We start from the raw sequence: 115343 nt of genomic DNA, 5'->3' as shown, positions 1-115343 counted from the left end.
TCACCGCGCCGATGCCCAGCGCGGTCAGGCCCCAGGGGCCGAGGGTGCGGCGCAGGCTCAGGCCGTTGGCGTCTTCATGGGCGGCGTGCGGATGCTTGGTGGCCCACAGTTGCTTGAACATGGTGTTGACTTCTTCTCAGGCGCGACGGATCAAACGACCGGGCCGGCACTTGGCCGGCCCGGCAGCACTCAGGCGGACTTCTTGTTGAGCTTGCTGTGGCGCATGCCGTAGCCGAAGTAGATGCACAGGCCCAGCAGGGTCCAGCCGACGAACAGGTGCCAATGCACCACGAACGCCTGCCAGAACAGGAACAGGCACGACAGCGCGCCCAGCGGGCAGATCACCCACACCAGCGGCACGCGGAAGGGGCGCGGCAGTTCCGGGCGGGTATAGCGCAGGATCAGCACGCCGATGCAGACCGTGGCGAAGGCCAGCAGGGTGCCCATCGAGACCAGCTCGCCGAGCACGTTCAGCGGGACCATGCCGGCCAGCGCGGCGGCGATCACGCCGACCACGATCGTGGCCCAGTACGGGGTGCGGAAGCGCGCGTGGACCTTGCCGAACACCTTGGGCAGCAGGCCATCGCGGGAGATCGTGTAGGCGATGCGGGTCTGGCCCATCATCATCACCAGCACCACCGAGGAGAGGCCGGCGATCGCGCCGATTTCCACGGCGGTCTTCAGCCAGGACAGGCTCGGGTAGGCTTCCAGCGCGGTGGCCACCGGCTTGTCGGTGCCCAGCAGGTGGTAGGGCAGCATACCGGTCAGCACCGCGCAGACGATGATGTAGACGATGGTGCAGACCGCCAGCGAGCCGAGCAGGCCGATCGGCATGTTTCGCTGCGGGTCCTTCGTTTCACCGGCTGCGGTAGAGACCGCATCGAAGCCGATGTAGGCGAAGAACACGATGGTGGCTGCACGGAACACGCCGCTCCAGCCGAACTCGCCGGACACGCCGGTGTTTTCGGGGATGAAGGGGTGCCAGTTGGCCGGGTCCACGTGTGCCGCGCCGATGCCGATGAACAGGCAGATCACGAACACCTTGATCGTCACGATGATCGCGTTGACGAAGGCGGACTGGGTCACGCCCACGTACAGCAGGCCGGTCACGGCTGCCACGATCAGCACCGCTGGCATGTTGAACAGCTTGCCGGAGGCGATGAACTCCTGGCCGGTCCAGGCGATCGGCGCGGCACTGAGCGCATCCGGGAACGGCATGTGCAGCGTGGTGGTGATGAAGCTGATCAGGTACGCCGACCAGCCCACCGCGACCGATGCCGAGGCGAACAGGTACTCCAGCACCAGGCACCAGCCGATGAACCACGCCATGCCTTCGCCGAGGGTGGCGTAGGAATAGGAGTAGGCGCTGCCGGAGACCGGCATCATCGCCGCGAACTCGGCGTAGCACAGGCCGGCCAGCGCGCAGGCGATGCCGGCGAACACGAACGACAGCATCACCGCCGGGCCGGCGTGATTGGCTGCGGCCTGGCCGGTGAGCACGAAGATGCCGGCGCCGATCACCGCGCCGATGCCGAGCATGATGAGGTGCTTGGCTGTGAGGGTCCGTTTCAGCGTGGCTTCGCCGTCCAGGCTGCCTTCGATGGGCTCGCCGGCATCGACGTGCCCGGCCGGTTCGACCGGTTTGACCCTCAACAGAGACTTCAGCATGCAGTGCTTCCCTAAAATGGACAAAGGTGAGGCGCGCGGTACTTTGCCGCGCGCCCTGATGGCAACTGGGCGCCCCAACGGAGCGGGGCCCGCTGTACCTTAGCCAAAGCTGAAGCCTGCACACAAGCACAAATGCAGCATGACCCCGGCGATAATCGACAAATTCCGCCCGAACCCGCCGCTGCCATGCCGATGAACCCTGAATCCGTTGTCGTTGCTGATGCCGAACTGCGCGCCGAACTGGCCGCCTATGCGCAACGCCAGCCCGGACACGCCGCGCTATCTGCCGAATTCAGCACACTATTGGATGATCCGGAAAATCCGTTCCTGCGCGAGCGCCTGGCCGGCCACTTCACAGGCAGTGCGTGGCTGGTCAGCGCCGACGGGCAGCGCGTGCTGCTCACCCACCACCGCAAGCTGGACCGCTGGCTGCAATTGGGCGGCCACGCCGATGGCGACCGTGACCTGGCCCGGGTGGCGCTGAAGGAGGCCGAGGAAGAGTCGGGTCTGAGCGGGTTGGTGCTGGAGGATGGCGAGCTGTTCGACATCGACAAGCACTGGATCCCCGAGCGCAAGGACGTGCCCGGCCACTGGCATTACGACGCGCGCTACGTGGTGCGTGCGCTGGGCAGCGAGCAGTTCGCGCTCAGCGAAGAGTCGCTGGCCTTGGCCTGGCGGGATATCCGTGACGTGGCCAATGCGGCGATCGAGACGCCGGACGGTGACGATTCGCTGCCGCGGATGGCGAAGCGCTGGCTGGCGCGCTAACCCGAGGCCGAATTCGCTTCGCGGGCAAGACCCGGCGCGAACAGGGAGTGCCGAACCGCGCTCGGCAACCGCGCACCAGCGCGGCAACCGTCCGCAACCGGATGCCGCGCGACAGGCAACGCGTCGGTCGGGCGCCTGATCGCCGTCCGACGTCTGGGTCAGGCCATCGCGAGCCCGTAACGAAAAGCAGCCGAGCATGGCTCGGCTCTACCGGGATCCGGGTGCACCGCACCATGGCCGCCAATCCAGGGCGCACCGGTAATGCCGAACCATGCCCACCAACCGCGATCCGGCGCGCACCGCACCATGGCCGCCAACCGCGATCCGGCGCGAACCGCACCATGGCCGCCAACCGCGATCCGGCGCGAACCGCATCATGGCCGGCAATCCAGGGCGCGCCGGTAGTACCGAACCACGCCCAGCAACCGCGATCCGGTGCGAACGGGTAGTGCCGAGCCATGCTCGGCAACCGCGCACCGGCGCGGCAACCGTCCGCAACCGGATGCCGCCCGACAGGCAACGCGTCGGTCGGGCGCCTGACCGCCGTCCGACGTCTGGATGAGGCCATCGCGAGCCCGTAACGAAAAGCAGCCGAGCATGGCTCGGCTCTACCGGGATCCGGGTGTAAAGGGCCATGGCCGCCAATCCTGGGCGCACCGGAAATGCGGACCATGGCCGCCAACCGCGATCTGGCGCGAACCGCACCATGGCCGGCAATCCGGGGCGCACCGGTGACGCCGAACCATGGCCACCAACCGCGATCCGGTGCGAACGGGTAGTGCCGCACCATGGCCGCCAACCGCAATCCGACGCGAACCGGTAGTGCCGAGCCATGCTCGGCAACCGCGCACAGCGCGGCACGACATCCCGCCGCCGGGGAGCCCGGCGGGCGATCAATACAGTACGCGCGTCCGCAGCGTGCCCGGGATCGCGGCCAGCTCTTCGCGCACGGCCGTCGCCTGGGCCTCGCTGGCGGTGATGTCGATGACCACGTAGCCCACCTTGGGGTCGGTGCGCAGGAACTGGCCGTCGATGTTGACGTTGTGGCGCGAGAAGATCTCGTTGACCTTGGACAGCACGCCCGGCACGTTCTGGTGGATGTGCAGCAGGCGCAGGCTGTCTTCGTGCTCGGGCAGGGTCACTTCCGGGAAATTGACCGCCGACAGCGTGCTGCCGTTGTCGCTGTAGCGGACCAGCTTGGCCGCCACTTCCACGCCGATGTTGTCCTGCGCTTCCAGCGTGCTGCCGCCCACGTGCGGGGTCAGGATCACGTTGTCGTGCGCGGTCAGCGGCGACACGAACGCATCGCCGTTGCCCTTGGGCTCGATCGGGAACACGTCCACCGCCGCGCCGCCGATATGGCCGCTGTGCAGCGCCGCGTCCAGCGCGTCGATGTCGACCACGGTGCCGCGCGCGGCATTGATCAGGTGCGCGCCAGGACGCATGCGCGCCAGTTCGGCGGCGCCGATCATCCACTGCGTGGCCGGGGTTTCCGGCACGTGCACGGTGACGATGTCCGCGCGCGCGAGCAGGTCGTCCAGGCTGATCGCCGCGCGTGCATTGCCCAGCGACAGCTTGGTTTCCACGTCGTGGAAGATCACCTGCATGCCCATCGCCTCGGCCATCACCCCGACCTGGGTACCGATGTGGCCGTAGCCGATGATGCCCAGCGTCTTGCCGCGCACTTCATGGCTGCCGGCGGCCGATTTGGACCAGCCGCCGCGATGGCATTCGGCATTCTTCTGCGGGATGCCGCGGGTGAGCATGATCGCTTCGGCGATGACCAGCTCGGCCACGCTGCGGGTGTTGGAGTAGGGCGCGTTGAACACCGGGATGCCGGCCAGCTCGGCAGCGTCCAGGTCGACCTGGTTGGTGCCGATGCAGAAGCAGCCCACCGCCATCAGGCGCTTGGCATGGGCCAGCACCTCGGCGCTCAGCTGCGTGCGCGAGCGGATGCCGACAATGTGCGCCTCGGCGATGCGCGCCTTCAGTTCGTCTTCGGGCAGCGCCTTGCTGTGCAGTTCGATCTGCGAATAGCCGGCGGCGGTGAACACGTCGATCGCGGTCTGGCTCACCCCCTCCAGCAACAGCACGCGGATATCCTGCTTCGGGAACGAGGTCTTCTTCGGCGACATGGGCGGGTGCGGCATGGTGGGCGGGAGCACCCAACTATGCCAGAACGGGCCGCCGATTGTGCAGTGCGCCAATGGGCGCGGAGATGGTTTCAGATGCATCCGTTGACACGCGCCGGGTCGATGCCAGCGGTCGGGCCAGCGGCGGGGGTCTGCTACGCTTGGGAATTCCCTCGCCCAGTCCTGCTGCCATGACCGATCCGCGCCTTTCTTCGCTGTTGCAGGACTGCCCCGGGCTGCGGCTCAAGACCGATCCGGCCGACCTGGAGCACTACGGCCGCGACTGGACCCGGCGCTGGACCCCGGCGCCGCTGGCCATCGCGCTGCCGGGCAGCGTGGAGGAAGTGCAGGCGATCCTGCGCTGGGCGAGCGCCCAGCAGGTGGCGGTGGTGCCCTCCGGCGGCCGCACCGGCCTGTCCGGTGGCGCGGTCGCCGCGCAGGGCGAGCTGGTACTCAGCCTGGAACGCATGAACAAGCCGCTGGCCTTCGATGCCGTGGACCGCACCTTGACCGTGCAGGCCGGCATGGCGCTGGAAGCGGTGCACAACGCCGCGCTGGAACACGGCCTGATCTACCCGGTGGATTTCGCCGCGCGCGGGTCGTGCTCGATCGGCGGCAACATCGCCACCAACGCCGGCGGCATCCGCGTGATCCGCTACGGCAACACCCGCGAGTGGATCGCCGGGCTCAAGGTGGTCACCGCCAGCGGCGAGCTGCTGGAACTCAACAAGGGCCTGATCAAGAATTCCAGCGGCTACGATTTCCGCCAGCTGCTGATCGCCTCGGAGGGCACCCTGGGGGTGATCGTGGAGGCCACGTTGCGGCTGACCGATCCGCCGCCGGCCAGCAACGTGATGCTGCTGGCGCTGCCCAGCTTCGAGGTGTTGATGCAGGTGTTCGCCGCGTTCCGCGAGCGGTTGCAGCTGCAGGCCTTCGAATTCTTCACCGACCGCGCGCTCGAACACGTGCTCGCGCATGGCGCGCAGGCACCGTTCGCCGAGGTGCACCCGTTCTACGTGGTCACCGAGTTCGCCGCCGGCGACGAGGCCCAGGAGGCCGCCGCGATGGCCGCCTTCGAGGCCTGCATGGAGCAGGGCTGGGTCAGCGATGGCGTGGTCAGCGCGAGCGATGCGCAGGCCGCGCAGTTGTGGCGCCTGCGCGAGGGCATCACCGAAGCGGTGGCGCGTTACACGCCCTACAAGAACGACGTGTCGGTGCGGATCTCGGCGATGCCCGCGTTCATGGCCGAAACCCAGGCCCTGATCGGCCAGGCATATCCGCAGTTCGACGTGGTCTGGTTCGGCCACATCGGCGACGGCAACCTGCACATCAACGTGCTCAAGCCCGACGCCACCGCGAGCGCGGAATTCCTTGCCCAGTGCGAGCACGTCACCACGCTGCTGGCGCAGGTGCTGGCCCGTTTCGATGGCAGCATCTCGGCCGAGCATGGCATCGGGCTGGTCAAGAAAGGCTACCTGGACAGCACCCGCAGCGCGCCGGAAATCGCCTTGATGAAGGCGGTCAAACGTGCGTTTGATCCCCAAGGCCTGCTGAATCCCGGCAAGCTGTTTGACCTGTAGGCCGCGACAGGATTTCACCCAGCCTATACGCTCTGCGTTTTCCACCGCGAACGACACCCTGATGATGCGTCCGATCCTGCTTCTTGCCGTCCTCGCCCTGCCGCTGTCGGCGCTGGCCTCCAGCTTCGCCGGCTCCTCGGCCGGTTCCGCCTCCGGCGCGTCGTCGGCCGGTTCGTCCAGCTCGGACGATGACAAGATCGTGCTCGACGCGCGCGACGATGCGGCCGCGTTCGTCGCCAGCGATGGCGCCATCCGTGGCGCGCGCCTGGAGGCGGCGTTGCTGCACCTGCGCGAGCGCGATGTCGCCCAGCGCGACGCCAGCGACCTGGCCCTGGCCAAGGCGCTGCTGGCCCGTTGATGCACGTGCGTGGCCAGGCCCGCCGCTGGCGATGGGCGGCCCTGGCGGCGCTGCTGGCCGCGCCGCTGGCGCAGGCCGGTCTGCGCCTGGAACTGCAGGCCGACGGCCTGGATGCGGCCCAGCGGGTGGCCGCGCAGCGGGTACTGGACGAGGCGCCGCTGCCCGCCAGCTGGCAGGCGCGCTTCGATGCCCCGGTGCGCGTGCGCTGGAGCGATGCGCTTCCCGCGCAGGTGCATGGGCGCGCGCGCAACGGCGCCATCACCCTGCGCCGGCAGCTGCTCGACGAGGTGCAGGACGGGCAGCCGCTGCCGCGAGCGGTGCAGGCCGCGCTCATCCATGAACTGACCCACGTGCTCGACCGCAGCCGCGCTGGCGGCTGGTCGCGCAGCGCACGCTGGCGCGACCTCAGTGGCTGGCAGCAGCGCCCGTGGCGGATGGGGCGCAGCGGCAATCATTTCAGCCAGCGCAGCCCGGACCCGTACGAGCGCGCCAGCCCGGCCGAGTTCCTCGCCGTCAACGCCGAACACTTCCTGCTCGACCCTGGCTATGCCTGCCGCCGTCCCGCGCTCGCGGCGTGGTTCGACAGCACCATCGGCACGCGCGGCGACGATGCAGCGCGTTGCGATGCGCGGATGCCCCTGGTCCAGAGCGACGATGCCACCGGCGCGGCGTCGCTGCTGGAGCTGGACCCGGCCCGTGTGTACGCGGTGGATTACCTGCTGGCCGAGGGCAACGACCAGATGATGAGCCGATGGGGCCACAGCATGCTGCGGCTGGTGATCTGCGCGCCGGGGCGGCCGCCGGGCCCGGCCTGCCGCATGGACCTGGCCCATCACCGCGTGCTGTCCTTCCGCGCATTCGTCGGCGACGTGCAGATCTCCAGCTGGCGCGGCCTGACCGGTTCCTATCCCTCGCGCCTGTTCGTGCTGCCGCTCAACCAGGTGATCAACGAATACACCCAGGTGGAGCTGCGCGGGCTGGCCTCGGTGCCACTGCGGCTGCAGCCGACCGAGATTGCCAGCCTGCTCGAACGCGTGGCGCAGGTGCATTGGAGCTACGACGGCCGCTACCTGTTCGTCAGCAACAACTGCGCGGTGGAAACCGGCAAGCTGCTGCAGGCGGGCGTGCCGGGGTGGGCCACGCCGGGATTGAACCGGATCACGCCGCGCGGCCTGCTGGCCAGGCTGCAACGGCAGGGGCATGCGGACGGTTCGGTGTTGCGTGATCGCGATGCCGCGTTGCGCCAGGGCTACTACTTCGCCTCTGCCCAGGACCACTACCAGCAGCTGTTCGACGTCGCGCGGGCCGAGCTTCCGCTCGGCGCGGACCGCGTCGAAGAGTGGCTGCGCCAACCGGCGGCCCGGCGCGCAGCCTCGCTGGAGGAGGGCGGGTTGCGTGCCACCGCCGCGCTGCTGCTGCTGGAACAGGCGGTGCGCCAGCGCGAGGAGCTGCGCGCGCGCGACCTGCTCAAGCGCACCCTGGCGGCCCCGGCCGATGCCGGCGACGACGCGCGCCAGGCCTTGATGGCCCTGCTGCGCGATTCCGGCCAGCTGGTCAGCCCTGCCGCACTCGTGCCGGCCGGTGGCTATGGCCTGCCGCTGGGCAGCGAGCGCGCCGCCGCGGCGGCGTCCACTGCGGCGATCAGCCAGCGTGCGGTGCCGGGCTGGCAGGCGCTTGCCCAGCGACTGCGCGCGCGGCTGCCGGCGGCGCACCAGGAGGAACTGCGGATCACCGACGACAACCTGGAACGGCTGGGTGCGCGGATGCGTTTGCTGGCCCGCGCCGACACCGCCGCCGGCGCTGACCTGCACTGAGGTCGCTGCCGCGCATGCGCGCGCCGAGCGCCGGCGACGCGATGGCGCGGACGGGGCCGGAGTCAGTGCCGCTTCACCTGCGGCTGCAGGGTGCGGGCTAGGATGGTGCGTTGAATGCAACAACCGCAAGGAGTTCCACATGCGTGCTTCCCCCTGGCTTTTGAGCCTCGCCATCGCGGCCGGGCTGGCCGCCTGCCAGCCGGCGCAACAGGGTGGCGACACCGCCAGTGCAGGCGCGACCGACCAGGCCCCACCGCCGCCGGTCGCGGCTACGTCCGACGAGCGCAGCTATGTCTTCCAGTGCGGCGAGCTGACGGTGCATGCGACGTATCGGGGGCAGGATTCGGCCACCGTGGTGGTGGGCGACCGCACCTTCGCGATGTCATCGCAGCCGGCCGCCTCCGGGGCCAGATACAGCGACGGTCAAGGCACCACGTTCTGGACCCGGGGCACCACCGACGGCACCCTGGCGTTGTACGGGGAGCCGGACCGCACCTGCACCGGGTCGGGTGCGGAAGGGGTGGCAGCGCCGGGGCCGGCCGCGGCGGGCACCGCGGCGGCGGGCTTCCGGGCGACCGGCAATGAGCCGGGCTGGCTGGCGGAAGTAGCCGCCGGCGCGACGCCCAGCCTGCGGGTGGAAACGGATTACGGGCAGCGTACCTTCGAGATTCCGCTGCCGACCCAGGGCAAGGATGGCTGGTCGGGCAAGGCCGCCGATGGCACCGACATCAAGCTCACCTTCCAGCGCACGGTCTGCCAGGACGACATGAGTGGGCAGGCGTTCGGGACCACGGCGATGCTGACCGTGGGCGCGCGGCAGTACCACGGCTGTGGTGATTTCGGCGGGGCGCCGACGCTGGCCGCCAAACCGTGAACCGAGGGTGGATCAGCGCACGTCCTGCGGGCGGCAGTGGTCCGCCGCGACGTCGGTGAACAGGTCGTAGCGGTTGCCCACGCCGATCAGTGCTTCGCGCAGCGCGCAGTCGTCATGATGGCGCTCGTAGAGGTCGGCGAAGATGCGTTCGCGGCCATCGCAATAGCGCTCGCTGGCGGTCTCGAGTTCCAGTCGCCGCGCTTCATCGTAGGCTTCTTCGCCCGCGAAGTGCTGGCAGGTGTTTTCGCGTTCGAGGAACGCGCGCACGTCGGCCGGCATCTGGCAGTAGATGCGGATGTCGTCCAGGTCGCCGATGTCGTTGGAGACCGCGCAGCCGGCGGCAGCCCGCGCCTGCTCGAGCTCATCCATGTCGGGCATGCCGCCACTGGGGTCGCTGTCGGCGTCCGAGGGGGCGTCCACGGCCGGTGCAGCGGCAGCCGGGGCGTCGGTAACGCGGTCCGCTGCGGCGACGTCGCCCTGGCTTGACGCCGGCGGGGCGGCATCCACTGCATCAATGCTGCTGTCCGCTGCCCGCGGCGCGCACGCCGCGAGCAGGGCCAGGCAACCGAGCAGCGCGACGCGCTTAGTCGGCACGGCCGGCAAATTCACCGGTGGTGGTGTTGACCAGCACGCGCTCGCCGTTGGCGATGTACTCGGGCACCATGATCTCGATACCGGTGCTGAGCTTGGCCGGCTTCGGGCGTTTGGTGGCGGTGCCGCCCTTCATTTCCGGCGGGGTTTCGACCACTTCCAGCACCACGCTGGTCGGCAGCTGCACGCCCACCGGGGTTTCGTCGATCACCTGCACGTAGATGCCGGTCAAGCCGTCGGTGATGTAGCCGGCGTCGTCGCCGAGCACGTCCGCGTCGACCATGTACGGGGTGTAGTCCTCGTCATCCAGGAACACGAACGCATCGCCGTCCTTGTAGGAATAGGTGGACTGGCGGCGCAGCAGTTCGACTTCCGGCAGGTTGTCGTCGGCATCGAAGCTGGCATCGAGCTTGTTGCCGCCCGGCACGCTGTACATGATGAAGCGGAAGCGGACGTTGCCGCCGCGGCCCTGCGGCGAGCTGCGCTCGATGTCGCGGATCTGGTAAACGCCGTTGTTGTATTCGACGACGTTGCCTTTCTTGATGTCGTTGGCTTTCATGGACTGAAGGTCGGTTCGTGGGAGGTCAGGGCGCCAGACCGGGCGCCCGGCGGGATGGGAATGCGGGTTACTTCGGCGCCAGCCGCACCGCGCCGTCCAGGCGGATGGTCTCGCCGTTGAGGTAGGTGTTGCCGAGGATGTGGCCGACCAGGCCGGCGAAATCCTCCGGCTTGCCCAGGCGCGGCGGGAACGGGATCGAGGCGGCCAGCGACTCCTGCACGGCCGGCGGCATGCCATCCACCATCGGCGTCCAGAAGATGCCCGGGGCGATGGTCATGACGCGGATGCCGAAGCGCGACAGCTCGCGCGCCATCGGCAGGGTCATGCTGACCACGCCGCCCTTGGAGGCGGCATACGCGGCCTGGCCGATCTGGCCCTCGTAGGCAGCCACGCTGGCGGTGTTGATGATGACCCCGCGCTCGCCGTCCTCGCCCGGGGTGTTGTGCTGCATGCGGTTGGCCGCGGCCTTGGCCACGTTGAAGCTGCCGACCAGGTTGACCATCACCGTGGCCTGGAAACTGGCCAGCGGCATCGGCGCTTCCTTGCCGAGCACGCGGCCGGCACCGAGGATGCCCGCGCAGCTGATCGCGGCATTGAGGCCGCCAAGGAAGTCGTGCGCGGCATCGATCTGCGCGGCAACGGCGGCTTCATCGCTGACGTTGGTGGTGAAGTAGCGGGCATTGGCCTCGCCAAGCCCGGCCACCGCGGCCGCGCCCTTGTCGTCATTGAGGTCGAACAGGGCCACCTTGGCGCCGTGGGCGACCAGGTACTGGGCCACGGACAGGCCGAGGCCGGAGACGCCACCGGTGATGACGGCACGGACTGAAGACAGCTGCATTGCGTGGTTCCGCTGGTTCGGGAACCGCCGATTCTAGCGGAAGCCGGCGCCGCCGCCGTTGTGCAGTGCGCGCGCGCTCAGTGGCGGTGGACCAGCCGCCGTGCGAATTCGTCGGCCGGCAGCCCCGGGGCGAACAGGAAGCCCTGGCCCACCGACACCCCGAGGGCCTGCAGGAAACGCCGCTGCGGCTCCGACTCGATGCCCTCGGCCACCAGCCCCAGGCCCAGGCTGCGCGCGATGCCGCAGACCGCCTCGCAGACCGCTTCATCGGAGCGGTTGCCGGGCACGCCTTCGACGAACAGCTGGCTGAGCTTGAGCCCGTGGATCGGCAGACGACGCAGGTAGTTCAGCGCGCTGTAGCCCTCGCCGAAGTCGTCGATGGTGAGCAGCACGCCCATCTCGCGCAGGCGGGCAAAGGTCTGCAGGGTGTCCGGGGCGTCCTCGATCAGCACCCGCTCGGTGAACTCCAGTTCGAGCGCGCTGCCGGGCAGGCCGAACTCGTCCAGCACCTGGCGCACGTTGCGGGCCAGGTCCTCGCCGACGAACTGGCGGTAGGACACGTTCACCGCCACCCGCACGATGCCCAGCCCGGCGTCCTGCCAGGCGCGGATCTGGCGGCAGGCCTCGCGCAGCACCCACAGCCCGATCCGGACGATGTCGCCGGTGCTCTCGGCATGGCCGATGAAGATGTCCGGCCGCAGCTCGCCCAGCTGCGAATTGCGCCAGCGGATCAGGGCCTCGGCCGCCACCATGCGGCCGTCATGCAGGTTCACCTGCGGCTGGTAGACCAGGTGGAACTCGTCGTCGTCCAGGGCCCGGTGCAGGCGGCTTTCGATCTGCAGGCGGTCGTGCTGGCGCTGCGCCAGCTCCGGAGAGAACACCTGCCAGCCGTTGCGGGTGCGTCGCTTGCAGTCGTACATGGCGATGTCCGCGTTCTGGATCAGCTGCTGTGGGCGCAGCCCATCCTGCGGGGCACGCGCGATGCCGATGCTGGTGGTGACCGCGAACTCGTCGCTGCCGAAGCGGAACGGGGTGCTGAAGCCGCGGGTGATCGCCTCGGCCAGGCGCTCGGGCTGGTCGGCCTGGTCGCGGGTGTCGCAGACCACCAGGAACTCGTCGCCGCCGAACCGCGCCAGCAGCCCTTCGGTACCGATCGCGGTGGCGATGCGGCGGGTGGCGTCGATCAGCAGTTCGTCGCCGGCGTTGTGGCCGAGCAGGTCATTGACCGTCTTGAACCGGTCCAGATCGATGTACAGCACGGCCACCCGGCAATGGGTGGGGTTGGCCATGCGCGTGGACAGGTCGTTGAGTACCGCGTCGCGGTTCATGATGCCGGTGAGCGGGTCGGTACGGGCCTGGATGCGCAGGGTTTCCTCGGCCTGCTTGCGCGCGGTGATGTCCTGCACGGTGCCGGCGATGCGCGCGGCGTCGACGTCGCCGGCCTCGGCCTCACCGATCATCCGCACCCAGAACGAATGGCCGTCACTGCGCTGGCCCTGCAGTTCCAGTTCGAACGGGGCCTGCTTGTCGATCACGTCCAGCAGCGCCTGCTGCAGCTGCGAGCGGTCGTCCACGCGCAGGCATTCCAGCAGGTGGGCCATGTCGTGCAGCGGCAGCGCCTGGCCGAGGATGCGGTTGGCCTCGTCGGTGAGATACAGCCGCTGCAGGCCGCGGTCCCATTCCCAGCCGCCGATGTGCGCCAGCGACTGGGCGCGGTCGAACAGCGCGTTGGTGCGCTTGAGTTCGGTGATGTCGCTGAACATGCCGAACACATGGTCCGGACAATCGCGGCCGGTGCCAAACACCGGCACGTTGGTGGTGGAGATCCAGATCATGCGGCCGCGCGGGCGGTGGTACAGCCCGACGATGGTGCTGCGGATGATCCGCCCGGTGCGCAGCGATACCGCCGCCGGCCATTGCTCGCGGGTGAGCGGGTGGCCGTGTTCGTCCACGCAGATCCAGTCATCCGGGGCCAGCATCGCCTGCAGGCTGCCGCCGTTGCCGGCGGTGCCGAGGATGCGATGCGCGGCCGGGTTGGCCGAGACCACGCGCAGGTGGGCGTCGAACAGGACCACGCCCTTGTCGATCGACTCCATCAGCAACCGGTAGCGCGATTCGGCCTGCCAGCGGCTGCTGAGGTCGCGCGCCACCGCCACGATGCAGTGCTCGCCCTGGTGCTCGAAACCCGCCGAGTGCACCTCCACCGGGAAGCGGCTGCCGTCGCCGCGCATGTTGGTGACTTCGATGACGTAGGTCTCATCGCGCCGCAGCGCCTCCCACACCGGGTCGAGGTGATCGCTGGGCAGGTCCGGGTTGAGCAGTTCGATCGGCTGCCCGACGATGTCCTCGCGCGGGCGGCCGTAGGCGCGCACGCCGGCCTTGTTGAGGTCCAGCACCACGCCGGTTTCGCTGAGGATGCTGACCGGGTCGGGCACCGCATCGAACAGCGCGGCGTAGCGGCGCAGTGCCAGCTGGCGCTCGTCCATCGCTTCCTGCAGCGCCTGCTGCACATCGCGCAGCAGGGTCCGCAGGTCGGCCTCGCCGGGGATGCGTGCGAGCGCCTGGTCCATGGCGGCCAGCGCGTGGACGTGGGCGGTGAGGTGGTCACCGACCGCAACGTTCCGGCGCGGGCCGCGGCGACTCATGTGGCCGCCAGCGCCTTGCCGGCCTTGCTGCCGGTCTCGCGGCCGAGCCGCGCGGCCAGCCAGCGGCCGGTCGTGGCCAGCGCCGGCAGGTCGATGCCGGTGCGCATGCCGATGCCGTGCAGCAGGTACACCACGTCCTCGCTGGCGACGTTGCCGCTGGCCCCCTTGGCGTAGGGGCAGCCGCCCGCGCCGGACACCGCCGAATCCACCACGCGCACGCCTTCCTCCAGGCACGCGTCGATGTTGGCCAGCGCCTGCCCGTAGGTATCGTGGAAGTGCACCGCCAGCGCGGCCATCGGCACTTCGGCGGCCACGGCGTGCAGCATCGCGCGCGCCTTGCGCGGCGTGCCCACGCCGATGGTGTCGCCCAGCGAAATTTCGTAACAGCCCATCGCGTGCAGCGCGCGCGCCACCCGCACCACCTCGCTGACCGGCACCTCGCCTTGGTAGGGGCAGCCGAGCACAGTGGAGACATAGCCGCGCACCTTCACCCCATCGGCCCTGGCGCGTTCGAGGATCGGAGCAAAGCGCGCCAGCGATTCGTCGATGCCGGCGTTGGTGTTGGTGCGGTTGAAGGTTTCCGAGGCGGCGGTGAACACCGCCACTTCCTGCACGCCCACGGCGCGCGCCCGGTCATAGCCCTGCTCGTTGGGCACCAGCACCGGGTAGGCGATTCCGGGCCGGCGCTCGATCCCGGCGTAGACCTCGGCGGCGTCGGCCAGTTGCGGCACCCAGCGCGGGCTGACGAAGCTGGTGGCCTCGATGGTGCGCAGGCCGGTCAGCGACAGCTGCCGGACCAGCTCGATCTTGTCGGCGGTGGCCACCGGCTGGGCTTCGTTCTGCAGGCCATCGCGCGGGCCCACCTCGACGATGCGGACGAAGGTGTCATCCATGGCAGGCCTCCCGGCGAACGGGATGGCGCACAGCAGGCTGCGTAGGGGGCGGGGTTGGGGTCACAGGGATACCAGGGAAAGGAGGGTGGCCCACGGTCCCCGGCGGGCCACGAAAGGGGGATACGCGGGATGGGCGACAAAGCGGCCATCCTGCGCCAGGCGCACGCGGTCGTCGGGGGCGACCGCCGGGCGTCAGCCCGGGCGGTGGCAGACCGCTTCGATGTTGTTGCCGTCCGGATCGAGGACGAAGGCCCCGTAATAGTCGGGGTGGTAATACTCGCGGATGCCCGGGGCGCCGTTGTCGCGGCCACCGGCGGCCAGCGCCGCGGCATGGAAGGCATCCACTTCGGCGCGGCTGTCGGCACTGAAGGCGACGTGGACGCCGCCGTGGGCGCCGGGCGCATTGCCGATCCAGAAGTCCGGCTTGCCGGTGCGGCCGAAGCCGGCGTGGTCGTGCGCGCCGGTCTGTTCGGCGCCGACCTGCATCACCACCGTGATGCCGAGTGGCGCCAGGGCCTGCTGGAAGAAGGCCAGGCTGCGCGTGAAGTCGGCGCAGCGGATACCGATATGGTCAAGCATGTCCGAGTCCTCAGTCCTGGGTAACCCAATGCGGGGCGCGCTTGTCCAGGAAGGCGCCGAGGCCCTCCTGGCCCTCGGCCGAGACCCGCAGCCGCGCGATCAGCGCGGCATTGTCGCGGTCCAGCGCATCGCGGTCGCGGCCCGCGCTGACCCGACGCACCAGGTCCTTGGCCAGGGCCGAGGCGATCGGGCCGGCCTTGTCCAGCAGGCCTAGCTGGCGTTGCACGGCCTCGTCGATGCGTTCAGGTTCGATCAGCTGGTGGACCAGCCCGATCCGCAAGGCGGTGTCGGCGTCGAAGTGCTCGCCGGTGGCGAACCAGCGCCGTGCCTGGCGGGGGCCGATGGCGTCGATCACGTACGGGGAGATCACCGCCGGCAGCAGCCCCAGCCGGCTTTCGGTCAGGCCGAACCGGGCCGTGGTGCTGGCGATGGCGATGTCGCAGCAGGCCACCATGCCGACCCCGCCACCGAAGGCGGCGCCGTGCACCCGCGCGATGGTCGGCTTGGGCAGCTCGTCCAGCGTGCGCATCAACTGCGCCAGGGCCAGCGAATCCTGGCGGTTGGCCTCTTCGCTGGCGGCGGCCATGCCGCGCATCCACTGCATGTCCGCGCCCGCCGAGAACGAAGCCCCCTGGCCGGCCAGCACCACCGCACGCACCTGCTCGTCGCGCCCGGCGGCGTCCAGCGCCGCGGTGAGCTGGGCGATCAGGGCCGCATCGAAGGCGTTGTGCAGGGTGGGGCGGTTCAGCCACAGGGTCAGCACCGAGGCGCTGCGTTCTATCCTTAATGCATCACTCATGGGGGTCTGCGGTCGGTCCATACATGTACGGATCATAGCGGGCCATTGGTCACGGGCAATGACGCGGCGCGGCGATGGTAGAATTGATAACCATTCCTATCATCGAGAAGGCGCTCCGTGACGTTGTCCGATCTGGCGCTGTACGACTCCGCCCTGGTGGCGTCCGTGCAGGAACTACACGCAAACGATGCGATCGCCCGCCGTCTGAAGGAGCTTGGCTTCGTCGAAGGGGAAGAAGTGCGTCTGGTAGCCCGTGGTCCGGTCGGCGCCGAGCCGCTGCTGGTGCAGGTCGGGTTCACGCGCTTCGCCCTGCGCCGCAGTGAGGCGTCGCGCATCGTGGTGACCGCGCTGCCGGGCGGGGAGGCGCGCGCATGAGCGCTGCGACCGCCGCCCTGCGCGTGGCGCTGGTGGGTAACCCCAACAGCGGCAAGACCGCGCTGTTCAACCAGTTGACCGGCAGCCGCCAGAAGGTGGCCAATTACACCGGCGTGACCGTGGAGCGCAAGGAAGGCCGCCTGCGCGCGCCGTCCGGGCGCGAGTTTGCCGTGCTCGACCTGCCGGGTGCCTACAGCCTGCAGCCCGCCAGCCTGGACGAGGCGATCACCCGCGACCTGTGCCGGGGCTTCTACCCGGGCGAGGCCGCGCCGGACGTGCTGCTGTGCGTGATCGACGCGACCAACCTGCGCCTGCACCTGCGCTTCGCGCTGGAGCTGCGCGAGCTGGGCAAGCCGATGATCGTGGCGCTCAACATGGTCGATGCCGCCCAGCGTCGGGGCATCAAGATCGACGTGCGGGCCCTGGAACAGGCGCTGGGCGTGCCGGTGGTGGAAACCGTGGCCGTGCGCCGCAATGGCGCCCAGGCGCTGGTCGAGCGGCTGGACGGCATGGTGCCGCACCTGCAGGCGCCGGTGGCGGCACCGGCCGAAGACCGGGACTACCACGCCCAGGTGCGCGCCATCCTGGCCGCCGCGGTGAGCATGCCCACGCGCACCGCGAAGGTGGACGATGCGCTGGACCGCTGGCTGCTGCACCCGGTGTTCGGGTTGTTGACCCTCGCAGTGGTGATGTTCCTGATCTTCCAGGCGGTCTATGCCTGGGCCACGCCGGTGATGGACCTGATCGAGGCCGGTACCGGGGCGCTGGGCGAGTGGGTCGGTGGCGCGCTGCCGGAAGGGCCGCTCAACAGCCTGCTGACCGACGGCATCATTGCCGGCGTGGGCGGGGTGATCATCTTCCTGCCGCAGATCCTGATCCTGTTCGCCTTCATCCTGGCGCTGGAGGAATCGGGATACCTGCCGCGGGCCGCGTTCCTGCTGGATCGGATGATGGCGGCGGCGGGCCTGTCCGGGCGCTCGTTCATCCCGCTGCTGTCCAGCTTCGCCTGTGCCGTGCCGGGCATCATGTCCACCCGCAGCATCCAGGACCCGCGGGATCGCCTGGCCACGATCCTGGTGGCCCCCTTGATGACCTGTTCGGCGCGCCTGCCGGTGTATGCGCTGCTGATCGGTGCGTTCATTCCGCAGAAGCAGGTCTGGGGCGTGTTCAACCAACAGGGGCTGGTGCTGTTCGGCTTGTACGCGGCCGGCATCGTCAGCGCGCTGCTGATGTCCTGGTCCATGAAGAAGTGGCGTCGCGACAAGAGCGAGCACCCGTTGATGCTGGAGCTGCCGTCCTACCGCATTCCGCACCCGCGCGACCTGGCGGTGGGGCTGTACGAGCGCGGCATGATCTTCCTCAAGCGCGTGGGTGGCATCATCCTGGCGCTGACCATCCTGTTGTGGGTGCTGCTGTCGTTCCCGGGGGCACCGGAGAACGCGACAATGCCGGCGATCGACTACAGCTTCGCCGGCCAGATCGGGCACGCGATGGCGGTATTCTTCGCGCCGCTGGGCTTCAACTGGCAGATCTGCATCGCCCTGATCCCGGGCCTGGCCGCGCGTGAAGTGGCCGTGGCGTCGCTGGCCACGGTGTATGCGCTGTCGGCTGCCGATGACGACGCCGCCAGCCAGGCGCTGACCCCGCTGATCAGCGATGGCTGGTCGCTGGCCACCGCGCTGTCGCTGCTGGTCTGGTACATCTACGCGCCGATGTGCATTTCCACGCTGGCCACGATCAAGCGCGAAACCAACTCGTGGAAGCAGATGGGCTTTGCCACCTTCTACCTGTTCGCGGCCGCCTACATCGCCTCGCTGGTCACCTACCAGGTGACCGTGGCACTGGGCGGCGGCTGATGGACGCCGGCCTGCTGCTGCAGTACGCCGTGATCGCGCTGGCCGTGCTGGTCAGCGCGTGGGTGGTGATGAAGAAGCAGTTCCCCGGCGTGGTGCGCAGAATCCGCGGTGCGATCGCGCTGATGCTGGTCAAGCCGCAGCGCGCCGCCTGGCAGCAGGCGTTGGGGCGCAGGATCGCACCGCCGGCCAGCGGCGGTGGCGGGGCCTGCGGCGGCTGCGACAGCTGCGGCCCGACCCCGCCCAAACAGCATTGAGCCGGCGCACCCGACGCACCAACACCGTAGAGCCACGCCATGCGTGGCTGGCAGAAGCCGACGCACCATCACCGTAGCGCCACGCCATGCGTGGCTGGCACAAGCCGACGCACCATCACCGTAGAGCCACGCCATGCGTGGCCGGCACAAGCCGACGCACCATCACCGTAGAGCCACGCCACGCGTGGCCGGCACAAGCCGACGCACCAACACCGTAGAGCCACGCCATGCGTGGCTGGCAGAAGCCGACGCACCATCACCGTAGCGCCACGCCATGCGTGGCTGGCAGAAGCCGACGCACCATCACCGTATCGCCACGCCATGCGTGGCCGGCACAAGCCGACGCACCATCACCGTAGCGCCACGCCATGCGTGGCCGGCACAAGCCGACGCACCATCACCGTAGCGCACGCCACGCGTGGCTGGCAGAAGCCGACGCACCATCACCGTAGCGCCACGCCATGCGTGGCTGGCAGCCGTCCGCACGCCGGAACCAAGGGCAGCCCCGCATGGCGTGGCTCTACCCCCTCCATTTCACCTGGCCTGGCGGCCCAGTTGCTCGGCGTGTAGCAGCCACGCATCCCGCTGCGCCGCGGTGCTGCTGCGCACCGGGCCGAGCCCGGTGATCCGCACCGGCTTGATCCCGCAGAACTCCAGGATGGTGCGCCGGATCTGCTGGTGCCCCGGCATCCGGTACACCCAGCGGTAGTACCAGGGCGGGGTGTCCAGCGTGGTGATCACCCGCGCGCTGCGGCCGGCCAGCAGCCGGTCCCACCACACCGAATCCTTGCGGTAGCGGAACGCCACGCCCGGCAGGAAGGCGCGGTCGAAGAAGCCCTTCAGCAGGGCCGGCATGCCGCCCCACCAGGTCGGGTAGACCAGCACCAGGTGCTGGCACTCCGCGATGGCGGCGTTGACCTGCTGCAGGGCCGGCTCCAGCGGCTGGATCTGGCGGTAGCCATGGCGCAGGATCGGGTCGAAGGCGAGTTCGCCGAGCGCGAACAGCTGCACGGGGTGGCCGGCGGCCTGCGCGGCCTGCCGGTAGCGCTCGGCCAGAGCCCCGCACAGGCTGTCGCGGTCGGGGTGGCCAAGCAGGATAACGATCGAACGGGACATGGGGGCGCTCGTGAGGGGAGCGCGCAGCCTACGGTCTGCCCCATGGGGCAGAGTCAAGCGGCCAGGCAGTCACCGCTGGCCATGCACGCATCCAGCGGCCCGGTGTCGCCGTGGCCGATCAGCACGACCACCTCGGCGCGAAGCTGTGTCAGCGCGGCATCCAGTTGCTGCAGGCGCTGCATGTCCGCGCGCACCGCCTGCTGCCGCTGCGCCAGCAGCGCCTGCACGCGCAACCAGTCGATGCCGCCATCGGCGCGCCGCAGCGCGGCCACGTCGGCCAGCCGGAAGCCCAGTGCAAGGGCCTGCCGGATCAGCAGCACCAGGTTGAGATCCTGCTCGGTGTAGTCGCGGTAGCGGTTGATCCGCGCCACCGTGGCCAGCAGCCCACGCGCCTCGTACAGGCGGATGGCCTTCTGGCTGGCGCCACTGCGCCGCGCCACCTCGGAGATGCGCATCAGTCGCGCACCAGGCCGCCGTCCACCACCAGGTTCTGCCCGGTGACCGCGCGCGACCAGGGCGAGGCGAAGAACAGGGCGGCATCGGCGAACTCGGCCGGGGTGGTCACGCTGCGCAGCGGTGTGTTGGCCGCGATGTAGTCGAATACCGCCTCCGGCGTGGCCGCACTGGCATCGGTGCTGCGCAGCAGGCCGCCGGACAGCATGTTCACGGTGATCCCGTCCGGGCCGAGGTCGCCAGCCAGGGTGCGGGTGAGCGACAGCAGCGCGGCCTTGGCCGCGGTGTAGTCGTGGTAGGGCACCACCGGGTTCTGGAACAGGTTGGTGCCAATGTTGATCACGCGCCCGAAGCGCTGCGCGCGCATGCCGGGCAGGGCGGCCTGCACGGTGTTCAACGCGCCGCGCACGCTGCCTTCGAACTGCGCATTGAATGCCTGCCAGCCGATCGCATCGGCCTGGGCGCGGGCGTCGCCGTTGAACGAGAAGGCGGCCAGCGCGTTGTTGACCACGCTGGTGACCTCGCGACCGAAGTGCGCGCGGGCCTGCGCGAACATCGCCTGCACCTGCGCGGGGTCGGTGACATCGGCGCGCACCGCGAGCGCGGCCGGGCCCAGGTCGGCGGCCAGTGCGCTGGCGGCGTCGGCGCTGTGCAGGTAGTTGACCAGCACCTGCGCGCCTTCGCGCGCAAAGGCGCGTACCAGGTGCTGGCCGAGGCCGCGGGCGCCGCCGGTGACGAGGACGAGTTGCTGGGAAAGCTGCATGGCGGACCGGCGGCAAGGAGGGGGCGCACAGGGTAGCAAGCGACATCGCGCCCCGGCCGGGCGCCTGCCTGCATGGCGGTGGCGTTTTTCCCCTTGTGCAGGCTTGCCGCCACCCGCTAGCCTGCGCGCATGACCAACACACCTCTTCGCCTGCTCATCCACGGTGCCTCCGGACGCATGGGCCAGGCCCTGCTGCGCCTGGCCGCCGACCATCCCGACCTGCAGGTCGTCGCCGCGGTGACCCGGCGCTCGCCGGTACAGCGCGTGATCGACGGCGTGCCGCACTTCGCCGCCAGCGAGCTGGCCGGCGCGCCGCCGTTCGACGTGGCGATCGATTTCAGCCTGCCCGAGGGTTTCGACCCGGTGCTGGCGCTGTGCGTGGAGCGCCAGGCCGGGCTGGTGTCGGGCACCACCGGCATCAGCGAACAGCAGCGTCAGGCCCTGATCCAGGCGGCCACCGGCATCCCGCTGGTGTGGGCCTCCAATTTCAGCCTGGGGGTGGCGGTGCTGGACGAGCTGGTCGAGCGCGCCGCGTCGGCGCTGGCGGGCTGGGACTGCGACATCGTTGAATCGCACCACGTGCACAAGCAGGACGCGCCGTCGGGCACCGCGCTCACCCTGGGCGCGGCCGCGCAGAAGGGCGGGGCCGAGCCGCACTACGCCAGCCTGCGTGCCGGTGACATCGTCGGCGAGCACCTGGTCCAGTTCACCGGGCTGGGCGAGCGCATCGAGCTGACCCACCGGGCCACCAACCGGGACATCTTCGCCCGTGGCGCGCTGTTCGCCGCGCGCCAGCTGAATGGGCGGGCGCCCGGCAGCTACCGGGTGCGTGACCTGTTGGCCGGCCCGGCGCCCGCCAGCGCCGGCTGAGCCGCTCCCGGCACAGGCCACCGTCGATCGCCGCCAGTGCGCGGGATCGGCGGGTCGGGCCAGGCTGAACAGGCCCGGGCCAGCCTGAACCGAGGGCGGGCCCGGCATCGCCGTACGTCAGCGCATGCATGTAAACGCTGGCATCGCAGGCCCCTTGCCTTTACAATTCCCGCTCGCCGAATCACGACAGCCGGACCGGTCCCGCACCGCCGTCCGCGCTTTTTTGCAGCCGCTTTTTCGTGAAGCGCAGGCGTGACTTCGGTGACCCCATCGGTAGCCAAAGTGAGAATTCCGTGACCCAAGCCGCAATCCTCGTCCTCGAAGACGGCACCGTATTCGAGGGCGAATCCGTAGGCGCGCCCGGCCTGTCCGTCGGTGAGGTGGTGTTCAACACCGCGCTGACCGGTTACCAGGAAGTGCTGACTGACCCTTCCTACGCCCGGCAGATGGTCACGCTGACCTACCCGCATATCGGCAACACCGGCATGACCGACCAGGACGACGAGGCCCACAAGGTCTGGTCGGCCGGTCTGATCGTGCGCGACGTGCCGCGCCGTCCCAGCAACTGGCGCAGCCAGGTGTCGCTGCAGGACTGGCTGCTGCAGCGTGGCGTGGTGGCCATTTCCGGCATCGATACCCGCAAGCTGACCCGCATCCTGCGCGAGCGCGGCGCGCAGAACGGTGCGCTGATGGCCGGTGACGGCCTCAACGTGGAGACGGCGCTGGAAGCGGCACGCAAGTTCCCGGGCCTGAAGGGCATGGACCTGGCCAAGGTGGTAAGCACCGACAAGGCCTACCCCTGGACCGAAGGCCAGCTGGACCTGGACAGCAACGAGTTCGTCAGCGCTGCGCCGAGGTTCAAGGTGGTGGCCTACGATTTCGGCGCCAAGCTCAACATCCTGCGCATGCTGGCCGAGCGCGGCTGCGAGATCACCGTGGTGCCGGCGCAGACCCCGGCCGCCGAGGTGCTGGCAATGAACCCGGACGGCGTGTTCCTGTCCAACGGACCGGGCGATCCGGAACCGTGCGACTACGCGATCGAGGCGATCAAGGTGTTCCTGGACAAGAAGCTGCCGGTGTTCGGCATCTGCCTGGGCCACCAGTTGCTGGCGCTGGCCTCCGGCGCCAAGACGGTCAAGATGGGCCACGGCCACCACGGTGCCAACCACCCGGTGCAGGACCTGGACGATGGCCGGGTGATGATCACCTCGCAGAACCACGGGTTCGCGGTGGATGAAGCCACGCTGCCGGCGACCCTGCGGGTCACCCACCGCTCGCTGTTCGATGGCACCAACCAGGGCATCGCGCGCACCGACGTGCCGGCGTTCTCTTTCCAGGGCCACCCGGAAGCCTCGCCGGGCCCGCACGACGTCAGCCCGCTGTTCGACCGTTTCGTGGACCTGATGGCGCAGGCCAAGGCCTGACGCGTCGCCGCCGGCGAGCCCGGCGGCATCGCGACGGATCGCGACGTCCTGCACTGCCGCTGCCTTCGGCGCGGCGCTGCACCCCGGAAGTTTCCTGATCGACAGCGTGCGATCACCCCGACACGCTGTACTGACTTAGAGAAGACAATGCCCAAGCGCACTGACCTTAAAACCATCCTCATCATCGGTGCTGGCCCGATCGTCATCGGCCAGGCCTGTGAGTTCGATTACTCCGGCGCGCAGGCCTGCAAGGCGCTGCGTGACGAGGGCTACCGCGTGGTGCTGGTCAACAGCAATCCGGCCACGATCATGACCGACCCGGAGATGGCCGACGCGGTCTACATCGAGCCGATCAACTGGCAGACGGTCGAGAAGATCATCGCCAAGGAAAAGCCCGACGCCCTGCTGCCGACCATGGGGGGCCAGACCGCGCTGAACTGCGCGCTGGACCTGGCCGACAACGGCGTGCTGGAGAAGTACAACGTCGAACTGATCGGCGCCAAGCGCGACGCGATCCGCATGGCCGAAGACCGCGAGCTGTTCCGCGTGGCGATGGGCGAGATCGGCCTGGAATGCCCGTCGGCGGCGGTGGCGCACACGCTTGAAGAAGCGATCGAGATCCAGACCCGCGTCGGCTATCCGACCATCATCCGCCCCAGCTTCACCCTGGGCGGCAGCGGTGGCGGCATCGCCTACAACCGCGAAGAGCTGGTCGATATCGTGACCCGCGGCCTGGAACTGTCGCCGACCACCGAAGTGCTGGTGGAAGAGTCGGTGCTGGGCTGGAAGGAGTTCGAGATGGAGGTGGTGCGCGACACCGCCGACAACTGCATCATCGTCTGCTCGATCGAGAACCTGGACCCGATGGGCGTGCACACCGGTGACTCGATCACCGTGGCCCCGGCGCAGACCCTGACCGACAAGGAATACCAGCGCCTGCGCGATGCCTCCATCGCCGTGCTGCGCAAGATCGGCGTGGATACCGGCGGCTCCAACGTGCAGTTCGGCATCAGCCCGACCACCGGCCGCGTGGTGGTTATCGAGATGAACCCGCGCGTGTCGCGCTCCTCGGCGCTGGCGTCCAAGGCCACCGGCTTCCCGATCGCCAAGGTCGCCGCCAAGCTGGCGGTGGGTTACACCCTGGACGAATTGAAGAACGAAATCACCGGCGGCCTGACCCCGGCCTCGTTCGAACCGTCGATCGATTACGTCGTCACCAAGATCCCGCGCTTCGCCTTCGAGAAGTTCCCGGCGGCCGACGCGCGCCTGACCACCCAGATGAAGTCGGTGGGCGAGGTGATGGCAATGGGCCGCACCTTCCAGGAATCGCTGCAGAAAGCGCTGCGTGGCCTGGAAACCGGCAAGATCGGCCTCGACCCGACCGGTCTGGACCTGTCCAACGAGGACGACATCACCACCCTCAAGCGCGAGCTCAAGGCCCCGGGCCCGGAGCGCCTGTTCTTCGTCGGCGATGCGTTCCGCGCCGGTTTCAGCGTGGAAGACGTGTTCGCGCTGTCGCACATCGACCCGTGGTTCCTGGACCAGATCGAAGAGATCATCCAGGCCGAAGCGCAGGTCGCGGCCGAGGGCATCGATGCGCTGGACGCCGCGCGCCTGCGCAAGCTCAAGCGCGCCGGCTTCTCCGACGCCCGCCTGGCCGAACTGACCGGCACCAACGAAGCGGCCGTGCGCGCGCTGCGTCGTGCCCACAAGGTGCGCCCGGTGTACAAGCGCGTGGATTCCTGCGCGGCCGAGTTCGCCACCAGCACCGCCTACCTGTACTCGACCTACGAGGACGAGTGCGAAGCGGCGCCGAGCAACCGCGACAAGATCATGATCCTGGGCGGCGGTCCGAACCGCATCGGCCAGGGCATCGAGTTCGACTACTGCTGCGTGCACGCGGCACTCGCGCTGCGCGAGGATGGCTTTGAAACCATCATGGTCAACTGCAACCCGGAAACCGTCTCCACCGATTACGACACCTCCGACCGCCTGTACTTCGAGCCGCTGACGCTGGAAGACGTGCTGGAGATCGTCGAGCTGGAGCAGCCGAAGGGCGTGATCGTGCAGTACGGCGGCCAGACCCCGCTGAAGCTGGCACGCGCGCTGGAAGCCAATGGCGTGCCGGTGATCGGCACCTCGCCGGACTCGATCGACCTGGCTGAAGACCGCGAGCGTTTCCAGCAGCTGGTGGACAAGCTCGGCCTGAAGCAGCCGCCGAACCGCATCGCCCGCAACGACCAGGAAGCCCTGCTGCTGGCCCGAGAGATCGGCTACCCGCTGGTGGTGCGTCCGAGCTACGTGCTGGGCGGCCGTGCGATGGAAATCGTCTACGGTGAATCCGATCTGGCCCGCTACGTTCGCGACGCGGTCAAGGTCTCCAACGACTCGCCGGTGCTGCTGGACCGCTTCCTGGACAACGCCGTGGAAGTGGACGTGGACATCATTGCCGACAAGGACGGCAACGTGCTGATCGGCGGCGTGATGGAGCACATCGAAGAGGCCGGCGTGCATTCGGGCGACTCGTCCTGCTCGCTGCCGCCGTACTCGCTGTCGGCCGAAACGCAGGCCGAGCTGCGCCGCCAGGTGGTCGAGCTGGCCAAGGCCCTGAACGTGGTCGGCCTGATGAACACCCAGTTCGCCATCCAGGCCGGCGAGAACGGCGAAGACATCGTCTACCTGCTGGAAGTGAACCCGCGTGCGTCGCGCACCGTGCCGTTCGTGTCCAAGGCCACCGGCATGGCGCTGGCCAAGATCGCCGCGCGCTGCATGGCCGGCAAGACCCTGGCCGAACAGGGCGCCACCAAGGAAATCGTGCCGGATTACTACTCGGTCAAGGAAGCGATCTTCCCGTTCGCCAAGTTCCAGGGCGTCGATCCGATCCTCGGGCCGGAGATGCGTTCCACCGGCGAGGTGATGGGCGTGGGCCGCAGCTTCAGCGCCGCCTTCGCGCGCGCGCAGGAAGCCGGCGGTATCAAGGCCCCGCCGCTGGGCAAGGCCTTCGTCTCGGTGCGTGACCCGGACAAGCAGCGCGTGCTGCCGGTCGCCCAGGCCCTGCTGGAGCGTGGTTACACCCTGGTCGCCACCCGTGGCACCGGTGCGTGGCTGCAGCAGCACGGCATGGACTGCGAGATCGTCAACAAGGTCGTCGAAGGCCGCCCGCACATCGTCGATTCGATCAAGAACGGCGAGATCGTGTATATCGTCAACACGACCGAAGGTCGCGCGGCGATCAACGACTCGTTCTCGATCCGTCGCGAGGCGCTGCAGCACCGCGTCACCTATTCGACCACCATTGCCGGCGCCAAGGCGCTGGTGCAATCACTGGAATTCCGCGGTACCGGCCCGGTCTGGTCGCTGCAGGAACTGCACAAGGAGTTGAACGCATGAGAGCACCGATCACCCTGAAGGGCGCGCAGCGTCTGCGCGAAGAGCTTGACCACCTGAAGTCGGTCAAGCGCCCCAAGGTCATCGCGGCGATCGCCGAGGCGCGCGAGCACGGCGATCTCAAGGAGAACGCCGAGTACCACGCCGCGCGCGAAGAGCAGGGCTTCATCGAAGGCCGCATCAAGCAGCTGGAAGGTGAGCTTTCGCACGCCGAGATCATCGACATCACCAAGCTCAACGCCGGCAGCAAAGTGGTGTTCGGCGCGACGGTGGAGCTGTCGGACGTGGAAAGCGATGAAGAGAAGCGCTACCAGATCGTGGGCGACCTGGAGGCCGACATCAAGCTGGGCCTGATCGCGATCTCGTCGCCGCTGGCGCGCGCCCTGATCGGCAAGCTGGAAGGCGACGCGGTCACCATCGACGCACCGGCCGGCCAGCGCGAGTACGAAATCGTCAGCGTCCAGTACCTGGACTGACATGGCCACCGCCACGCTGCTGCTGCCGGCGCGCAGCCGGTTTCCGGCCGCGCCTTTGCCCGATGACGTGGCCAAGGCGCTCGGTCGTGCCGAACGCAGCAGCGTGGACGGGGGTGAACGCGCCCAGTTGCAGCGGCATTTCCAGCTGCAGCCGGCGCAGTGGCCGGTTGCAGCGTTGACCCGACAACTGGATGTCGGCGACGCCGGGGACGCGATCTGGTTGCGTGCCGACCCGGCCAATGTCGTGCCGGACATGCAGGGCGCACGGATGATGGGCCACGGCGACACGCTGCGGCCCGATGCCGAGGACGTGGCCCAGCTGCTGCCGGCCTTGCAACCGTTGTTCGCCGGGTTCGGGTTCATCCTGGATGCGCCGGTGCCCTCACGCTGGTACCTGCGCCTGCCGCCGGGCACCACGTTGCCGGACTTCCACAGCCCCGATGACGTGCTGGGCGACGATCTCTTCGCGCATCTTCCCGACGGCGATGCGGGGCGCCGATGGCGCGCCCTGCTGACCGAAGCGCAGGTCGTACTACACACCCACGACTGGAACCAGCAGCGCGTGGCCGACGGCAAGCGTGCGATCAATTCGCTGTGGTTCTGGGGCGGCGGCGCGTTGCCGCAGTCGGTGCATACCGCCCATGCCCAGGTCCGCAGCCGCGAGGCGTTGCTGCAGGCCTTGGCCAAGGCAGCCGGGCTGCAGGCCGACAACGAACAGCAGGTGGACGCCCTGGTCGACCTGCGCCAGCTGCGCTCGCTGGACCAGTTGGGCAACGATGCGATCCGTCCGTTGTTGTCGGCGCTGCAGCGTGGCGAACTGCGCCGGCTGGTGCTGGATTTCGAGGACGGGGTACGCTTCGAGATCGACAAGGGCCAGCGCTGGCGCTTCTGGAAAAAGCCGGTACAGCTGCACGACGCGTGAGGCGCGGCCGCCCATAGGGGGGCGCAACCGGATCGGCATCACCTCGTAGAGCCACGCCGTGCGTGGCTGCTCTTCGTTCTTGCACTGCGCAGCCACCCATGGGGTGGCTCTACACGCCGGCACCGCGCGCAGCCACCCATGGGGTGGCTCTACCGGATCGGCATCACCTCGTAGAGCCACGCCATGCGTGGCTGCATTTCGTTCCGGCACCGCGCGCAGCCACCCATGGGGTGGCTCTACCCGACCCGTGTGTGCGGCAGGTCGCCGCCAGCAGCCGGTATCATGGCGCGCGTCGACACCTGTTCGGCGTTCCGCCTGCCATTCGAGTCTGCCTTGTCTTCTTCCGATACGCCCCAGATCCAGCGCCGCCCGCTTGCGCCTGCCGCCACGGCGTGGCCCGCCGATATGCTCCCGTTGCTGCAGCGCCTGTACGCCGCGCGCGGTGTCACCGATGCCGCGCAGGCACACCCCAAGCTGGCCCAGCTGCATGCGCCGGAGCTGATGGGCAGCATGCAGGCGGCGGTGGAACTGCTGGCGACGGCCATCGCCAACGACCAACGGATCCTGGTGGTGGGTGATTTCGACTGCGATGGCGCCACCGCCTGCGCCGTCGGCGTGCGCGGGTTGCGCATGCTCGGCGCGCGCGACGTGGTCCACGCCGTGCCCAACCGCATGCTGCACGGCTACGGCCTCTCTCCCTCGCTGGTGGCCGACCTGGCCCCGCTGCAGCCCGGCCTGCTGGTCACCGTCGACCACGGCATCGCCTGCCATGCGGGCGTCCGCGCCGCCAAGGCGCTGGGCTGGAAGGTGCTGGTCACCGACCATCATCTGCCCGGCGAGCAGTTGCCGCCGGCCGATGCGCTGGTGGACCCGAACATCGATGGCGATGCGTTCCCGAGCAAGTCGCTGGCCGGCGTCGGCGTGATCTTCTACGTGTTGATGGCCTTGCGCCGGCACCTGCGCGGGCAGGGTGCGTTCGGCGCCGGCCCCGAGCCGGACCTGCTGACCCTGCTGGACCTGGTCGCCGTCGGTACCGTCGCCGACCTGGTGGCGCTGGATGCCAACAACCGTGCGCTGGTCGCCGCCGGCCTGCGCCGCCTGCGTGCGGGGCAGGGCTGCGTGGGCCTGCAGGCGTTGATCGAGGCCAGCGGCCGCGACCCGGCCCGGCTGAGCGCGACCGATATCGGCTTCGCGCTGGGGCCACGGCTCAACGCCGCGGGCCGCCTGGAAGACATGGCGCTGGGCATCGAGCTGCTGCTCACCGAAGACCGCAGCCAGGCCCGCGACATCGCGCAGACGCTGGAGCAGATCAACGCCGAGCGCCGCGCCGTGCAGCAGTTGATGACCGACGATGCCGAACTGGCGGTGTCGCGGGCGGTGCTCAGTGCCGAAGGCGAACGCCCGATCGCCGCGTGCCTGTTCGATGCCGAGTGGCACCCGGGCGTGGTCGGGTTGGTCGCCTCCAAAATGAAGGACCGCCTGCACCGCCCGGTGATCGCCTTCGCGCCCGCCGAACCAGGCAGCGACGCATTGCGTGGCTCGGCCCGTTCCATTCCCGGCTTCCACATCCGCGACGCACTGGCGCTGGTCAACGCGGCGCACCCGGGCCTGATCGACAAGTTCGGTGGGCACGCGATGGCGGCCGGCCTGAGCCTGCCGCACGCGCGCCTGGACGACTTCCAACGCGCTTTCGTGGCGGTGGTCGCGGCGAGCATGGACCCGGCCGCGTTGCAGCAGCAGTTGATGAGCGATGGCGAGCTGGCGCCCGCCGAACTCGACTTCCGGCATGCCGAGGCGTTGCGCCTGGCGGGCCCGTGGGGGCAGGGCTTCCCCGAGCCGCTGTTCGATGGCCACTTCCAGGTGGCGCGCTGGCAGGTGCTGAAGGAAAAGCACCTCAAGCTCAGCCTGCGGGTGCCCGGCCGTGCCGAGCCGCTCAACGCCATCCATTTCAGTGGCTGGAAGGGTACCGCCCCCGCCAACCACGTGCATATCGCCTACCGGCTGGTCAGCGATGACTACCGGGGCGGCGGGGCGATCCAGCTGATCATCGAGCATTGCGCCGATGCCTGACGCCGCCCGGCGCTGCACCGGGGCACGGCGCGGCGAACGCGCAGCGCCCGGTGCGCGGGTTTACTTCTGGACCTTGGTCACCAGCGTCGGCAGGTCCCACGGACCGCCGGCCGAGACCAGCCGGCACAGGCCCGAGCTGGATACCGCGGTGCGCACGAACGCAGTGCCGTTCCAGGCCCAGCTGGCGGTGTACCAGCAGTCGCCCAGGCCACGGCCCTTGTGGCCCTCCTCGATGGTCACCGTGTCATCGGCCACGGCGGAGGCGGTGACCAGCGTCGGCTGGTACGGCGCGCGGTCGTTGACCACCCAGTAGCCGTCGCCGGTGTTGTAGGCCGCACGCCAGCAGGCCTGGGACACCAGCAGCTTGCTCGCGCTCAGCCGCTGCACGGTGATCTCCTGCGGGCCTTCATTGGCGATCATGCCGTCGCCCGGGTGCAGCGCTTCGCAATCGTCGGCCGAGGTTGCCGCGGCCAGCGCCGCACGCAGGGCGGCCGAGGTGGCCAGCGCCTCGTCGGCAGGGCGGGTGGCCACGGCCTTGACCAGCTTCACCACCGGCACCGGCAAGGCCGGCAGCACCGTGCTTTCGGGGTTCTTGCCCTTGCGCACCAGCGCGCCGGGCGTGCCCAGCCGGCCCTGGTACTCGTCCATCTTCAACAGCACCGCCGAAGCACCGCGATCGGACACGGTCCAGCGCCTGCCGTCGTTGCCGACCAGCACGATGCGGCTGCTGCGGGTCAGCGAGGCAAGCAGGGCCGTCACCTGCGCGGGTGACAGCTCCGCAGTGCCCTCGGCGGCGGCGTACTTCAACGCGCCGAGCTTGGCGTCGTTGATCTGCAGCGACAGCTGCTTCGGCAGCGTGACCTCGTCGTACTGGCCCAGCATCAGCTCGGCGGAGACCGGCTGGTCGGGGCCGGCGCGGCGGGTGAGCAGGATCGAGACCGGCGGGTTGTCGCCGTCGTCATCGTTCTGGTAGCCGGCCGCGCGGCAGGTGCGGGTGTTGTCGCAGGCCAGCGTCCAGTCATTGTGGGTGAAGCTCAGCCCGCTGGTGGCGGGGGCGGCGTGGGCAGCCAGGGCCGGGGCCAACAGCAGCAGCGGCAGCAGGGCAGTCGGGCGCATCGGGACATCCTTGTAGACGTGGTTCGGGGGAGCGGCATCTTGGCCCACGGCGATGCCCGCGCCAAGCCTTGCATTGCCTCAACCCCGTTTGCCCGCATGATCCGTTCAACCTGCTGTCATCGGATCGGGAGCGTCACATGCAATGCGCACTTCGTGGGATCGGCATGCTCGGCATGCTGTGGCTGGGAAGCCAGGTGGGCATGGCGCAGGCGCGCCCGGCGCTGGCGCCGCGCCCGCCGGCAACGGCGCCGCTGCTGCAGGTGGCAGGGGCGGAGCGGCCGGTGCAGCTGCGCACGGTGCGCCTGGACAGCCACGTGGTGGTGGGCCTGGGCGAGACCCGCATCGAGATGGAGTTCCATAATCCCAATGCGCGGGTGCTGGAGGGCCAGCTGGAATTCCCGCTGGCCGATGGCCAGCAGGTGGCGGGTTTCGCGCTGGATATCGACGGCACGCTGCGCGACGCGGTGCCGGTGCCCAAGGCGCAGGGACGGCAGGTATTCGAGGCGATCGAGCGGCGCCGGGTCGATCCGGGCCTGCTCGAGCAGACCGCAGGCAACCAGTTCCGGCTGCGTGTGTACCCGATCCCCGCCAAGGGCAGTCGTCGCGTGGCGCTGACCCTGCGGCAGACGCTGCCGGTGGATGCGCAGGGCCTGCGCTGGAACCTGCCGCTGCAGTTTGCCCGCGGGGCGGGGCAGGTCAGCGTCCGGATGGACGCCAGCGGGACCGGGGCGCCGGTGCCCAGCACGCCGTTGCCGTGGCAGTTCCGTGCCCGCGACGGTGCCTACGTGGCGCAGTGGCAGGGCGCCGGCGACGCCCTGCCGGGGCAGGCCCAGTGGCGGTTGCCGCAGGTGCGCCAGGCGGATGTGGTGACCGGGTTGCATGACGGGCAGCGCTACCTGCTGGCGCAGGTGCCGTTGCCGGTGCAGGCCACGCCGCGGTCGCTGCCGCGTCGCATCGGGCTGCTGTGGGATGCCTCCGGCTCGGCACGCCAGCGCGACCGCGATGCGGAACTGGCGGTGCTGGAGGGCTACTTCCGTGCGATCGGCGAGGGCGAGGTGGCCCTCACGGTGCTGCGCGATCGTGCCGAACCCAGCCGCAGCTTCCGCATCCATGGCGGCGACTGGAGCGCGCTGCGTGCGCACCTGGCCAGCCTGCCGCTGGATGGCGCCAGCGCGTTGACCGCATGGACCCCGCGTGCGGACATCCCCGAGTACCTGCTGGTCAGCGACGGCCTGTCCAACTACGGGGCGCCGGCCTTGCCGCCCCTGGGCGCCGACCAGCGCCTGTATGCACTCAGCAGCGCCGGCGCACGCACCGACGTCGCTCGGCTGCGCGCCTGGACCCAGGCCCACCACGGCCAGGCGCTGGTGCTGTCCACGCCGGCCGACGTTGCGGCGGCGCTGCCCCTGCTGTTGCAGCAGCCGGCCGAGGTCGCGGCGCTGCACGGCACCGGCGTGGATCAACTGACCGCCGATGCCGGCAGTGCAAACCAGGGCTGGTTGCGGATTACCGGGCGCGTACAGCGCGACGATGGCCAGATCGACGTCGCGCTGCGCCTGGCTGACGGTCGCCTGCATCGCGAGCGCATTGCGGTGCGCTCGGCGCGTGCGCTGGACGGCGGGCTGGTCGCGCAGGCCTGGGCCAACGCGATGCTGGCCACGTATGCCGCCGATCCGGCTGCCCACGCCGCCGACATCCGCACGCTGTCGCAGCAGTTCGGCATCGTCGGCGCGGATACCTCACTGCTGGTCCTGGAGTCGCTGGACGACTACCTGCGCTACGGCATCCGCGCGCCGGCCCCATGGCGTGCCGAGTACGACCGCCTGCACGCGCTGCGGCTGGACGATGAAACGCAGGCGCGCCGCCAGCGCCTGGACCAGATCGCACGCCAGTTCGCCGACCGCGAGCGCTGGTGGAACACGCGCTGGCCGAAGGACCGCCCGGCACGCAGCGAGGGCCTTGAAAAGTCCGCGCCGATGACGATGACGATGCCGGTGGCGGTCGCTGCGCCTGCACCCCAGGCGCAGATGGAGGCCCTGGCCAACGACGGGGTCACCCCACCGTCGCCGCCCGCACCGCCTGCGCCGATGGCGCTGGCAGCCCCTGCCAGGAGCCATCTCGAGGGGGTGGAACTGACCGCCGCCCGCGCCGTCGCCCCGGCCAACCGCGGTGCCATCGCCATCAGCCTGGCGCCGTGGGCACCGGATTCGGCCTATGCCCGCCGCCTGCGCGATGCCACGCCGGCCCAGCTCTATGCCACCTACCTCGACGAACGCGCGCAGCACAGTGACAGCAGCGCCTTCTACCTGGACGTGGCCGACCTGCTGCTGGCCAAGGGCCAGCGCGACCTCGCGCTGCGGGTGCTGTCCAACCTGGCCGAGATGCAGCTGGAGAACCGCCACGTCCTGCGCGTACTTGGCTACCGGCTGATGCAGGCCGGCGCGCCGGAGCTGGCCGTGCCCGTGTTCCGCGAGGTGCTGCGGCTGGGCGAGGAAGAACCGCAGAGCTTCCGCGACCTCGGCCTCGCACTGGAGGCCAGCGGGCAGTACGCGCCGGCCGTGGCGATGCTCAACGAAGTGGTGGAGCGCCCGTGGGACCGGCGCTTCGACGGCATCGCGCTGATCGCCCTGGACGAGTTGAACACGCTGGCCGCGCGCGAGCGCGTGGACCTGGGCGCGGTCGATCCACGCCTGCGCCGGGCGATGCCGCTGGACCTGCGGGTGGTCCTCAGCTGGGACAGCGACAACAGCGACATGGACCTGTGGGTGACCGATCCCAATGGCGAGCGCGCGTACTACGGCAACCGCCTCACCTACCAGGGCGGGCAGATGTCGCAGGACTTCACCGGCGGCTACGGTCCCGAGCAGTTCTCGCTGCGCGATGCCAAGCCGGGCAAGTACAAGGTGGAAGCGAACTTCTTCGGCAGCCGCGAGCAGCTGGTCACCGGTGCCACCACGCTGAGCCTGCGCCTGAGCACGCATTGGGGCACCCGCCGGCAGCGCGACCAGCAGGTCACGATGCGCTTGAAGGACCGCGCCGACACGGTGCTGGTGGGCGAGTTCGAGGTGAAGTAGCGCCTGCATGCGGGGGCTTGCCTTCACCGCGGCAACAGCGGCGGCGAAGGCGGCCCCGAACCGGCAGGCAGTGACCAATGACGGGTTCAGGGGATGCATGGCGGCAGCTAGAATCGGACTTCTGCCGCATCCTGTCGGGCCTTTCGCGTGAATACCCCCATGGTCACTTCCAAGCCGGTGCGCTGGCGCCCGGCCAGCCGCCTGCTGGTCTGGACGGCGATCCTGCTCGGCAGTGCCGTGGCCAATGCGGTGGTCGAGGTGATGGACGCGCAGCGCCGCGGCGAGATGCTCGCCTTCTGGCAGCCGCTGGTCTGGGAAGCGAGCAGCGCGACGCTGATCCTGCTCACGCTGCCCCTGCTATGGTGGGGCTGCCAGCGCTGGCCGCTGCACGCCGATACCTGGCGGCGCCGACTGCCGCTGTACCTGCTGGCCAGCGTGGCGTGGTCGCTGGTCCACGTAGTGGGGATGATGCTCCTGCGCCACCTGGCCTACGCCAGCGTGGGCGAGCACTACGTGGACGGTTCCAGTTGGCCCACCCGGCTGCTGTACGAATACCTCAAGGACGTGCGCGCGTTCTTCACCTTCGTGGCGCTCGAGCACTTTTTCAGCTGGTTCGGGCGCCGGCGCCAGGGCGAGGCGCATCTGCTGGTCGCGCCCGAGGACGTGCCGCCGGAGGAACCGGTCGATCGCCCGGAGCGGTTCCTGGTGCGCAAGCTGGGGCGCGACTTCCTGGTAGCGACCGCCGATATCGAATACGCCCAGGCCGCGGGCAATTACATGAACCTGCACGTACGCGGCCACGACTACCCGCTGCGCAGCACCATGGCCGCGCTGGAGGCCCGGCTGGACCCGGCCCGGTTCGTCCGGATCCACCGCAGCTACGTCCTCAACCTGGGCTTTCTGGTGTCCATCGAGCCGCTGGACAACGGCGAGGCGCGCGCCCACCTGGCCGATGGCACTGCGCTGCCGTGCAGTCGCCGCCAGCTGCCGGGGCTGCGGGCGGCGCTGGGGCAGGGCGGCACGCCGCCGGTCAGCGCGGCCACGCCAGCATGAACGGGCGGCCTGGGCTACAATTCCGGTCTTGTCCCAAGCCTTCAACACCGCCGATATGATCGAGCTCAATCCCGTGCGCCAGCGAATCACCGATCTGACCGATCGCGTGCTCTCGCTCAGGGGGTATCTTTGACTACGACGCCAAGAAAGAGCGTCTGGAAGAAGTAACCCGGGAACTGGAAAACCCAGACATCTGGAACAACGCCGAGTACGCCCAGAACCTTGGCCGCGAACGCGCAACCCTGGAAAAGACGGTCGGCGGCATCGCCACCATCCTCGACGGGCTGTCCGAGTCGGGCGAACTGCTGGAACTGGCTGAGAGCGAACAGGACGAAGATACCGCCCTGGCCGTGGTCGCCGACCTGGACAAGTACCAGAAGCACGTGGAGCAGCTGGAATTCCAGCGCATGTTCTCCGGCCAGATGGATACCGCCCCGGCGTTCGTGGACATCCAAGCCGGTGCCGGCGGCACCGAAGCCCAGGACTGGGCCGAAATCCTGCTGCGCATGTACCTGCGCTGGTGCGAATCGCGCGGTTGGAAGACCGAGCTGATGGAAGTGTCCGGTGGCGACGTCGCCGGCATCAAGTCGGCCACGCTGCGCGTGGAAGGCGATTACGCGTATGGCTGGCTGAAGACCGAGACCGGCGTGCACCGCCTGGTGCGCAAGTCGCCGTTCGACTCGGACAACCGCCGCCACACCAGCTTCACCTCGGTGTTCGTGTCCCCGGAAGTGGACAACAACATCGAGATCGACATCAACCCGGCCGACCTGCGTACCGACGTGTACCGGTCCTCGGGCGCGGGTGGCCAGCACGTCAACAAGACCGAGTCGGCGGTGCGTATTACCCACATCCCGACCAATACGGTCGTGGCCTGCCAGACCGGCCGCAGCCAGCACCAGAACCGCGACAACGCGATGAAGATGCTGGCCGCCAAGCTGTACGAGCTGGAAATCCAGAAACGCAACGCCGAGCGCGATGCGGTGGAGGCCACCAAGTCCGACATCGGCTGGGGCAGCCAGATCCGCAATTACGTGCTCGACCAGAGCCGGATCAAGGACCTGCGCACCGGCATCGAGCGCTCGGACACCCAGAAAGTGCTGGACGGCGACCTCGACGAATTCGTCGAAGCCAGCCTGAAGTCCGGCCTGGCCGTGGGCTCCAAACGCATCGACGCCTGACCGTCGGGCCGCCGCGCGCGGCCCGATGCGCCCGCCCCGGGCCCGCCCGGGGATTTCGCACTCTGCCCCGTCCATCGGCATGATGGCGGGGTTCGCACCTCCCCCCATACATAGACCCACGCCATGAACGATCAGACCCCCGCGCCGCAGCCCCCCGTCGACGAGAACAGCCTCATCGCCGAGCGCCGCGCGAAACTGACCGCGCTGCGCGGGCAGGGCATCGCCTACCCTAACGACTTCCGTCGCGAGCAGTTCGCCGGCAACCTGCAGGCCGAATTCGCCGATGCCGACCAGTGGACCGCCGAGGCGCTGGAAGCGACCGACCGCCACGTGAAGATGGCCGGCCGGCTGATGGCCAAGCGGGTCATGGGCAAGGCCAGCTTCGCCCAGATCCAGGACGAGTCCGGCCGCATCCAGCTGTTCCTGCAGGGCAGCACCCTGGGCGATGCCTACACCGCCTTCAAGGGCTGGGACGTGGGCGACATCATCGCGGTGGAAGGCGGCCTGACCCGCACCAAGACCGGCGAGCTGTCGGTCAAGGCCACCAGCATCCGCCTGCTGACCAAGTCGCTGCGCCCGCTGCCGGACAAGTGGCACGGCCTGGCCGACGTGGAGCAGCGCTACCGCCAGCGCTACGTCGACCTGATCGTGACCCCGGAGTCGCGCGAGGTCTTCATCAAGCGCTCGCGGATCATCCGCGCCATGCGCGCCTGGCTGGACAACCGCGACTTCCTGGAAGTCGAAACGCCGATGATGCATTACATCCCCGGCGGCGCCACGGCCAAGCCGTTCACCACCCACCACAACGCGCTGGACCTGGACCTGTACCTGCGCGTGGCCCCGGAGCTGTACCTCAAGCGCCTGGTCGTGGGTGGCCTGGAGCGCGTGTACGAGATCAACCGCAACTTCCGCAATGAAGGCGTCAGCACCCGGCACAACCCGGAATTCACCATGATGGAGCTGTACGAGGCCTACGCCACGTACACCGAGGTGATGGACCTGACCGAAGGCGTGATCCGCGACGTGGCCAGCAAGGTGCTGGGCACCACGACGGTGGAGTGGGACGGCGCCACGATCGACCTGGCCCCGGCGTTCCGCCGCTGGCGCATGGACGAGGCGGTGCGCCACCACAACCCGGAGATCAGCGCCGCCGACTGCACCGACCGCGACGCGCTGGCCGCCCATTGCGAGCGCCTGAAGATCCGCATCAAGCCGTCCTACGGCTGGGGCAAGCTGCTGCTGGAGATCTTTGAAGCCACCGTCGAGCACACCCTGGTGCAGCCGACCTTCATCACCGACCACCCGGTCGAGGTCTCCCCGCTGGCCCGGGCCAACGACGACCAGCCGGGCTATACCGATCGCTTCGAGCTGTTCATCAACGGCAAGGAACTGGCCAACGGCTTCTCCGAGTTGAACGACCCGGAAGACCAGGCGGCCCGCTTCCAGGCACAGGTGACGGCCAAGGAAGGCGGCGACGACGAGGCCATGCACTACGACGCCGACTACATCCGTGCGCTGGAGTACGGTATGGCCCCGACCGGCGGCCTGGGTATCGGCATCGACCGGCTGGTGATGCTGCTGACCGGCAGCAGTTCGATTCGTGATGTCCTGCTGTTCCCGTATATGCGTCCCGAAAACTGAGACGTAGGTCCGGCTGCCCGGGGAGGGCAGCCGCGACGGGGTTCCGCTCCCGCGGCTGCGCGCGTATGGTTTCGTGCGTGGCCATCCCGGTATCCGGGCGCGATGGCCAGGCGAGGATCGTTCAGGTGATGCATGACATGCGCATCACGCTATGAGCACGATCATGAACCGGCAGATCACGACGGGAGGCGGATCCATGCAAGGTGCCAGTGTGCAAAGTGGCGGAGTATCCTTTCCGCAGCATGTTCCAGTGTGGTCCAGGAAGACGGCGGAAGCATCCTTGAATATTGTCATCGTTGACGACCAGACGTCCGCGCGCACCATGCTCCGTCATGTCATCGAGGACATCGCGCCGGAACTGAGCGTGCACGACTTCGGCGATCCGCTCACCGCGCTGGCCTGGTGCGAGTCGCACCCGGTGGACCTGCTGCTGCTCGACTACCGCATGCCGGAGATGGACGGGCTGGAGTTCGCCCGCCGCTTCCGCCGGTTGCCCAAGCACCGCGACATCCCGGTCATCCTGATCACCGTGGTCGGCGACGAGCCGATCCGCCAGGCCGCGCTGGAAGCGGGCGTGATCGATTTCCTGGTCAAGCCGATCCGGCCGCGCGAGCTGCGCGCCCGCTGCTACAACCTGTTGCAGTTGCGCCAGCAGTCGGAGAACGTCAAGCAACGCGCGCTGTCGCTGGAGCAGCGGCTGCTGGCCAGCATGCACGAAGTGGAAGAGCGCGAACGCGAGACCCTGTCGCGGCTGGCGCGCGCGATCGAGTTCCGTGATGCCGGCACCAGCGCCTACCTGGAACGCATGGCGCACGTGGCCGGGCTGATCGCCGAGCAGCTCGGGCTGCCGGAAGAAGAATGCAAGCTGATCGAGATGGCCGCCCCGTTGCACGACATGGGCAAGATCGCCATTCCCGATGCGGTGCTGCTCAAGCCGGGCAAGCTCAACGAAGAGGAGCTGGCGATCATGCGCCGGCACCCGCGGATCGGCTATGAGCTGCTGAGCGGCAGCCAGAACCGGTTCATCCAGGTCGGCGCGCTGATCGCGCTGCGCCACCACGAACGCTACGATGGCAGTGGCTACCCCGATGGCCTGATCGGCGATGCGATCCCGCTGGAAGCGCGGATCGTGGCGGTGGCCGATGTGCTGGATGCCCTGATTTCGCCGCGCCCGTACAAGGAAGCATGGACGATGGAAGCGACCCTGGCCTACCTGTATGCACAGCGTGGCCGCCTGTTCGACCCGCGTTGCGTGGACGCGCTGCTGCGCGGCCGCGAGCAGCTCGATGAGATCTGCGCGCAGCATTCCACTGCGTCGTCCCGACCGGGGATGTGAGATGCAACCCCTGTACCCGTGGCTGAAGCGTCGGTTGGCGCAACGTCCGGATACGGAGCACAACCAGGCGATCGTCAGGATCGCGATGATCTCGTTGATCCTGGTGTACGTGCTGCTGGCCGGAGCACGCAACCACCTGCTGGACCAGTACCAGGCGGTGCTGGCCACGGCGCTGACCGGGCTCGGCGCATCGCTGCTGCTGTTCGGCTGGCTGCTGTGGCGGCCGCAGCGTTCGCACCCGCGCCGCGTGCTGGGCATGCTGGCCGACTATGGCCTGATCGCGGTCGGCATGGTGCAGATGGGCGAGCCGCTGGCCTGGGTGTACGTGGTGGTGATGTGGGTGACGGTCGGCAACGGCCTGCGCTACGGCAACCACTACCTGACTGCCGCGATGGTGTTGGCCCTGCTCAGTTTCGGCGCTACGACGCTGCTGACACCGTACTGGATGGACAACGCCAGGCTGGCCTTCTTCCTGTGGCTGGGCCTGGCGGTCGTGCCGATGTTCTGTTCGACCCTGCTGCGCCGACGCACGCGAGTAACCCCCATGAACGCACCCGTCTCCGGCGCCGCGCCCAAACGCCATCTTCTGGCCCGCTTCAAGCAGCGCCTGTCCGGGCGCCCGGACAGCGAGCACGCGCAGAACCTGATCCGCATCGCCATCACGGCGTTGTTCATCATCTACCTCGGCTGGCGCTACCTGGAGACCGACGGCGACACGCTGCTGGCCACCTGGCTGATCCTGGCCTTCGAGCTGACCATCTCGGCCGGCCTGCTGATCGGCATCCTGGTCCGGCCCGGGGTGTCGCACGTGCGCCGGGTGATCGGCATGCTCACCGACTACTCCTGCATGGGCGTGATCATGTCCATCCAGGGCGAGCCGGCCGCGCCGCTGTATGCGGTATGCCTGTGGGTGACCATCGGCAATGGCATGCGCTACGGCAGCACCTACCTGCGCGTGGCGACGGCGATGGGTTGCCTGGCATTCCTGTGCACGGTCACGCTCAGCCCGTATTGGCAGCAGCACAGCTACCTCGGCTGGGGCCTGCTGCTGGGCCTGGGCGCCATCCCGTTGTACTTCGATTCGCTGCTGCATGCGCTGACCCGGGCAGTGGCCGAGGCGCGCCAGGCCAACGAGGCCAAGAGCCGCTTCCTGGCCAACATGAGCCACGAGTTCCGCACCCCGCTCAACGGCCTGGCCGGCATGACCGAGGTGTTGGCCACCACCCGCCTGGATGAAGAGCAGCGCGAGTGCCTCAACACCATCCAGGCCTCGGCGCGCAGCCTGCTGGCGCTGGTGGAAGAGGTCTTGGACATCTCCGCGATCGAGGCCGGCAAGGTGCGCGTGGAGCGGCATGAGTTCGCGCTCGCCGACGTCCTCCAGGCGATCAACCTGATCCTGACCCCGCAGGCCCGGACCAAGGCGCTGGACTACCGGGTGGTCGTGGACGACGTGGTGCCGCCGCGGTTGTTCGGCGACGCCGGCCACCTGCAGCAGATCCTGCTCAACCTCATGGGCAATGCGGTCAAGTTCACCGACGAAGGTTTCGTGCAGTTGCGGGTCTCGGTGCTGGACGGGCAGGGCGCCGGGCGGGTGACGCTGCGCTTCGAGATCGGCGACAGCGGCATCGGCGTGCCGGCGGTGCTGCGCGACCGCTTGTTCGATGCCTTCGAGCAGGCCGACGTGGGCCTGGCCCGTCGCCACGAGGGCACCGGCCTGGGCACGTCCATCGCCAAGGGCCTGGTCGAATCGATGGGCGGCCGGATCGGCTACAGCCCCAACGCACCGCGCGGCAGCGTGTTCTGGGTGGAGATCGCGCTGGACGTGGCCTCCACGCCGGTACTGGTGGGGGAAACCACCGAGGGCGGCAACGTCATCGCCTTCTCCAACCCGTTCCTGCGCCATCGTGCGCGGGTGCGCAGCATGCGCGTGCTGGTGGCCGATGACCACGAGGCCAACCGCATGGTGTTGCAGCGGCTGTTGGAGAAAGCCGGGCACAAGGTGTTCTGCGTGAACGGTGGCGAGCAGGTGCTGGACATGCTCGAACAGGCCGACTTCGATACCGCGATCGTGGACCTGCACATGCCTGGCATGAGCGGGCTGGATCTGCTCAAGCAACTGCGCGTGATGCAGGCCAGCGGCATGCCCTACCTCCCGGTGATGGTGCTCAGCGCCGATGTCACCCCCGACTCGATCCTGCGCTGCGAGCAGGCCGGCGCACGGGCCTTCCTGGCCAAGCCGGTGGTGGCTACGCGGCTACTGGATATCCTGGCCGACATCGCGGCCAATACCCGGCCCGAACCTGGCCTGCAGGCGGTGCCGGCCGCACCGCTGACCGCGGGCGCGCTGGACCCGGCCGTGCTCGACGAGCTGGCCGCGCTGGGCATGGGGGATGGGTTCGAGAAACAGTTCATCGCCCAATGCCTGAGCGATGTGGACGGCTGCGTGGCGCGCATCCAGGCGAGCGGCGAAGCGCAGGCCTGGGACCCGCTGCGCGAACACGCCCACGCCCTGCGCGGGGTGGCCAGCAACCTCGGCCTGGTCCAGGTGGCCACCGCCGGGGGTGAATTGATGCGGATGCCCGACTGGCAGCTCAAGGCCGAGTGGAACCTCCGTGTTCCGAATCTGGTCAACGCGTTGCGGCAGGGAAGGAAGGCACTCGACGCCCGCGCGGCTGCGTCGCGGCAGCGCGATGGCGACGAGTGCGCGCCTTCCTGAGCTCACCCTCCTGAGCATGGCCGGACGTCAGCGAGCGTCGCCGGTGCGACGCCCCTGCGCGCGTACCAGCCGGTCCATGGTGCGCAGCGACTTCTCACCCAGCTGCATGGCCGTATCCACCCAGATCTCGGTGATCCGCATCATTTCGTGCAGCGGCACCATGCTGGACACCTCCGACACCTCGCGCATCGCCGCCCACGCATGCGGGATGCGGCGGCTGTCCTTGATCACCTGTTCGACCGCGGCCACGCCTTCGCCGACCGGCACCACCACGTCGACCAGGCCCATCTCGTGCAGTTGGCGTGCGGTGTAGAGGTTGCCCTCCAGCATGATCTTCTCGGCCAGGCGCGGGCTGATCCGCTGGCACATGAAGGAGTAGGCGCCCATGCCCGGGAACAGGTCGAACAGCACCTCCGGCAGGCCCATCAGCACGCCTTCCTCGGCCACGATGGTGTGGCAGCTCAGCGCGGCTTCGAAGCCGCCGCCCAGTGCATTGCCCTGGACCAGCGCGATGCTGTGCGCGCGCACACCCAGCCCGGCGTGGAAGGCATGCACCCCGCGCACGCAGCGCTGGGCGTAGTCGAGCAGGCGCGCACGGTCACCCTCGCGGATCAGGCGGCAGAACAGTTCCAGGTCGCCGCCGAGGTTGAACACGTCGCTGTCCGAGGCCAGCACGACGTGCGGGGACAGTGCATGGGAAATGCTCAGGCGTTCGCCCAGCTCGCGCTGGTAGCCCACGATGTCGTCCACCAGCCGCGAGGCGAAGCAGGGGCGGCCGGGCTCGTCGACCAGGTTGGCATGCATGTGGATCCAGTACACATCGCGCTGGGTTTCTTCGGTGATGCGCAGGGTCGGGTGCAGCTGCGGGCGCGGGGCAAAGGGATGGACTGCAGACATGGGAGTTCTCCGTAAGACCGTCCGGCCGACCGCGATGCGGACGGAGAATGAAGGGGGCGAGCTGGAACCTGCGGCGGCGAATGATTCTATGCGCGCGATGTGAACCGCCCGCAAGCGCCGCCCGGCCGGGCCCGGCCCCGGGCGCCCCAACGCAAAGGCCCCCGCCGTCGCCGGCAGGGGCCCATTACGTCCCGGATACCCGCAAAGCCTTACGGGGCGGGGCTGTCGCGCAACTCGCGGCGCAGGATCTTGCCGACGTTGGTCTTCGGCAGCTCCTTTCGGAATTCCACGATTTTGGGATGCTTGTAGCCGGTCAGGTTGGCCCGGGCGTGTTCCTTGACCATCTCGGCGGTCAGGTTCGGGTCCTTCTTGACGATGACCACCTTGACCACTTCGCCCGAGCGCTCGTCCGGCACGCCTACCGCGGCCACTTCAAGCACGCCGGGCATCATCGCGATGACGTCTTCGACCTCGTTGGGGTACACGTTGAAGCCGGACACCAGGATCATGTCCTTCTTGCGGTCGACGATGTAGAAGAAGCCGTGCTCGTCCATCCGCGCCATGTCGCCGGTGTGCAGCCAGCCGTCGGCATCGATGGCCTTGGCGGTTTCTTCCGGGCGCTGCCAGTAGCCCTTCATCACCTGCGGGCCCTTGATGCACAGTTCGCCCACTTCACCGGGGGTGAGGGTCTTGCCGTCATCGTCCTTGACGCAGGCATCGGTGGACGGAATCGGCAGGCCGATGGCGCCGTTGTACTCGGCCAGGTTGAGCGGGTTGATGCAGGCGGCCGGCGAGGTTTCGGTCAGGCCGTAGGCTTCCACCAGGGTCACGCCGGTGGCCTTCTTCCAGCGCTCGGCCACGGCGCGCTGCACTGCCATGCCGCCCCCCAGGGTGAACTTCACCGTGGAAAAGTCGATCTCCTCGAAGCCGGGGGTGTTGAGCAGGCCATTGAACAGCGTGTTGACGCCGGTGATGGCGGTGAAGCGGGTCGCCTTGAGTTCCTTGACGAAGCCCTTCATGTCGCGCGGGTTGGTGATCAGGTGGTTGCAGCCACCGAACTTCATGAAGACCAGGCCGTTCGCCGTCAATGCGAAGATGTGGTACAGCGGCAGGGCGGTGATGATCACTTCCTTCCCCGGCTCGATGCCCGAGGTGGACAGCCACGCCGAGGCCTGCTGCATGTTGGCGATCAGGTTGCGGTTGGTCAGCATCGCGCCCTTGGCCACGCCGGTGGTGCCGCCGGTGTACTGCAGGAAGGCGACATCTTCGTGGTCGATCTCGACCTTGGGCAGGGTGTGCCGGCTGCCCAGCTTCAGCGCCTGGTTGAAGCGCACCGCGCCGCGGATGCTGTAGTTGGGCACCATCTTCTTGATGTACTTCAGCACGAAGTTCACCAGTACGCCCTTGGCACCGAGCATGTCGCCCAGGCCGGTGGTGATCACCTGCTTGATCGGAGTGTCGGCCAGCACCTGCTGCACGGTGTCGCCGAAGTTGTCGACCACCACGAGCACCGCAGCGCCGGAATCGACCAGCTGGTGCCTGAGTTCGCGCGCGGTGTACAGCGGGTTGACGTTGACCACGGTGAGGCCGGCACGCAGCACGCCGAAGGTGGCCACCGGGTACTGCAGGCAGTTGGGCATCATCAGGGCGACGCGATCGCCCTTCTTGAGCTGCAGTTCGCCCAGCAGGTAGGCGGCGAACTGCTCGACCAGGGCGTCGGTTTCGCCGTAGGTGATGGTCTTGCCGAAGCTGGAGTAGGCGGGACGGTCGCGGTACTTGGCCACCGAGGTGTCGAATACGGCCGAGACCGAATGGAACTCGTTGACGTCGATCTCGGCAGGCACGCCGTTGGGATAGCTCTGCAGCCAGGGACGTTCCAGACTCATATTCCCCCTCCAGGAATCGTTGATGAAAGTGTGTTCTGGCCCTGAGTATCCGCCAGTTCACGTCCGGGCAGCATACCGGGCCGAATGGAAAAGGCGAAGGGGGCGTGAAGGGTGGGGCGGTCGTCGAGGCGCTGCGGGCGCATCGGACGGCGTCGGCCTGCCTGCGGCGGTAGTGCCGAGCCATGCTCGGCAGATGCCCGGTGCGGACATTGCTGTCGGTGCGGGTGGCGTGCGTGGGGCGGATGGGGGGACGGGGGCGAGCGTGGGTCTGGATTGCCGGCGCCGAGCATGGCTCGGCACTACCGGGGGCGCGCGTGGGTCTGGATTGCCGGTGCCGAGCATGGCTCGGCACTACCGGGCGTAGGACGGAAGCGGGCGGAGCGTCGGAACGCTGCGCCCGCTTCCATGCGCCGCCTGCGGTGCAGGCGGGGCATGGTGGCTGCTGTCAGCCCTTCGCCGCGAGCTGGCGCAGCACGTACTGCAGCAGGCCGCCGTGCTTGAAGTACTCCACTTCCTTCGGGGTGAGCAGCATGACGTGCGCCTCGAAGCGCTTCGTCGTGCCATCGGCCTTGGTCGCGGTGACCGTGGCGGTCTTGCTGGCGCCATCGCGCAGGCCGCTGATGTCGATGGTCTCCGACCCGTCCAGGCCCAGGCTCTGCGCGTTCTCGCCGGCCTTGAACTGCAGCGGCAGCACGCCCATGCCGACCAGGTTGGAGCGGTGGATGCGCTCGAAGCTCTCGGCCATCACCGCCTTGACGCCCAGCAGGTTGGTGCCCTTGGCTGCCCAGTCGCGCGAGGAACCGGTGCCGTATTCCTTGCCGGCAAACACCACCAGCGGCACGCCTTCGGCCTTGTACTTCATGGCCGCGTCGTAAATGGCCAGCTTCTGCGGTTCACCGCCGTCCTTGGGGAAGTACAGCGTGTTGCCGCCTTCTTCGCCGCCAAACATCAGGTTCTTGATGCGGATGTTGGCGAAGGTGCCGCGGACCATGACGTCATCGTTGCCGCGGCGGCTGCCGTAGCTGTTGAAGTCGGCCGGCTGCACGCCGCGTTCCTGCAGGAAGCGGCCGGCAGGCGAATCCTTCTTGATGTTGCCGGCCGGGGAAATGTGGTCGGTGGTGATCGAGTCGCCGAACAGGCCCATCACCCGCGCGCCGTGCACGTCCTCGATGTGCCCGACCTGCATGGTCATGCCCTCGAAGTACGGCGGGTTCTTGATGTAGGTCGAGCCACCGTCCCACTCGTACAGGTCGCCATCGGGCGACTTGATGGTGTTCCAGCGGGTGTCGCCCTTGAACACGTCGGCGTAGTTCTGCTTGAACATCTCCGGGCCGATGGTGGCGGCGATGACATCGCCGATTTCCTTGTTGCTCGGCCAGATGTCGCGCAGGTAGACCGGCTGGCCATCGCTGCCGGTGCCGAGCGGCTCGGTGGTCAGGTCGATGTCGGTGGTGCCGGCGATCGCATAGGCCACCACCAGCGGCGGGCTGGCCAGGTAGTTCATTTTGACTTCCGGGTGCACGCGGCCTTCGAAGTTGCGGTTGCCCGACAACACCGAGGTCACCACCAGGTCGCCGGCGGCGATGCCGGCACTGACTTCGGCCGGCAGCGGGCCGGAGTTGCCGATGCAGGTGGTGCAGCCGTAGCCGACCACGTAGAAGCCGATCTTCTCCAGCTCGGTGAGCACACCGGCCTTTTCAAGGTAATCGGTGACCACCCGCGAACCCGGGCCGAGCGAGGTCTTCACCCACGGCTTGCGGTCCAGGCCCCGGGCGGCCGCGTTGCGGGCGAGCAGGCCGGCACCGATCATCACCGCCGGGTTGGAGGTGTTGGTGCACGAGGTGATGGCGGCGATGACCACTGCGCCGTCCTTCAGGCGGACTTTCTGGCCGTCCAGTTCGACATCGCTGTAGCCCTTGGCCAGCTGCTCGTTGCCGACCGCCGCGCCACCGCCTTCGTTGACGAAGTTGGACACATCCTCGGTGCGCTTGTCGCGGTTGGTGGTGAGGCCGACCAGGCTGTCGCGGTAGTTCTGCTTGACGTCTTCCAGCAGCACGCGGTCCTGCGGGCGCTTGGGCCCGGCCAGCGACGGCTTGACCGTGCCCATGTCCAGTTCCAGCGTGGCGCTGTAGCTGGCGTGCGCGGTCTGTGCGTCATGCCACAGGCCTTGTGCCTTGGCGTAGGCCTCGACCAGGGCGATCTGTTCTTCGCTGCGGCCGGACAGGCGCAGGTAGTTCAGCGATTCGTTGTCGATCGGGAAAATACCGCAGGTGGCGCCGTATTCGGGGGCCATGTTGCCGATCGTCGCGCGGTCGGCCAGCGGCAGGTGCTGCAGGCCTTCGCCGAAGAACTCCACGAACTTGCCGACCACGCCGTGCGAACGCAGCATCTGGGTGACGGTGAGCACCAGGTCGGTGGCGGTGGCGCCTTCGGGCAGCCTGCCGACCAGCTTGAAGCCGACCACCTGCGGGATCAGCATCGAAGACGGCTGGCCAAGCATGGCCGCCTCCGCTTCGATGCCGCCCACGCCCCAGCCGAGCACGCCGATGCCGTTGATCATGGTGGTGTGGCTGTCGGTGCCGAACACGGTGTCCGGGTAGGCGACCGCCTTGCCGTCCTTGTCGGCCGTCATCACCACGCGGGCCAGGTTCTCCAGGTTCACCTGGTGGACGATGCCGGTATTGGGCGGCACCACCTTGAAGTTGTCGAACGCCTTCTGGCCCCAGCGCAGGAAGCCGTAGCGTTCCATGTTGCGCTGGAACTCGATCTTGCCGTTGAGGTCGAGTGCGTCGGGCGTGCCGAACACATCCACCTGCACCGAGTGGTCGATCACCAGTTCGGAGGGAATCTGCGGGTTGATCTGCTCCGGTCGGCCGCCGAGCTTGACCACCGCATCGCGCATGGCGGCCAGGTCGACCACGCAGGGCACGCCGGTGAAGTCCTGCAGCACCACGCGGGCGGGCATGAAGGCGATCTCAATGTCCGGCTCGGCCTTGGGGTTCCAGCGGGCGACCGCCTCGATGTGATCGCGGCCGACGGTGGCACCGCCGTCCTCGTGCCGGAGCAGGTTCTCCAGCAGGATCTTCATCGAGTAGGGCAGGTGGGAGATGTCGAACTGCTGTCCGAGCTTGGGCAGGCTGAAGTAGTCGTAGGTCTTGCCGCCGACGTCCAGCTGGCTGCGGGTGGAGAACGAATCGCTCATGCGGGGTGACTCCTCTTGCGGATGGCTTGCAGTGGTCCGCACGGGGCGGGCCTGCTTGCGTTCGCCGGTGGCTTATAGGCCCGGTGATCGTCCCCAGTATGAACGATTCAGTCGGCCTACCGCCTGCGGCATCGGGTCTCAGACTACATAGAGATATGTATCGCGGATGTCATCGGGGCTGCGTAACCTTTGCCTGGCAAGGGCGGGAAGGGCCCTGGACACTGCGGTGGTGGAAGTATGCCCCCGGAAGTATGTATAATTTGTGCATACTTTGGAGGGCCTACCGATGGAAGCCACCGTTGCAGAGCGCGGCCAGATCACCCTGCCCAAGGCGGTGCGTGATGCCCTGGGGCTGACCAAGGGCACCCAGTTGACCGTCGAGCTGGAAGGCGGCCGGATCATCCTGCGCAAGAGCGTGGACGACGCGATCTCGCGCGCCCGTGGCAAGTTCGCGCTGGATGGATTCGAGTCGTCCGACGCCGCCGTGAAGGCCGTCCGTGACGAAGGCTGAGCCCGCGATGATCGCCGTCGATTCGCCGGTGCTGATCGAGCTGCTGAGCAATGGCCCGCAGGCCGACGCCGTGGAGGCGTGCCTGCGCCAGAACCTGGTGGGCGGGCGCGTGGTGGTGTGTGGCGCGACCCTGGCCGAACTCTGCGCCGCGTTGCGTGGCGGGGCCGAAGTGCTCGAAGCACTGGAAGAGATGGGCGTCCATTTCAATGCGCTGGAAGCCAAGTCGGCGCTGCGCGCCGGCGAGATGCAGCGCCGCCACCGGCAGCGTGGCGAAGGCCGCCGCAGCCTCGACGATTTCATGATCGGCTCGCACGCACTGCTGCAATGCGACGGCCTGATCACCTGGAACGACAAATTTTACCGCGACTACTTCAAGGGCCTGAAGCTGATCGTGCCGCACGCCTGAGCCCATACTTTTAAACCGCATTCTTTCAAAGAATCACCCGGGAGTTGTCATGTTGGAAGCCTACCGCCACCACGTAGCCGAGCGCGCCGCGCTTGGCATCCCGCCGCTGCCGCTGAGCGCCCAGCAGACGGCCGACGTCATCGAACTGCTGAAGAACCCGCCCGCCGGCGAGGCCGAGTTCCTGCTGGAACTGCTGACCCACCGCGTGCCGGCCGGCGTCGATGACGCCGCCAAGGTCAAGGCCTCCTACCTGGCCGCGATCGCCTTCGGCAGCGAAACCAATGCGCTGATCAGCCGCGAGCGCGCCACCGAACTGCTGGGCACGATGCTCGGTGGTTACAACGTCGCCCCGTTGGTGCAGCTGCTGGACGACAGCGCCGTCGGCGCGATCGCCGCCGACGCGCTGAAGAACACCCTGCTGGTGTTCGACGCGTTCCATGACGTGCAGGAAAAGGCCAAGGCCGGCAATGCCAACGCCCAGGGCGTGCTGCAGAGCTGGGCCGATGCGGAGTGGTTCACCAGCCGCCCGCAGGTGCCCGAGAGCCTGACCATCACCGTGCTCAAGGTGACCGGCGAAACCAACACCGACGACCTGTCGCCGGCCCCGGATGCCACGACCCGCCCGGACATCCCGCTGCACGCGCTGGCGATGCTGAAGAACAAGCGCGATGGCATCGAACCGGAAGAAGACGGCAAGCGTGGCCCGGTCAAGTTCATCGAATCGCTGAAGGACAAGGGCCACCTGGTGGCCTACGTGGGCGACGTGGTCGGCACCGGCTCCAGCCGCAAGTCGGCCACCAACTCGGTGCTGTGGTTCACCGGCGAAGATATTCCGTTCATCCCGAACAAGCGCTTCGGCGGCGTGTGCCTGGGCTCGAAGATCGCCCCGATCTTTTACAACACCATGGAAGACGCCGGCGCGCTGCCGATCGAACTCGACGTGTCGCAGATGAACATGGGCGATGTGATCGAGCTGCGCCCGTACGACGGCAAGGCCCTGAAGGACGGCGCGGTCATCGCCGAGTTCAAGGTCAAGTCCGACGTGCTGTTCGACGAAGTGCGCGCCGGTGGCCGCATTCCGCTGATCATCGGCCGCGGTCTGACCGCCAAGGCGCGTGATGCGCTGGGCCTGGCCCCGACCGATCTGTTCCGCCTGCCGATGGACCCGCCGGACACCGGCAAGGGCTTCTCGCTGGCGCAGAAGATGGTTGGCCGCGCCTGCGGCCTGCCGGAAGGCCAGGGCATGCGCCCGGGCACCTACTGCGAACCGAAAATGACCTCGGTGGGCTCGCAGGACACCACCGGCCCGATGACCCGTGACGAGCTGAAGGACCTGGCCTGCCTGGGCTTCTCGGCCGACCTGGTGATGCAGTCGTTCTGCCACACCGCCGCCTACCCGAAGCCGGTGGACGTCAAGACCCACCACACGCTGCCGGAGTTCATCTCCACCCGTGGCGGCATCTCGCTGCGCCCGGGCGACGGCGTGATCCACAGCTGGCTCAACCGCATGCTGCTGCCCGACACCGTCGGCACCGGCGGCGACTCGCACACCCGTTTCCCGGTGGGCATTTCGTTCCCGGCCGGCTCGGGCCTGGTCGCCTTCGCCGCGGCCACCGGCGTGATGCCGCTGGACATGCCCGAATCGGTGCTGGTCCGCTTCAAGGGCAAGATGCAGCCGGGCGTGACCCTGCGTGACCTGGTCAACGCGATCCCGCTGTACGCGATCAAGTCCGGCCTGCTGACCGTGGCCAAGGCCGGCAAGAAGAACATCTTCTCCGGTCGCATCCTGGAAATCGAAGGCCTGCCGGACCTGAAGGTCGAGCAGGCGTTCGAACTGTCCGATGCCTCGGCCGAACGTTCGGCCGCCGGTTGCTCGGTGCACCTGAACAAGGAGCCGATCATCGAGTACCTCACCAGCAACATCACGCTGCTGAAGTGGATGATCGCCGAGGGTTACCAGGACGCCCGTTCGCTGGCGCGCCGCATCGAGAAGATGGAAGCCTGGCTGGCCAACCCCGAGCTGCTGGAAGGCGATGCCGATGCCGAGTACGCGGCCGTCATCGAGATCGACCTGGCCGACATCCACGAGCCGATCGTGGCCTGCCCGAACGATCCGGACGACGTCAAGACGCTGTCGGACGTGGCCGGCGCGGCGATCGACGAAGTGTTCATCGGTTCGTGCATGACCAACATCGGTCACTTCCGTGCGGCCGCCAAGCTGCTGGAAGGCAAGCGTGACATCCCGACCAAGCTGTGGGTGGCGCCGCCGACCAAGATGGATGCGTCGGAGCTGACCAAGGAAGGCCATTACGGCACCTTCGGCACCGCCGGTGCGCGCATGGAAATGCCGGGCTGCTCGCTGTGCATGGGCAACCAGGCACAGGTGCGCGAGGGCGCGACGGTGTTCTCGACCTCGACCCGCAACTTCCCGAACCGTCTGGGCCGCAACTCCAACGTGTACCTGGGCTCGGCCGAACTGGCCGCGATCTGCTCGCGTCTGGGCCGCATCCCGACCAAGGAAGAGTACATGGCCGACATCGGCGTGCTCGATGCCAGCAGCAAGGACATCTACCGCTACATGAACTTCGACCAGATCGAGGATTACCAGGACGTGGCCAAGACGGTTGCTGCCTGATCTGCTGATCGGTTGATGTGTTAACGAAAAACCCCCGGCGCAGGCCGGGGGTTTTTTGTGTCGCCTACCGGATATCCCAGTCTGCCTCGCCGTGCAGGCGCCGGCCCAGGAAGCGCACATCCCCCTGGCTGCCGACGACGTCCAGCTCGAACCACGGAAGGCCGTCACGTTTGCGCGGGCGGACATAGAGGCGCTGTCTGGCACGGTCGAACTCGACGTAGTACTGCCGGTAAGGAAGATTACGGTCCGCCGCTGGCGCACCCGTCCAGACCACGTGGATCGCACCGATATCCTCACGACCGTGCATCATCAGCGTGAAGCTGACATCCCCTTGGGTGGCGTTGAACTGAAATAGATCGCCGCTGGCGACGGTGGGGGCGATCGGGGCTGCCAGCAGCAGCGCGATCGCCAACAATCGCATCCAGGGGTGTTTCATGCTCACGCTCCGTTGTGAGGGACAGGGTGATTCGCGTCGGCTGCGATACCCTGAGCGGGTAAGGACGACAGCCAGAGATTGCATTACATTCCGCAGACCGACCTACTTGAACACGCCGAACGGGCACGCGCAACGGCGAGTGTCTGCATTTGGAAGACGAATCGACTGCAGGGGGCAGAAAAGTCTGATTCCCTGCCTGATGTGATCTAAATGGCTTCTGCCATATTGATTGTCATACCGATTGATTGGCTCAATGCGGGAACGGGAATCTTGATTGGCCTGGCAAGGTCTTGCGTCAGCCGCGGCGTGGCAGCCAGGGAGGGGAAAATAATGAAATATCGTGATCTTCACATCGGCACTCTGCCGGGCGCGGCGGTAGCAGGGCCGTCGATGGTCTCGGGCGCCGCAGGTGCTCAGGATTTCTCGGCCTTAACGACGTGCTGCTGGCATGATGCGGCGCTTCCTGCGAGGACCTGTGAGCGTAAAAAACGCAATTGACGTGCCAGCACGGGGAATGAGGCTGTTAGGCATGGGTGTTCCTCGACGTTTGCGCCGACCTGCACCCGTCTGCGAGCCTGTCTAGTAAGAACCAGATGTTGACGTGGTCACATGGCGACTGGGGCTTCCACCATCGACGTGATGATTGCGGATACCCTGGATTTCGCGAGAGATTCGCCAGCAGGGGATGCTTGCCAGAGACAAGCTTGAGAAGTTGGGTGAGATGCGCTCAGAGGGGCGGGATCTACTGCTGTAGGCCAAGAACAGGGGAGGCCCGAGGGAGCCGTTCTCTTTTCGGTTGGCTGCGCCTGATTTGAGGCCGGTTGAACGTTGGATGGGCGAACAGATGCCTATTATGTATTGCGAGCAGGTGGTCATCCGCGGAGAGTTGCCGGACGCCGCGCGTGGTCGTCGACCCAATGCGGGATGTGGCGAAGCTCAAGCTCAGAACTGGGAGGATGCAGATATCAATCAGGCTAAAGATCAACTCTCTTCGGATCTATCGGAGGCAGCGCTTTACAGCGTGCCCAGTCGTACGCAATGTGGATGTGGCCAATGAAACGAATTCACACTCTCCGCCTGCCATTCCTGGGGATCTGTTGCCTCCTGGCATCCTGCCAGCCGCCAGGCGAGGGCCGTAAAGCGGTGCATGGCATGGAAAAAGGCGCGGAAATCATCAGTGCTCTGGAAGCTTTCCGTTCAACAGCTGGACGATATCCACGGAGCCTTCAAGAGCTTGGCGGCGGTTATGAGGGTGCTGATCTCGATTACGACTCGGTTGGTGTGATGTACCACTACTCATCCAGCGCAGAGGTGAGATTCAGCCTCTCCTTCAATTATCACGGTCCGGGTACCAATACGTGCTCCCTCGTGCCTGACATCAGTCCGCCTGATTGGAATTGCACCGGGGCGTATTGAACGAACTTACGCTGCAGGTACAGGCTCGTCCCCGCACCAGCCGGACGTGCATCTTTTATCAGGCTGGATTCGGCAACTGCTGTTATCTACGAGAGAAGGACGTGGTGGCGATCGCGGTCGGCTTCGGCCCATGAGCGCTCGTAGGGATCGCCGAGTTCGACCATCAATGTGCTGCAGCGACATTCCCGGCGTCGGTCACGGGTAGCGGAACGGCCACGCAGCATCGGTGCCGTCATCAGTGCGCTCGGCACATACCCGCCGGAAGGTTTCCACGAACGCTTGCTGCAGCCGGGTAGGGTGCCAGTCGGCGCGGGTGGTAAGTCCGATGCGGCGGCGAAGGTGGTCGCCGGCGCTGCCAATCTCGCGGAGCAGCCCGGCACGGCGTTCGAGCACGAACTGGTCGCGCGACATCAGGGTGAGCCAGTCGTCTTCCAGCAGCAGGCCACGGGTGATCAGGACCGAGCCGCATTCGATGCGCAGGCGCGGCGGTTCATGGCCCTGCTGGCGGAACATGCGCTCCCAGCGGGCGCGGACCGGGGCGCCGGTGGCAGCGATCACCCAGGGGTAGGCGAGCAGGCGGGTGAACGCGAAGCGCGGGTGGCTGGCCAGCGGGTGGCCGCTGCGCGCCACGATCACCGGATCATCGTCGAACAGGCCTTCCTGGGCGACGTCGCGCGCCGGAAGGCTGTCGCGCATCGCGCCAATCAGCAGGTCCAGGCTGCCTTCGCGCAGGTCACCCAGCAGTTCCGCGTAGGGGCCTTCGATCACGTTGACCGAGGCGCCGGGGTGGGCGCGGGCGAAGCGGGCCAGCACCTGCGGCAGCAGGATGGCGCGGGCCAGTGGCATGACACCGAGGGTTACCCGGCCGGCAAGTTCCGATCGCAGCGTGGCGAGGTCGTCCACGCCGGCCGCCAACTCTGACAGCGCCAGCCGCACCGGTCTCAGCATGCGCGTGGCCGCCGGGGTGGCCTGCACGGTTTTGCCACGGCGCAGCGTAAGGGGAATTTCAATGACCTCGGCCAAGTCATGAACCGCGCGATATATGGCCGGCTGCGAGACGCCGCTTCGAGCGGCGGCCAGGGTGAAGCTGCCGGCACTATCCACGGCGGCCAGTGCGCGTAGCTGGCCAAGGGTGACGCGGCGCTCGATGGCCGGTAACGCAGGCAGGCGCTGGGTGCGTCGGGCGGCACGCACGCCGTGGGCGATGTAGGCCAGCGCCCGTTCGATGCGCGGTACCAGCAGGCGCGCGGCTTCGGTGGGGGCCATGCCTCCGGGCTGGCGGTCGAACAGCACGCTGTCCAGCTGCTTCTCCAGCCGGGTGATGGCTTGGGTCAACGCGGGCTGGGACAGGTTGACCTGTGGCGCGGCGGCGCTGATGCCGCCGTGGTGGTACACGGCCGCCAGTGCATGCAGGTGCTTGAGGTTCAGGTCCAGGGTCGCATCCATGGATCAACTATAACCAAACCCAATGGCTGTAACGAAAAACGATCTTGAGGGGGTGCGGGCAGCCAGACAAGACTGAGCCATCACCAACGAAGGATGGATGGATGTCCCGCGTAGTCACCCAGATCGAACGCGCTGATCCGGCGCTTATCGCGGTACTGGCCCAGGCTGGTGTCGCCACCGCACACGAAGCGCAGGGCCGCTCTGGCCTGCTGCATCCCCGGTTGCGCCCGATCTACAGCGGGGCGCGCATTGGCGGCAGCGCAATCACGGTGTCGGTGCCGCCAGGCGACAACTGGATGATGCACGTGGCCATCGAGCAGCTGCGCGAGGGCGACATCCTGGTGGTGGCGCCGACCAGCGACTGCACGGATGGTTATTTCGGCGACCTGCTGGCGACGTCCGCGCAGGTACGCGGTTGCCGGGGGCTGGTGATCGATGCCGGGGTGCGCGATGTGCGCGACCTCACCGCGATGGGCTTCCCGGTGTGGAGCCGGGCCATTCACGCCCAGGGCACGGTCAAGGGAACGTTGGGGTCGGTGAACGTACCGGTGGTCTGCGGCGGCGCTTTGGTGAACCCCGGCGACGTGGTGATCGCAGACGACGATGGCGTGTGCATCGTGCCGCGCACCGACGCGGCGCGCGTGGCCGGCGAGGCGCAGGCGCGCGAGGCCCGCGAAGCGGACAAGCGCGCGCGGCTGGCCAACGGCGAACTGGGCCTGGACATCTACGCCATGCGCGAACGCCTGGCGGCCAAGGGCCTGCGCTATGAGTAAGGGCGTGCGCGCGATGTGGATGCGCGGTGGCACCTCCAAGGGCGGGTTCTTCCTCGCCTCGGAGTTGCCCGTCGACGTGGCTGCGCGCGACGCCTACCTGCTGCGTGCCTACGGCTCGCCGGATGCACGCCAGATCGACGGCATGGGCGGGGCTGATCCATTGACCTCCAAGGTGGCCGTGGTGTCACCGTCCGCAAGTGACGATGCCGACGTGGACTACCTCTTCCTGCAGGTGTTCGTGGGCCAGGCGCTGGTCAGCGATGCACAGAACTGCGGCAACATGCTGGCCGGTGTCGGCCCGTTCGCGATCGAGCGTGGGCTTGTCGCCGCGTCCTCCGGGCAGACTGATGTGCGGATCTTCATGGCCAACACCGGCAAGATCGCGCGTGCGACGGTGCAGACGCCCGATGGGCGCGTGCGCTATGAAGGTCGGGCGCGCATCGACGGCGTTCCGGGCACGGCCGCACCGATTCCGCTGACCTTCGAAGATACGGCCGGGTCCAGCTGTGGTGCGTTGCTGCCGTCCGGGCGTGCGGTGGACCTGATCGACGGCATCGAGACGACCCTGATCGACAACGGGATGCCGTGCGTGGTGCTTCGCGCGGCCGACCTGGGCATCAGCGGGTACGAGGATCGCCAGACGCTGGACGCCGATGAGGCACTGAAAGCACGACTGGAAGCGATCCGCCTGCAGGCCGGCCCGATGATGAACCTGGGCGATGTCAGTGCGCAGTCGGTACCGAAAATGATGCTGATAGCCGCGCCGCGCGACGGCGGGGCGATCTGCGTGCGCTCGTTCATTCCGCATCGCTGCCATGCCTCGATCGGGGTGCTGGGCGCGGTGAGCGTGGCCACTGCCTGCCTGCTGCCGGGCTCGCCCGCGCATGCGTTGGCCGTGCTCCCCGCTGGCACCAGACAGACGTTGGCGGTGGAACACCCCAGCGGGAGTACAGGCTGCGTGCTGGACCTGGACGAGGCGGGGCAGGTGACCCGCGCAGCGGTGCTGCGAACCGCCAGAAAACTGTTCGATGGCGTGCTGTTCGACTGAATACGCGCGACGTCCCTATTCTTGCAACCTGGGAGGGTTGATATGACCGTTGTAGAGAAGCGGCCGGGCCGCTTCGGCATTCTTGGCCAACTGTGGTTCCAGGTACTGGCCGGTACCGTGATCGGGGTGGTGCTGGGGTGGCTGCAGCCGGATATCGGCTCTGCGATGAAACCCTTTGGTGACGCCTTCATCAAGCTGATCCGGATGATGATCGGGCCGATCATCTTCGTGACGGTGGTGCACGGCATCGCCGGCATGCGCGACATGCGCAGTGTCGGGCGGCTGGCGCTGAAGTCGCTGGTCTATTTCGAGGTGATCACCATCCTGGCGCTGATCATCGGCCTGGTGGCGGTGGACCTGTGGCAGCCAGGCGCGGGCATGAACATCGACCCGGCGACCATCGACATGGCCAGCATCCAGGGCTATGTGCACACCGCGCATGACCAGTCGATCGTGTCCTACATCATGGCGATCATCCCCAACACGCTGGTCAGCGCGTTCACCGAGGCGCATGTGCTGCAGGTCCTGTTCGTGGCAGTGCTGTTCGGCGTGGCGCTTGCGGCGGTGGGCGAGCGCGGCGAGCCGGTGATGAAGGTGATCGAGGCGACGTCCTCGGCGTTGTTCAAGATCATCGGCTACATCATGTACTTCGCCCCGATCGGCGCGTTTGGTGCGATTGCCTTTACGGTGGGTCAGTTCGGTGCCGGCTCCCTGTTGTCGCTGGGCGAGCTGATCATCGAGTTCTTCGTGGTCTGCGGCGTGTTCACCGTACTGGTGCTGGGCAGCGTGTGCTGGTGGACCGGCGCCAGCCTGTGGCGGCTGCTGGGCTACCTGCGCGATGAGATCGTGATCGTGGCGGCGACCACCTCCACCGAGACCGTGCTGCCGCGCCTCATCGAGAAGATGAAGAAGCTCGGCTGCGAGGAGGGCGTGGTGGGGTTCGTGATCCCGGCCGGCTACTCGTTCAACCTCGACGGCACGTGCCTGTACCTGACCACCGTGGCGCTGTTCCTGGCGCAGGCCACCAATACCGAGCTGACCGTCTGGCACCAACTGGGCCTCATCGCGGTGCTGCTGCTGACCTCCAAGGGTGCCGCTGGCGTGGCCGGTGCGGCGTTCGTGGTCCTGGCCGCGACGCTGGGCACCACCGGCACCATTCCGGTGGCGAGCATCGCGCTGATCCTGGGCATCCACCGCATCCTCGCCGAAGGGCTGACCTTCGTGAACCTGATCGGCAATGCGGTCGCCGTGCTGGTGATCGCCAAGTGGGAAGGCAAGCTGGACGAGACGGTGCTGGCCGAACAGATCGGCACGCGCCGACTGCGACGCCGCGTGCTGGGCGTGCAACCGGTCTGATCCCGCGGCTGCAGCACCGCTGCGGCCCTTCCGAATTCCACTTCGTTCCGGTGCCCTGGCCCCGGACAGGAGGCGCTTGTGTCGTTGATTTCCCGCCGCACGCTGTGCGTGCTTGTTGCCGCCAGTCTGGCCGCTCCCGCGTTCGCTGGGGCACCCGCCTCCAAGGGCAGCCTGCCCGACGGGGTCGATCTCACCCTGGATCTGGTCGGCAACGTGGCCTCCAATCCGGTGGGCGGTGTGGAGCAGGGCACCGAGGGCTCTTACTGGGTGATGGCCCAGTCCAAGTTCGACCTCGATACTCTGTGGGGCGTGCACAACACCGACGTCGATGCGCAGTGGGCGTGGTTTGCCGGTCGCAACCTGGCGCGCGAAAAGATCGGCAATTCGATCAGTGCCCAGCAGACCTGGCGGCCGGTGGCCGGTGGGCGTCTGACCCGGCTCACCGTGCGTCATCGCTTCGATAACGGGCTGAGCATCACCGCCGGTCGCGCGCCGGTGAACAGCTACTTCAACAGCTCCGCGCTCAACTGCGTATTTATGAGCAACGCGATGTGCCTGACCCCGTATGGGGCGATCACCGACCTGGGCATCACCGCGTATCCGAATTCGTCCTGGGCCGGCATCGTGCGCTACGACGTGGGCGACCGCTGGTACGCACAGGCCGGCGCGTTCGACTACAACAATGCGTTGAACCAGGCCGGCAAGAACGGGCTGGACTTCTCGGTGGGCGAGGGCACCGGCACCATCACCGCTTACGAGGTGGGCTACCAGACCACCTTTGCCAACGACCGCCTGCCGCGGACCTACCGCCTAGGCATGTACCGCAACAGCGATGGGGGCAGGAGCTCCTACTACGACGCCAACGGCAACTCGGCGGCGCTGACCGGCAGACCGACGGCGGTGCAGGAGGGGGCACGGGCGGGCGGGTATGCGATGGCCGACCAGACCGTCTGGCGGGGTGCCGGCAAGCGCAGTCTCGCGTTGTTTGCACGCGCGTACGTAAACACGGGCAACGAAGCGCCGATCGACACCTTCTTCTCGGCCGGCTTCGTCAAGACCGGTACCTTCGCCGGCCGCGACCAGGACACGATGGCGATGTTCGTCTCCAACACGCATTTCAGTGACGAGCAGATCGACTACCTGCGTGATCGCCGCACCCGCAACGGCGGCAGCGGCGCACCACACGCCGACGAGATTATCGCCGAGCTCAGTTACGGCTGGGCGGTCTACAAGGGCGTGCGGCTGATGCCCAACCTGCAGTACGTCATCAACCCCGACCCCATTTACGCACCCACCCGCACCACCGACATCCCCGATGCACTCATCGTCGGGCTGCGCGTGGACGTGCATTTCGCCCAGCTGTTCGGCTGGTGATTCCTCCCCCACGAGGCCATTCCATGATCATCGACTGCCACGGTCACTACACGACCGCCCCCGCCAGCCACGACGCGTTCCGCAAACAGCAGGTGGCGCATTTCAACGATGCGTCCCTGCCCGCGCCGGTCTACCCCCTGATCGGCGATGACGAGCTGCGCGAGAGCGTGGAGGGCAACCAGTTGCGCCTGCTGCGCGAGCGCGGCGCGGACATGACCATTTTCTCGCCGCGTGCCAGTACCATGGCCCATCACATCGGCGACGAACAGGTCAGCGCGGAGTGGACGCGCCGCTGCAACGACCTGATCGCGCGCGTGGTCGGTTTGTACCCGGACACCTTCATCGGTGTCTGCCAGCTGCCACAGTCACCGGGTGTGCCGATCGCCCATTCGATTGCCGAACTGGAGCGTTGCGTCAACGAGCTCGGCTTCGTCGGCTGCAACCTCAACCCGGATCCTTCCGGCGGGCATTGGACCGGCCTGCCGCTCACCGATCGCGCCTGGTACCCGTTCTTCGAGAAGATGGTGGAGCTGGACGTACCGGCGATGGTGCACGTGTCGGGCAGCTGCAATTCCAACTTCCACGCCACCGGCGCGCACTATCTCAACGCCGATACCACCGCGTTCATGCAGTTCTTGCAGGGCGACCTGTTCCGTGATTTCCCGGACCTGCGCTTCATCATCCCGCATGGCGGCGGCGCGGTGCCGTACCACTGGGGCCGCTTCCGTGGGCTGGCGGACATGCTGGGCAAGCCATCGCTGAACGAGCATGTCATGAAGAACGTGTTCTTCGACACCTGCGTCTATCATCAGCCGGGCATCGACCTGCTGTTCAAGGTGATCGATATCGACAACATCCTGTTTGGGTCGGAGATGGTAGGGGCGGTGCGCGGCATCGACCCGGAGACCGGGCAGTACTTCGACGACACGCTGCGTTATGTGGAGGCGCTGGGGCTGTCCGACGCCGACCGGCGCAAGGTGTTCGAAGGCAACGCGCGCAGGGTATATCCGCGTCTGGACGCGCAATTGAAGGCGAGGGGGCTGTGATGAGTGCATTCGTGAAAGACGCTGACTGGCTGGATTTCTGCCCGGCCCCAAGCGTGCCGAGGTTCGTGCCGCCGCCTGGCGCGGTGGACGCGCATTGCCATGTGTTCGGCCCGGGGGAACAGTTTCCGTATGCGCCCGAGCGCAAATACACCCCATGCGATGCGGGCAAGGACCAGCTGTTTGCGTTGCGTGACCGGCTGGGCTTCAGCCGCAACGTGATCGTGCAGGCCACCTGCCATGGCGCCGACAACCGCGCGCTGGTCGACGCGCTTCTGGCCTCCGAAGGCAGGGCACGCGGCGTGGCGACCGTGCGCGACAGCGTGACCGACGCCGAGCTGCAGGCGCTGCACGCCGCCGGTGTGCGCGGGGTGCGCTTCAACTTCGTGCGCCGCCTGGTGGACCCCAAGCCTGACGCGTACTACCGGGCAATCATCGAGCGGATCGCGCCCCTGGGCTGGCATGTGGTGGTGTATTTCGAGGCGGCCGACCTGGCCGAGCGCTGGGCGTTCTTCACCTCGTTGCCCACCACTGTGGTGGTGGACCACATGGGGCGGCCGGATGTGAGCCAGCCCGTGGAGGGCCCGGCCTTCCAGCAGTTCGTGCGGCTGATGGACGAGCACCCGAATGTGTGGAGCAAGGTCAGCTGCCCGGAACGTCTGTCGCAGAGCGGTCCGCCGACCTATGACGATGTGGTGCCGTTCGCACGCCACCTGGTGGAGCGCTTCCCGGACCGCGTGCTGTGGGGCACCGATTGGCCGCACCCGAACCTGACCTCGCACATGCCCGATGACGGCGCGCTGGTCGATGTCATTCCGCGCATCGCGGTGAGCGCCGAAGAGCAGCTAAGGCTGCTTGTAGACAACCCGATGCGGTTGTACTGGGGCCAGTGACGTTGCCGCGCCCCTGCCGACCGGCGGGGGCGCGGTTGCCATTCAAGGCGGTCTGGCGATCAGCGCGGATCGAACGCAGCCCGGGGCAGGCTCTGGCAATGCCGGGTGGCCGCAGCGAGGTCGATGGCGCTACCGGCGGCGGCGCCGCGCTTGAGATTGACCGTGGCGGCGGTTTCCCACAGGCCGGGCAGGGCCGGGCCCTTGTCCAGCACCATCGCCTCCAGCGGGCCATGCAGCGCGCTGGCGTAGTCCAGGTCGGGCACGACCACGCAGACGCGCGTGCCGGGCAGGGCAGCGGTCTGCTGCAGCACCTCCTCGAAGCGGGCGGCGTTGTCGGCGCTGTCGGGCAGGGTGTTCAGGGCGTCGTCGTTGCCCAGGCCCAGGCTGCGGTAGTGCACCGTGCCGGGCTCGAACAGGAACACCGCCATCTCCACGCGTGCGCGCAGCGCGGGCTGGGCCGGGGCCTGGCAGGAGGTGCGGGGCTGCACGACCGGGTTGTTCTGCAGCGTGCCGTCCTTTGCCACCTTGGTGCTGTAGAGCAGGCACATGCCGCCACCGATCTTCATGAAGACCTCGTAGTCGGCGCCCGGTTCGGGGATGAACTGCAGCGAGAGGTCGGCCGCGCAGCGGTAGTCGTTGGTGTTCTCGATGCGGGCATCGAAGATCAGCGGACGGCCGCCGGCCACCTCGAACTCCTGGTAGTTGGGCTTGGAGAAGGCGAAGCTCTTCATGTTGCGCACGGTGTCGGTCTCGGGCATGCCCAGCGAGACATTGTCCGGCGCACCGCCGAACACGCTGCCGATGGCCCGGCCCGCCGAACGCACTACCTCGATCTTGCCACTGTACTGCTCGCGGCACGGCGCATCGGTGAGCATGGTGATGCCCTGGCCATTGGCGCCGAAGATGCGGATGCGCGATTTGGCCGCGGCAGCGTCGCCTTCCTTCGGCGTGTTGTTGGCGGCGGCGAGCTTGAGCGCGACGGCCTCTTCGTTGGCCACGTCCTGCAACAGGTTGGGCAACTGCGCGGCGAACACTTCAGCGCACGCTTCGGCGACCTGGCGGGAGGCCTGCCGGACCTTGGCATAGTCGTCGGCCTGCCATTCCTGCAGGGTGGCCACCTGCGGCGGGGTGTTGCACTGCACGTTGCGACCGGCCGGCCCGCGCAGCACGCTGGCGATCGGGAACCCGATGTTCAGCTCGTGACGCAGCTCGTAGGCAGTGGCCCCGGGGGCCAGGTCCTGATACACCAGCGTCCATTGCGTGGTGCGCGCTTCCAGGACGTGGCTCTCGCCGGGAATGGCGCCGGGATGGGCGCTGAAATAGCGGTCCAGGCGCTCGGCGAGCAGGCCCGGCAGGGCGTCGTGGGCGGGGCTGGGCAGATCGGGGATGAGCTCACCCTTGAGGTCGTCCTTGGAGAAGGTGCGGGTGGTGCCGTAGCCGCCGAGCGCGCGCAGCGCGAACTCGCCGACCTTCAGCGCGGTCACCTTGGCGGTGTCGCTGCGGACCACCAGGCGCAGGGTGCCTTTGTCGTTCTCAGTGTCGCGGGTGCCGGTGCCGGGCCGGCTGCGCACGATGATCTGCTTGCGCCAGTCGACGGCGGTGGCCGGGGCGGCCAGCGCGGTGGCGAGTGTGGCATCGGTGCTGGCGTCGGTGACGGCGGCCGGTGTGGCGTTCGCGCCAGGGGCCGGGGCGGGCGTGGCGGCATCCGCAGTGGCGCTGACCGGGTCGGCGGCGAAGGCCGGCGTGGACAGCAGCAGGCTGCACAGCAGCATGCGACGGAGGGTGTGATGTGAGGCTCTCACGGTGGTGCTCCTTGGAAAAATCCGGGTGTACGGTGTGGCGTGCGTGCATGCGTGCGGCGGGGGTTGCCACGCATGGCGTGGCAGTACCGGGACGTGCGGTGCGGATGCGCGCGGTAAGGGGGTGCCACGCATGGCGTGGCACTACCGGCAGGCAGGGGCTAGGCGCGCGCCAGGGCCATCAGGCGGTCGGCGATGCGCTCCAGGGGCACCATTTCTTCGGCGGCGCCCAGCTTGTAGGCGGCGCCCGGCATGCCCCAGACCACGCTGGTGGCTTCGTCCTGCACCAGCGTGGGGGCGCCGGCGTTGCGCAGTTCGAGCAGGCCGCGGGCGCCGTCGTCGCCCATGCCGGTAAGGATGGCGCCGATGGCGTTGCCGCCGGCACTTTCGGCGACCGAGCGGAACAGCACGTCCACCGCCGGTTTGTGGCGGTTGACGGCCGGGCCGTCATCGACGCGGCAGCGCCAGCGCGCACCGTCGCGGATGATGCGCAGATGCTTGCCGCCGGGCGGCAGGTAGGCGTGGCCGGCCAGCACGGCTTCGCCGTCGGTGGCTTCGCGCACGGACATCGCCGAATGACGGTCCAGGCGCTCGGCGAAGGGGGTGCTGAAGGCGGCGGGCAGGTGCTGGGTCATCACCACGGCCGGGGCGTCGGCGGGCATGCCTTCGAGCACCACGCGCAGGGCTTCGGTGCCGCCGGCCGAGGCACCGATGGCGATCAGGCGGTCGGTGGTGCGGAACTGGATGCTGCGTGCCGGCGCGGTGGCTGCCACGGTATCGAGGGTGATGCGCGGGGTGATCGGGCGGGCGAGGGTGCGTACCCGCGAGCGCGCGGCCATCTTGACCTTGCCGATGATTTCCTCGGCATAGCCCTGCAGGCCACGGGCGACGTCGAATTTGGGCTTGGAGACGAAGTCCACCGCGCCCAGCGCCAAGGCCTGCAGGGTGGTGTCGGCGCCGCGCTCGGTGAGCGAGGAGATCATCACCACCGGCAGCGGGTGCAGGCGCATCAGGTTTTCCAGGAACGCCAGGCCATCCATGCGCGGCATTTCCACGTCCAGGGTGATCACGTCCGGGGCCAGGCGTTTGATCTTCTCGCGTGCGAGCAGCGGGTCGGCGGCGGTGCCGACCACCTCGATGCCGGGATCGCTGGCGAGGATTTCGCTGAGCATCTGCCGGACGACGGCGGAGTCGTCGACGATCAGCACGCGGCAGGGGCCGTTCTGTGTCATTCGAACAACTCCACGCCGCCGGTGACCGGGGCCTTGGACAGGCGCGCACGCACCGCCGATTCGGTCGCGGCCACTTCGGCCTCGTGGGCATGCGGCAGGCGCTGGACGACTACCCGGCCGGTGGTGGCGAAGAACCACACCTTGCGCGGATGGATGCCGCACAGGTCTTCGGCCAGCACCGGAATATGCTCGGCCTGCAGGTACTGGCGCACGAACTCGGCGTTGCGGGTGCCGACCGGGTTGCTGGTGAAGCCCTTGAGCACGTTGGCCCCACCGAACACCTTGGCTTCCAGGCGCTTGCGATGGGCGCCGCGCTTGAGCAGGTCGTTGATCAGCAGTTCCATGGCGTAGCTGCCGTAGCGCGCGGGCGCGCCGTCGCCGACGTTGCCCTCCGGCAGCAGGAAGTGGTTCATGCCGCCGATCTTCAGCACCGGGTCGCGCAGGCAGGCGGCCACGCACGAGCCCAGCGTGGTGGTCAGTGCGGTGTCGTCATCCACCACCAGGTACTGGGTGGGCAGCAGCTTGGCCGCGGTCACCTTGAAGCGGCTGTCGAAGTACCGCATCACATCGTCGTTGCGCACCGCTACATTCATGCCGGTGCTCCGGGCGCGCGCTTGTACAGAGTGCGACCGCACGGCTGGATCAGGTCGGCGGCGTGCAGGTAGTTCTCCGAGTGGCCGGTGTAAAGCAGGCCATCGTCGCCCATGTGCTGGATCAGGCGCGACAGGATGCCGCGCTGGGTGGGCTTGTCGAAATAGATCATCACGTTGCGGCAGAACAGCGCGTCGAACGGGCCGCCGACGTCATAGCGCGGGGCCAGCAGGTTGAGCGGGCGGAAGTCGATCAGGTCGCGCAGCGCCGGATTGACCCGGCAGTGGCCCTCGTTGGGGCCGCTGCCGCGCTGGAAGTAACGCTTCTTCAGCGCCGGATCGAGCCCGGACACGCGGTCGATGGCGTAGACGCCGCGGCTGGCGGTGGCCAGCACCTGGGTGTCCACGTCGGTGGCCAGGATGCGCACCGGCGGCTTGAGCGTGCCGAACGCTTCGCAGGCGGTGATCGCCATGGAGTAGGGCTCCTCGCCGGTGGAGGCCGCGCACGACCACAGCTGCAGCGTGCCGTGGCCGGCGCGCGCGCGCAGTTCGGTGTCGAGCTTCTCGAAGTGGTGCGGTTCGCGGAAGAACGCGGTGAGGTTGGTGGTGAGCGCGTTGGTGAACGCCTGCCACTCCTCGCCGCCGTCCTTTTCGAGCTGGTCCAGGTACTCGGTGAAGCTGCGCAGGCCGAGCGCGCGCAGGCGGCGCGAGAGACGGCCATAGACCATGTCGCGCTTGGCCGGCGCCAGCGAGATGCCGACGCGTTGGTAGATCAGGTCGCAGACCCGGCGGAAATCGCGGTCGGCGAACTCGAATTCGCGGCCGTTCTGGGCGGTGGCGGCAGGAGCGGAAGGCGTGGACACGGGCGCACTCGATGGGGGTGGGGAGGCGGCGGCCGGGTGGCCGCCGCAAGGGCTCAGAACTCTTGCCAGTTGCCGTCGTCAGGGGTGGGGCTGCGCTGCGCACGGGGCGCCGGCTGCAGCCGCGCGACCGGTGCGGCGCCGCCCTTGGCCGTGGGGCGCAGCGCGGCGGGCACGACCACGCGCGCGGTCACCGCGCTGACTGCGGCCGCGACCTGGTTGTCCAGGCGGAAGATGGCCACGGCATCGGCGAGCTGGGTGGCCTGTTCTTCCATGGCACGCGCGGCGGCGGTGGCTTCTTCCACCAGCGCGGCGTTCTGCTGGGTGGTTTCGTCCATCTGGGTGACGGTCTGGTTGACCTGTTCGATGCCGGCCGACTGCTCCTGCGAGGCCGCCGAAATCTCGGCCATGATGTCGGTCACCCGCTGCACCGAGGCGACGATCTCGCCCATGGTGCTGCCCGCCTTTCGTACCAGGGCCGAACCATCGGCGACGCTGGCCACCGAGTCATCGATCAGGCCCTTGATCTCCTTGGCGGCCCCGGCCGAACGCTGGGCCAGGGTGCGCACCTCGGAGGCGACCACGGCGAAGCCGCGGCCCTGCTCACCGGCACGCGCTGCTTCCACCGCGGCGTTGAGCGCCAGGATGTTGGTCTGGAAGGCGATGCCGTCGATGACCGAGATGATCTCGGCGATGCGGCGCGAGCTGGCTTCGATCGCGCTCATGGTGGTGACCACCTGGCCGACCACCTCGCCGCCCTGGCTGGCCACGCCATGCGCGCCGATGGCCAGCTGGTTGGCCTGGCGGGCGTGCTCGGCGTTCTGGCGCACGGTGGAGGTGAGCTCCTCCATCGAGGCGGCGGTTTCTTCCAGGTTGGCCGCCTGCTGCTCGGTGCGACGCGACAGATCGGTGTTGCCCGAAGCGATCTCGCCCGCGGCCTGGTTGATGCTGCCGGCCGAGGCCTGGATCTGGCCGACGATCTGGGTGAGCTGGCTGACGGTGGCGTTGGCGTCGTCGCGCATCCGCGCGAACACGCCCTGGAAGTCGCCGTGCATGCGCACGGTCAGGTCGCCCTCGGCGATGCCGGACAGCAGCAGCGAGAGCTTGCCCAGGTTGTCGTCGCTGACCTGCATCATCGCGTTGAGGTTGGCGATCATCAGGCGGAAGTCGTGGTCGAAGCGGGCGGTGTCGCCGCGCTGGCTGAAATCACCGGCTGCCGCGGCGCCGGCCAGGCGCTTGATTTCATCGTTGATGCTGCCCAGGTTGCGCTTGACCGTGTCCACCGTGGTGGTGATCCCGGCCTTCTCGCCCGGGTAGCGGGCAATGTCGGCGTGCAGGTCGCCCACCGCATAGCGCTGCACCACCTGCAGCACGTCGTCCATGGTCTGTACGTGGGCGCCGACCAGGGCATTGGTCTCGTGCACCATCAGTCCGTACTCGCCGGGAAAGGCGCTCTCGTCCATGCGGAAGCGGGTCTGGCCGGCCTCGTGCTGGCTGGCCATCTCGCGCTGGCCGCTGATCACCGCGTGCAGCTGTTTCTGCATGCGGCCCATGCTTTCGAGCAGGCGGCCCGGTTCGTCGTGGGCCTGGGCGCCGATGCGGCTGTCCAGCTTGCCCGCGGCGATGCTCTCGGCCACGTGGGTGGCCTGGCGCAGGGGCAGGGTGATGCGGTTGCCGATCAGCCAGCTCAGCGCCAGCACGATCAGCACGACCACGCCGCCGGCCACGGTCATCACGGCGGTGAAGGCCAGAGCGTCGGACTGCACATCGTCCATGTAGACGCCGCTGGTCACGACCCACTGCCAGGGCGCGTACATGTCGGCGTAGGTGACCTTCTCGATCAGGTCATCCTTGCCGGGCTTGGTGGTCTTGTAGTACGTGAAGCCGCCGCCGGACCGGGCCATGTCCACCTGCTGCAGGTAGATCGGCACGCCGTCCTTGGAGGTGTAGTCCTTCTGCACCTTGCCGACGCGGTCGCGGGCGAAGGGATGCATCAGCAGCGTGTATTTCGTGTCGAGCACGTTGTAGTACGCGCTGTCGTTGTCGGCGCGCATGACCTCCAGTGCCTGCAGCGCGGCCGCCTTGGCGGCGTCCTCGGTGAGCTCGCCGGTGGTGGCCAGGCGCTTGTAATGGTCCAGGATGCCGTAGCTGAGTTCGACCTGGGTCTTCAGCGCGTCCTTGCGGGTTTCCGCCAGATCCAGGTACTGCATGCGCGCGGCAATGATGGCCAGGGCGATGACGCCCACGGCAATGAGAGCGGTGAGCAGGTTGAGCTTGCGCCTGACCGACAGGTTGGCGAAGGACTGGTTCCAGCGGCTGAGCAGATTCATGGGCAGGGGTCTTTGATCGACGAACGTGTCGCGGCAATGCTGTTATCGGCCGCAGGGCGCGCGTATTGAGGTGGTGTGGCTGAGCGTATTCAGGTTGGAGCGGGGGGCGTGCGGTGCGACATCCCGCGTAGCGGCATCGCATGGGTGGCTGCATGTGGGGCTGGACGGAAGAGCAGCCACGCATGGCGTGCCTCTACGTGGCGTGGGGTCGCGTTTGTAGAGCCACCCCATGGGTGGCTGCGCGCGGTGCCAGACGGAAGAGCAGCCACGCATGGCGTGGCTCTACGTGGTGTGGGGTCGTGTTTGTAGAGCCACCCCATGGGTGGCTGCACGCGGTGCCGGACGTAAGAGCAGCCACGCATGGCGTGGCTCTACGTGGTGTGGGGTTGCGTTCGTAGAGCCACCCCATGGGTGGCTGCACGCGGTGCCGGACGGAAGAGCAGCCACGCATGGCGTGGCTCTACGTGGTGTGGGGTCGCGTTTGTAGAGCCACCCCATGGGTGGCTGCACGCGGTGCCGGACGGAGAGCAGCCACGCATGGCGTGGCTCTGCGCGGATTGCAGCTTGACCAACAAAAAGGCCCCGACGGGTGTCGGGGCCTTTTGCAGTACCGGTTTCTACGGGCCGCAGGCGGGCTTAGAACTCCTGCCAGTCACCGTCGGCCAGTTCGGTGGCGACGGGGCGGGCAGCCGCGCGGCGAGCCGGTGCTGCCGGTGCGGCGGCGGCCTGGCGCACGGGTGCGCGCGGGGCCGGAGCGCTGAAGGCGACCGGTGCCGCCACGTCCTGCTCGTCGAGCGTGAAGATCGACACGGCGTCGCTGAGGTGGCCGGCCTGTTCTTCCATCGAGCGTGCGGCGGCGGTGGCTTCTTCCACCAGTGCGGCATTCTGCTGGGTGGTTTCGTCCATCTGCACGACGGTCTGGTTGACCTGTTCGATGCCGGCCGACTGTTCCTGCGAAGCCGCCGAGATCTCGGCCATGATGTCGGTCACGCGCTGCACCGAGGCGACGATTTCGCCCATGGTGGCGCCGGCCTTGTGCACCAGCGCCGAGCCGTCGTTGACCTTGCCGACCGAGTCGTCGATCAGGCCCTTGATCTCCTTGGCGGCACCGGCCGAACGCTGGGCCAGGGTGCGCACTTCGGAGGCGACCACGGCGAAGCCGCGGCCCTGCTCACCCGCACGCGCCGCTTCCACGGCGGCGTTGAGCGCCAGGATGTTGGTCTGGAAGGCGATGCCGTCGATGACCGAGATGATCTCGGCGATCTTCTTGGACGAGGTCTGGATCGCGCTCATGGTGGTGACCACCTGGCCGACCACTTCACCGCCCTGGCTGGCCACGGTGTGGGCACCGATGGCGAGCTGGTTGGCCTGGCGGGCGTGCTCGGCGTTCTGGCGCACCGTGGAGGTGAGCTCCTCCATCGAGGCGGCGGTTTCTTCCAGATTGGCGGCCTGCTGCTCGGTGCGGCGCGAGAGGTCGCTGTTGCCGGTGGCGATCTCGCTGGCAGCCGAACTGATCGCCTGGCTGGAGTGCTTGATGCGGGTGACGATGCCGCTGAGCTGCTCGGCGGTGGCGTTGGCGTCGTCGCGCATGGTGGCGAACACGCCCTGGAAATCGCCATGCATACGCACGGTGAGGTCACCCTGCGACAGCGCGGTGAGCAGACCGGAGATCTGTTCGATGCTGGCCGCGTTGGCGTCCAGCAGGCCGTTGATCTGCTGGGCCAGCTGCAGGAAGAACCCGTCCTTGCCTTCGGCGACGATGCGGCCGGACAGGTCGCCGGCGGCGGCCTTGGCGATCACGCGCGCCACTTCGGCTTCGACCAGCGCTTCGGGGGTGCGGTCACGCCACTCCACGACGTGGCCGACGCTCTCGCCTTCCTCGTTGCGGATGGTGGAGACCACCTGGGCGAACTGGGCATCGCCGAACTGCATGGCGCGACGGGCCACGCCATGCTGCTTCAGGTTGGCCAGCAGGCTGGCGTCCATCTCGCCGCGGTGCTCGAGCACGGTGAGCGGACGGCCGACCAGCGAGGCGCCCGCGTCGAAATCGGGCAGGTGCTTGCGCAGCTCGTCCTGGTACTGGGACAGGCTCTGCTCCAGGGCGCGGTTGGCGTAGACGATGTTGAGCTGGTTGTCGGTGAGGTAGACGCCGGTGGAGCTGTAGTCCAGCGCGGTGCGGATGCGCAGGTTCTCGCGGGCGATGGCCTGGTCGGTCTCGGTGCGCTCGCGCAGGTCGCGCTGCATGCGCTGCATGGCCTGCATCAGGTCGCCCACTTCGTCCTTGCGGCTCACGTCGATGTGGCCATCGAGCTTGCCGCTGGCGACATCGTTGGCCACCGACACGGCGCCGCGCATGCTGCCCACCAGCGAACGGGCGAACAGGTACACCAGGACCAGCCCCAGGGCGGCACCGCCGAGCAGGGCGATGACGGTCAGGGTGGCCGAGGCGGCATAGGTGGATTCGGCTTCCTCGCGCGAGGCGCGGGCCAGCCGGTTGTCTTCGGCGATCAGCGCTTCGAGCGCCGACGAGGCCTTCAGGTGCTTGCTGCGGGTTTCGCCGACGAAGGTGTCGATGGCGTCGTCCGGCAGGTCCAGCTCGAGCATCTCGGTGACCGCGTCGTAGGAGGCCAGCGAGTCTTTCCAATCCTTGGCGAAGGTGTCGAACAGCTTCTTCTGCTGGGGATTGTCGATGAGTTCGGGGTACTTCTTGATGGCGAGGTCGATCTGGCCACGCAGGTCCTTGGCGCGCTTCTTCGCGTCGGCCTTGACGTCTTCGCTGGCGCGGATCAGGCCCTGGTAGGCCGAGTTGCGGTATTCGCCGACCATGCCGCGGATCTCACCGGCGGTACGGATGCTTTCCATCCGGTGGCCGGCCAGCTCTGTGGTGACGTTGTTGAGCGAGTAGAGGCCGCGATAGGCCACGATGCCCTGCAGCAGCATCACCAGCAGGAGGACGCCGAAAGTCAGCATCAACTTCGGCATCAGTTTGAGGTTGTTGATCCAGGGCATGAGCAGTGCGATCTCCAATGGCAGACGCGTCCGGGCGTCGTGCCCGGTTGCAACGTCCACGCCGGCCAGTGCCGGCGTGGCATGGCGTACGGCGGATTACTTGATGTTGGCGAGCTTCAGGCCGGCCGGCGAGCTGACTTCGATTTCAGCGCGCGATGCATCGCGGGCGATCTTGCCGATCACGCAGACGGTCTTGCCTTCCAGGGTTTCCAGCGGGAAGCTGAACTTGCCGCGGTTCGCACCGGCGATGCGGGCCGAGAAGGTGTGGCGCGGGAAGGCGCCGCCCATGTACAGGAAGGTCGGCTGGCCTTCGGAGCCTTCGGCGTAGCGGGCCTTTTCGACCTTGCCGCAGACCATGCCGTCCTTGCCGACCGAGCGCGGTGCCATTTCCGGCGGGATCATTTCGGCCGACTGGGCGAAAGCGGACGAGGCGGAGGTGGCGAGAACGGCAACCGAGAACAGCGCAAGCAGGGACTTCATCGGGAAAAATCTCCGGGGAAAATGGACGAATTGGCCCGGCCTTGGGCAGCCCCACACAGCCGGGTCCTGAAGCAGCTATCGGCCGTGCCGGGGGGAACTGAAGAACTTTTTTCGACCACGGCCGCAGGACGCCTTGGCCGGGGTGCTGCGGATCAGGCGGCGACGTCTTCGACCGGGGTGGGGTTGCCCATGTCGGCGCTGTCGAGGAGGGTCTCGATATCCAGCAGGATGAGCATGCGATCGTCCTGGGTGCCGATGCCGGAGATGAAGCGGGTATCGACGGCGGCGCCGAACTCGGGCGTCGGGCGGATCTGGTCGGCGCTGAGCGGGATGACGTCGGAGACGCTGTCGACGACGATGCCGACGACGCGGTCCTCGACGTTGAGCACGATCATGACGGTGAAGGCATCGTAGGTGGCCTTGTCCAGGCGCAGCTTGAGGCGCAGGTCGATGACCGGGACGATGGTGCCGCGCAGGTTGATGACGCCCTTGATGTAGTCCGGCGCATCGGGGACGCGGGTGACCGAGTCGTAGCCGCGGATTTCCTGCACCTTGAGGATGTCCACGCCGTAGTGCTCGGCGCCGAGGGTGAAGCTGAGGTACTCGCCACCGCTGCTGGCGGCGTTGGGGTTGCTGTCGTTCATCGAAGGAATCCTGGGTCGGGCGTGGCGGTAAGGAAAAACCGGGCGTCACGCTCAATATCGGCCTGGATGGGGGCGACTTTAGCGGGCGTGGAGAGGGCGGTCGGCTGTGCACTGCCGAGGCGCGGCGGGCGGTGCCAGGCCCACAGATTCCGCTATCGGTTGGATGGAGCCGCCGCTGGCGGGCAGGGGGAGTGCCGAGCGCTGCTCGGCACCTGGACCCCCGGACGCTGCGAGCGCTTGCTCTCTACGCGGCCAAAGCCAACTGTCCCGGGTCGGTACGGGTGGGTTGGCGGGACCCGTTTTGCGCCATGGATGGCGCAAATGGAGCGTACACGGACGTACTTGCGGCGTGTCCCGCCAGCCAACCCGTACCGACCCTGCGCGCCACAGACGAACCGCCGCAGTTGACGTTGCTCCCAGGAAAGGCAGCCCGCCTTAACTCTCCCCGTTCTTGCGCGCACTGCGCTGACGGTCGATGCGGAAGATGTAGCGCTGGATGGCGCTGTCGCCGCCGCGCGGCAACGTGTCGAAGCGCATTCCGATCCGCTTCATCTCCACCCCGTTGGGCAGCTTCACCGCCAACTGGTTGCAGACGATGAGCGATACCTGCAACGGCCCGCTGTCGGGCATGTCCAGGCGTGCGTCGTAGCGCTTCTGCAGGGAGAACACGTTGCAGTCCGGTGGCACCGTCACCGCCAGGCCGCCGCCGCTGATGTCCACCACCCGCAGGCTCAGTGCCTCGCTGCGATCCTCGTTGATCGGGAACAGCAGGTGTGGCGAGTCGGTGATCGGCGTCTCCAGCCGATACAGCTCGCGACGCTGGAGGTGCACCAGCTCGCTCGGGAACGCCACCCGGAAGGCCACGTGGCCCGAGCCGCCGGTGCGCTCCAGGTGATCCAGCCGGAACCGCACCATTACCCGGTCCAGCTGCGCGAAGCAGAGCAGGTGCCCGGCCTCCTCGGCGGCGCGGTTGGCCGGTTCGGACGGACTGCCGTCCAGCAGCAGCGTGTCCTCGTCCTCGTCCAGTTCCAGGATCGCGGTCGGGAAAGACTGGTCGCGGCCGCCCAAGTGGGCGTTGATCAGCGAACGCTGGTCGATCAGGGCCTGCAGCAACTGGCGGATCTGCCTCGGGTTGCGGACCAGGTAACGGTCGTCCGTGCCGTCGTCGTGGGCGGCATGGGTTCCGTCGTGTACGTCAAGGCTACCTTCGGACATGGACTCTTGCTGGCTTGGGCGGGCGCCGATGGCGGACTTTGCCAGGGCTCTGTCCGTTTATCGGCAGCAGTTCACGTTTATGTAGGGGGAATTATGCGTGGGGGGCGCTGATGCGGCGGCCGATGCCACGCCACCCGGTAGCCAAAACAGCGACACCCCGCCGGAGCGGGGTGTGGCGTTTTTTATCGAAACCCGCGGCGGCGGATCAGAACTCCTGCCAGTCGCCGTCGTTGGCCAGCACCGGCTCGCGTACCGCGGCGCGGCGCGCCGGTGCCGGGGCGGGGCGGCCGCGGCCGGGGGTGGCCGCCGGCGCGCGGCTGCTGCCGGCCGGCGCAGCGGCCAGCGCGGCCGACTGGCCATCCAGTTTGAACAGCGCCACCGCATCGGTCAGGTGACCGGCCTGCTCTTCCATCGAGCGGGCCGCCGCGGTGGCTTCCTCCACCAGCGCGGCGTTCTGCTGGGTGGTCTCGTCCATCTGGGTGATGGTCTGGTTGACCTGCTCGATGCCGGCCGACTGCTCCTGCGAGGCCGCCGAAATCTCGGCCATGATGTCGGTGACGCGCTGCACCGAGGCGACGATCTCGCCCATGGTGCTGCCGGCCTGGTTGACCAGCGCCGAGCCCTCGGCCACCTTGCCGACCGACTCGTCGATCAGGCCCTTGATCTCCTTGGCCGCGCTGGCCGAACGCTGGGCCAGGGTGCGCACCTCGGAGGCGACCACGGCAAAGCCGCGGCCCTGCTCACCCGCACGCGCCGCTTCCACGGCGGCGTTGAGCGCCAGGATGTTGGTCTGGAAGGCGATGCCGTCGATGACGGTGATGATGTCGGCGATGCGGCGCGAGGAGGCGTCGATTTCATGCATCGTGCTGACCACCCGGCCGACCACTTCGCCGCCCTGGCTGGCCACGCTGTGGGCACCGATGGCGAGCTGGTTGGCCTGGCGGGCATGTTCGGCGTTCTGGCGCACGGTGGAGGTGAGTTCCTCCATCGAGGCCGCGGTTTCTTCCAGGTTGGCGGCCTGCTGCTCGGTACGGCGCGACAGGTCGTTGTTGCCCGAGGCGATCTCGCCGGCGGCGGTGCTGATGCTGGAAGAGGCGTGCTGGATGCGCCCCACGATCTGGGTCAGCTGGGCCACCGTGGTGTTGGCATCGTCGCGCATGCTGGCGAACACGCCGTGGAACTGGCCCTGCATGCGTGCGGTGAGGTCGCCGTTGGCGATCGCCTGCAGCAGGTGCGAGAGCTGGGACAGGTTGCCGTCGGCCACTTCCATCATGGTGTTCAGGTGCTCGATCATCACCCGGAAATCGTGATCGAAGCGCAGTGCGTCGCCGCGCTGGCTGAAGTCGCCCGCGGCCGCGGCCTGGGCCAGCGACTGGATCTGGGTGTTGATCGCCAGCAGGCTGGCCTTGGCCGCATCCATCGATTCGTGCAGGATCGCGCGGCTGCCCGGCAGGCGGCGCGCGTTCTGCGACAGGTCGCCGGCCGCGTACTGGTTGAGCACGGCGATGGCGTCCTTGATCGCATCCAGGTGGTCGAACACCACCGTGTTGGTGCCTACGGCCAGTTCACCGTAGACGCCGGGGAAGTCCACCGGCATGCGGTGGGAGATATCCGGGCCGGCGTGCATGGCCGACATCTGACGGGTTTCGTCCGAGTAGCGGCGCAGCATGCTGGTCATCTCGCCGGTGGCGGCCAGCATCTGCCCGACTTCGTCGGCGCTGGTGGCACGGGTGGTGACGCTGAGATCGCCCCGGGCGACCGACTTGATGGCGTGCACGGCCTGCGACAGCGGCCGGGTGATCACCCGCGAGATGACGAACGCCAGGGCGGCGGCCACCACCGACAGGAGCACCATGCAGACCACGATGGCGATCACGCTGGCGCGGTGGGTGGCGTTGGCGCCGGCGATACGCTCGGCCATGAGGCTGTTGCTGTACGCGCCCAGCGCCTTGAGGTCTTCGAACAACTGGCGGCGCGCCGGACGCGACTTGTTGTCGGAGATATCGCGGGCACCGGCCGCATCGCCGGCGGCCACGGCGGCGCGCAGGTCGGTGTTGGCCAGGAAGTAGGCATCGGTGTCGGCGGCGACCTTGGCGTACAGCGCACGCTCGCGGTCATTGGCCGGCAGCGCGGCGTAGGCCGCCAGTTCGTCGCGGACAACCTTTGCCGAGTCGTCCATGCGCTTGTTGTAGTCGGCGACCTTGTCGGGCTGGTCGAGCATGCTGACCTGGGCCAGTTCGTAAGTGCGGAACTCACCCAGCACCGCGCGTGCCTCACCCAGGTGCTGCAGCGTGGGAATGTTGTTGCCGGCCATCGCGGCCAGTTCGGCATTGGCGCCGTTGAGGCGGACCAGGGCGAACACGCCCAGGACGACGGTCATCAGCGTGGTGAGGGTGAACCCCACCGCCAGCTTGCGGGCGATGGGCAGATCATGGAACCACTTCATGGTGTGAACTCCGGGCAGGGCGGGGGCGCACAGCCGTGGGGTGCTGGGCGAGAGGTCGTAACGAAGGCGGGGTGGGGCGCGGGACACGTGACGATGGCGTCATCGCTCTCCCGGGATAACGGCGCTGCCCCGTCGCAACTTGAGTGCTCGATGTCACATTTTTTTTGAAAACGACGCAGCGCAGGGCACACCGCATTGGTTGCAAGAGCAAGCAATGGCAAGGCTCCCGCGTGCGTCGCCCGAGAGACGGGTCAGTACGCCCGCGTATCGGCCAAGTTCGAAGTCACAGTTTCAAAAAAGGCGCGGACCCCGCACGCGCAGCGCAGCGCCGCGCCGTTGATCGCAGGCCCGGGTCTGCCGAAGGCGAGGCGGCAGCACGCAGCGCCGCAACCACCCGGCGTGTCGGCGCACGAAAGACCGCGAAGAGCCGGCCCACGCAAGGCACGGAACCCAAACACGAGGAGCCCCCGCTAGTAGCGGGGGCGCGCCGACAGGCGGGGGGTGTTGGGTGCGGGTGAGCCGGGGCCCGCGGTTTGCAGCGCAAACCGTGGGGATCTTTCGCGAATGCGAAAGATCACGCCGCCTGCGGCACCCGCAGCGACCGCACCAGCCCGCCGATGTCCACGATCAGCGAGACCCGGCCATCGCCGAGGATGGTGGCGCCGGACACACCGCTGATGCGGCGGTAGTTGTTCTCGATGTTCTTGACCACGACCTGCTGCTGGCCGACCAGTTCGTCCACTTCCAGTGCGATCTTCTGGCCATCGCCTTCGACCACCACCACCAGCGAATCGTCCTTGGTGCGCCCGCCAAACCCGTAGTACTCGCTCAGCGAGAGGATCGGCAGGTACTCGCCACGCACGCGCAGGACGCGGCCTTCGCCGGCCATGGTGCGCACGTCTTCCGGCTGCGGCTGCAGTGCTTCGAGCACGTAGGCCAGCGGCAGGATCACCGTTTCGCCGGCCACGGCCACGGTCATGCCGTCGAGGATGGCCAGGGTGAGCGGCAGGCGGATCAGCACGCGGGTGCCGTTGCCGGCCTTGCTCTCCAGCTGCACTTCGCCGCCCAGCGCCTGGATGTTGCGGCGGACCACGTCCATGCCCACGCCACGCCCGGACAGGTCGGTGACCGCATCGGCGGTGGAGAAGCCGGGCTGGAAGATCAGGTCCCAGACCTGCGCGTCGGTGGGGTTGTCGGGCACGCTCAAGCCACGTTCGAGCGCCTTGGACAGGATCTTGTCGCGGTTCAGGCCGCGGCCGTCGTCGCTGACTTCGATCACGATGTGGCCGCCTTGGTGCGAGGCCGCCAGGGTGATGGTGCCGGTCTCGTCCTTGCCGGCATCGCGACGGATGTCGGGCATTTCCAGGCCGTGGTCGATCGAGTTGCGGACCAGGTGGACCAGCGGGTCGGCGATCTTTTCGATCAGGCCCTTGTCCAGCTCGGTGCCTTCGCCGATGGTGCGCAGGCGGACCTGCTTGCCGAGCCGTGAGGAGAGATCGCGGACCAGGCGCGGGAAGCGGCGGAACACCGCATCCACCGGCAGCATGCGCACGCCGATCACCGCTTCCTGCAGGTCGCGGGTGTTGCGTTCGAGCAGGTCCAGGCCGGCGAACAGCTGCTCGGCATGGACCGGGTCGAGGGCATGCGAGACCTGCTTGAGCATGGCCTGGGTGATGACCAGTTCGCCGACCAGGTTGATCAGCGCATCGACCTTTTCCACGGCGACGCGGATGGAGGTTTCCGCTTCGTGCGCGGCGGCAGCCGGCGCGCCGGCCGCAGGTGCGGCAGCAGCGGCAGCAGGCGCCACTGCTGCGGGGGCAGCCGGGGCGCTGGTGGCCAGGCTCGGCGGGGCGGCCGGACGGATGTCCAGCTCGCAGTCGTCCACGACCCAGGCGAAGGTGTCTTCGATCTTGCTGCGCGGCACCTTGCCGACCAGGCCGAGGTCCCACGCCAGGTGCGCTTCCAGCGGGTCGAGCTGGTCGAAGCCGGGCAGGCGCTCCATGCGCGCGGCGACCTGCAGCGAACCGAGGTGTTCCAGCTCGCGGATGATGCGCAGGGGGTCGTTGCCGCTCATGAACAGCGACGGCGACGGCACGAAGCCGATCTGCCACGCTTCCGGGGTGTCATCGACCTTGGCGGCGGCGACCGGGGCGCTGGCAGCGGCCTGGCCGGACAGCACCGCTTCCAGCCGTGCCTTGATCGCGGCCACCGCCTGCGGGTCGGCGGGCTGGCCGTGTTCGGCCTCGCGCAGCAGGGCGCGCAGCACGTCCACCGAGGACAGCATGGCATCCACCGCGTTGGCTTCCAGGGCGCGCTTGGCGGCGCGCAGTTCGTCCAGCAGCGTCTCCAGCACGTGGGTGAGCGCGGCGATCGCATCGAAGCCGAAGGTGCCGGCGCCGCCCTTGATGGAGTGCGCGGCGCGGAACACCGAATTGATGATTTCCGGGTCCTGCTGGCCCGATTCGAGCGCCAGCAGGCCAGCCTCCATGGCATCCAGCCCCTCGCGGCTTTCTTCGAAGAACGTGGCGTGGAAACGTTGCAGATCCATGCTCATGGTGCGTGGGGTCCGGTTGCGAAGGGAGGGAGGGGCGAAGCGGCGCTGGGCTCAGCCCAGGACTTTCTGCACGGTGGCCACGAGCTGTTCGGGATTGAACGGCTTGACCAGCCAGCCGGTGGCACCGGCGGCCTTGCCTTCGGACTTCTTGTCGGCCGCCGATTCGGTGGTGAGCATCAGCATCGGGGTGAACTTGTAGTCCGGCAGCTGGCGCAGCTCGCGGATCAGCGAGATGCCGTCCATGTTGGGCATGTTGACGTCGGTCACCACCGCGTTGAAGCGCTGGCCCTTGGCCCGGCCCAGCGCGACGGCGCCGTCCTCGGCTTCTTCGACGGAAAAGCCGGCCGAGGTGAGGGCGAAAGAGACCATCTGGCGCATCGACGCCGAATCGTCCACCACCAAGATACGTGCGCTCATGCAGCGTTCTCCACAGATTTCAGGTTGTCATGGGTTGCGTCCAGGCCGAGGGCCTGGGTGACGCCGAGCAATCGCGCGGCATCACGGAAGGTTGCAGTGCAACCGTCGAATCCGGTCGGGTAGCCTGCCTGGCGGCGGGCGTCGACGAATGCGCACAGGACCTGCATTGCTGCGGTATGGATACGGCTCACTTCGCTGGCATCCAGCGTCAGTTCGCCGGCCTGGTCCACCAAAGGGGCCAGGCGGGTTTTCAGCTCGGTGCTGGTCTCGATACCGAGATCACCACCCAGGGCCACAGTGCTCATCGTTGCTCCGGACAAACGGTTCCGAGGTTTATAACGGCCCAAAGCGGGGAAGCTTTAGGGGGACGGGCCAAGGGATCTTCACCGTTAGGGGAAACCGCCCGGTAGAGCGAGCCCTTGGGGGGGGGCTGGCGCGGCAGCGCAACGGAGCCGTCCGGGCGCCATCGGGCGATGCTGGCGCCGGGGCGGAGAGCAGCCACGCATGGCGTGGCGCTACCGGGGAACGGGTGCCGAGGTGGAGCCAGGCCCTGTGGGGCTGCCCCGCAGGTGGCGGTCAATTCAACAGCTGGGTCGCATCGAGCAGGATCATCGGCTGTGCGGTGACCCGCGCCACGCCGCGGAACAGGTCGTTGGAAATCTGGCAGATGCGCGCGGTATCGGGCGGTTCGATCTGCGAGTCGGTGAGGTTGGCGACGTCCTCCACCGCCGACACGCGCAGGCCCATGGTTTCGCCATCTTCCTCCAGCACCACGATGCGGGTGTTGGCGTCGTCCTGGGCCGGGCCGGCGCCGAGATGGATGCCCAGGTCCATGACCGGCACCACCTGGCCGCGCAGGTTCATGATGCCCAGCATCGCCGAGGCGGTGCCGCGCAGCGGCAGCAGGGGTACCGGCAGCACTACTTCCTGCACCTTCAGCAGTTCCAGCGCATAGGCCTGGGCGCCGCAGCGCAGGCGCAACCAGCGCGAGGTGCGTTCGCTGGCACGGCGGCTCTCGCGCGGGCTGGAGGCCGGGTTCTGCGCCTGCGCCTGCAGTTCCTGCCAGCTGCCCGGGCGGGTGTGGGCCGGGGCGGGGGCGGCGGCACGGGCGCTGGGCGCGGACAGGGGCATCGTCGTCGGCATGGGGCGGGCGGCAGGCAGCGGGGCGGGAGCGGGGGCAACGGGAGCCGGGGAGATCGGTGCCGGCGCCGGTGCGGCGGCCTTGGGCGGTGCGCTGTCGTGCAGCACCTCGTCAGGCAGATCGTCCCAGCTGGGGCGGCCGGCCTCGGCAGCGGCAGGAGCAGCCGAGCGTGGCTCGGCTCTACCGGGCGAGGTGGGGGTTTCGTGAGCGGACGCGCGGTTATCGACCGGTGGGCCGAGCGCGGGGTCGTTCATCAGTTCGTCGAGCAGCGCGAGGTTGGCCGGGGAGCCGGGCGACGTCGGCGTGTCGTGCGCGGTCGCGACGCTCTCGACCGGCGGGCCGAGCGCGGGGTCGTTCATCAGTTCGTCGAGCAGTGCGAGGTTGGCGGGGCTGCCGGGCGAGGTCGGTGTTTCGTGCGGGGTTGCGATGCTCTCGACCGGCGGGCCCAGCGCGGGGTCGTTCATCAGTTCGTCGAGCAGCGCGAGGTTGGCCGGGGAGCCGGGCGACGTCGGCGTGTCGTGCGCGGTCGCGATGCTCTCGACCGGCGGGCCCAGCGCGGGGTCGTTCATCAGTTCGTCGAGCAGCGCGAGGTTGGCGGGGCTGCCGGGCGAGGTCGGCGTGTCGTGCGAGGCCGCGAGGCTGTCGACCGGAGGACCCAGGGCCGGATCGTTCATCAGCTCGTCGAGCAGCGCCAGATGGGCCGGCGCGCCCGGTGAGGTCGGGGTGTCGTGGCCGACCGCAACGGCCGCGTCCGGCGCAGGCGCAGCCTCGACGTCGCCGGCAGCCGACCCGGCAAATTCGGCACTGATCGCCAGGGCGACACCGGCTGCTTCAGCGCCGTCCTGGGCGGCCACCGCCGCCGCCGGGGCGACGGACAGTTCCTCCCGAGCGGGCGCGGCGGGCACAGCATCGCCGAGCAGCTGCTCCAGGTAGTCGTCGAGCACGCCGGTGGTGTTCATGCCGCGCGCTCCATCTGCAGCGCGTCGTCGGCCAGGATCCATTCCAGCGCACGCCGGTACGCGGCCAGGCCGCGACCGGGGTAGTCCTCCGACTGCGGCGGCACGGTCAGGCTGGCCGCGTTGCAGATGCGGGTGTCCACCGGGATCGCGTCTTCCCACACGCGCTGGCCGTGCTTGTCCTGCATCAGCTTGACCGTCTCGTTGCCGGCGCGGGTGCGGCGATCGAACAGGGTCGGCAGGATCGACATCGGCAGGGGACGGCGGCGCGAACGCTCGACCATTTCACCGGTCCGGACCATGCCATCGAGGCCGTGCAATGCCAGCGGCTCGGCCTGGGTGGGGATGATCAGGCGGTCGGCCGCGGCCAGCGCGTTGATCATCAGCAGCCCCAGGGTGGGCGCGCAATCGAGCAGGATGTAATCGTGTTGCCCACGGTGGCGGGCCAGGGCGTTCTGCAGGGCCAGGCCCAGGCCGGGCTGGTTGGCGCTGCGTCGCTCCAAGGTGGCCAGCGCGGCTTGCGCGCAGACGTAGTCCAGGCCCGGGATGTCGCTGCGATGGCCGAGGGTGCCCAGCTCGGCCGGCGGTGCGCCGAACAGTTCCAGCACGCCCTGCGGCGGCGGGTCCAGCGGCACGCCGAAGGCGCGGGTCAACGAAGAGTGCGGATCGAGGTCGATCAACAGCACGCGGTGGCCGAGCGTGGCCAGGCCACGGCCCAGGGCCAGGGTGGTGGTGGTCTTGCCCACGCCGCCCTTCTGATTGGCGATTGCCCAGATGCGCATTCGGTTCACTCCTTCATTGCAGGGGGAACGGCGGCGCCAACGCGGCTGCCGGCCGGCACCGGTGGCAACTGCACCGGGGCGAGGGGGGGTACGGAGGGGGTGGTCGGCCTGGCGGTTGGCGGCGCGTCGGTCTGCGCGCTGAGCTGCGGCCCGATCGGGTCTGCGCCGCGCGTGGTGTCGGCCAGGATGATGACCATGACGCGGCGGTTGCGGTTGCGCCCTTCGGCGGTCGCGTTGTCCTCGCGCGGGCGGAACTGGCCGTAACCCACCATGGCCAGCCGCGCCGGCTGCAGGCCCTGGTCGGCGAACAGGTGCACCACGCTGGCCGCGCGCCCGGCCGAGAGTTCCCAGTTGGAGGGGAACAGCGAGGTGGCGATCGGGACGTTGTCGGTGTGGCCTTCCACGCGCACGCCGTTGGGCGCATCGCGCAGGACCTGGGCCAGCGTGGAGAGCGTGTCGCGCGCGTGCACGTCCAGCGTGGCCGAGCCGGTCGGGAACAGGATGTCGCTGTTGATCTCCACCTCGATCCACAGCTCGGTGCGGCGCACGGTGATCATGCCGCGCTCGATCAGCGGGGCCAGCGTGGCGGTGAGCTTGTCGGCGATGGTGTTGAGCTGGCGCTCGGCACGCTGCAGCTGTTCCTGGTTGCGCACCGAGACCGGCATGCGCATCTGCGAGGCCATCGCCGGCAGCAGGGTGGGGTCGTTGGAGGGCGAGGGCGCGGAGGGGCCGACGCGGTTGCCGGCCTTGATCACCGACGGGCTGTCCCAGCCGCCGCCCTGCACCTGCTGGTTGCCCACCTGCACCGGGTTGATGGTGCGCGGCGCGCCGCCGAAGGCGGTGGTCAGCGCATCGGCCATGACCCGGTACTTGCCCTCGTTGAGCGAGGAGATGGCGTACATCACCACGAAGAAGGCGAGCAGCAGCGTCATGAGGTCTGCATAGGGGATCGCCCAGGCCTCATGGTTGGCATGCTCTTCGTGGTGCTTGCGGCGGGCCATGTCAGTGCAGGAATCCGGACAGGTTGGTTTCGATGTTGCGCGGGTTCTCGCCCTGGGCGATGGAGATCAACCCTTCGATGATCATTTCGCGGTCGCGGCTGTTGTGGTGGATCACGCTCTTGAGCTTGGCCGACACCGGCAGGAACAGCAGGTTGGCCGAGGCGATGCCGTAGATGGTGGCAGTGAAGGCGGCGGCGATGCCGTGGCCGAGCTTGCTCGGGTCGGCGAGGTTCTTCATCACCGCGATCAGGCCGAGCACGGCGCCGATGATGCCCAGGGTCGGGGCGTAGATGCCCATGCCCTCGAACACCTTGGACGCGGCCAGGTCCTGGTGCTCCTGGCTGCTCAGTTCGATTTCCATCATGTGCCGGATGGTTTCCGGCTCGACGCCGTCCACCAGCAACTGCAGGCCCTTGCGAAGGAACGGGTCGCTCTGCGCGTCCACCTGCGCTTCCAGGCCCAGCAGGCCCTGGCGACGGGCGATGTTGCTCCAGTCGACGATCTGCCGGATCAGCTCATGGCGGTCGCTGCTCGGCGGCAGGATCACCCAGCGCACGATCTTGAAGGCGTGCTTGAACACCGCCGGCGAGGTGTGCAGCAGGATCGAGGCGATGGTGCCCACGATCACGATCACGAATGCCGCCGGCGACCACAGCGACGCCAGGCCGGCCCCCTTGAGGATGCTGCCGCCGACCAGCGAGGCCAGGGCGAGGAAAAGTCCAATGAGGCTGAGTCTGTCCATGGGTCCGTTATCGGCTTGTGTGAATGGGACTTGAGACACCGACGGCGGCAGGTGTTGCAGCGGTCACACTTTTGCAGGGGGCAGGGCGGTCAATCGTGCGGGGTGCGCAGCCCGTCCACGTCCAGGATCAGCGACATCCGTCCGTCGCCGATCAGGGTCGCGCCGGCATAGCCGCGCAGCCCGCGCAGGGCCTTGGGCAGTGGCTTGATCACCACTTCCTCGCGGCCGCGGACCTGGTCCACCACCAGCCCGAAGCGCGCTTCGCCGGCCTGCAGCACCACGATGGTGAGCAGCGGCGAGGCGGCCGGCTCCACCGCCAGCCAATGGCGCAGGTCCACCAGCGGCAGGGTGTGCGACTTGCGGTCCAGCACGGCGCGGCCGTCGAACCAGCCCAGCGAGGTATTGGGCGCGTGCAGCACTTCCATCACGCGCGCCAGTGGCAGGGCGTAGACGTCCTCGCCGGCCTGCACCAGCAGGGTGGGCAGGATGGCCAGGGTGAGCGGGACGCGGATCATGAAGCGGCTGCCGCGGCCCAGTTCGGATTGGATCTGGATCTGGCCGCTGAGTTCGCGGATGCGCGACTGCACCACGTCCATGCCGACGCCACGGCCGGAAATATCGGTCACTTCCTGCTTGGTCGAGAAGCCGGGCAGGAACACCAGGTGCAGGCATTCCTCGCTGCTCAGGCGGGCAGCGGCTTCGGGATCGATCAGGCCCTTCTCGCGCGCCTTCTGGCGCAGCCGTTCCGGATCGATGCCGGCGCCGTCATCCTGCACTTCGATGCTGACGTAGTCGCCTTCCTGCTGCGCCGACAGGCGCACGTGGCCGCTGCGCAGCTTGCCCTGGGCTTCGCGCAGCTCCGGGGTCTCGATGCCATGGTCGATGGCGTTGCGGACCAGGTGCACCAGCGGGTCGGCGAGCGCTTCGACCAGGTTGCGGTCCAGTTCGGTTTCCGCGCCGACCAGCTCCAGCTCGACTTCCTTCTTCAGGTTGCGGGCGACGTCGCGGGCGACCTTCGGGAAGCGCGAGAACACCTTGCCCACCGGTTGCATGCGGGTGCGCATCACCGCCGACTGCAGGCGCGCGGTGGCGATGTCCAGGGTGGACACGGCGCGGTCGAGTTCTTCGTCGTGCAGGCGCGCGCGCAGGGTCTTGAGGCGGTTGCGCGAGAGCACCAGTTCGCCGATCAGGTTGACGATGGCGTCCAGGCGCTTGGTGTCCACGCGCACGGTGTGCTCGGCTTCGGCCACCGGCTTGTTGGCCGCCGGCTTGGCCGGCAGGGCCGGGGCGGCGGCGGGTGCGCGCGGGGTCGGTGCGGCGGCCACGGCCTTGGCGCCCGGGGCGGCGCCGCCGTGCAGCTGGTCCAGCAGGGCCTCGAATTCGTCTTCGCCGATCAGGCCGTCATTGGCCTTGTTCGCCGGCGCCACGGCGGTGGGCGCGGCGCCACCGTGCAACGTGTCGAGCAAAGCCTCGAACTCGTCGTCGGTGATCAACTCGCCGCTGGTCGGTGCCGCCGCAGCGGCGGCCACCGGCGCCGGCGTGGCCGGCCCGTTGACGTCGAACTGCGCGATCAGCTCCGGCGGGGCATAGCCGGGCTCGGTGCCGGCCGAGACCGAATCGAGCATCGACTGCAGGTAGTCCAGCGATTGCTGGGCCGCATCGAAGTGATGGGCCTGCAGCACCGCCTTGCCCGACCGCGCCATGCCCAGGGTTTCCTCGGCGGCGTGGCACAGTTCGACCATCGCCTGGATGCCGAGGAACCCGGCACCGCCCTTGAGGGTGTGGAAGCCGCGGAACACCGCGTTGAGCTGGTCGCTGTCCTGGGGCGACTGCTCCAGCGACACCAGCTGTTCGCCGAGGCGATCCAGGATTTCCTGGGCCTCGAGGATGAAATCGGCGGCAATATCGTCTGGAACAGCGCTCATGGTGTTACAGCCCCAAATCGGAAAGCAGGTCGTCAGCGTCGACCTGTGACACCTGGTGGCGATCCAGACCGTTCACGGCCGGGCCGGCCAGGCCGTTGTCGCGCTTGTGCGCGCTGTCGTCCTGCGGCGGCAGGCCGAGCGCGCCGAAGCCCTCGTGCACGCGGCGCACGATGCCCACCACGCGGCGGATGATCTGCCCGGTCAGGTCCTGGTAGCTCTGGGTGAGCGCGATCTCGGTGAGGTTGTGGCGGATCCGGTCCAGCTGCTGGTCCTGGTCGGCCGTCAAGCCATTGGCGCGCAGCTGCTCGGTGAGCGTGCGGCATTCCTCGGCCAGGTCCAGGGTGCGGTGGGTGGCCTGCTCGGTCATCGCCACCACGTGGTCCAGGCGTGCGCAGGCATCGTCCAGTTCGCCGGCCTCGCTGGGCAGGCTGGGCAGTTCGCCCAACGCCTGGCCCAACTCGCGGGCGAGCCGGTTCAGCCCGGCCATCATCGGCTGGGTACGCAACGCGGCCAGCGCGTCGATTTCCCGCCGCCAGCCGGCTTCGTCGCCGCTTTCCAGCGCGGCCAGGGCATCCTGCAGGCGCTGCACCAGCGCCGATTTGTCGCGGAGGGTTTCCATCAGGCGCTCGCCGCCAGGCGTTCGAAGATCTTGCCGAGCTTTTCTTCCAGGGTCTGGGCGGTGAACGGCTTGATGATGTAGCCGTTGACGCCGGACTGGGCCGCTTCGATGATCTGCTCGCGCTTGGCTTCGGCGGTCACCATCAGCACCGGCAACGTCTTCAGCTTGGCGTCGGCGCGGATCGCCTTGAGCAGGTCGATCCCGGTCATCACCGGCATGTTCCAGTCGGTGACCACGAAATCGAACGACTGGCTCTGCAACAGAGACAGCGCGGCATGCCCGTCCTCGGCTTCGGCCGTATTGGTGAAGCCCAGATCGCCCAGCAGGTTCTTGACGATACGACGCATGGTCGAGAAATCGTCGACGATCAGGATACGCATGTTCTTGTTCAAAGCACTTTCCTCGGTATCAATGGTTCTCGAGGCCGGCGTCGGCCGCCTCGAAGATCTTCAGTCGGCCACGCAGGCGCAGGACCGCCTGGCCGTGGATCTGGCAGACGCGCGACTCGCTGACACCGAGTACCGCGCCGATCTCCTTCAGATTCAGTTCCTGCTCGTAGTACAGCGACAGCACCAGCTGCTCGCGCTCGGGGAGCAGCCCGATCGCATTGCCCAGCTCGCGGCCGAATTCGCCGCGCTCAAGCACCTGCTGCGGGGTCGGACCACCCTGGGCGACGGTATCCAGCTCGCCCTGGTCTTCGATCCGCGACTCCAGGCTCAGCACCTGGCCGCGCGCGGCGTCTTCCATCAGCCGCAGGTAGTCCGGCAGGGGCATGTCCATCGCCGCGGCCACTTCGGTGGCGCTGGCGGCACGGCCGGTGCTCTGCTCCAGGCGGCGGATGGTGGAGGCGGCGTCGCGGGCGCGGCGGTGCACCGAACGCGGCACCCAGTCGCCGCGGCGGATCTCGTCGATCATCGAGCCGCGGATGCGGATCGAGGCATAGGTTTCGAACGAGGCGCCCTGGTCGGCGTCGTAGCTGCGCGAGGCCTCGATCAGGCCCATCATGCCGGCCTGGATCAGGTCATCCACTTCCACGCTCGCCGGCAACCGGGCGGCCAGGTGGTGGGCGATCCGCCGGACCAGGTCGGAGTGCTGTGCGATGCACTCGTTGGCGGCCGTGCGTTGCACCTCTTTGTATTGTGCGGCGCCTTTCATGCGGTCACCCCGCGTTGCTTGAGGATGCGTTCCAGGAAGAATTCGACCCCGCCTCGCGGCTCGGTCGGTGCCTGCCAGCGGGCGGTGCGGCGGGCGATCTCGGTGATCGCCTGCGCGGCCGGGCTGGACGGGTAGGCCTTGACCACCGGCTGCTGGCGCTGCACCGACAGGCGCAGCCAGTCGTCCTGCGGCACGCAGCCCAGGTAGTTGAGCGAGACATCAGCGAGGAACTTCTCGCAGACCCGGGTCAGCTTTTCGTAGAGCACGCGGCCTTCGTTGGGGTCGCGGACCATGTTGGCCACCACCTGGATACGGTCCACGCCGCGCTCGCGCGAGAGCACCTTGATCAGCGCGTAGGCGTCGGTGATCGAGGCCGGCTCGTCGCAGACCACTACCACGGTGTCCTGCGCGGCCTGGCAGAAGGTCAGCACGCCGTCGGTGATGCCGGCGGCGGTGTCCACCACCATGAAGTCCAGCTCACGCTCCAGTTCGGAGAACACGTTGACCAGGCCCACGTGCTCGGCCGGCTGCAGCTCGGCCATGTGGCGGCGGCCGGACGCGGCCGGCACCACCAGCACGCCGCCCGGGCCTTCGAGGATCACTTCTTCCAGGGTGCAGCGCCCGGCTACCAGGTCGGCCAGGGTCACCTTGGGCTGCAGGCCCAGGATCACGTCGATGTTGGCCAGCCCGAGATCGGCGTCCAGCAGCAGCGTGCGCTTGCCCATGTCGGCGAGCGCCACGGCCAGGTTGGCCGACACGTTGGTCTTGCCCACGCCGCCCTTGCCGCCGGTGACGGCGATGGTGCGCACAGGGCCCAGCGGCTGGCTGCGGGTGGCCGACAGCGGGAAGGTCTTGGTCAGCTTGGCATACTCACGCGACGGCATGGTTCAACTCCGGGTTGCAGGGCATATCGGCCGCGCGGCGCAAATCTTCAAGGCGAAGTACAAGATTGGCCGCACTGGCCCGGTGCAGGTCTTCGGGAACGTCCTGGCCATCGGTGACCCAGGTGATCGGCAGGCGGTGGTCCACGGCCACCGACAGGGCGGTACCGAAGCGGCCGGTTTCGTCCAGCTTGCTCAGCACCACGCCCTGCGGGTTGGCGGCGCTGAAGCGGCGGACCACTTCGTCCATGTCGCCAAAGCTGGTGTTGGCCGGCAGCACCAGCAGGGTGCGGATCTGCTGGGCGGCGCGCAGCCAGTGCAGCTGGGCAGCCAGGGCGCGGTCGCGCGGGCCCAGCCCGGCGGTGTCGATCAGCACCAGCTTGTAGTCCTGCAGGCGCTCCAGCAGCTGGTTGAGGTCGCTGCCGCTGTTGGCCTCGTGCACCGCGATGCCGAGCTGGCGGCCAAAGCCGTAGAGCTGCTCGCGGGCGCCGATGCGGCCGGTGTCGGTGGTGACCAGGGCCACGTCGCGGGCGGCGTGCTTCTCGGCGAAGCGCGAGGCCAGCTTGGCGATGGTGGTGGTCTTGCCGGCGCCGGTCGGGCCGACCAGGGCGATGATGCCGCCCGATTCCAGCGGGTCGACCGGGGCGATCGGCAGCTTCTTGGACAGCAGGCCGAGCATCAGCCCGCGGCCGCGGTGAGCTTCGGTGTCCAGCGGGATCTGCATGGCCACGTCGCGGCTGATGCCGGCGTCGAAGCCGTATTCGTCCATCAGGTCCAGGGCGGCGGCACGCACCGGCGAGCCGCGCAGGCGTTCGTCGGTGAAGCGGTGCATCTCGCGTTCGATCACCTGGCGCATGCCGGCCACTTCATGGCGCAGCTGGCGCAGTTCTTCGTCATCGCGCGGCACCACCACCAGCTCGGCGGCGGGCAGCGGCTGGGCCTGGACCTGGGCCGGTTCGGCGGGGGCCGGCAGGGCCACCGGCGCGGTTGCGACCGGCGCGCTGCCAACCTGTTCCTGGACCATGGCCGGCGCGTCCAGGCGCGGCTCGAATGCCATCGGGGCCGGCACGGCGGCCTGCACCGGTGCCGGTGCGGCGACCATGGCCGGGGCCGGGGCCGGGATCGCCGGCACGGTGACGCTCACCGGCAGCGGCGGCATCGCCACCTGTGCCGCAGGCACGTGCATCTGGAAGTGCGGTTCGTCGTCCAGCGGCGGGTCGATGATGAAGCGCGCGCGGTTGATCGGTGCCGGTGCCGGTGCGGCGACCGGTGCAGCCTCGACGATCGCGGCCAGCGTCTCCACCGGCGCCGGGGAGGCGGCCGCGGCCTGTTCGACGTTGAACGGGGCGAAGATCTGCTCCGGCAGTGCGGCAGCGCGCAGCGACGGGGCGACGGCCTGCGCCAGGGTGGCGGCAAAGCCGGTGCTGCCGCGCGGCGGCACGATTTCGTTGGCCGAATCCAGGGTGCGACCGGTCGCGCCGACCGCGGCGCGGGCCAGCGCGGCCACGGCGGAGGTGGTGGCGGCCACCGGCTCGGCGGCGGCGACGGGCTTGCGGCGGGTCACCGCGGCGATCACCGCATCGGCGGCATTGCGCGGTCGCGGTGCCGGCGCCGGCGCCACATCCTTGCGGGCCGCTTCCAGGGCACGCTGCACGGCGCCTTCGTCATAGTTCGCCGCGGCCACGATCTCCACGCCTTCCTCGATCCGCCGGTTGGACAGGATCACCGCATCAGGACCGTGTTCCTTGCGTACCAGGTTCATGGCCGAGCGCATATCGGAGGCGACGAAGCGTTTGATTTTCATGCTGTGGTACCGGGACTGGGGCGGCGGGGTGGTGGAAGGGAAGCGCTGGTTGTCGGTGGTCTGCACGGTCCGGGTTTCCCTTTATGTCCTGCTGCGTTGATATCGAATGGGGGTGTGTCTGTTTTCTGGCGCATCACCGTCGGGGTTCCGGCGTCAGCTGATCGTGCCGACCAGCTTCAACCGTTTGTCCTCGGGTACCTCGCTGTAGGCCAGCACCGACAGCGAGGGGACGCTGTGGCGCACCAGCCGTGCCAGCGCGGCACGCACCGGGCCTGGTACCAGCACGACCGCCGGCTCGTTCTTCGCTTCCTGCTTGCCGACGCATTCGGCCAGGCTTTGATGCAGTCGCTCGGCGAGTCCGGGTTCCAGCGCGGCGCCGTTGCCCTGCGTGGACTCCTGCAAGACGCGTTCCAGTTGTGGGTTGAGGGTGAACACCGGCAGCTCCGCCGACATCCCGGCGATCTCCTGCACGATGAAACGGCCCAGCGCGTTGCGCACCGCCGCGGTCAGCACCGAGGGGTCCTGGCTGTTGGGCGCGTTCTCGACCAGCGACTCGACGATCTTGCGCAGCTGGCGGATCGGAATGCGCTCGATCAGCAGGTTCTGCAGCACCCGCACCACCGCCGACAGCGGCAGCGACTTGGGCGTGAGGTCTTCGACCAGCTTGGGCGCGCTCTTGGCCAGGTTGGCCAGCAACTGCTGCACTTCTTCGTGGCCGAGCAGCTCGGGGGCGTGTTCGCGGATCAGGTGCGACAGGTGGGTGGCCACCACCGTAGCCGGGTCGACCACGGTGTAGCCCATCGATTCGGCGTGCGCGCGCTGGTGCGGCTGGATCCAGGTGGCGTCCAGGCCGAAGGCGGGGTCCTTGCCGGCGATGCCGTCCAGTGTGCCCAGGGCGCTGCCCGGGTCGAGCGCGAGTTCGCGGTCGGGGTGGATGTCGGCGGTGGCCACCGGCACGCCGTGGATCAGCAGGCGGTAGCCGCTGGCCGGCAGTTCCAGGTTGTCGCGGATGTGCACCGAGGGAATCAGGAAGCCGATGTCGTGGGTGAGCTTGCGGCGCACGCCCTTGATCCGCGCCATCAATTCGCCGCCCTGGTTCTTGTCCACCAGCGGGATGAGCCGGTAGCCCACTTCCAGGCCCAGCGGGTCGACCGGGCGCAGTTCGTCCCAGGTCAGCTCGGCGGTGGGCGAGGGCGCCGCGCCGGGCAGGCCCAGGGTTTCGCCGCGGCCGGCGGCCGGGGTCTCGGCGACGCGCTCTGCGGCGGTGCTCTTCTTCCAGGCCTTCCAGGCCACGAAGCCGAGGATGGCGGCCAGCGTCAAGAAGGCGACGTTGGGCATGCCCGGGACCAGGCCGACCACGCCCATGATCGCCGCGGCGATGGTCAGCGCACGGTACTGGCCGAACACCTGGCCCATCATGGCCTGGGCCATGTCCTGCGAGCGCGAGGCGCGGGTGACCAGCATGGCCACCGCCGAGGACACCAGCAGGGCGGGCAGCTGCGCCACCAGGCCGTCACCGATGGACAGCAGGGTGTAGGTCGCGGCGGCTTCGCCGAACGGCATGCCGTGCTGGAGCACGCCCACGGCCAGGCCGCCCAGCAGGTTGATGAACAGGATCAGGATGCCGGCGATGGCGTCGCCGCGGATGAACTTGCTGGCACCGTCCATCGCACCGTAGAAGTCCGCTTCCTCGCGCACTTCTTCGCGCCGGGCCTTGGCCTCCTCACGCGTCAGCAAACCGGCGTTGAGGTCGGCATCGATGGCCATCTGCTTGCCGGGCATGGCATCGAGGATGAAGCGGGCGGTCACTTCCGACACGCGCCCGGCACCCTTGGTGATGACCACGAAGTTGATGATGGTCAGGATCGCGAACACCACGATACCGACGGCGTAGTTGCCGCCGATCACGAACTCGCCGAACGCGGCGATCACCTTGCCGGCCGCCTCGTGGCCGTTCTGGCCGTTGAGCAGGATCACGCGGGTGGAGGCCACGTTCAGCGCCAGCCGCAGCATGGTGGTGATCAGCAGCACGATCGGGAAGATGGTGAAGTCCAGCGGGCGCTTCACGTACACCACCGCCAGCAGCACCATCAGCGAGATGGCGATATTGAAGGTGAACAGCGCATCCAGCACCGGGGCGGCCAGCGGCACCACCACCATGGCCAGCAGCGCCAGCACGATCAGCGGGGCGCCCAGGCCGTTGCGGATCATGTCCAGGGCCTTGCGTGCGTTCATGCCGGCACCGGCGGGCTGGGCGCTCACGGGCGGCCTCCCGTGCCGAACTCATCCACATCGATGCTGGGCGCAGCCGGCATCGGCCCGCCGCGCCAGGTGCGCAGCTGGTACACGTAGGACAGAACCTGGGCCACGGCCGAATACAGTCTCACGGGAATTTCCTTTCCAAGTTGACCTTCCCGATACAAGGCGCGTGCCAAAGGCGGGGCGGAGACGATGGCGACCTTGTTGCCGTCGGCCACTTCACGGATGCGCAGGGCGGTTTCGTCCACGCCCAGGGCCACCACGGTGGGGGCGCCCATCTTGCCGCCCTCGTACTTGAGGGCCACCGCGTAGTGGGTGGGGTTGACCACCACCACGTCGGCGGTGGGCACCGCTTCCATCATCCGGCGGTTGGACAGCTGCTGCTGCAGCTGGCGGATGCGGCCCTTCACCTCGGGGCTGCCCTCGCTTTCCTTCATTTCCCGGCGCAGCTCTTCACGGGTCATCTTCAGCTTGCGCATCCAGTTCCAGCGCTGGTACGGCGCATCGATGGCGGCCAGCAGCATCATTGCCCCGCCGGTGGCCAGCATCAGCTTCAGGGTGAAGCCCAGGCCATGCACCATGGCCGCTTCCAGCGGCTGGTTGAGCAGGTCGCGCAGCGGCCGGATGCCGTGCCAGACCACCAGCCCGGCGGCGGTGCCGACGAAGGCGATGCGCAGCAGCGACTTGGTGAATTCGGCGATCGCCTCCGGGCCGTACAGGCGCTTCATGCCGGCCATCGGGCTGAGCCGGGTGAAATCGGGCACCAGCGACTTGTTGGACCAGCGCAACCCGCCCATCACCACCGGCGCCAGGAAACTGGCCAGCAGGCAGATGAGCACCAGCGGCCACATCGCCAGCAGCAGCTGCAGCAGCAGCTGGCCGAAGTGCCCGAACAGCGCCTGCGGATGCATGCGCAGGCCCGGTTCGGGGCTGAGCGCCAGCGTCATCCAGGCCTTGGCGCCGCTGCTGATGCTGCCCGAGTAGGCCATCAACGCCAGCACGCCGGAGCCGAACACCGCCGCCGTGGCCAACTCCCGCGAGCGCGGGATGTTGCCCTGCTCGCGGGCATCGCGCAGGCGTTTTTCGGTCGGTTGTTCGGTTTTTTCGCCGGCTTGTTCGTTCTCGGACATGGGCTGCACGACACGGGGGGGTACCCAGGGTGGTGCAAGAACCGTTCCGTGACGGGGCGCCGGACGTTCGCCGGCGGTCGGCGGTCGGCGGTCGGCCGGGGCGCGACCCTACCGGCGGCTGGCGCTGCCGGTATAGCCGGCCGCCACCTCCACCCGCGGCCGCGGGTGGTCGTGCAGTTGCATGAAGCGCTGTGCGTCCACCGGGCGGCCCAGCAGGTAACCCTGCAGGTAGTCGCAGCCCAGCCGCTCCAGGTAGGCGCGCTGCCCGGCGGTTTCCACGCCTTCGGCCACGATGTCCATATCCAGCGCGTGGCCCAGGGCGACGATCGCCGAGATGATCACCACGTCTTCGGAGCTGTTTTCCAGGTCGCGCACGAACGCGTGGTCGATCTTGATCTCGGTGGCGGGCAGGCGCTTGAGGTACAGCAGGCTGGAATAGCCGGTGCCGAAATCATCGATGGAGATGCCCACGCCCAGGCTGGCCATCGCCTGCAACAGCCTGAGGCTGGCATCGGTGTCGCGCATCACCGTGCTTTCGGTGATCTCCAGCACCAGCCGCCGTGGCTCCAGGCGATGGGTCTGCAGGACCTGGCGCACCTCCTGCAGCAGGTGGGGGGAGCTGAACTGGATCGGCGAGAGGTTCACCGACACCGTCCAGCTGTCATGCCCGGCGTCCTGCCACTGGCGCAGCTGGCGGCAGGCCTCGTCCAGCGCCCAGCGGCCGATCTCGTTGATCACGCCGCTGCGTTCGGCCAGGCGGATGAAGCGGTCCGGTGGAATCAGGCCCTGCTGCGGATGGTGCCAGCGGATCAGCGCTTCGGCACCGCTGACGCCCTGGCCGGCGACGCGGATCTTTGGCTGGTAGTGCAGGAACAACTGCTCGGTGCCGATGGCGCGGCGCAGGTCGGCCAGGAGCTGGAACTGCTGTTCGGCGCTGTCGTTCATCCAGTCGGCGAACACCGCGTAGGCGTTGCGGCCGGCCTCCTTGGCCTGGTACATCGCCGCGTCGGCGAAGGCCATCAACTGGCGCTCGCTGGCGGCGTGGTCGGGGCAGATCGCGATGCCGACGCTGGCGGTGACCTGCAGGTCGTGGTCGGGCAGCAACGGGCCGCCGCCGATCGCCTGCAGGATGCGGCTGGCCAGGGTGGCGATGTCCTCGTCGTTGTCGATGCGCACCACCAGCACGAACTCGTCGCCCCCCAACCGGGCCAGCACGTCGGACGGGCGCAGCAGGTGCCGGGTGCGCTCGGCGACCGCCACCAGCAGCGCATCGCCGGTCTGGTGGCCGTAGGCGTCGTTGACCTGCTTGAAGCCGTCCAGGTCCATGAACATCACCGCGAACCGGCTGCCGCGCTGCTCCGCTTCGGCCAGGGCGTTCTCGATGCGCTGTTGCAGCAGCAGGCGGTTGGGCAGGCGGGTCAGCGGGTCGTGCAGGGCGGCCTGGGTCAGTTCCTGCTGCGCATCGTCCAGCGAACTGCGCAGGATGTCGTTGCGGATGCGCAGCAGCTGCGCCTGCATGCGCTGGTCCAGCCAGGACACGATCAACACCACGGCCAGGATGGCGGTGGTCAACACCAGCACGATCGCCGCCAGCCACTGGGTCTGCAGCCCGTCGCCCGCCGCCGCCCCGCAGATGCTGCCGGCCTGGAAGCGGGCGGCGGCCATGCCGGTGTAGTGCATGCCCACGATGGCCGAGCCCAGCAGCACCGCCGGCAGCAGCCGGTGGCGCAGGCGGCGTTGGCTGAGGCGCAGGCGGAAGGCCACGAACAGCGCGCTCCAGGATGCGGCGAAGGCGATCAGCAGCGAAACCGCCAGCCACGCCGGGTCGTACTCGATACCCGGCTGCATGCGCATCGCCGCCATGCCCAGGTAGTGCATCGAGGCGATGCCGCTGCCCATCAGCAGCGCGCCCAGCGCCAGGCGGGTGTGCGGCAGGGTGGGGCGCGACACCAGCCACAACGCGAAGATGGAGGAGGCCAGGGCGGCCAGCAGCGAGATCGCGGTCCAAGCCAGGTCGTAGCCCAGGGGGATCGGCAGGCGGAAGGCGAGCATGCCGATGAAGTGCATCGACCAGATGCCCAGCCCCATCGCGCAGCCACCGCCGAGCAGCCACACCAGGCTCAGCCGCGTGCTGGGCGCGGTGGTGATGCGATTGGCCATGTCCAGCGCCGTGAACGAGGCGAGCATGGCGACCAGCAGCGAAACCACGACCAACCACGGTGTGTAGCTGCCGTCGAGCATCGATGACTCTCCTTGGTCAGCATATCTGCAATGGCGTTATGGCATGCAGGCCGCGCGTGCCTTTCCCCGGCGTGCGCGGCTCCCGGCCCGGCAACCGCGGGCGGTAGCGACAGCCTACCGCCAACGATGGGGGGGATCGCAAGTGTCGCGACGCATTATTTCGTGAGGGCTGCGTGAATCAATGGGTCACGCCGTCGGCGGCCTGGAAGGCGGCATCGAACAGGCGCTGTACCGGCGGTCCCATTTCCCCGGCCAGCACGGTGAGCAGGAACAGGCCCAGCAGCAACGCCACCGGCAGGCCGAGCTGGATCGGGTTCAACGCCGGCGCCGCGCGTGCCAGCACGCCGAAGGCCAGGTTGATCGCCAGCATCGCCACGGTGAGCGGCAGCGCCAGCCCCAGCGCGCCACGGAATACCTGCAGGGCAAACGTCGGCGCGGCACTCAGAAACGCGTTGATGTCGGGCAGCGAGGTGCCGATCGGCACGGCCTTGTAACTGTCCATCAGCAGCGAAATCAACGCGAGGTGGCCATTGCTGGTGAAGAACAGCAGGCCGAACAGCAGGTAGAACCACTGTCCGATCACGCCGGAACTGCCGCCGCGCAGCGGGTCGCTCATCTGCGCGAAGGCCAGGCCGGTGCCCTGGGCGACCAGCTCGCCGGCCATCGCGCCGGCCTCGAATACCAGTCGCAGCAGGAAGCCGATCGACACGCCGATGGCCAGTTCGCGGGCAATGCTCAACACGGTGGCCGCATCGAAGCCCGACCAGGCCGGCACCGGCGGCAGCATCGGCGACAGCGCCACGGCCAGCGCGCCGGCCAGGACCACGCGTACCCGCGAGGGCACCGCGCGGGTCCCGATCAGTGGCATGGCCATGATCATCGCGCCGATGCGCAGCATGGTCCACAGGATGGTGCCGATCATGCCGAAGGCCTGCAGGCCGTCGGCCGCCATCTGGGTGGCCGAATCCATCGTGGCTACCCGATCAGGTGGGGAATGCGCTGGAACAGCAGCGTGGTGTACTCCACCAGCTGGCCGATCAGCAGGCTGCCGAGCGCGAACAACACCGCGGTCAAGGCCGCGGCCTTGGCGACGAAGGCGATGGTGGGCTCGTTGAGCTGGGTGGCGGCCTGCACCACGCCGACCACCACGCCCACGATGAGCACGGTGAGCAGCAACGGGCCGGCCACCCACAGCACCACGATCAGCCCACCGCGCAGTTCGGTGAGGGCGAGTTCGGGGGTCATGTCACTGCACCGCGTTGAAGCTGGCGGCCAGCGTGCCCACCACCAGCACCCAGCCATCGACGAGCACGAACAGCAGGATCTTGAACGGTGCCGAGACCAGCATCGGCGACAGCATCATCATGCCCATCGACATCAGCACGCTGGCCACGACCAGGTCGATGATCACGAACGGGATGAAGATCAGGAAGCCGATTTCAAAGGCGGTCTTCAGCTCGCTGGTGACGAACGAGGCCACCAGCACCGGGAACGGGATCGCGTCCGGCCCGGAGTAGGTGCCGTGCCCGGCCATGCCGGCGAAGGTCATCAGGTCGGTCTCGCGGATCTGGGCCAGCATGAAGGCACGCAGCGGCGCGGTGGTGAGCGTCCAGGCGGTCTGGAAGTCGATCTCGCCATTGAGGTAGGGCGCCATGCCGGTACCCCAGGCCTTCTGCCACACCGGCAGCATCACCATCGCGGTGAGGAACAGGGCCAGGCCGAGCAGTACCTGGTTGGACGGGGTCTGGCCGGTGCCCAGCGCCTGGCGCAGCAGGCCCAGCACGATGATGATGCGGGTGAAGGCGGTCAGCACCAGCAGCATCGACGGGATCAAGGTGATCGCGGTCATCAGCAGCAGGGTCTGCAGCGGCAGGCTGACCGCTTGGCCGCCGATCTTGCCGACATTCACGTCCGGCAGCGACGGCGTGCCGGGCAGGCCGGGGGCGGCCATCGCCAGCGCGGGCAGGGCGCACAGCAGCAGGAGCAGCAGCAACGGCAGGTAACGGGTCCAGGAGGCGTTCGGGCCACGCATGATCAGGGTTCCTTGCGCAGCCGCTGTTGCAGCAGCTGGGCGAAATTCGGGAGATGTTTGAAGTCGGGCAGGCGCGCCGGGGCCGGCGTCGGCAGCGGTTCGGGCAGGTGGTGCAGGGTGTTGATGCCGCCGGCGGTCACGCCCAGCAGCAGCTGCTCACCGTTGACTTCCACCACCACCACGCGCTCCTTGGCGCCCACGTTGAGGCTGGCCACCACGCGCATGCCCTCGGCCGGGCGAAAGCCGCTGCCGGGCATGCGCTTGAGCAGCCAGCCCAGGCCGACGATCAGGGCCAGCACCGCCAGCAGCGCCAGCACCGCACCGAACATGCTCGGTGCGGCGGCCGCGTGCTGGCCGACCTTGGTCGCCGGGGTGCCGGAGGCGATGAGCAGCGATGCGATCAACGCAGTCTCCGGATCCGTTCGCTGGGGCTGACCACGTCGGTCAGGCGCACGCCGAAGCGATCGTTGATGACCACCACTTCGCCATGTGCGATCAGGGTGCCGTTGACGAACACGTCCAGCGACTCGCCGGCGCCGCGTTCCAGTTCCACCACCGAGCCCTGGTTGAGCTGCAGCAGGTTGCGGATCGGCAGGCGGGCGCGGCCCACTTCCAGCGACAGGGTCACCGGCACATCCAGGATCACATCCAGGTTGAGCTCGTCGCCGACGGTGGTGTCGTCGGACTGCAGCTGGGTGAACTGCGCCGGGGCCGGTTCGTTGGTGTCGATATCGTTCATTGCGGGTCTTCCTGCAGTACGGGAACGCGCGGGCGGGTGCCCGGGGGATGGGTGGCGGTGATCTTCACCGCGTTGAAGCCGTTGGCGACGCCGAACTCACCGGTGAACACCGGCACGTTCTCCACGCACACCGGCACCTGCTTGGGCAGTTCGATGGGCAGCACGTCGCCGATCTTCAGGCGGGTCAGGTCGCGCAGGCTCATGCGCTTGGTGGCCAGCACGCTGGACAGGGTGACTTCGGCCACGTTGAGCTGTTCGCGCAGCATCACGCCCCAGCTGGCATCGCGGTCGTTGCGGTCGCTCTGGATGCCGGCATCGAGCAGCTCGCGGATCGGTTCGAGCATCGAATAGGGCAGGGTGACGTGGATATCGCCGCCACCGCCGTCCAGTTCGACATGCAGGCGGCAGACCACCACGTACTCGCGCGGCGTCACGATGTTGGCGAAGTGCGGGTTGATCTCCGAGTTGATGTATTCCAGCTCGACATCCATCACCGGCGCCCAGGCTTCGCGCAGGTCGGCGAAGGTCTGCTTGAGCAGCAGCTGGATGACCCGCATTTCCGTGGCGGTGAACTCGCGGCCTTCGATGCGGGTCGGGTAGCGCCCGTCGCCGCCGAAGAAGTTGTCCACGATCGCGAACACCAGGGTCGGCTCGAACACGATCAGCCCGGTGCCGCGAAGCGGCTTGAAGCGGATCAGGTTGAGGTTGGTGGGCACGTACAGCGAGTGCATGTAGTCGTTGAACTTGATCAGCTCGATGCCACGCACCGACAGCTCGGCCGAGCGCCGGATCAGGTTGAACAGGCCGATCCGCCACAACCGGGCGAAGCGCTCGTTGACCATTTCCAGGGTCGGCATGCGCCCACGGATGATCCGGTCCTGGCTGGCGAAGTCATAGCTGCGCGCCTCGCCGGGCGTGGCGGCATCCACCTCGGTTTCGACCGCACCCGAATCCACGCCGTGCAACAGCGCATCGATTTCGTCCTGGGAAAGCAGGTCATTCATGGCAGGCCCTTACTGGGTGACGAAGCTGGTGAACAGCAGTTCGTCGGCGCCCGGCTTGCCGGTCTCGGCCTTGAGCAGCTTCTGCACCTCGGCCAGCGAGTCGGCCTGCAGGCGTTCCTTGCCGGCGCGGTCGGCGATCTGGTTCGGCTCGACCTGCGAGAACAGCATCAGCAGCTTGGCGCGGATGGCCGGGGCGTGCAGCTTGATCGCCTCCATCGCAACCGGGTCGCGGGTCATCAGCTGCACTTCGACCTGCAGGTAGCGCGGGCCGTCGAGGCTGCTGTTGAGGTTGACCACGAACGGCGGCTCCAGCCCGAAGTACTGCGCCGGGGCCGGCACCGCCTTGCTGGCGGTCGGCTTGGCGTCCTTGCTGTCGTGCTGGGAGGACGAGGCGAAATACCACGCGCCGCCACCGGCGGCACCGGCGGCCAGGACCGCCACCAGGGCAGTGATCAACAACGGACTACGCGGCTTGGCGGCCTTGTCCTTGTCGGCGGATTTCTTGGTTTTGTCGGCGGCTGCGGCCACGAGGGGAAGCTCCATTGGATTGCTTCCTGGCTACATGCAAAGCCCGTGCCTGAATGCCGGGGCCGCAGCGCGTCGGGTTTCTGGCGGCACGGCGACAGCGTGCCGCCACGCCACGCGTGGCCGAGGCCGCACAGACCCACCCAACGCGTAGAGCCACGCCATGCGTGGCTGGGCCGTACCGACCCACCCAACCGTAGCGCCACGCCATGCGTGGCTGGGCCGTACCGACCACCCAACCGTAGAGCCACGCCATGCGTGGCTGAGGCCGTACCGACCACCCAACCGTAGAGCCACGCCATGCGTGGCTGAGGCCGTACCGACCACCCAACCGTAGCGCCACGCCATGCGTGGCTGAAGCGCATACCGACCCCATCCAGCACCGCAAGGCCCCGGCCAACGCCCGGCACCCCGGGGTGGCGCTTACGCGTACGCGTCCACCAGCCCACGCTGGCGCATCAACTGCGCCGGCGACACGGTGATGTCGGCCAACGCCGGTTCCCCGTCGCCGCCGCCCGCGCCCGATTGACCGCCGCCCGCCGTGCCATCCTGCGCGGTGTGCTGGTGGCCGACATCGGCGTTGCCGAGCTGGAACCCCTGCTCGCCGAGCATTTCACGCAGGCGCGGCAGGCTGGTTTCCAGCGCGTGCCGGACCTCGGCATGCGCACTACTGAAACTGGCGTGGACCTTGTCGCCATCGATCTGCAGGCGCACTTCCACCTGGCCCAGGTCGTGCGGGGTGACCCGGATCACCGCGTGCCCGATCTTCTGGTCGGCCAGCCAGCCGATCCTCGCGCCCATGGCATCGCCGAAATCATCCGCGCCCACGTCCGGGGTGGCGGTCGGGCTGCCGCTGAAAACCGGGCTGGCCGTACTGCCCTTGAGCTCGGCGGCGGCATGCAGGGCGTGCAGCAGCGGCGCCTGCGGCGTGTCGCCGCCGTCGCTGCTGGCGATGGCATCGGTGACCGCCTTGAGCAGCTGGCTGTCGTCGGCAACCTCGGCATCGGCCGGCAGCACGATCGCGGCGGGCGCTGCGGCCGAGGCGGTCGCGCCCGTTGCCCCCGCAACGGGAAGCGCGGGTGCGGCCGCCGTCGGCGTGGCTGCGGCGGTGGCCAGCAGCGGGACGGTGGCAGCGCCGGTGGCGCCGGGAGCCGGCGCGGGCGCTGCGGCGGCCGGCGGTGCCGCCGGCGCCAGCCCAATCAGGGCGAGGCCGGCCAGGCCGAGCGGCGGCCATGGCGCGGCCTCGGTGTCCTCGGCCGGCGCCTCGCCGGGCTTGGCCGGGGTCGCTGGCGTGGCGGCAGTCGCCTCGCTGCCGGCGTCGATGGCGTCATCGCTGGCCGGGCGCTTGCCCGGTTCACCGGGTTTGGCGGCGTCTGCGTCGGGCGCCGGTGCGCCCTTCGCGTCCGGCGTGCCCGACCTGCCGGCGCGTCGTTCCGCGGGCTTGGCCACGCTGGTGGCGTCGCCCTTGAGCATCGCGTCAAAGTCCCGGCGGTCGCCAGTGGCGGCGCTGTCGGGACGCGGGCTGGCGCCGGTGAGCGTGGCGGTACCGGTGGCGGCGGCGCTGCCGAGCAGTGCGGGGGGCATCACGCGGTACCTCCGGTGTCGCTGTCGTCACGTTGCGCCTGGCGGCTGCGGCGCGCGCCCAGGTCATCCATCTCGCGCTGGTCGCGGCGGTCGGTGACCACCTTCTCCTGGGCACGGTAACTGGCGGCCAGCTGTTCCAGCACGGCCTTGTCGCGGCTGGCCAGGATCAAACGCGCGCGTTCGGCCTCGACCTTTTCGCGGTTGCTGTTCACGGTCTGGCTCTGCTGGGCCACCGCGCTGTCCAGCCGGTCCAGGAACGCGCGCCGGTTGAGCAGCTGCGCCGGGCTGGTCGCGGCCATCTGCGCGTTTGCATACTCTTCGGCGTAGCGGCGCAGTTCGTCCAGCCGCGACAGGTGGGTGTCGAGCGTGCGCTGGCGTTCGGCCAGGTCGCGCGCCACCTCGTCTTCGTGGTCCTGGGCCCGCTTGAGCAGGGGATCGAAACGCTTGGACTGGATCATGGCTTAGCTCTCTGGTTCCACCAGGCGCTTGAGTGCGGCCTGGCTATGCGGCAGGTCGGCTGCCTTGCCGACGTCCTGTCCGAGGAATTCGGCGATGTCCGACCAGCGCTCCAGCGCTTCGTCGGTGGCCGGATCGTTGCCACGCTGGTACGCGCCGATGGCGATCAGGTCGCGGTTGGACGAGTACGCCGAGACCAGCCGCTTGAGCTTGCGGATGCGCAGGCGCCACGGCTCGTCGGCGATCTCGGTGACCACGCGGCTGACCGAGGACTCCACGTCGATCGCCGGGTACAGGCCGCTGTCGGCCACGCGTCGCGACAACAGGATGTGGCCATCGAGGATGGCGCGCGCCGCGTCGGCGATCGGGTCCTGCGGATCGTCGCCTTCGGTCAGCACGGTGTAGAAGGCGGTGATCGAGCCGCGGCCCTTGGCACCGTTGCCGGCGCGTTCGACCAGGGCCGGCAGCTTGGCGAACACCGACGGCGGGTAGCCGCGGGTGGTCGGCGGCTCGCCCACCGACAGGCCGATCTCACGCTGGGCCTGGGCGAAGCGGGTCAGCGAATCCATCAGCAGCAGCACGTTCAGGCCCTGGTCGCGGAACCACTCGGCGATCGCAGTGGCGCGGTAGGCGCCGTGCAGGCGCGCCAACGGCGGGCGGTCGGCCGGGCTGGCCACCACCACTGCGCGGCGCAGGCCTTCCTCGCCGAGCGTGCTTTCGACGAAATCGCGGACTTCGCGGCCACGTTCGCCGATCAGCCCGACCACGATGACATCGGCGGCGGTGTAGCGGGTCATCATGCCCAGCAGCGTGGACTTGCCCACGCCCGAGCCGGCGAACAGGCCCACGCGCTGCCCGCGACCGATCGGCAGCAGCGCGTTGATCGCGCGCACACCCACGTCCAGCGGTTGGGTAATGGGTTCGCGGGCGAGCGGGTTGATCGACACGCCCGCCATGCTGACCGTGCCCTCGGCGCGGATCGGGCCCTTGCCATCCAGTGGCACGCCGTCGCTGTCGATGACCCGGCCAAGCAGGCCTTCACCGACTTCCACGCCCCCGCGGCCGAGCACCGGCACCACGCGCGCGTTGGGCAGCAGGCCATGCAGCTCGGCGCTGGGCATCAGGTAGGTGCGTTCGCCGGCGAAGCCGACCACTTCGGCGTCCACCCAGCCACCGTCGGCCACTTCGACCTTGCAGCTGGCGCCCAGCGGCGACTCGCAGCCCACCGCTTCCAGGGTGAGGCCCACGGCGCGGCGCAGCACGCCTTCGCGGATCAGCCCGCGGCCATGGGTGCCATCGGGCTGGATGCCGTCCAGGCGGGCGGCCAGGCGCAGATTGCGCGCGGCGGCCCAGTCGGCGGCGGGGGCCGGCGTCGGCAGGGGGTCGGCCATCATGCGCTGGCTCCGGAACGGCGCAGCACCGCATCGAGCGCGCCGCGCAGGCGCGCCTCGAGGGTGCCGTCGATGCGCACTGCCTCGGCATGCACGCGCAGATCGCCGCGGCTCAGGCTGAGGTCGGCGGTGAGGCGTTGGGTGGGCGACAGCTGCAGCAGCGGGGTGAGTGCGGCGATGTCGTCCGGGTGCAGGCGCACCTCGACCTCGCGGTTGGCGCCGCCCACGGCGTCCACGGCTTCGCCGACCAGCTGTGCGAGCAGGGCCGGGTCGGCCTCGTAGGCGCGGCCGACCAGGGTGCCGGCGATGCGCACGGCCAGTTCGCCGAGCGCGGCCACCACTTCGTTCTCCAGCCGCACCAGCGGCCGGCTGAAGTTGTCCAGGATGCCTTCGATCTGTGCGATCAGGCGGCGCACTTCGGCCTGGCCCTGGGCCAGGCCATCGGCGTGCCCCTGCTCGAAGCCGTCTTTCTCCGCGCTGTCCTGGATCGCCTGGATTTCTTCCAGCGTGGGCAGCTGCAGCAAGGGCTCCGGCTCGTGTTCGGGATCCGGTTCGGTGAGTTCGAACTGCTCCTCCTGCGGCGGCTCGGGCACCGCCAGCAGGTCCGGGGCAAGCCAGCGCACGGCGTTGTTCACAGCATCGCCTCCGCATTGCCGCCGATGGTGACGGTGCCTTCATCGGCCATGCGCTTGACGATGGCCAGGATCTCGCGCTGCGCCACTTCCACATCCGACAGGCGCACCGGGCCACGGGCTTCCATGTCTTCCAGCAGGATTTCGGCGGCACGCTGGGACATGTTGCGGGTGATCTTGTCGCGCACCTTGATGTCGGCGCCGCGCAGGGCCAGGCCGAGGCGCTCGCCGCTGACTTCGCGCAGCACCAGCTGCAGTTCGCGGTCGTCCAGGTCGACCAGGTCGTCGAACACGAACATCAGGTCCTGGATGCGGCCGCTCAGCGGCGCGTCGATGCGTGCGATTTCACCCAGGATCGCCTGGTCCTGGCCGCTGTCCATGAAGTTGAGGATGTTGGCCGCGCACTGCACGCCGCCGATGTTGGACGACTTCAGGTTCTGGTTGCCGGCGAACTGGCGCTCCATGATTTCGTTCAGTTCGTTCAGTGCGTTCGGCGGAATGCCGTCCAGCGTGGCGATGCGCAGCAGTACGTCCACGCGGGTGCGTTCGGGCAGCAGCTTGAGCGCGTCGGCGGCCTGGTCGGTTTCCAGGTGGGCCATCACGATGGCGATGATCTGCGGGTGTTCGTTGCGGACCAGGTCGGCCACCGCACGCGGGTCCATCCACTTCAGCGCGTCCAGGCCGGTGGTGTTGCGGCCGAGCAGGATGCGGTCGATCAGGTTGCCGGCCTTCTCGCTGCCCAGCGCCTGCACCAGCATGTTGCGGATGTAGTCGTCCGAGCCGACGCCGAGGGAGGTCTTGGAGCCCAGTTCGTTGCTGAACTGGTCCATGACCCCTTCGACCTGGGCGCGGGTGATGTCGGTCATGGTGGCCATGGCGATGCCGATCTTCTGCACCTCCTTGGGTTCCATGTGGCGCAGCACTTCGGCCGCGTCCAGTTCGCCCAGCGAGAGCAGCAGCACGGCCGCGCGCTGCACGCCGGTCAACGGTGCGTTGGGGGCGGCGTCAGTCATTGGCCACCCAGCCCTTGACCACCTGGGCCACGCGCTTGGAATCGGTCTTTACAGCTTCACGCGCCATGCGCAGTCGTTCCTCGTAGGAGTCCACCGGCAGGGCCAGGGTTTCATGTCCGGCCGCGCCCAGCCGCTCGCTACCGAGCGCGGGCAGGCCCTCGCCGTCGTCGACCAGCTGCACGTCGGCACTGTGCGGTTCCAGGGGTTCATCGCCAGGCTTCCGGGCCTGGCCGGTGATCGAGCGCAGCGCCGGGCGCAGCACGCCGAACACCAGCGCCAGCACCACGATCGCGCCGAGCAGCAGTCGCAGGCCATCCTGCACCTGCGGCAGCTCCCACCACTTCGGGCCTTCGACCGGGGTCACTTCGCGCACGAACGGGGCGTTCATCACCGACACGGTGTCGCCGCGCTCGGCGTCGAAGCCGACCGCCTGCTTGACCAGGGCTTCGACCCGGGTGAGCTCGGCGGCGGACAGCGCCTGGTCCACCATCTTGCCGTTGGCACCGGCGCGCGGCACGTTGTCCACCAGCACGGCCACCGAGACACGCTTGATGCGGCCAGCCGGCTGGCGGGTGTGCTGCAGGGTGCGGTCGAGTTCGTAATTGCGGGTGGCGTTCTTGGAGGTTTCGGTGGGCGTGGCCGCGGTGGTCGGCACGGCGGCCGGGCCGGGCGGGGTATTGCTGGCCGCGCCCGGCACGCCCTGCGGGCCCGGGGTGCTGCTGCTGTTCTCGCTCATCTGCTCGCTGCGCAGCTTCTGCGGCTCGCCGTTGTACAGCTCGCGGGCTTCCTCGATCACCGAGAAGTCCATGTCCACGCTGACTTCGGGGTTGACCCGGCCGGGGCCGGTCATGGGCTCGAGCAGTTCGCGGATGCGCTGGTTGAAGGAGGTCTCCTGGCGGCGCACCTGCTCGAACTGCGCCGCGTTCAGCGCCGCCTCGCTGTTCGGATCGGACACGCTCAGCATGCGCCCGCTCTGGTCGACCACGGTCACGCGTTCAGGGGTGAGGTCGGGGATGCTGGCGGCAACCATGTGCACGATCGCATCGATCTGGCCGCGCTCGAGCTGCTGCCCGCCGCGCAGTTCCAGCACCACCGAGGCGCTGGCCACGTCACGCTGGCGGGTGAAGGCGCTCGGCTTGGGGATGGCCAGGTGCACGCGCGAATCGCGCACCGGGCGCAGGGTGTTGATGGTGCGCGAGAGCTCGGTTTCCAGCGAGTGCTGGTAGCGCGCGTTCTCCATGAACTGGCTGACGCCGAAGCCCGGGTCACGCTCCATCAGTTCGAAACCGAGCCGGCCGCTGTCGGTCAGGCCCGAACCGGCCAGCTTGAGGCGCGCGTCGTGCAGGTTTTTCTCCGGCACGGTGATGCCCCCGGTGGCCGGGTCCAGTTCGAAGGGAATCTGCGCGGTGCGCAGCAGGTCGGTGGCTTCGGCGGTGGCCTTCTGGTCCAGGCCGGTGTACAGCGGCACCATGCCCGGTTTCTGCGACCAGAAGAACACGAACAGGCCTGCCGCCACGGCCACGGCGATCATCGCCATCAGTCCGAGCCGACGGGTGATCTGCAGGCTTTGCAGCCGGTCGAACCACTGGCCCGCCTTTTCGGCGTTCAGGGATTCCTTGGAGAGCGACAGGGCCATGCGTTTCTATCCTTACAGCGGCATGTTCATCACGTCCTGGTAAGCCTGGACGAGACGGTTGCGGACTTCCACGGTGGCGCGGAAGGCGATCTGGGACTGCTGCGAGGCGACCATGACCTTGGCCAGGTCGGCACCGGGTTCACCCAGTTCGAAGGCCTTGGCGAGGGCGCCGGATTTCTGTTGCGCTTCGTTGACGCCGGCAATGGCGCCGCGCAGGGTTTCGGTGAAGCTCGGGCCCTGTACTTCCTGCGGCGACACCAGGCCCTGGATGGCATTGCTCTTCGGCGCCTCCGTCAGCGGGCTGACGGCGGACTGCCCCATCTGGGTCTGGAGGGTGCGGATCTGGGAAAGGACGGAGGTGACGGAGTGCGACATCTGGAACGTTCCGAAGCTGGGATGGGGTTTCGAGTGAATACGTTGCAAGTGGCGTGCCGAAATCGCTGCACGGTTCAGTTTTGTTGGTGTAGCTGGCGATGCGGTGGGTCGGGCGGGCCCCGGTGCTGCGGGCGGGGGCTGCGGCAACCTGACGCGGCGCCGGGTCGGCTTACTGGCGTCGGAAAACCGGCGGCGGCGAATGGCTGGCGGGGTGGTGGGGAGGTGGGTTGTTTGTCTCCGTTCGGCGGTGTCGCGAGCGGTGGGGCCCCGTAGCGGTCGGTAGGCCCCTGGTGCAAATGTCCCCCGGCCGCAAGCGGCCTCCTCCTTTATTTTGCCCAGGGGCCTACCGACCGCTACGGGGCTCGGCTTGCGGTACGGACGGGGAGCGGAGCAGGCAGGACGGCCTTTGGTGGGGCGGGCGCTGGGCCCCATGCCCTTGGAGGCGAAATAAAGGGGGAGGGGGCGGCCGCAGGCCGACGCCGGAGGACATTCGCCGGAAAGGGTATGGGGCCCAGCGCCCGCCCCACCAAAAGCCGCGTCCGGAACGCGTCAAGGCATGCTTCTGCCGGCCACCCGGAGGGCTCGGGGACAAAAAAAAGCCCGGGCAGGCCCGGGCTTTTTGGGTGCTGCGCGGCGATCAACCGGCCAGTTCGGCCTGGTCGCGTTCGATACCGTACTTGCGCAGCTTTTCCACCAGGGTGGTGCGGCGCAGGCCGAGCAACTGCGCGGCGTGGGCAACCACGCCCTGGGTGCGCTCCAGCGCCTCGTTGATCAGGGTCAGCTCGATGTTGGCCATGTGGTTGCGCAGGTCCAGGCCGGCATCGGGCAGGCCGGTGGCGCGGGTGACCGGGCCGATGCCGTTCTCCAGCGGGGCAGCCGTGCCCGGGGCCGGGGTGTGGAAAGAGAAGCTGCGCAGGTCCAGGCGCTCGTCGACCGGCGCCGGCGGCGCGGCCACGGGGGCCGGTGCCGCCACGCTGAAATCGCCGCGGTACCGTGCCGGCAGGTCCTGCACGCGCACGTTGCCGCCGGGGTGCAGCACCGCCAGGCGCTCGACCAGGTTGGTCAGCTCGCGCACGTTGCCCGGCCACTCGTAGCTGGCCAGCGCCTGCAGTGCCTCGGCGCTGAAACGTACTTCACCACGGCCGGTGCGGGCCAGCTGCGCGGCGATGGTGGTCACCAGCGCCGGCAGGTCTTCGCTGCGCTCGCGCAGGGCCGGCACGTCGATCGGGAACACGTTGAGACGGTAGAACAGATCCTCGCGGAACTTGCCGTCGGCGATACGCGACTCCAGGTCGCGGTGGGTCGCGGCGATCACCCGCACGTTGCAGCGGATGGTCTGGTTGCCGCCGACCCGCTCGAAGCTGCGTTCCTGCAGCACGCGCAGCAGCTTGACCTGCATCGGCAGGCTCATGTCGCCGATCTCGTCCAGCAGCAGCGTGCCGCCTTCGGCCATTTCGAAACGGCCCTTGCGCGCGCTCAGTGCACCGGTGAACGCGCCTTTTTCGTGACCGAACAGTTCGCTTTCCAGCAGGTCGGCGGGAATCGCGCCGCAGTTGATCGCCACGAACGGGCCATCGCGACGCGGCGAGCGCTGGTGGATCGACCGCGACACCACTTCCTTGCCGGTGCCCGATTCGCCCAGCACCAGCACCGTGGTGTCGAACGCGGCAACCTGCTCGATCATCAGGCGCAACGCGCTCACCGCCGCGCCGTCACCGGTCGGGCCCTGTTCCTGCACGGCGCCGGCCTGGTGCTCGGCGTCCAGTCGCTTCAGGCTCGCGCGGCGCAGCAGCGCTTCCATCTGCGCATGGCGCAGCGGGGCTTCCAGCGGCCACACGTTGGCTTCGTGCAGGCCGTGCTGCTGGGCGAAGCTGGCGGCATCGCCATCGACCAGCATCACCGGCGGCGGCAGGGCGCCCTTGCCGACCCAGGCAAACAGCGCATCGCTGCGCGCGCCGGGGTCCAGGCTGCCGATGATCACCGCCACCCAGTCGTTGGGACGCTGGCGGGTGGTGTCGATATCGGCCGCGTCGGCCACCCAGCGCGGGTTGAAATCCATGAACTCGAGCAGGGCGACGGTGCGTTCGGCGCGGACGGCGTCGTTGTCCAGTACCAGGATGCGCGACTCACTCATGATCCTTCCCCTTCAGGCCTTCCAGGATAGGCATGACCTCCTGGATGTAGGACAGCTTGCTGACGAAGTTGTCGGCGCCGGCACGCAGCGCGTGTTCGCGGTGCTCGACATCGTCGAAATGGCTGGCGATGACGATGTAGGGCGCATCGTCCTGCGACTTGATCAGGCGGGTGGCCTGCAGGCCGCCCATCTCGGGCATGGCCAGGTCCATCAACACCACCTGCGGGCGCAGCGACTCGGAGCGTTCGATGGCTTCCAGGCCGTTGGCGGCGCTGCCGATCACGTCCAGCCAGTCGACCTTGCGGAAGTGGCGCATGGCGGCATTGATGAAACCCTCGTGGTCGTCGACCAGCAGGACGGTGAGCTTGTTCATGTCTTCCATTTCCTTCAGCCCACCCGGGCCAATTGCGGGGTGCGGGCATGCATCCGGCGGCGTTCGCGGGCCGGGGCGATGTCCAGTTGTTCTCGGTATTTTGCAACGGTACGGCGGGCGATGTTGACCCCCTGGCGCGACAGCAGCCCGGCAATGGCCTCATCGGCCAGCGGCCGGCCGACCGGCTCGGCATCGATCAGCCGGCGCACCATCGCCTTGACCGCCTGGCCGGAGACGCTGGCGCCTTCCAGCCGCACGGCGAAGAAGTGCTTCAGCTCCAGCGTGCCGCGCGGGGTCTGCAGGTACTTGCCGGTGGTGATGCGCGAGACAGTGGACTCGTGCATGCCGATCGCATCGGCCACTTCCTTCAGGGTCAGCGGCGCCATCGCTTCCTCGCCGCGGGTCAGGAACCCGGCCTGGCGCTCGATGATCACCCGGGTGGTGCGCAGCAGGGTGTCATAGCGCATCGACAGCCCACGGGTCAGCCAGCGCGCTTCCTGCAGCATGTCGCGCAGCGGCTGGGCGGCCTCGCCGGCGTCGGCCAGCGCGGCTTCGTAGCTGGCGTTGATGCCCAGGCGGCGGCTGGTGGCCGGGTTCAGCGCCACGCGCCACTGGCCATCGGCGTGCCAGGCGATCACGTCCGGGATGACCACGCCGTTGTCGTCCGGGCGCAGGCTGTCGCCCGGGCGCGGCTGCAGCGACAGGATCAGCCGCACCGCTTCGTGGATGTCGGCGATCTCGGCGTCGAGCTGGCGCGACAGGGCCAGGTAGTCGTGCGCGGCCAGCGCGGCCAGGCCCTCGTCGAGCACGCGCTGGGCGAGGTGGCGGGCGGGCACGCGGCCGGGCAGGGCGCGCAGCTGCACGCTCAGGCATTCGTGCAGGTCCTGGGCGGCCAGCCCGGCCGGGTCGCCGTGCAGGATCTGCTGGCGCACCGCTTCCACCCCGGCGGCATCCACGTCGCACCGCGCGCTGGCCAGCAGCTGCAGCTGTGCCAGCGGGGCATCGAGGTAGCCAGCGTCGTCGCAATGCTCCAGCCAGAAACTGGCCACGGCCAGTTCGCGCGCATCCAGCTCCAGCGACAGGCGCTGCAGGGCGCGCAGCTGCGGGTCGCTGGATTCGTCGGCGGCGATGCGCTGCATGCGGTCGTCGTCGCCGTCCTGCCAGCTGGCGCCGGGCACGTCCCACATGGCGCTTTCGGGAAGCTCGTCGAAGGCGGCCACTTCCTGCACGGTCACGCTCTCGCTGGTGTCACTGGCCGGCGCCTCGGGCGCTTCTTCCAGTTCCAGCAGCGGGTTGGTTTCCAGTGCGCGGCGGATCTCCAGCTCGAGCTGCATGCCGTCCAGCTGCAGCAGCCGGATCGACTGCAGCAGTTGCGGCGTGAGGTGGAGCTGCTGACCCAGCTGGGTCGACATCGTCGGCTTCATGTGTTTTTCCCCGTCGCACCGACTCCCCGGTGCGTTATGGAACACATCTTGCTTCTGATATCCCGACGCCGTAATCGGGGGGTTCCTGAGTGCTGTCGTTGGTTTCCTGACGCTCCGTCAGGAAAACCCCTACATGACCCCGGACTTTTGACGCTGCCTGCGGCGGGATCCCTTGTGTTTCCGTAGCCAAGGTGTCTGGGGGCGGTTCAAAAATCCGGCGGACCGCAGGCTGAAGCCTTCAGGGTGTCGGGGAACCGACGCATTGCCCGGGCCGGTTCACTCCAGCTCGTGCTGGTGGCGGGCGGCAAGCAGCAGCAGATCGTTGGCGCGGCGGCACCCCAGCGACTCCATCATGCGCGCGCGGTGGGTTTCCACCGTCTTGACGCTGATGCCCAGGTCGGCGGCGATTTCCTTGTTGCTCTCGCCGCGGCCGATCTGGCGCAGGATTTCGCGCTGGCGCGGCGACAGCGCCGCCACCCCGACCGGTTTTTCCTTGCCCAGCATGGGCGCCAGCATCTTGGCCGAGATCTGCGGACTCAGGAATACCTGGCCGGCGTGGGCGGCCCGCAGGGCCAGTTCCAGCTCCTGCGGCGCGGCATCCTTGACCACGAAGCCGACGGCGCCACGGTCCAGGGCATCGCGCACGTGCACGGCGTCGTCGTGCATGGTCATCATCACCACCCGGGTGCCGGGGGCGCGCAGCAGGATGTCGCTCAGGGCTTCCAGGCCGGTGCGGCCGGGCAGCGAGAGGTCCATCAGGATCACGTCCGGGCTGTGCTGGATGGCCAGTTGCAGGGCCTGTTCGGCGTTGCTGGCTTCTGCGGCGACGTCCACGTCGGCAAAGCCCTGGAGCAGGCGGCTGAGGCCGGCGCGGACCAGGGTGTGATCGTCGACGATGAGAACGCGCACAGGCAGGGCTTCGGCAGATGTTAAGGCGGGGTGACCACCTTAACGGAGTGGCGGCCTACCGCCAAGCCGATCCCGTCACGGTAGTGCCTGCCGTTGGCTGGCAACCCGTCAAAAAATGGGCTCAGGGGTCCAGCGGACGGCGGTCGGCCAGGCGCGCCTGCGCGACCTGGCGACGGTGCAGGCGGAACAGGTGCCGTTCCAGCGCCATCTCCAGCGCATCGCTCATCGGCTCGAAACGCAGCCAGAGGAAATGCGCGCCGGCGCCGGTGGCCGCTTCGGCCAGCACGGAGACGGGCAGGTCGATATGGTCCGGCAGCCAGTCGCAGGGCTGCAGCCGGATCACGCCCAGGCTGCCAGCCGTCGCGCCGGTACGCATGCCCTGTTCCAGGCGGATGCCGCGCCGCGACCAGCGCAGCGGGCGCAGGTCCAGGTCCTGCGCGGTCTGCCGCACCAGCCGGCCGAGCAGCACCATGGTCAGGTCCAGCTTGGCCTCCAGGCGCTGCAGTTGCGCGGTGGCTTCGCCGCGCTCGTCGTGGCCGTCATCGCCGCGCGAATCTTCCACCAGGGCCACGCTGCGCAGCAGGGTCTCGGCGCTGCCCGGACGCACCACCGCGCTGCCCAGGCGGAACTCGGCCGGCAGCGCCACCTCGCAGCTCAGCGTTTCATCGAACAGCTCGCTTTCGGCCGGATGATGGATGGCGCTGGGCCGCAGCTCGCTCATGACAGGGATTCCGCGGTGAGGTAGGCATGCGCGGCGCGGTTGGCGGCAGCGCCCTTGCGCACGTGGCCCGCGGCCTCGTCGCGCTGGCTCATGATCATCACCATCAGGCGCTGCTGGCGGCTTTCCAGTGCGCGCAGGCCGGCAACGTCATCCAGCCCGCCGGGCTGGGCCAGCAGTTGGGTCTGGTCGGCGTGCAGGGTGTCCAGGCAGGTGCCCGCACGTGCGTGGTCACCGTCCAGCAACGCTGCTTCCAGCGTGTCCAGCGTGCTGTTGAGGTCGGCCAGGGTGGGCGCGGTGGCCATTACACGGCGGCCTGCGCGGGCGCGCGCTGGTCGCGCGGGATTGCATTCCAGGCCGCGTCGATCTCGCCCAGCAGCTCCAGCGACTCGCGCAGGGCCTCCGGATCGTTGTGCAGGTTGGCTTCGGTCAGGCGCTGCATGACGTAATCGTACAGGGCCGACAGATTGCCGGCGATCTCGCCACCGGCTTCATGGTCGAGCGAGCCGTTGAGATGCCCGACGATCGCGCACACCTCGCCGATCGCCTTGCCCTTGCGCGCCTGATCGCCACGTTCCAGGCAGGCCTGGGCCAGCCGCACGCGTTCGAGTGCACCGGCCAGCAGCAACGCCACCAGCTTGTGCGGGTCGGCGTCGATGATCGAGCTCTGCACGCCGACCTTGCGGTACTGCTCGGTGAATTGACGGTTTGAACCGTACATCAATCATGTCTCCTTCGTGCGGGGCCGCGTGCCTTGCGGGGTCTGCGGCACCGGGGTGGAGCCTGCGTTGGCTGCTGCGCTGGTACCAGTATCGGCAGCGTTCGCGCTTTACTTGAGCAGGCGGCCGTGTCGATCAACCGGCCAGCTGACTGAGCTGCGAGGTGAGCGACGACGTGGTCTGGCTCAGCTTGCCCATCAATGCATCCAGGGCCAGGAACTGCTTCTTGTAGCGTTCCTCCACGCCGGCCATGCGCACGTCCAGCGCCGCGCGGCGCTTGTCGATGTCGGTCAGGGTGGCGTTGATGCTCTTGGTGCGCGAAACAAAGGCGCCTTCCTTGCCAACGGTGGTGCTGACATAGCCATCCACCATGTTGAACAGCTTGGTAGCCGCGCCGTCATCACCGGTCAGCGCCTGCCGTACCGCACCGGCCTGGTTGACCAGCGCCGCCTCGAACTTGGTGGCATCCAGCACCAGGCTGCCGTCGGCGTTGGGATAGGCGCGGGTCTGCAGACCCAGCGTCTTCGGGTCCAGGCCGACCGCGGCGAGGTCCTTGAGCACGCCGCCCATCATCGAGCGCAACTGGCTGGAGGCGCCGCGCATCTGCGCATCGCCGGTCAGCGAGGAGGGCTCCTTGTTCTCGATGTCGTACTTGGTGGCGGTGTTGATCGCGCTGATCGCACCGTTGTAGGCGGTGACGAAGTCCTGCATCACCTTGCGTGCGGCCGCCACGTCGGTGCTGACGGTGACGGTGGTGTCGCCCTTCTTCTTGAGGTTGAGGGTCAGGCCGGGAACCACGTCGGTGACGGTGTTCTCGCTGGACACCACTTCCACCCCGTCGATGGTGAGCTTGGCATCGGCGGCCGGGGTGCGTTCGGTCAGGCTGTTGGCCAGTGCGGTCAGCTCGGCATTGCCGGCACCGGCGCTGAGATTGATCGCATTGGCGGTGCCGGACTTCTCCTGCGACAACGACAGGTACTGGTTGTCGCCGGAGGCGATGAGGGTCGACTGTACGCCCAGGCTGCGGCCGGCCTTTTCGATCTTGGTGCGGATCGAGGACAGGGTGTCATCGGCCTCGACCTGGATCTCCAGCGTCTTCTTTTTGTCGCCCACGCCCACGTCCAGCGTCAGGGTGCCGGCGCCGAAGGTCTTGGTCTTGGGCACCGCCGTGTCGGCGATCCACTTGTTGGCCGTGGCCAGCTGGTCGACGTGGATGACATGGTTGCCGGTGGCCGCCGAATTGGTGCTGGTGACCGTCAGGATGTCGTCGGTGCCGTCCTTGGTCGCACTGACCAGGCGGGCGTCGAACGCGGTCGAGGCCTTCAGCGCCTTCAACGAGGTGCTCAGCAGGTCGAACGCGGACTTGACCGTGCCCACTGCCGACAGCTGCATCTTGGCTTTGGACTGCTGCAGGTTGAGTGCGTTGTCCGAAGGTTTGCGGTCTGCCGCCACCAGGCTGGCGACCATGCCGGAAATATCCAGTCCGGAACCGATGCCGCCGTAACCAAAGTCAGCCACGTTGTATCTCCTGTCTGTGTGCCGCCGCGGCGTCGCCGCGTGGCCGTGCTGTCAACGAAGGTAGCGGCCGTAGCCGCCAGGTCTTTAGAACCACGTTGATGCAGGAGTTGTGCCAATGGCCTGGCGCGGAGAAATGGCACGCGCTTTGCAGGGGCATAAGGGCGGGACGCAATGCAGGTCCGGCCGGTGGTCTGTAAAAAACCCTCCTCCAATGTAGAGGAGGGCTCAGGCTACTGAAAAGCGGGGGGAGACGAAGCCACCCGGTGAGTTCAGTCAAACAAACAGCGCTGATAACGGTTGGGCCGCAGGGGCGGGCCATGGCCACGGTGGATGTGGCGACCGGGAGAGAGTCCGGCCCATGGCCATGGCCCGTTCCTGCGCGACAGTTGGCTGTCTTGTCGGGGTTGCCCGCGCCGCCGGCCTTGGCCGGCGGCGTGGACGCGTGA

96 protein-coding genes (1 of these 96 running past the window's edge) are annotated in these 115343 nt (G+C 68.4%); 29 read left to right on the top strand and 67 right to left on the bottom strand.

From position 1 onward, the window contains the following. Together AC06FD_RS16500 and AC06FD_RS16495 are read right to left on the bottom strand one after the other, a co-directional pair. A protein-coding gene (locus AC06FD_RS16500) for an amino acid permease (RefSeq protein WP_259202432.1) crosses the window boundary here: on the bottom strand, positions 1-121 show its 5' portion. Its footprint begins 1307 nt before the window's first position; only the first 121 of its 1428 coding nucleotides appear in the window; the start codon lies at positions 119-121; its stop codon lies beyond the left edge, outside the window. A gap of 68 nt (positions 122-189) precedes the next feature. After that, on the bottom strand, positions 190-1668 hold the full coding sequence (locus AC06FD_RS16495) for an amino acid permease (protein WP_478078370.1): 1479 nt from the start codon (positions 1666-1668) through the stop codon (positions 190-192). 186 nt (positions 1669-1854) lie between these two features. On the opposite strand from AC06FD_RS16495, the gene AC06FD_RS16490 reads away from it, so the two are divergent. Further along, positions 1855-2436, top strand: a complete 582-nt coding sequence (locus tag AC06FD_RS16490; RefSeq protein WP_394163724.1) for an NUDIX hydrolase — start codon at positions 1855-1857, stop codon at positions 2434-2436. An 893-nt stretch (positions 2437-3329) separates the two neighbouring features. On the opposite strand, the gene serA is transcribed toward AC06FD_RS16490, so the two are convergent. After that, the gene (gene serA / locus AC06FD_RS16485; protein ID WP_394163725.1) at positions 3330-4571 is read right to left on the bottom strand and encodes a phosphoglycerate dehydrogenase; all 1242 of its coding nucleotides are present in this window, start codon (positions 4569-4571) and stop codon (positions 3330-3332) included. Positions 4572-4759: 188 nt separating this feature from the next. Between serA and AC06FD_RS16480 the strand changes: the two genes are divergently transcribed. The 4 genes from AC06FD_RS16480 to AC06FD_RS16465 all read left to right on the top strand — a co-directional run bounded on the left by AC06FD_RS16480 (position 4760) and on the right by AC06FD_RS16465 (position 9194). Next, the gene (locus AC06FD_RS16480; RefSeq protein WP_259202439.1) at positions 4760-6148 is read left to right on the top strand and encodes an FAD-binding oxidoreductase; all 1389 of its coding nucleotides are present in this window, start codon (positions 4760-4762) and stop codon (positions 6146-6148) included. Between the two features lie 61 nt (positions 6149-6209). After that, entirely contained in the window at positions 6210-6506 is a 297-nt protein-coding gene (locus AC06FD_RS16475) for a DUF2388 domain-containing protein (RefSeq protein WP_478078369.1), read from the top strand. Next, a complete protein-coding gene (locus tag AC06FD_RS16470; RefSeq protein ID WP_478078368.1) occupies positions 6506-8320 on the top strand; it encodes a DUF7844 domain-containing protein in 1815 nt (604 codons plus the stop codon). The genes AC06FD_RS16475 and AC06FD_RS16470 overlap by 1 nt, the downstream gene beginning before the upstream one ends. A 139-nt stretch (positions 8321-8459) precedes the next feature. Next, on the top strand, positions 8460-9194 hold the full coding sequence (locus AC06FD_RS16465; RefSeq protein WP_478078367.1) for an MliC family protein: 735 nt from the start codon (positions 8460-8462) through the stop codon (positions 9192-9194). A 12-nt stretch (positions 9195-9206) separates the two neighbouring features. Here AC06FD_RS16465 and AC06FD_RS16460 read toward each other — a convergent pair whose 3' ends face one another. The 7 genes from AC06FD_RS16460 to AC06FD_RS16430 all read right to left on the bottom strand — a co-directional run bounded on the left by AC06FD_RS16460 (position 9207) and on the right by AC06FD_RS16430 (position 16098). After that, a complete protein-coding gene (locus AC06FD_RS16460; RefSeq protein ID WP_478078366.1) occupies positions 9207-9788 on the bottom strand; it encodes a hypothetical protein in 582 nt (193 codons plus the stop codon). After that, positions 9778-10344: an elongation factor P-like protein YeiP gene (gene yeiP, locus AC06FD_RS16455; RefSeq protein WP_394163731.1), complete on the bottom strand. Its 567-nt coding sequence runs from the start codon at positions 10342-10344 to the stop codon at positions 9778-9780. Before yeiP ends, AC06FD_RS16460 begins: the two co-directional genes overlap by 11 nt. 67 nt (positions 10345-10411) lie before the next feature. After that, positions 10412-11182: an SDR family NAD(P)-dependent oxidoreductase gene (locus AC06FD_RS16450; protein WP_478078365.1), complete on the bottom strand. Its 771-nt coding sequence runs from the start codon at positions 11180-11182 to the stop codon at positions 10412-10414. 77 nt (positions 11183-11259) lie between these two features. Then, positions 11260-13827 (bottom strand): sensor domain-containing protein, encoded by a 2568-nt coding sequence (locus tag AC06FD_RS16445; protein WP_449336302.1) that lies wholly within the window; start codon positions 13825-13827, stop codon positions 11260-11262. Further along, positions 13824-14720, bottom strand: coding sequence for a hydroxymethylglutaryl-CoA lyase (locus tag AC06FD_RS16440; protein ID WP_478078364.1), 897 nt, complete (start codon positions 14718-14720; stop codon positions 13824-13826). Before AC06FD_RS16440 ends, AC06FD_RS16445 begins: the two co-directional genes overlap by 4 nt. 192 nt (positions 14721-14912) lie before the next feature. Next, on the bottom strand, positions 14913-15299 hold the full coding sequence (locus tag AC06FD_RS16435; protein WP_478078363.1) for a VOC family protein: 387 nt from the start codon (positions 15297-15299) through the stop codon (positions 14913-14915). Between the two features lie 10 nt (positions 15300-15309). Then, a complete protein-coding gene (locus AC06FD_RS16430) occupies positions 15310-16098 on the bottom strand; it encodes an enoyl-CoA hydratase-related protein (protein ID WP_478078362.1) in 789 nt (262 codons plus the stop codon). A 117-nt stretch (positions 16099-16215) separates the two neighbouring features. Here AC06FD_RS16430 and AC06FD_RS16425 point away from each other — a divergent pair, with 117 nt between their 5' ends. From AC06FD_RS16425 to AC06FD_RS16415, 3 genes are read left to right on the top strand one after another with little or no spacing between them, the layout of a single operon-like run. Next, positions 16216-16473: a FeoA family protein gene (locus AC06FD_RS16425; RefSeq protein ID WP_259202454.1), complete on the top strand. Its 258-nt coding sequence runs from the start codon at positions 16216-16218 to the stop codon at positions 16471-16473. Further along, positions 16470-18329: a ferrous iron transport protein B gene (gene feoB, locus AC06FD_RS16420; protein ID WP_478078361.1), complete on the top strand. Its 1860-nt coding sequence runs from the start codon at positions 16470-16472 to the stop codon at positions 18327-18329. Before AC06FD_RS16425 ends, feoB begins: the two co-directional genes overlap by 4 nt. Further along, the gene (locus AC06FD_RS16415; protein ID WP_478078360.1) at positions 18329-18583 is read left to right on the top strand and encodes a DUF6587 family protein; all 255 of its coding nucleotides are present in this window, start codon (positions 18329-18331) and stop codon (positions 18581-18583) included. The genes feoB and AC06FD_RS16415 overlap by 1 nt, the downstream gene beginning before the upstream one ends. A gap of 534 nt (positions 18584-19117) precedes the next feature. Here the strand turns inward: AC06FD_RS16415 and AC06FD_RS16410 are convergent. From AC06FD_RS16410 to AC06FD_RS16400, 3 genes are read right to left on the bottom strand one after another with little or no spacing between them, the layout of a single operon-like run. Continuing rightward, the gene (locus AC06FD_RS16410) at positions 19118-19699 is read right to left on the bottom strand and encodes an NAD(P)H-dependent oxidoreductase (RefSeq protein WP_478078359.1); all 582 of its coding nucleotides are present in this window, start codon (positions 19697-19699) and stop codon (positions 19118-19120) included. Positions 19700-19752: 53 nt separating this feature from the next. Then, positions 19753-20154 carry a MerR family transcriptional regulator gene (locus AC06FD_RS16405; RefSeq protein WP_394163738.1) on the bottom strand — a complete coding sequence of 134 codons (402 nt, stop codon included), beginning with the start codon at positions 20152-20154 and terminating at the stop codon, positions 19753-19755. Next, positions 20154-20915, bottom strand: coding sequence for a 3-oxoacyl-ACP reductase (locus tag AC06FD_RS16400; protein WP_449336271.1), 762 nt, complete (start codon positions 20913-20915; stop codon positions 20154-20156). Before AC06FD_RS16400 ends, AC06FD_RS16405 begins: the two co-directional genes overlap by 1 nt. Positions 20916-21044: 129 nt before the next feature. Here AC06FD_RS16400 and dapB point away from each other — a divergent pair, with 129 nt between their 5' ends. The 6 genes from dapB (at position 21045) to recJ (ending at position 30064) form a co-directional block, all read left to right on the top strand. After that, positions 21045-21785 (top strand): 4-hydroxy-tetrahydrodipicolinate reductase, encoded by a 741-nt coding sequence (dapB, locus tag AC06FD_RS16395; protein ID WP_259202462.1) that lies wholly within the window; start codon positions 21045-21047, stop codon positions 21783-21785. Between the two features lie 293 nt (positions 21786-22078). After that, the gene (carA, locus tag AC06FD_RS16390) at positions 22079-23209 is read left to right on the top strand and encodes a glutamine-hydrolyzing carbamoyl-phosphate synthase small subunit (protein ID WP_259202464.1); all 1131 of its coding nucleotides are present in this window, start codon (positions 22079-22081) and stop codon (positions 23207-23209) included. A gap of 147 nt (positions 23210-23356) precedes the next feature. After that, positions 23357-26599, top strand: a complete 3243-nt coding sequence (gene carB / locus AC06FD_RS16385; protein WP_259202465.1) for a carbamoyl-phosphate synthase large subunit — start codon at positions 23357-23359, stop codon at positions 26597-26599. Between the two features lie 8 nt (positions 26600-26607). Further along, positions 26608-27072: a transcription elongation factor GreA gene (gene greA / locus AC06FD_RS16380; protein WP_026069738.1), complete on the top strand. Its 465-nt coding sequence runs from the start codon at positions 26608-26610 to the stop codon at positions 27070-27072. Between the two features lies 1 nt (position 27073). Next, positions 27074-27994, top strand: a complete 921-nt coding sequence (locus AC06FD_RS16375; protein ID WP_259202466.1) for a phosphoglycerate mutase — start codon at positions 27074-27076, stop codon at positions 27992-27994. Between the two features lie 282 nt (positions 27995-28276). Further along, on the top strand, positions 28277-30064 hold the full coding sequence (gene recJ, locus AC06FD_RS16370) for a single-stranded-DNA-specific exonuclease RecJ (RefSeq protein WP_394163741.1): 1788 nt from the start codon (positions 28277-28279) through the stop codon (positions 30062-30064). Positions 30065-30124: 60 nt separating this feature from the next. On the opposite strand, the gene AC06FD_RS16365 is transcribed toward recJ, so the two are convergent. Then, positions 30125-31180, bottom strand: a complete 1056-nt coding sequence (locus AC06FD_RS16365) for a DUF1176 domain-containing protein (protein WP_478078358.1) — start codon at positions 31178-31180, stop codon at positions 30125-30127. A 137-nt stretch (positions 31181-31317) separates the two neighbouring features. Between AC06FD_RS16365 and AC06FD_RS16360 the strand changes: the two genes are divergently transcribed. The 6 genes from AC06FD_RS16360 (at position 31318) to AC06FD_RS16335 (ending at position 42181) form a co-directional block, all read left to right on the top strand. Then, positions 31318-34254, top strand: coding sequence for a VIT domain-containing protein (locus tag AC06FD_RS16360; RefSeq protein ID WP_478078357.1), 2937 nt, complete (start codon positions 31318-31320; stop codon positions 34252-34254). 159 nt (positions 34255-34413) lie between these two features. After that, on the top strand, positions 34414-35307 hold the full coding sequence (locus AC06FD_RS16355; protein WP_478078356.1) for a LytTR family DNA-binding domain-containing protein: 894 nt from the start codon (positions 34414-34416) through the stop codon (positions 35305-35307). Between the two features lie 55 nt (positions 35308-35362). Then, positions 35363-36488, top strand: a protein-coding gene (gene prfB / locus AC06FD_RS16350; protein WP_259203508.1) for a peptide chain release factor 2 whose coding sequence is annotated in 2 segments (ribosomal slippage) — positions 35363-35437 and positions 35439-36488 — 1125 coding nt in all. Because the reading frame shifts where the segments join, the coding sequence is not laid out codon by codon here. 123 nt (positions 36489-36611) lie between these two features. Further along, entirely contained in the window at positions 36612-38129 is a 1518-nt protein-coding gene (gene lysS, locus AC06FD_RS16345; RefSeq protein ID WP_478078355.1) for a lysine--tRNA ligase, read from the top strand. 196 nt (positions 38130-38325) lie between these two features. After that, positions 38326-39465 (top strand): cyclic di-GMP phosphodiesterase response regulator RpfG, encoded by a 1140-nt coding sequence (rpfG, locus tag AC06FD_RS16340; protein WP_259202475.1) that lies wholly within the window; start codon positions 38326-38328, stop codon positions 39463-39465. Positions 39466-40009: 544 nt separating this feature from the next. Beyond that, positions 40010-42181: a response regulator gene (locus AC06FD_RS16335; protein WP_394163767.1), complete on the top strand. Its 2172-nt coding sequence runs from the start codon at positions 40010-40012 to the stop codon at positions 42179-42181. 27 nt (positions 42182-42208) lie between these two features. Here the strand turns inward: AC06FD_RS16335 and rpfF are convergent, their stop codons facing one another. From rpfF to acnA, 3 genes are all read right to left on the bottom strand, one after another. After that, complete coding sequence (gene rpfF / locus AC06FD_RS16330) at positions 42209-43078, bottom strand: diffusible signal factor synthase RpfF (RefSeq protein WP_259202478.1); 870 nt, start codon at positions 43076-43078, stop codon at positions 42209-42211. A 209-nt stretch (positions 43079-43287) separates the two neighbouring features. Continuing rightward, a complete protein-coding gene (locus AC06FD_RS16325) occupies positions 43288-44964 on the bottom strand; it encodes a long-chain fatty acid--CoA ligase (protein WP_259202479.1) in 1677 nt (558 codons plus the stop codon). Between the two features lie 445 nt (positions 44965-45409). Beyond that, positions 45410-48166: an aconitate hydratase AcnA gene (acnA, locus tag AC06FD_RS16320; RefSeq protein WP_259202480.1), complete on the bottom strand. Its 2757-nt coding sequence runs from the start codon at positions 48164-48166 to the stop codon at positions 45410-45412. A 286-nt stretch (positions 48167-48452) separates the two neighbouring features. On the opposite strand from acnA, the gene AC06FD_RS16315 reads away from it, so the two are divergent. From AC06FD_RS16315 to acnB, 3 genes are read left to right on the top strand one after another with little or no spacing between them, the layout of a single operon-like run. Further along, positions 48453-48677, top strand: coding sequence for an AbrB/MazE/SpoVT family DNA-binding domain-containing protein (locus AC06FD_RS16315; RefSeq protein WP_259202482.1), 225 nt, complete (start codon positions 48453-48455; stop codon positions 48675-48677). A 7-nt stretch (positions 48678-48684) separates the two neighbouring features. Beyond that, entirely contained in the window at positions 48685-49083 is a 399-nt protein-coding gene (locus tag AC06FD_RS16310; RefSeq protein ID WP_259202483.1) for a type II toxin-antitoxin system VapC family toxin, read from the top strand. Between the two features lie 49 nt (positions 49084-49132). Then, on the top strand, positions 49133-51718 hold the full coding sequence (acnB, locus tag AC06FD_RS16305; protein WP_394163746.1) for a bifunctional aconitate hydratase 2/2-methylisocitrate dehydratase: 2586 nt from the start codon (positions 49133-49135) through the stop codon (positions 51716-51718). Positions 51719-51782: 64 nt separating this feature from the next. Here acnB and AC06FD_RS16300 read toward each other — a convergent pair whose 3' ends face one another. Together AC06FD_RS16300 and AC06FD_RS16295 are read right to left on the bottom strand one after the other, a co-directional pair. Next, positions 51783-52154 carry a hypothetical protein gene (locus AC06FD_RS16300; RefSeq protein WP_478078354.1) on the bottom strand — a complete coding sequence of 124 codons (372 nt, stop codon included), beginning with the start codon at positions 52152-52154 and terminating at the stop codon, positions 51783-51785. Between the two features lie 1611 nt (positions 52155-53765). After that, a complete protein-coding gene (locus AC06FD_RS16295; RefSeq protein WP_478078353.1) occupies positions 53766-55016 on the bottom strand; it encodes a LysR family transcriptional regulator in 1251 nt (416 codons plus the stop codon). Positions 55017-55117: 101 nt separating this feature from the next. Here AC06FD_RS16295 and AC06FD_RS16290 point away from each other — a divergent pair, with 101 nt between their 5' ends. The 6 genes from AC06FD_RS16290 to AC06FD_RS16265 all read left to right on the top strand — a co-directional run bounded on the left by AC06FD_RS16290 (position 55118) and on the right by AC06FD_RS16265 (position 61503). Continuing rightward, the gene (locus tag AC06FD_RS16290; protein WP_259202486.1) at positions 55118-55789 is read left to right on the top strand and encodes a 4-carboxy-4-hydroxy-2-oxoadipate aldolase/oxaloacetate decarboxylase; all 672 of its coding nucleotides are present in this window, start codon (positions 55118-55120) and stop codon (positions 55787-55789) included. Then, positions 55782-56837, top strand: coding sequence for a 4-oxalomesaconate tautomerase (locus AC06FD_RS16285; RefSeq protein ID WP_449336315.1), 1056 nt, complete (start codon positions 55782-55784; stop codon positions 56835-56837). The genes AC06FD_RS16290 and AC06FD_RS16285 overlap by 8 nt, the downstream gene beginning before the upstream one ends. Before the next feature lie 42 nt (positions 56838-56879). Continuing rightward, positions 56880-58193, top strand: a complete 1314-nt coding sequence (gene dctA, locus AC06FD_RS16280; protein ID WP_259202489.1) for a C4-dicarboxylate transporter DctA — start codon at positions 56880-56882, stop codon at positions 58191-58193. 78 nt (positions 58194-58271) lie between these two features. After that, entirely contained in the window at positions 58272-59567 is a 1296-nt protein-coding gene (locus AC06FD_RS16275; protein WP_478078352.1) for a carbohydrate porin, read from the top strand. Positions 59568-59590: 23 nt separating this feature from the next. Next, positions 59591-60613, top strand: a complete 1023-nt coding sequence (locus tag AC06FD_RS16270) for an amidohydrolase family protein (RefSeq protein ID WP_478078351.1) — start codon at positions 59591-59593, stop codon at positions 60611-60613. 11 nt (positions 60614-60624) lie between these two features. Further along, positions 60625-61503, top strand: a complete 879-nt coding sequence (locus tag AC06FD_RS16265) for an amidohydrolase family protein (protein WP_478078350.1) — start codon at positions 60625-60627, stop codon at positions 61501-61503. A gap of 59 nt (positions 61504-61562) precedes the next feature. On the opposite strand, the gene AC06FD_RS16260 is transcribed toward AC06FD_RS16265, so the two are convergent. The 48 genes from AC06FD_RS16260 to fliD form a co-directional block, all read right to left on the bottom strand. Then, positions 61563-63305: a hypothetical protein gene (locus AC06FD_RS16260; RefSeq protein ID WP_478078349.1), complete on the bottom strand. Its 1743-nt coding sequence runs from the start codon at positions 63303-63305 to the stop codon at positions 61563-61565. Positions 63306-63463: 158 nt separating this feature from the next. Beyond that, positions 63464-64534: a protein-glutamate methylesterase/protein-glutamine glutaminase gene (locus tag AC06FD_RS16255; RefSeq protein ID WP_478078348.1), complete on the bottom strand. Its 1071-nt coding sequence runs from the start codon at positions 64532-64534 to the stop codon at positions 63464-63466. Then, complete coding sequence (gene cheD, locus AC06FD_RS16250) at positions 64531-65127, bottom strand: chemoreceptor glutamine deamidase CheD (RefSeq protein ID WP_259202497.1); 597 nt, start codon at positions 65125-65127, stop codon at positions 64531-64533. Before cheD ends, AC06FD_RS16255 begins: the two co-directional genes overlap by 4 nt. Continuing rightward, complete coding sequence (locus AC06FD_RS16245) at positions 65124-65987, bottom strand: CheR family methyltransferase (RefSeq protein ID WP_259202499.1); 864 nt, start codon at positions 65985-65987, stop codon at positions 65124-65126. Before AC06FD_RS16245 ends, cheD begins: the two co-directional genes overlap by 4 nt. Before the next feature lie 53 nt (positions 65988-66040). Further along, complete coding sequence (locus AC06FD_RS16240) at positions 66041-68314, bottom strand: methyl-accepting chemotaxis protein (protein WP_478078347.1); 2274 nt, start codon at positions 68312-68314, stop codon at positions 66041-66043. 636 nt (positions 68315-68950) lie between these two features. Next, on the bottom strand, positions 68951-71323 hold the full coding sequence (locus AC06FD_RS16235; RefSeq protein WP_259202503.1) for a methyl-accepting chemotaxis protein: 2373 nt from the start codon (positions 71321-71323) through the stop codon (positions 68951-68953). A 96-nt stretch (positions 71324-71419) separates the two neighbouring features. Further along, a complete protein-coding gene (locus tag AC06FD_RS16230; protein WP_259202505.1) occupies positions 71420-71803 on the bottom strand; it encodes a hypothetical protein in 384 nt (127 codons plus the stop codon). Positions 71804-71955: 152 nt separating this feature from the next. After that, positions 71956-72447 carry a chemotaxis protein CheW gene (locus tag AC06FD_RS16225; RefSeq protein WP_259202506.1) on the bottom strand — a complete coding sequence of 164 codons (492 nt, stop codon included), beginning with the start codon at positions 72445-72447 and terminating at the stop codon, positions 71956-71958. A 435-nt stretch (positions 72448-72882) separates the two neighbouring features. Next, a complete protein-coding gene (locus AC06FD_RS16220; RefSeq protein ID WP_394163754.1) occupies positions 72883-73662 on the bottom strand; it encodes a flagellar brake protein in 780 nt (259 codons plus the stop codon). Positions 73663-73867: 205 nt separating this feature from the next. Then, complete coding sequence (locus tag AC06FD_RS16215) at positions 73868-76108, bottom strand: methyl-accepting chemotaxis protein (RefSeq protein ID WP_478078346.1); 2241 nt, start codon at positions 76106-76108, stop codon at positions 73868-73870. Positions 76109-76682: 574 nt separating this feature from the next. After that, positions 76683-78662, bottom strand: coding sequence for a chemotaxis protein CheA (locus AC06FD_RS16210; protein WP_478078345.1), 1980 nt, complete (start codon positions 78660-78662; stop codon positions 76683-76685). A 51-nt stretch (positions 78663-78713) separates the two neighbouring features. After that, on the bottom strand, positions 78714-79079 hold the full coding sequence (locus AC06FD_RS16205) for a response regulator (RefSeq protein ID WP_038688521.1): 366 nt from the start codon (positions 79077-79079) through the stop codon (positions 78714-78716). After that, entirely contained in the window at positions 79076-79384 is a 309-nt protein-coding gene (locus AC06FD_RS16200) for an STAS domain-containing protein (RefSeq protein ID WP_259202517.1), read from the bottom strand. Before AC06FD_RS16200 ends, AC06FD_RS16205 begins: the two co-directional genes overlap by 4 nt. A gap of 271 nt (positions 79385-79655) precedes the next feature. Beyond that, positions 79656-80789 (bottom strand): chemotaxis protein CheW, encoded by a 1134-nt coding sequence (locus AC06FD_RS16195; RefSeq protein ID WP_478078409.1) that lies wholly within the window; start codon positions 80787-80789, stop codon positions 79656-79658. A 386-nt stretch (positions 80790-81175) separates the two neighbouring features. After that, positions 81176-81958, bottom strand: coding sequence for a ParA family protein (locus tag AC06FD_RS16190; protein ID WP_478078344.1), 783 nt, complete (start codon positions 81956-81958; stop codon positions 81176-81178). Positions 81959-81963: 5 nt separating this feature from the next. After that, positions 81964-82959, bottom strand: a complete 996-nt coding sequence (motD, locus tag AC06FD_RS16185) for a flagellar motor protein MotD (RefSeq protein WP_259202519.1) — start codon at positions 82957-82959, stop codon at positions 81964-81966. A gap of 1 nt (position 82960) precedes the next feature. Continuing rightward, the gene (locus AC06FD_RS16180) at positions 82961-83701 is read right to left on the bottom strand and encodes a flagellar motor protein (RefSeq protein WP_259202520.1); all 741 of its coding nucleotides are present in this window, start codon (positions 83699-83701) and stop codon (positions 82961-82963) included. Positions 83702-83790: 89 nt separating this feature from the next. Further along, positions 83791-85626: a chemotaxis protein CheA gene (locus AC06FD_RS16175; RefSeq protein ID WP_478078343.1), complete on the bottom strand. Its 1836-nt coding sequence runs from the start codon at positions 85624-85626 to the stop codon at positions 83791-83793. A gap of 4 nt (positions 85627-85630) precedes the next feature. Beyond that, positions 85631-86245: a protein phosphatase CheZ gene (locus AC06FD_RS16170; protein WP_259202522.1), complete on the bottom strand. Its 615-nt coding sequence runs from the start codon at positions 86243-86245 to the stop codon at positions 85631-85633. Then, complete coding sequence (gene cheY / locus AC06FD_RS16165) at positions 86245-86637, bottom strand: chemotaxis response regulator CheY (RefSeq protein ID WP_256776952.1); 393 nt, start codon at positions 86635-86637, stop codon at positions 86245-86247. Before cheY ends, AC06FD_RS16170 begins: the two co-directional genes overlap by 1 nt. Before the next feature lie 16 nt (positions 86638-86653). Beyond that, positions 86654-87400, bottom strand: a complete 747-nt coding sequence (locus tag AC06FD_RS16160; protein WP_259202525.1) for an RNA polymerase sigma factor FliA — start codon at positions 87398-87400, stop codon at positions 86654-86656. Continuing rightward, positions 87397-88284, bottom strand: coding sequence for a MinD/ParA family ATP-binding protein (locus AC06FD_RS16155; RefSeq protein WP_259202527.1), 888 nt, complete (start codon positions 88282-88284; stop codon positions 87397-87399). Before AC06FD_RS16155 ends, AC06FD_RS16160 begins: the two co-directional genes overlap by 4 nt. Further along, a complete protein-coding gene (gene flhF / locus AC06FD_RS16150) occupies positions 88271-90085 on the bottom strand; it encodes a flagellar biosynthesis protein FlhF (RefSeq protein ID WP_478078342.1) in 1815 nt (604 codons plus the stop codon). Before flhF ends, AC06FD_RS16155 begins: the two co-directional genes overlap by 14 nt. Positions 90086-90238: 153 nt before the next feature. Continuing rightward, the gene (flhA, locus tag AC06FD_RS16145) at positions 90239-92320 is read right to left on the bottom strand and encodes a flagellar biosynthesis protein FlhA (RefSeq protein ID WP_259203511.1); all 2082 of its coding nucleotides are present in this window, start codon (positions 92318-92320) and stop codon (positions 90239-90241) included. Positions 92321-92343: 23 nt separating this feature from the next. Beyond that, a complete protein-coding gene (flhB, locus tag AC06FD_RS16140; RefSeq protein ID WP_478078341.1) occupies positions 92344-93474 on the bottom strand; it encodes a flagellar biosynthesis protein FlhB in 1131 nt (376 codons plus the stop codon). Between the two features lie 108 nt (positions 93475-93582). Next, positions 93583-95715 (bottom strand): putative bifunctional diguanylate cyclase/phosphodiesterase, encoded by a 2133-nt coding sequence (locus tag AC06FD_RS16135; protein ID WP_478078340.1) that lies wholly within the window; start codon positions 95713-95715, stop codon positions 93583-93585. 178 nt (positions 95716-95893) lie between these two features. Continuing rightward, complete coding sequence (gene fliR, locus AC06FD_RS16130; protein ID WP_394163762.1) at positions 95894-96685, bottom strand: flagellar biosynthetic protein FliR; 792 nt, start codon at positions 96683-96685, stop codon at positions 95894-95896. Between the two features lie 5 nt (positions 96686-96690). Beyond that, on the bottom strand, positions 96691-96960 hold the full coding sequence (locus AC06FD_RS16125) for a flagellar biosynthetic protein FliQ (protein ID WP_038688486.1): 270 nt from the start codon (positions 96958-96960) through the stop codon (positions 96691-96693). Between the two features lies 1 nt (position 96961). Beyond that, complete coding sequence (gene fliP, locus AC06FD_RS16120; RefSeq protein WP_259202535.1) at positions 96962-97747, bottom strand: flagellar type III secretion system pore protein FliP; 786 nt, start codon at positions 97745-97747, stop codon at positions 96962-96964. Positions 97748-97749: 2 nt separating this feature from the next. Beyond that, a complete protein-coding gene (fliO, locus tag AC06FD_RS16115) occupies positions 97750-98151 on the bottom strand; it encodes a flagellar biosynthetic protein FliO (protein WP_478078339.1) in 402 nt (133 codons plus the stop codon). Continuing rightward, positions 98148-98486 carry a flagellar motor switch protein FliN gene (gene fliN / locus AC06FD_RS16110; RefSeq protein WP_259202538.1) on the bottom strand — a complete coding sequence of 113 codons (339 nt, stop codon included), beginning with the start codon at positions 98484-98486 and terminating at the stop codon, positions 98148-98150. Before fliN ends, fliO begins: the two co-directional genes overlap by 4 nt. After that, the gene (fliM, locus tag AC06FD_RS16105) at positions 98483-99490 is read right to left on the bottom strand and encodes a flagellar motor switch protein FliM (protein ID WP_259202540.1); all 1008 of its coding nucleotides are present in this window, start codon (positions 99488-99490) and stop codon (positions 98483-98485) included. Before fliM ends, fliN begins: the two co-directional genes overlap by 4 nt. Before the next feature lie 9 nt (positions 99491-99499). After that, positions 99500-100033: a flagellar basal body-associated FliL family protein gene (locus AC06FD_RS16100; RefSeq protein ID WP_259202541.1), complete on the bottom strand. Its 534-nt coding sequence runs from the start codon at positions 100031-100033 to the stop codon at positions 99500-99502. 405 nt (positions 100034-100438) lie between these two features. After that, the gene (locus AC06FD_RS16095) at positions 100439-101599 is read right to left on the bottom strand and encodes a flagellar hook-length control protein FliK (RefSeq protein ID WP_478078408.1); all 1161 of its coding nucleotides are present in this window, start codon (positions 101597-101599) and stop codon (positions 100439-100441) included. Beyond that, positions 101599-102057 carry a flagellar export protein FliJ gene (gene fliJ / locus AC06FD_RS16090; RefSeq protein WP_394163763.1) on the bottom strand — a complete coding sequence of 153 codons (459 nt, stop codon included), beginning with the start codon at positions 102055-102057 and terminating at the stop codon, positions 101599-101601. Before fliJ ends, AC06FD_RS16095 begins: the two co-directional genes overlap by 1 nt. A 3-nt stretch (positions 102058-102060) precedes the next feature. Next, the gene (locus AC06FD_RS16085) at positions 102061-103449 is read right to left on the bottom strand and encodes a FliI/YscN family ATPase (RefSeq protein WP_478078338.1); all 1389 of its coding nucleotides are present in this window, start codon (positions 103447-103449) and stop codon (positions 102061-102063) included. After that, on the bottom strand, positions 103446-104081 hold the full coding sequence (locus AC06FD_RS16080) for a FliH/SctL family protein (protein WP_259202546.1): 636 nt from the start codon (positions 104079-104081) through the stop codon (positions 103446-103448). The genes AC06FD_RS16085 and AC06FD_RS16080 overlap by 4 nt, the downstream gene beginning before the upstream one ends. Beyond that, entirely contained in the window at positions 104078-105064 is a 987-nt protein-coding gene (fliG, locus tag AC06FD_RS16075) for a flagellar motor switch protein FliG (protein ID WP_259203514.1), read from the bottom strand. Before fliG ends, AC06FD_RS16080 begins: the two co-directional genes overlap by 4 nt. Before the next feature lie 19 nt (positions 105065-105083). Beyond that, on the bottom strand, positions 105084-106727 hold the full coding sequence (gene fliF, locus AC06FD_RS16070; RefSeq protein ID WP_478078337.1) for a flagellar basal-body MS-ring/collar protein FliF: 1644 nt from the start codon (positions 106725-106727) through the stop codon (positions 105084-105086). Positions 106728-106739: 12 nt separating this feature from the next. Then, complete coding sequence (gene fliE / locus AC06FD_RS16065) at positions 106740-107102, bottom strand: flagellar hook-basal body complex protein FliE (protein ID WP_259202549.1); 363 nt, start codon at positions 107100-107102, stop codon at positions 106740-106742. A gap of 637 nt (positions 107103-107739) precedes the next feature. Further along, entirely contained in the window at positions 107740-109236 is a 1497-nt protein-coding gene (locus tag AC06FD_RS16060) for a sigma-54 dependent transcriptional regulator (RefSeq protein WP_449335818.1), read from the bottom strand. Continuing rightward, complete coding sequence (locus AC06FD_RS16055) at positions 109229-109609, bottom strand: response regulator (RefSeq protein ID WP_259202551.1); 381 nt, start codon at positions 109607-109609, stop codon at positions 109229-109231. The genes AC06FD_RS16060 and AC06FD_RS16055 overlap by 8 nt, the downstream gene beginning before the upstream one ends. Positions 109610-109623: 14 nt before the next feature. Next, positions 109624-111033, bottom strand: a complete 1410-nt coding sequence (rpoN, locus tag AC06FD_RS16050; RefSeq protein WP_478078336.1) for an RNA polymerase factor sigma-54 — start codon at positions 111031-111033, stop codon at positions 109624-109626. Between the two features lie 276 nt (positions 111034-111309). Further along, positions 111310-111942 carry a response regulator gene (locus AC06FD_RS16045; RefSeq protein ID WP_256776975.1) on the bottom strand — a complete coding sequence of 211 codons (633 nt, stop codon included), beginning with the start codon at positions 111940-111942 and terminating at the stop codon, positions 111310-111312. Positions 111943-112063: 121 nt separating this feature from the next. Continuing rightward, the gene (locus AC06FD_RS16040) at positions 112064-112663 is read right to left on the bottom strand and encodes a PilZ domain-containing protein (protein WP_259202553.1); all 600 of its coding nucleotides are present in this window, start codon (positions 112661-112663) and stop codon (positions 112064-112066) included. Continuing rightward, positions 112660-112965 (bottom strand): hypothetical protein, encoded by a 306-nt coding sequence (locus AC06FD_RS16035; protein ID WP_259202555.1) that lies wholly within the window; start codon positions 112963-112965, stop codon positions 112660-112662. Before AC06FD_RS16035 ends, AC06FD_RS16040 begins: the two co-directional genes overlap by 4 nt. Next, a complete protein-coding gene (gene fliS, locus AC06FD_RS16030; protein WP_259202556.1) occupies positions 112965-113381 on the bottom strand; it encodes a flagellar export chaperone FliS in 417 nt (138 codons plus the stop codon). The genes AC06FD_RS16035 and fliS overlap by 1 nt, the downstream gene beginning before the upstream one ends. Positions 113382-113514: 133 nt before the next feature. Then, a complete protein-coding gene (fliD, locus tag AC06FD_RS16025; protein WP_478078335.1) occupies positions 113515-114897 on the bottom strand; it encodes a flagellar filament capping protein FliD in 1383 nt (460 codons plus the stop codon). Positions 114898-115343 lie beyond the last annotated feature (446 nt).

It is taken from the genome of Stenotrophomonas sp. Steno-Z1 (genome assembly GCF_056393175.1).
The sequence above is the reverse complement of the archived record's forward strand: the minus strand, read 5'-3'. Positions and strand labels throughout refer to the sequence as shown.

Coding starts and splice junctions, on each gene's coding strand:
- AC06FD_RS16495 (WP_478078370.1), bottom strand. CDS start 1,668: ATGCTGAAGTCTCTGTTGAGGGTCAAACCGGTCGAACCGGCCGGGCAC.
- AC06FD_RS16490 (WP_394163724.1), top strand. CDS start 1,855: ATGCCGATGAACCCTGAATCCGTTGTCGTTGCTGATGCCGAACTGCGC.
- serA (WP_394163725.1), bottom strand. CDS start 4,571: ATGTCGCCGAAGAAGACCTCGTTCCCGAAGCAGGATATCCGCGTGCTG.
- AC06FD_RS16480 (WP_259202439.1), top strand. CDS start 4,760: ATGACCGATCCGCGCCTTTCTTCGCTGTTGCAGGACTGCCCCGGGCTG.
- AC06FD_RS16475 (WP_478078369.1), top strand. CDS start 6,210: ATGATGCGTCCGATCCTGCTTCTTGCCGTCCTCGCCCTGCCGCTGTCG.
- AC06FD_RS16470 (WP_478078368.1), top strand. CDS start 6,506: ATGCACGTGCGTGGCCAGGCCCGCCGCTGGCGATGGGCGGCCCTGGCG.
- AC06FD_RS16465 (WP_478078367.1), top strand. CDS start 8,460: ATGCGTGCTTCCCCCTGGCTTTTGAGCCTCGCCATCGCGGCCGGGCTG.
- yeiP (WP_394163731.1), bottom strand. CDS start 10,344: ATGAAAGCCAACGACATCAAGAAAGGCAACGTCGTCGAATACAACAAC.
- AC06FD_RS16450 (WP_478078365.1), bottom strand. CDS start 11,182: ATGCAGCTGTCTTCAGTCCGTGCCGTCATCACCGGTGGCGTCTCCGGC.
- AC06FD_RS16445 (WP_449336302.1), bottom strand. CDS start 13,827: ATGAGTCGCCGCGGCCCGCGCCGGAACGTTGCGGTCGGTGACCACCTC.
- AC06FD_RS16440 (WP_478078364.1), bottom strand. CDS start 14,720: ATGGATGACACCTTCGTCCGCATCGTCGAGGTGGGCCCGCGCGATGGC.
- AC06FD_RS16435 (WP_478078363.1), bottom strand. CDS start 15,299: ATGCTTGACCATATCGGTATCCGCTGCGCCGACTTCACGCGCAGCCTG.
- AC06FD_RS16430 (WP_478078362.1), bottom strand. CDS start 16,098: ATGAGTGATGCATTAAGGATAGAACGCAGCGCCTCGGTGCTGACCCTG.
- feoB (WP_478078361.1), top strand. CDS start 16,470: ATGAGCGCTGCGACCGCCGCCCTGCGCGTGGCGCTGGTGGGTAACCCC.
- AC06FD_RS16415 (WP_478078360.1), top strand. CDS start 18,329: ATGGACGCCGGCCTGCTGCTGCAGTACGCCGTGATCGCGCTGGCCGTG.
- AC06FD_RS16410 (WP_478078359.1), bottom strand. CDS start 19,699: ATGTCCCGTTCGATCGTTATCCTGCTTGGCCACCCCGACCGCGACAGC.
- AC06FD_RS16405 (WP_394163738.1), bottom strand. CDS start 20,154: ATGCGCATCTCCGAGGTGGCGCGGCGCAGTGGCGCCAGCCAGAAGGCC.
- AC06FD_RS16400 (WP_449336271.1), bottom strand. CDS start 20,915: ATGCAGCTTTCCCAGCAACTCGTCCTCGTCACCGGCGGCGCCCGCGGC.
- dapB (WP_259202462.1), top strand. CDS start 21,045: ATGACCAACACACCTCTTCGCCTGCTCATCCACGGTGCCTCCGGACGC.
- carB (WP_259202465.1), top strand. CDS start 23,357: ATGCCCAAGCGCACTGACCTTAAAACCATCCTCATCATCGGTGCTGGC.
- AC06FD_RS16375 (WP_259202466.1), top strand. CDS start 27,074: ATGGCCACCGCCACGCTGCTGCTGCCGGCGCGCAGCCGGTTTCCGGCC.
- recJ (WP_394163741.1), top strand. CDS start 28,277: ATGGCGCGCGTCGACACCTGTTCGGCGTTCCGCCTGCCATTCGAGTCT.
- AC06FD_RS16365 (WP_478078358.1), bottom strand. CDS start 31,180: ATGCGCCCGACTGCCCTGCTGCCGCTGCTGCTGTTGGCCCCGGCCCTG.
- AC06FD_RS16360 (WP_478078357.1), top strand. CDS start 31,318: ATGCAATGCGCACTTCGTGGGATCGGCATGCTCGGCATGCTGTGGCTG.
- AC06FD_RS16355 (WP_478078356.1), top strand. CDS start 34,414: ATGGTCACTTCCAAGCCGGTGCGCTGGCGCCCGGCCAGCCGCCTGCTG.
- lysS (WP_478078355.1), top strand. CDS start 36,612: ATGAACGATCAGACCCCCGCGCCGCAGCCCCCCGTCGACGAGAACAGC.
- rpfG (WP_259202475.1), top strand. CDS start 38,326: ATGCAAGGTGCCAGTGTGCAAAGTGGCGGAGTATCCTTTCCGCAGCAT.
- AC06FD_RS16335 (WP_394163767.1), top strand. CDS start 40,010: ATGAACGCACCCGTCTCCGGCGCCGCGCCCAAACGCCATCTTCTGGCC.
- rpfF (WP_259202478.1), bottom strand. CDS start 43,078: ATGTCTGCAGTCCATCCCTTTGCCCCGCGCCCGCAGCTGCACCCGACC.
- AC06FD_RS16325 (WP_259202479.1), bottom strand. CDS start 44,964: ATGAGTCTGGAACGTCCCTGGCTGCAGAGCTATCCCAACGGCGTGCCT.
- acnA (WP_259202480.1), bottom strand. CDS start 48,166: ATGAGCGATTCGTTCTCCACCCGCAGCCAGCTGGACGTCGGCGGCAAG.
- AC06FD_RS16315 (WP_259202482.1), top strand. CDS start 48,453: ATGGAAGCCACCGTTGCAGAGCGCGGCCAGATCACCCTGCCCAAGGCG.
- AC06FD_RS16310 (WP_259202483.1), top strand. CDS start 48,685: ATGATCGCCGTCGATTCGCCGGTGCTGATCGAGCTGCTGAGCAATGGC.
- acnB (WP_394163746.1), top strand. CDS start 49,133: ATGTTGGAAGCCTACCGCCACCACGTAGCCGAGCGCGCCGCGCTTGGC.
- AC06FD_RS16300 (WP_478078354.1), bottom strand. CDS start 52,154: ATGAAACACCCCTGGATGCGATTGTTGGCGATCGCGCTGCTGCTGGCA.
- AC06FD_RS16295 (WP_478078353.1), bottom strand. CDS start 55,016: ATGGATGCGACCCTGGACCTGAACCTCAAGCACCTGCATGCACTGGCG.
- AC06FD_RS16290 (WP_259202486.1), top strand. CDS start 55,118: ATGTCCCGCGTAGTCACCCAGATCGAACGCGCTGATCCGGCGCTTATC.
- AC06FD_RS16285 (WP_449336315.1), top strand. CDS start 55,782: ATGAGTAAGGGCGTGCGCGCGATGTGGATGCGCGGTGGCACCTCCAAG.
- dctA (WP_259202489.1), top strand. CDS start 56,880: ATGACCGTTGTAGAGAAGCGGCCGGGCCGCTTCGGCATTCTTGGCCAA.
- AC06FD_RS16270 (WP_478078351.1), top strand. CDS start 59,591: ATGATCATCGACTGCCACGGTCACTACACGACCGCCCCCGCCAGCCAC.
- AC06FD_RS16255 (WP_478078348.1), bottom strand. CDS start 64,534: ATGACACAGAACGGCCCCTGCCGCGTGCTGATCGTCGACGACTCCGCC.
- cheD (WP_259202497.1), bottom strand. CDS start 65,127: ATGAATGTAGCGGTGCGCAACGACGATGTGATGCGGTACTTCGACAGC.
- AC06FD_RS16240 (WP_478078347.1), bottom strand. CDS start 68,314: ATGAATCTGCTCAGCCGCTGGAACCAGTCCTTCGCCAACCTGTCGGTC.
- AC06FD_RS16235 (WP_259202503.1), bottom strand. CDS start 71,323: ATGCCCTGGATCAACAACCTCAAACTGATGCCGAAGTTGATGCTGACT.
- AC06FD_RS16230 (WP_259202505.1), bottom strand. CDS start 71,803: ATGAAGTCCCTGCTTGCGCTGTTCTCGGTTGCCGTTCTCGCCACCTCC.
- AC06FD_RS16225 (WP_259202506.1), bottom strand. CDS start 72,447: ATGAACGACAGCAACCCCAACGCCGCCAGCAGCGGTGGCGAGTACCTC.
- AC06FD_RS16220 (WP_394163754.1), bottom strand. CDS start 73,662: ATGTCCGAAGGTAGCCTTGACGTACACGACGGAACCCATGCCGCCCAC.
- AC06FD_RS16215 (WP_478078346.1), bottom strand. CDS start 76,108: ATGAAGTGGTTCCATGATCTGCCCATCGCCCGCAAGCTGGCGGTGGGG.
- AC06FD_RS16210 (WP_478078345.1), bottom strand. CDS start 78,662: ATGAGCATGGATCTGCAACGTTTCCACGCCACGTTCTTCGAAGAAAGC.
- AC06FD_RS16205 (WP_038688521.1), bottom strand. CDS start 79,079: ATGAGCGCACGTATCTTGGTGGTGGACGATTCGGCGTCGATGCGCCAG.
- AC06FD_RS16200 (WP_259202517.1), bottom strand. CDS start 79,384: ATGAGCACTGTGGCCCTGGGTGGTGATCTCGGTATCGAGACCAGCACC.
- AC06FD_RS16195 (WP_478078409.1), bottom strand. CDS start 80,789: ATGAACGACCCCGCGCTGGGCCCGCCGGTCGAGAGCATCGCGACCGCG.
- AC06FD_RS16190 (WP_478078344.1), bottom strand. CDS start 81,958: ATGCGCATCTGGGCAATCGCCAATCAGAAGGGCGGCGTGGGCAAGACC.
- motD (WP_259202519.1), bottom strand. CDS start 82,959: ATGGCCCGCCGCAAGCACCACGAAGAGCATGCCAACCATGAGGCCTGG.
- AC06FD_RS16180 (WP_259202520.1), bottom strand. CDS start 83,701: ATGGACAGACTCAGCCTCATTGGACTTTTCCTCGCCCTGGCCTCGCTG.
- AC06FD_RS16175 (WP_478078343.1), bottom strand. CDS start 85,626: ATGAGCGCTGTTCCAGACGATATTGCCGCCGATTTCATCCTCGAGGCC.
- AC06FD_RS16170 (WP_259202522.1), bottom strand. CDS start 86,245: ATGGAAACCCTCCGCGACAAATCGGCGCTGGTGCAGCGCCTGCAGGAT.
- AC06FD_RS16160 (WP_259202525.1), bottom strand. CDS start 87,400: ATGAAAGGCGCCGCACAATACAAAGAGGTGCAACGCACGGCCGCCAAC.
- AC06FD_RS16155 (WP_259202527.1), bottom strand. CDS start 88,284: ATGCCGTCGCGTGAGTATGCCAAGCTGACCAAGACCTTCCCGCTGTCG.
- flhF (WP_478078342.1), bottom strand. CDS start 90,085: ATGAAAATCAAACGCTTCGTCGCCTCCGATATGCGCTCGGCCATGAAC.
- flhA (WP_259203511.1), bottom strand. CDS start 92,320: ATGAACGCACGCAAGGCCCTGGACATGATCCGCAACGGCCTGGGCGCC.
- flhB (WP_478078341.1), bottom strand. CDS start 93,474: ATGTCCGAGAACGAACAAGCCGGCGAAAAAACCGAACAACCGACCGAA.
- AC06FD_RS16135 (WP_478078340.1), bottom strand. CDS start 95,715: ATGCTCGACGGCAGCTACACACCGTGGTTGGTCGTGGTTTCGCTGCTG.
- fliR (WP_394163762.1), bottom strand. CDS start 96,685: ATGGATTCGGCCACCCAGATGGCGGCCGACGGCCTGCAGGCCTTCGGC.
- AC06FD_RS16125 (WP_038688486.1), bottom strand. CDS start 96,960: ATGACCCCCGAACTCGCCCTCACCGAACTGCGCGGTGGGCTGATCGTG.
- fliP (WP_259202535.1), bottom strand. CDS start 97,747: ATGCGTGGCCCGAACGCCTCCTGGACCCGTTACCTGCCGTTGCTGCTG.
- fliN (WP_259202538.1), bottom strand. CDS start 98,486: ATGAACGATATCGACACCAACGAACCGGCCCCGGCGCAGTTCACCCAG.
- fliM (WP_259202540.1), bottom strand. CDS start 99,490: ATGAATGACCTGCTTTCCCAGGACGAAATCGATGCGCTGTTGCACGGC.
- AC06FD_RS16100 (WP_259202541.1), bottom strand. CDS start 100,033: ATGGAGCTTCCCCTCGTGGCCGCAGCCGCCGACAAAACCAAGAAATCC.
- AC06FD_RS16095 (WP_478078408.1), bottom strand. CDS start 101,599: ATGCCCCCCGCACTGCTCGGCAGCGCCGCCGCCACCGGTACCGCCACG.
- fliJ (WP_394163763.1), bottom strand. CDS start 102,057: ATGATCCAGTCCAAGCGTTTCGATCCCCTGCTCAAGCGGGCCCAGGAC.
- AC06FD_RS16085 (WP_478078338.1), bottom strand. CDS start 103,449: ATGATGGCCGACCCCCTGCCGACGCCGGCCCCCGCCGCCGACTGGGCC.
- fliF (WP_478078337.1), bottom strand. CDS start 106,727: ATGGCCCTGTCGCTCTCCAAGGAATCCCTGAACGCCGAAAAGGCGGGC.
- fliE (WP_259202549.1), bottom strand. CDS start 107,102: ATGTCGCACTCCGTCACCTCCGTCCTTTCCCAGATCCGCACCCTCCAG.
- AC06FD_RS16060 (WP_449335818.1), bottom strand. CDS start 109,236: ATGAGTGAGTCGCGCATCCTGGTACTGGACAACGACGCCGTCCGCGCC.
- AC06FD_RS16055 (WP_259202551.1), bottom strand. CDS start 109,609: ATGAACAAGCTCACCGTCCTGCTGGTCGACGACCACGAGGGTTTCATC.
- rpoN (WP_478078336.1), bottom strand. CDS start 111,033: ATGAAGCCGACGATGTCGACCCAGCTGGGTCAGCAGCTCCACCTCACG.
- AC06FD_RS16040 (WP_259202553.1), bottom strand. CDS start 112,663: ATGAGCGAGCTGCGGCCCAGCGCCATCCATCATCCGGCCGAAAGCGAG.
- AC06FD_RS16035 (WP_259202555.1), bottom strand. CDS start 112,965: ATGGCCACCGCGCCCACCCTGGCCGACCTCAACAGCACGCTGGACACG.
- fliS (WP_259202556.1), bottom strand. CDS start 113,381: ATGTACGGTTCAAACCGTCAATTCACCGAGCAGTACCGCAAGGTCGGC.